This is a genomic window from Bradyrhizobium erythrophlei (assembly GCF_042430365.1).
Taxonomy (GTDB): Bacteria; Pseudomonadota; Alphaproteobacteria; order Rhizobiales; family Xanthobacteraceae; genus Bradyrhizobium; species Bradyrhizobium erythrophlei.
Genome location: NZ_JBHMET010000163.1, coordinates 7,844 through 103,952 on the forward strand (window position 1 = coordinate 7,844; position 96,109 = coordinate 103,952).

Annotated in this window: 78 protein-coding genes; 43 read left to right on the plus strand and 35 right to left on the minus strand. The window is 64.8% G+C overall.

Annotated features, from left to right (window positions below; all coding sequences use genetic code 11):
* Nucleotides 1-161: 161 nt before the first annotated feature.
* From ACFFWD_RS24950 to ACFFWD_RS24960, 3 genes are all read right to left on the minus strand, one after another.
* A complete protein-coding gene (locus tag ACFFWD_RS24950; protein ID WP_376969555.1) occupies nt 162-473 on the minus strand; it encodes a hypothetical protein in 312 nt (103 codons plus the stop codon).
* A gap of 364 nt (nt 474-837) precedes the next feature.
* Nucleotides 838-1,509 carry a molybdenum cofactor guanylyltransferase MobA gene (mobA, locus tag ACFFWD_RS24955; protein WP_376969557.1) on the minus strand — a complete coding sequence of 224 codons (672 nt, stop codon included), beginning with the start codon at nt 1,507-1,509 and terminating at the stop codon, nt 838-840.
* Nucleotides 1,454-2,344 carry a formate dehydrogenase accessory sulfurtransferase FdhD gene (locus tag ACFFWD_RS24960; protein ID WP_376969559.1) on the minus strand — a complete coding sequence of 297 codons (891 nt, stop codon included), beginning with the start codon at nt 2,342-2,344 and terminating at the stop codon, nt 1,454-1,456. The genes mobA and ACFFWD_RS24960 overlap by 56 nt, the downstream gene beginning before the upstream one ends.
* Nucleotides 2,345-2,542: 198 nt before the next feature.
* On the opposite strand from ACFFWD_RS24960, the gene mobB reads away from it, so the two are divergent.
* The 5 genes from mobB to ACFFWD_RS24985 all read left to right on the plus strand — a co-directional run bounded on the left by mobB (nt 2,543) and on the right by ACFFWD_RS24985 (nt 7,002).
* Nucleotides 2,543-3,070: a molybdopterin-guanine dinucleotide biosynthesis protein B gene (gene mobB / locus ACFFWD_RS24965; RefSeq protein ID WP_376969561.1), complete on the plus strand. Its 528-nt coding sequence runs from the start codon at nt 2,543-2,545 to the stop codon at nt 3,068-3,070.
* Nucleotides 3,071-3,079: 9 nt separating this feature from the next.
* Nucleotides 3,080-4,333 (plus strand): molybdopterin molybdotransferase MoeA, encoded by a 1,254-nt coding sequence (locus ACFFWD_RS24970; RefSeq protein WP_376969563.1) that lies wholly within the window; start codon nt 3,080-3,082, stop codon nt 4,331-4,333.
* A 56-nt stretch (nt 4,334-4,389) separates the two neighbouring features.
* Entirely contained in the window at nt 4,390-4,656 is a 267-nt protein-coding gene (locus ACFFWD_RS24975; protein WP_376969565.1) for a sulfurtransferase TusA family protein, read from the plus strand.
* Nucleotides 4,657-4,978: 322 nt separating this feature from the next.
* Nucleotides 4,979-6,631: an OFA family MFS transporter gene (locus ACFFWD_RS24980; RefSeq protein ID WP_376969567.1), complete on the plus strand. Its 1,653-nt coding sequence runs from the start codon at nt 4,979-4,981 to the stop codon at nt 6,629-6,631.
* A gap of 92 nt (nt 6,632-6,723) precedes the next feature.
* Nucleotides 6,724-7,002 (plus strand): hypothetical protein, encoded by a 279-nt coding sequence (locus ACFFWD_RS24985; protein WP_376969569.1) that lies wholly within the window; start codon nt 6,724-6,726, stop codon nt 7,000-7,002.
* A 76-nt stretch (nt 7,003-7,078) separates the two neighbouring features.
* Here ACFFWD_RS24985 and ACFFWD_RS24990 read toward each other — a convergent pair whose 3' ends face one another.
* Nucleotides 7,079-7,675: a hypothetical protein gene (locus ACFFWD_RS24990; protein WP_376969571.1), complete on the minus strand. Its 597-nt coding sequence runs from the start codon at nt 7,673-7,675 to the stop codon at nt 7,079-7,081.
* Nucleotides 7,676-8,021: 346 nt separating this feature from the next.
* Here ACFFWD_RS24990 and ACFFWD_RS24995 point away from each other — a divergent pair, with 346 nt between their 5' ends.
* From ACFFWD_RS24995 to ACFFWD_RS25020, 6 genes are all read left to right on the plus strand, one after another.
* Nucleotides 8,022-9,728, plus strand: a complete 1,707-nt coding sequence (locus ACFFWD_RS24995) for an NADH-ubiquinone oxidoreductase-F iron-sulfur binding region domain-containing protein (RefSeq protein WP_376969573.1) — start codon at nt 8,022-8,024, stop codon at nt 9,726-9,728.
* Nucleotides 9,725-12,490, plus strand: coding sequence for a formate dehydrogenase subunit alpha (gene fdhF, locus ACFFWD_RS25000; protein ID WP_376969575.1), 2,766 nt, complete (start codon nt 9,725-9,727; stop codon nt 12,488-12,490). The genes ACFFWD_RS24995 and fdhF overlap by 4 nt, the downstream gene beginning before the upstream one ends.
* A 255-nt stretch (nt 12,491-12,745) precedes the next feature.
* A complete protein-coding gene (locus tag ACFFWD_RS25005) occupies nt 12,746-12,940 on the plus strand; it encodes a hypothetical protein (RefSeq protein WP_376969577.1) in 195 nt (64 codons plus the stop codon).
* A gap of 61 nt (nt 12,941-13,001) precedes the next feature.
* Nucleotides 13,002-13,460 carry a PAS domain-containing protein gene (locus ACFFWD_RS25010; RefSeq protein ID WP_376969579.1) on the plus strand — a complete coding sequence of 153 codons (459 nt, stop codon included), beginning with the start codon at nt 13,002-13,004 and terminating at the stop codon, nt 13,458-13,460.
* 165 nt (nt 13,461-13,625) lie between these two features.
* The gene (locus ACFFWD_RS25015) at nt 13,626-13,901 is read left to right on the plus strand and encodes a hypothetical protein (RefSeq protein WP_376969581.1); all 276 of its coding nucleotides are present in this window, start codon (nt 13,626-13,628) and stop codon (nt 13,899-13,901) included.
* Between the two features lies 1 nt (nt 13,902).
* On the plus strand, nt 13,903-14,073 hold the full coding sequence (locus ACFFWD_RS25020) for a hypothetical protein (RefSeq protein ID WP_376969583.1): 171 nt from the start codon (nt 13,903-13,905) through the stop codon (nt 14,071-14,073).
* An 84-nt stretch (nt 14,074-14,157) separates the two neighbouring features.
* Here the strand turns inward: ACFFWD_RS25020 and dapA are convergent, their stop codons facing one another.
* The 5 genes from dapA to ACFFWD_RS25045 all read right to left on the minus strand — a co-directional run bounded on the left by dapA (nt 14,158) and on the right by ACFFWD_RS25045 (nt 16,681).
* Nucleotides 14,158-15,069: a 4-hydroxy-tetrahydrodipicolinate synthase gene (gene dapA / locus ACFFWD_RS25025; RefSeq protein WP_376969585.1), complete on the minus strand. Its 912-nt coding sequence runs from the start codon at nt 15,067-15,069 to the stop codon at nt 14,158-14,160.
* A gap of 15 nt (nt 15,070-15,084) precedes the next feature.
* Nucleotides 15,085-15,498: a hypothetical protein gene (locus ACFFWD_RS25030; RefSeq protein WP_376969587.1), complete on the minus strand. Its 414-nt coding sequence runs from the start codon at nt 15,496-15,498 to the stop codon at nt 15,085-15,087.
* A 42-nt stretch (nt 15,499-15,540) separates the two neighbouring features.
* Nucleotides 15,541-15,813, minus strand: a complete 273-nt coding sequence (locus ACFFWD_RS25035; RefSeq protein ID WP_376969589.1) for an HAD family hydrolase — start codon at nt 15,811-15,813, stop codon at nt 15,541-15,543.
* 115 nt (nt 15,814-15,928) lie between these two features.
* Complete coding sequence (locus tag ACFFWD_RS25040; protein ID WP_376969591.1) at nt 15,929-16,129, minus strand: hypothetical protein; 201 nt, start codon at nt 16,127-16,129, stop codon at nt 15,929-15,931.
* Between the two features lie 87 nt (nt 16,130-16,216).
* On the minus strand, nt 16,217-16,681 hold the full coding sequence (locus ACFFWD_RS25045) for a hypothetical protein (RefSeq protein WP_376969593.1): 465 nt from the start codon (nt 16,679-16,681) through the stop codon (nt 16,217-16,219).
* Between the two features lie 473 nt (nt 16,682-17,154).
* On the opposite strand from ACFFWD_RS25045, the gene ACFFWD_RS25050 reads away from it, so the two are divergent.
* The 9 genes from ACFFWD_RS25050 to ACFFWD_RS25090 all read left to right on the plus strand — a co-directional run bounded on the left by ACFFWD_RS25050 (nt 17,155) and on the right by ACFFWD_RS25090 (nt 28,803).
* The gene (locus ACFFWD_RS25050; protein WP_016846764.1) at nt 17,155-17,244 is read left to right on the plus strand and encodes a K(+)-transporting ATPase subunit F; all 90 of its coding nucleotides are present in this window, start codon (nt 17,155-17,157) and stop codon (nt 17,242-17,244) included.
* 117 nt (nt 17,245-17,361) lie between these two features.
* Complete coding sequence (kdpA, locus tag ACFFWD_RS25055; RefSeq protein WP_376969597.1) at nt 17,362-19,065, plus strand: potassium-transporting ATPase subunit KdpA; 1,704 nt, start codon at nt 17,362-17,364, stop codon at nt 19,063-19,065.
* A gap of 23 nt (nt 19,066-19,088) precedes the next feature.
* A complete protein-coding gene (kdpB, locus tag ACFFWD_RS25060) occupies nt 19,089-21,203 on the plus strand; it encodes a potassium-transporting ATPase subunit KdpB (protein WP_376969599.1) in 2,115 nt (704 codons plus the stop codon).
* A gap of 114 nt (nt 21,204-21,317) precedes the next feature.
* Nucleotides 21,318-21,923 (plus strand): K(+)-transporting ATPase subunit C, encoded by a 606-nt coding sequence (locus ACFFWD_RS25065; protein ID WP_376969601.1) that lies wholly within the window; start codon nt 21,318-21,320, stop codon nt 21,921-21,923.
* Nucleotides 21,924-21,962: 39 nt separating this feature from the next.
* On the plus strand, nt 21,963-24,677 hold the full coding sequence (locus tag ACFFWD_RS25070; protein ID WP_376969603.1) for a DUF4118 domain-containing protein: 2,715 nt from the start codon (nt 21,963-21,965) through the stop codon (nt 24,675-24,677).
* Nucleotides 24,674-25,363: a response regulator gene (locus ACFFWD_RS25075; protein ID WP_376969605.1), complete on the plus strand. Its 690-nt coding sequence runs from the start codon at nt 24,674-24,676 to the stop codon at nt 25,361-25,363. Before ACFFWD_RS25070 ends, ACFFWD_RS25075 begins: the two co-directional genes overlap by 4 nt.
* A 59-nt stretch (nt 25,364-25,422) precedes the next feature.
* Nucleotides 25,423-25,662: a DUF6496 domain-containing protein gene (locus ACFFWD_RS25080; protein WP_376969607.1), complete on the plus strand. Its 240-nt coding sequence runs from the start codon at nt 25,423-25,425 to the stop codon at nt 25,660-25,662.
* A 79-nt stretch (nt 25,663-25,741) separates the two neighbouring features.
* Nucleotides 25,742-28,357 carry a DNA ligase D gene (gene ligD, locus ACFFWD_RS25085; protein WP_376969609.1) on the plus strand — a complete coding sequence of 872 codons (2,616 nt, stop codon included), beginning with the start codon at nt 25,742-25,744 and terminating at the stop codon, nt 28,355-28,357.
* 137 nt (nt 28,358-28,494) lie between these two features.
* Nucleotides 28,495-28,803 carry a polyhydroxyalkanoic acid system family protein gene (locus tag ACFFWD_RS25090; protein ID WP_376969611.1) on the plus strand — a complete coding sequence of 103 codons (309 nt, stop codon included), beginning with the start codon at nt 28,495-28,497 and terminating at the stop codon, nt 28,801-28,803.
* A 13-nt stretch (nt 28,804-28,816) separates the two neighbouring features.
* Here ACFFWD_RS25090 and treY read toward each other — a convergent pair whose 3' ends face one another.
* Genes treY through ACFFWD_RS25120 form a run of 6 tightly spaced genes read right to left on the minus strand, consistent with a single transcriptional unit; the run spans nt 28,817 to nt 42,840 of the window.
* Nucleotides 28,817-31,600 (minus strand): malto-oligosyltrehalose synthase, encoded by a 2,784-nt coding sequence (gene treY, locus ACFFWD_RS25095; RefSeq protein WP_376969613.1) that lies wholly within the window; start codon nt 31,598-31,600, stop codon nt 28,817-28,819.
* A gap of 4 nt (nt 31,601-31,604) precedes the next feature.
* A complete protein-coding gene (gene treZ / locus ACFFWD_RS25100) occupies nt 31,605-33,359 on the minus strand; it encodes a malto-oligosyltrehalose trehalohydrolase (protein ID WP_376969615.1) in 1,755 nt (584 codons plus the stop codon).
* Nucleotides 33,356-35,428: a glycogen debranching protein GlgX gene (gene glgX, locus ACFFWD_RS25105; protein WP_376969617.1), complete on the minus strand. Its 2,073-nt coding sequence runs from the start codon at nt 35,426-35,428 to the stop codon at nt 33,356-33,358. The genes treZ and glgX overlap by 4 nt, the downstream gene beginning before the upstream one ends.
* 3 nt (nt 35,429-35,431) lie before the next feature.
* Nucleotides 35,432-37,579 (minus strand): 1,4-alpha-glucan branching protein GlgB, encoded by a 2,148-nt coding sequence (gene glgB / locus ACFFWD_RS25110; protein ID WP_376969619.1) that lies wholly within the window; start codon nt 37,577-37,579, stop codon nt 35,432-35,434.
* Nucleotides 37,576-40,881 (minus strand): maltose alpha-D-glucosyltransferase, encoded by a 3,306-nt coding sequence (gene treS, locus ACFFWD_RS25115; RefSeq protein ID WP_376969621.1) that lies wholly within the window; start codon nt 40,879-40,881, stop codon nt 37,576-37,578. Before treS ends, glgB begins: the two co-directional genes overlap by 4 nt.
* Before the next feature lie 9 nt (nt 40,882-40,890).
* Nucleotides 40,891-42,840 (minus strand): alpha-1,4-glucan--maltose-1-phosphate maltosyltransferase, encoded by a 1,950-nt coding sequence (locus tag ACFFWD_RS25120; RefSeq protein WP_376969623.1) that lies wholly within the window; start codon nt 42,838-42,840, stop codon nt 40,891-40,893.
* Between the two features lie 200 nt (nt 42,841-43,040).
* Here ACFFWD_RS25120 and malQ point away from each other — a divergent pair, with 200 nt between their 5' ends.
* Together malQ and ACFFWD_RS25130 are read left to right on the plus strand one after the other, a co-directional pair.
* Nucleotides 43,041-44,993: a 4-alpha-glucanotransferase gene (malQ, locus tag ACFFWD_RS25125; protein WP_376969625.1), complete on the plus strand. Its 1,953-nt coding sequence runs from the start codon at nt 43,041-43,043 to the stop codon at nt 44,991-44,993.
* A gap of 21 nt (nt 44,994-45,014) precedes the next feature.
* Entirely contained in the window at nt 45,015-46,820 is a 1,806-nt protein-coding gene (locus ACFFWD_RS25130; protein ID WP_376969627.1) for a glycoside hydrolase family 15 protein, read from the plus strand.
* A gap of 13 nt (nt 46,821-46,833) precedes the next feature.
* On the opposite strand, the gene ACFFWD_RS25135 is transcribed toward ACFFWD_RS25130, so the two are convergent.
* The 8 genes from ACFFWD_RS25135 to ACFFWD_RS25170 all read right to left on the minus strand — a co-directional run bounded on the left by ACFFWD_RS25135 (nt 46,834) and on the right by ACFFWD_RS25170 (nt 55,641).
* Nucleotides 46,834-47,640, minus strand: a complete 807-nt coding sequence (locus ACFFWD_RS25135) for an HAD family hydrolase (protein ID WP_376969629.1) — start codon at nt 47,638-47,640, stop codon at nt 46,834-46,836.
* A complete protein-coding gene (locus tag ACFFWD_RS25140; protein WP_376969707.1) occupies nt 47,637-48,125 on the minus strand; it encodes a gluconokinase in 489 nt (162 codons plus the stop codon). Before ACFFWD_RS25140 ends, ACFFWD_RS25135 begins: the two co-directional genes overlap by 4 nt.
* 28 nt (nt 48,126-48,153) lie before the next feature.
* Nucleotides 48,154-48,906, minus strand: a complete 753-nt coding sequence (gene pgl / locus ACFFWD_RS25145; protein ID WP_376969631.1) for a 6-phosphogluconolactonase — start codon at nt 48,904-48,906, stop codon at nt 48,154-48,156.
* Nucleotides 48,907-48,908: 2 nt separating this feature from the next.
* Entirely contained in the window at nt 48,909-50,417 is a 1,509-nt protein-coding gene (gene zwf / locus ACFFWD_RS25150) for a glucose-6-phosphate dehydrogenase (RefSeq protein WP_376969633.1), read from the minus strand.
* A 35-nt stretch (nt 50,418-50,452) separates the two neighbouring features.
* Entirely contained in the window at nt 50,453-51,436 is a 984-nt protein-coding gene (gene gnd, locus ACFFWD_RS25155; RefSeq protein ID WP_376969635.1) for a phosphogluconate dehydrogenase (NAD(+)-dependent, decarboxylating), read from the minus strand.
* A gap of 12 nt (nt 51,437-51,448) precedes the next feature.
* Nucleotides 51,449-54,295 carry a bifunctional transaldolase/phosoglucose isomerase gene (locus tag ACFFWD_RS25160; RefSeq protein WP_376969637.1) on the minus strand — a complete coding sequence of 949 codons (2,847 nt, stop codon included), beginning with the start codon at nt 54,293-54,295 and terminating at the stop codon, nt 51,449-51,451.
* A 238-nt stretch (nt 54,296-54,533) separates the two neighbouring features.
* The gene (locus tag ACFFWD_RS25165) at nt 54,534-54,983 is read right to left on the minus strand and encodes a DsrE family protein (protein ID WP_376969639.1); all 450 of its coding nucleotides are present in this window, start codon (nt 54,981-54,983) and stop codon (nt 54,534-54,536) included.
* A 40-nt stretch (nt 54,984-55,023) separates the two neighbouring features.
* Nucleotides 55,024-55,641, minus strand: coding sequence for a hypothetical protein (locus ACFFWD_RS25170; RefSeq protein WP_376969641.1), 618 nt, complete (start codon nt 55,639-55,641; stop codon nt 55,024-55,026).
* Nucleotides 55,642-56,161: 520 nt separating this feature from the next.
* Between ACFFWD_RS25170 and ACFFWD_RS25175 the strand changes: the two genes are divergently transcribed.
* The 3 genes from ACFFWD_RS25175 to ACFFWD_RS25185 all read left to right on the plus strand — a co-directional run bounded on the left by ACFFWD_RS25175 (nt 56,162) and on the right by ACFFWD_RS25185 (nt 61,059).
* On the plus strand, nt 56,162-58,108 hold the full coding sequence (locus ACFFWD_RS25175) for a PrkA family serine protein kinase (RefSeq protein WP_376969643.1): 1,947 nt from the start codon (nt 56,162-56,164) through the stop codon (nt 58,106-58,108).
* Nucleotides 58,109-58,246: 138 nt separating this feature from the next.
* Nucleotides 58,247-59,515: a YeaH/YhbH family protein gene (locus ACFFWD_RS25180; RefSeq protein WP_376969709.1), complete on the plus strand. Its 1,269-nt coding sequence runs from the start codon at nt 58,247-58,249 to the stop codon at nt 59,513-59,515.
* On the plus strand, nt 59,515-61,059 hold the full coding sequence (locus tag ACFFWD_RS25185) for a SpoVR family protein (RefSeq protein WP_376969645.1): 1,545 nt from the start codon (nt 59,515-59,517) through the stop codon (nt 61,057-61,059). Before ACFFWD_RS25180 ends, ACFFWD_RS25185 begins: the two co-directional genes overlap by 1 nt.
* A gap of 162 nt (nt 61,060-61,221) precedes the next feature.
* Here ACFFWD_RS25185 and ACFFWD_RS25190 read toward each other — a convergent pair whose 3' ends face one another.
* The 4 genes from ACFFWD_RS25190 to ACFFWD_RS25205 form a co-directional block, all read right to left on the minus strand.
* Nucleotides 61,222-62,277, minus strand: coding sequence for a 2-oxoacid:ferredoxin oxidoreductase subunit beta (locus ACFFWD_RS25190; RefSeq protein ID WP_376969647.1), 1,056 nt, complete (start codon nt 62,275-62,277; stop codon nt 61,222-61,224).
* Nucleotides 62,274-64,121 carry a 2-oxoacid:acceptor oxidoreductase subunit alpha gene (locus ACFFWD_RS25195; protein ID WP_376969649.1) on the minus strand — a complete coding sequence of 616 codons (1,848 nt, stop codon included), beginning with the start codon at nt 64,119-64,121 and terminating at the stop codon, nt 62,274-62,276. Before ACFFWD_RS25195 ends, ACFFWD_RS25190 begins: the two co-directional genes overlap by 4 nt.
* Nucleotides 64,091-65,890, minus strand: coding sequence for an FAD-dependent oxidoreductase (locus ACFFWD_RS25200; protein ID WP_376969651.1), 1,800 nt, complete (start codon nt 65,888-65,890; stop codon nt 64,091-64,093). The genes ACFFWD_RS25195 and ACFFWD_RS25200 overlap by 31 nt, the downstream gene beginning before the upstream one ends.
* 305 nt (nt 65,891-66,195) lie before the next feature.
* The gene (locus tag ACFFWD_RS25205) at nt 66,196-66,867 is read right to left on the minus strand and encodes a hypothetical protein (protein ID WP_376969653.1); all 672 of its coding nucleotides are present in this window, start codon (nt 66,865-66,867) and stop codon (nt 66,196-66,198) included.
* 205 nt (nt 66,868-67,072) lie between these two features.
* Between ACFFWD_RS25205 and ACFFWD_RS25210 the strand changes: the two genes are divergently transcribed.
* From ACFFWD_RS25210 to ACFFWD_RS25220, 3 genes are read left to right on the plus strand one after another with little or no spacing between them, the layout of a single operon-like run.
* Complete coding sequence (locus ACFFWD_RS25210; RefSeq protein ID WP_376969655.1) at nt 67,073-69,562, plus strand: caspase family protein; 2,490 nt, start codon at nt 67,073-67,075, stop codon at nt 69,560-69,562.
* A 35-nt stretch (nt 69,563-69,597) separates the two neighbouring features.
* On the plus strand, nt 69,598-71,142 hold the full coding sequence (locus ACFFWD_RS25215) for a DUF1800 domain-containing protein (protein ID WP_376969657.1): 1,545 nt from the start codon (nt 69,598-69,600) through the stop codon (nt 71,140-71,142).
* 16 nt (nt 71,143-71,158) lie between these two features.
* Nucleotides 71,159-72,352 carry a DUF1501 domain-containing protein gene (locus tag ACFFWD_RS25220; RefSeq protein ID WP_376969659.1) on the plus strand — a complete coding sequence of 398 codons (1,194 nt, stop codon included), beginning with the start codon at nt 71,159-71,161 and terminating at the stop codon, nt 72,350-72,352.
* A 153-nt stretch (nt 72,353-72,505) separates the two neighbouring features.
* Here ACFFWD_RS25220 and pip read toward each other — a convergent pair whose 3' ends face one another.
* The 6 genes from pip to pqqA all read right to left on the minus strand — a co-directional run bounded on the left by pip (nt 72,506) and on the right by pqqA (nt 76,925).
* Nucleotides 72,506-73,486 carry a prolyl aminopeptidase gene (pip, locus tag ACFFWD_RS25225; RefSeq protein WP_376969661.1) on the minus strand — a complete coding sequence of 327 codons (981 nt, stop codon included), beginning with the start codon at nt 73,484-73,486 and terminating at the stop codon, nt 72,506-72,508.
* Between the two features lie 5 nt (nt 73,487-73,491).
* Nucleotides 73,492-74,685 carry a pyrroloquinoline quinone biosynthesis protein PqqE gene (gene pqqE / locus ACFFWD_RS25230; protein WP_376969663.1) on the minus strand — a complete coding sequence of 398 codons (1,194 nt, stop codon included), beginning with the start codon at nt 74,683-74,685 and terminating at the stop codon, nt 73,492-73,494.
* Nucleotides 74,682-74,990 (minus strand): pyrroloquinoline quinone biosynthesis peptide chaperone PqqD, encoded by a 309-nt coding sequence (pqqD, locus tag ACFFWD_RS25235; RefSeq protein ID WP_376969665.1) that lies wholly within the window; start codon nt 74,988-74,990, stop codon nt 74,682-74,684. The genes pqqE and pqqD overlap by 4 nt, the downstream gene beginning before the upstream one ends.
* Before the next feature lie 9 nt (nt 74,991-74,999).
* Nucleotides 75,000-75,755 carry a pyrroloquinoline-quinone synthase PqqC gene (gene pqqC / locus ACFFWD_RS25240; RefSeq protein WP_376969667.1) on the minus strand — a complete coding sequence of 252 codons (756 nt, stop codon included), beginning with the start codon at nt 75,753-75,755 and terminating at the stop codon, nt 75,000-75,002.
* Nucleotides 75,756-75,775: 20 nt separating this feature from the next.
* The gene (gene pqqB / locus ACFFWD_RS25245) at nt 75,776-76,705 is read right to left on the minus strand and encodes a pyrroloquinoline quinone biosynthesis protein PqqB (RefSeq protein WP_376969669.1); all 930 of its coding nucleotides are present in this window, start codon (nt 76,703-76,705) and stop codon (nt 75,776-75,778) included.
* A 139-nt stretch (nt 76,706-76,844) separates the two neighbouring features.
* Complete coding sequence (gene pqqA / locus ACFFWD_RS25250) at nt 76,845-76,925, minus strand: pyrroloquinoline quinone precursor peptide PqqA (protein WP_035635412.1); 81 nt, start codon at nt 76,923-76,925, stop codon at nt 76,845-76,847.
* Nucleotides 76,926-77,250: 325 nt separating this feature from the next.
* Here pqqA and ACFFWD_RS25255 point away from each other — a divergent pair, with 325 nt between their 5' ends.
* The 9 genes from ACFFWD_RS25255 to ACFFWD_RS25295 all read left to right on the plus strand — a co-directional run bounded on the left by ACFFWD_RS25255 (nt 77,251) and on the right by ACFFWD_RS25295 (nt 85,874).
* Nucleotides 77,251-77,508 carry a DUF6894 family protein gene (locus tag ACFFWD_RS25255; protein WP_376969671.1) on the plus strand — a complete coding sequence of 86 codons (258 nt, stop codon included), beginning with the start codon at nt 77,251-77,253 and terminating at the stop codon, nt 77,506-77,508.
* A 190-nt stretch (nt 77,509-77,698) separates the two neighbouring features.
* Nucleotides 77,699-78,973, plus strand: a complete 1,275-nt coding sequence (locus ACFFWD_RS25260) for a PQQ-dependent sugar dehydrogenase (protein ID WP_376969673.1) — start codon at nt 77,699-77,701, stop codon at nt 78,971-78,973.
* 74 nt (nt 78,974-79,047) lie between these two features.
* Complete coding sequence (locus ACFFWD_RS25265) at nt 79,048-79,614, plus strand: c-type cytochrome (protein WP_376969675.1); 567 nt, start codon at nt 79,048-79,050, stop codon at nt 79,612-79,614.
* Nucleotides 79,615-79,685: 71 nt separating this feature from the next.
* Nucleotides 79,686-81,077 (plus strand): amidase family protein, encoded by a 1,392-nt coding sequence (locus ACFFWD_RS25270; protein WP_376969677.1) that lies wholly within the window; start codon nt 79,686-79,688, stop codon nt 81,075-81,077.
* A 76-nt stretch (nt 81,078-81,153) separates the two neighbouring features.
* Nucleotides 81,154-81,630, plus strand: a complete 477-nt coding sequence (locus ACFFWD_RS25275) for a glutathione peroxidase (RefSeq protein WP_376969679.1) — start codon at nt 81,154-81,156, stop codon at nt 81,628-81,630.
* On the plus strand, nt 81,627-81,896 hold the full coding sequence (locus ACFFWD_RS25280) for a DUF3297 family protein (RefSeq protein ID WP_376969681.1): 270 nt from the start codon (nt 81,627-81,629) through the stop codon (nt 81,894-81,896). The genes ACFFWD_RS25275 and ACFFWD_RS25280 overlap by 4 nt, the downstream gene beginning before the upstream one ends.
* 170 nt (nt 81,897-82,066) lie before the next feature.
* A complete protein-coding gene (locus ACFFWD_RS25285; RefSeq protein WP_376969683.1) occupies nt 82,067-83,236 on the plus strand; it encodes a mandelate racemase/muconate lactonizing enzyme family protein in 1,170 nt (389 codons plus the stop codon).
* A 118-nt stretch (nt 83,237-83,354) separates the two neighbouring features.
* A complete protein-coding gene (gene serA, locus ACFFWD_RS25290; RefSeq protein ID WP_376969685.1) occupies nt 83,355-84,620 on the plus strand; it encodes a phosphoglycerate dehydrogenase in 1,266 nt (421 codons plus the stop codon).
* Between the two features lie 201 nt (nt 84,621-84,821).
* Complete coding sequence (locus tag ACFFWD_RS25295; RefSeq protein WP_376969687.1) at nt 84,822-85,874, plus strand: hypothetical protein; 1,053 nt, start codon at nt 84,822-84,824, stop codon at nt 85,872-85,874.
* Nucleotides 85,875-85,917: 43 nt separating this feature from the next.
* Here the strand turns inward: ACFFWD_RS25295 and ACFFWD_RS25300 are convergent, their stop codons facing one another.
* Complete coding sequence (locus ACFFWD_RS25300; RefSeq protein WP_376969689.1) at nt 85,918-87,270, minus strand: malonyl-CoA decarboxylase; 1,353 nt, start codon at nt 87,268-87,270, stop codon at nt 85,918-85,920.
* A 113-nt stretch (nt 87,271-87,383) separates the two neighbouring features.
* Nucleotides 87,384-88,184, minus strand: coding sequence for an AraC family transcriptional regulator (locus ACFFWD_RS25305; RefSeq protein ID WP_376969691.1), 801 nt, complete (start codon nt 88,182-88,184; stop codon nt 87,384-87,386).
* A gap of 73 nt (nt 88,185-88,257) precedes the next feature.
* Between ACFFWD_RS25305 and ACFFWD_RS25310 the strand changes: the two genes are divergently transcribed.
* The 6 genes from ACFFWD_RS25310 (at nt 88,258) to ACFFWD_RS25335 (ending at nt 95,886) form a co-directional block, all read left to right on the plus strand.
* The gene (locus ACFFWD_RS25310; RefSeq protein WP_376969693.1) at nt 88,258-89,436 is read left to right on the plus strand and encodes an MFS transporter; all 1,179 of its coding nucleotides are present in this window, start codon (nt 88,258-88,260) and stop codon (nt 89,434-89,436) included.
* 190 nt (nt 89,437-89,626) lie between these two features.
* Nucleotides 89,627-91,180 carry an SUMF1/EgtB/PvdO family nonheme iron enzyme gene (locus tag ACFFWD_RS25315; RefSeq protein ID WP_376969695.1) on the plus strand — a complete coding sequence of 518 codons (1,554 nt, stop codon included), beginning with the start codon at nt 89,627-89,629 and terminating at the stop codon, nt 91,178-91,180.
* Nucleotides 91,181-91,331: 151 nt separating this feature from the next.
* Nucleotides 91,332-91,757, plus strand: coding sequence for a DUF4399 domain-containing protein (locus tag ACFFWD_RS25320; protein ID WP_376969697.1), 426 nt, complete (start codon nt 91,332-91,334; stop codon nt 91,755-91,757).
* Nucleotides 91,758-91,914: 157 nt separating this feature from the next.
* On the plus strand, nt 91,915-92,664 hold the full coding sequence (locus ACFFWD_RS25325; protein WP_376969699.1) for a transporter substrate-binding domain-containing protein: 750 nt from the start codon (nt 91,915-91,917) through the stop codon (nt 92,662-92,664).
* Between the two features lie 609 nt (nt 92,665-93,273).
* Nucleotides 93,274-94,092, plus strand: a complete 819-nt coding sequence (locus ACFFWD_RS25330; protein ID WP_376969701.1) for a formate/nitrite transporter family protein — start codon at nt 93,274-93,276, stop codon at nt 94,090-94,092.
* 57 nt (nt 94,093-94,149) lie between these two features.
* Nucleotides 94,150-95,886: a bifunctional protein-serine/threonine kinase/phosphatase gene (locus tag ACFFWD_RS25335; protein ID WP_376969703.1), complete on the plus strand. Its 1,737-nt coding sequence runs from the start codon at nt 94,150-94,152 to the stop codon at nt 95,884-95,886.
* The last annotated feature ends 223 nt before the right edge of the window (nt 95,887-96,109 follow it).

Sequence of the window (96,109 nt, forward strand, 5' to 3'; positions counted from 1 at the left end):
CAGCGCCCCTCAAGCGGGTGAGACGGGCGGATTCGTGCCACTGATTTGCCCGTCGAGGGAAGAGGAATATTTGCCCGTCGGGTTGATTTGTCGCACCCTGGCCCGGTTCGGATGGGACATCGATTGCGCTTCGGACAAGGTCGGCGGCCGTCGTGTTCCGGTCAGTGCCGGACGGTCCCCTCCACGAACTCCTGCACGGAGCGTGGCACTTCATCGTACTCGACCATGCGGCGCCGGAGCTCATCGGCAATGTCCTTGGTCACGTCGCGAGACCATCCTTCGGCAGTGTTGAAGGCCACGATGCGGACCGGGTGGCTGTACTGGTCGTCCAAAAGACGGCGGATCAGCGTCTTCCGGTCGGTGCCTTCCTCATCCGTTTCGCACCAGGCCCGGCCGAGTCTGCCAAAGTCGTTCAGCACCAAATAGGTGTCATGGTCCGCTTGTTGCGGCACGATCGACGGCGAACGCGGCATGCGCGAAACTCCGCTGCGGCGAATGCATGGAACATTACCGTGTTCCTGTCGTAGCGTGTAGAGAGCCCTGGTTGGAAAATTCGAGGTATATCAACCGGGTGATAGGGATCGACGGACAAGCGGATTTTGTGGCTGGAACCGAAACCTCACTAGCATTTGTGAATTGAAGAAGCGGGGCTTCGCAGCGATGCGAGGCGAGCCATGTACTCCATAGAGCCGATAGATGCGTTTCTAACTGTTGCCACGCTAGGCACCGCGGTTCTGATCGAGATCGGGGTCTTCATCCTCCTGGGGTTGATCTGAAGGGAGACGGCCTCTCCAGTTGGTGGCTCTTGCTGCAAGAATTTCCGAAGTCGTAGCGCTTCTATTTGTCGGCCCCGTCCAGCGCCGCGAGCCGCTCGGCCTCGGCGATGTCATCCATCGTATTGGCGTTGAAGAAGGGATCGAGCGGTGTCGTCGGCCAGGTCACGGTGGCGAGCCGGTAGCGTGCGGTCCAGCGGTCGATCTTCCTGACGTCCTCGACGACAAGGGCGTGGCGCAATTCGTCGCGCAAGCCGACGCTCCACAGCCCGATCACCGGATGCGACTGCCCGCCGGAGGCCGCGACCGCCAGCTCGGCCTTCTCTGCGATGAGCGACTGATGCAGCCGGGCGACCAGATCGCGCGGCAGGAACGGGCAGTCGGCGGCCGCGCTCAGCAGCAGCGACACGTCAGGCCGGTTCGTCGCGACCCAGTCGAGCGCGGCGAGAATGCCGGCGAGCGGGCCCGGGAAATCGGCGACGCCGTCGGCGACAACAGGCAGTCCGAACGCGGCAAAGCGCGCGGGATCGCCATTGGCGTTGAGGATCAGGCGATCGCATTGCGGCGTCAGCCGCGCAATCACGCGCTCCAGGATGGTGCGCCCGCCGATCGTGCGCATCGGCTTGTCGCCGCCGCCCATGCGGCGGGCGAGGCCGCCGGCCAGCAGGACGCCAGGAATATCAATCGTCACGCGCTTCGCCCTTGCGTTTGTGGCGCGCCGATTCCTCCTCGACATAGTCGAGGTTCTGGTCGAACACGATGCGCTCTTGCCCGGACAACGCGATGAAGCGTTTGCCGCGCGTGCGGCCGACCAGCGTCAACCCGACCTGGCGCGCCAGCTCGACGCCCCAGGCGGTGAAGCCCGAGCGCGATACCAGGATCGGAATCCCCATCCGCACTGTCTTGATCACCATTTCCGAGGTCAGCCGTCCGGTGGTGTAGAGGATCTTGTCCGCTGGATCGACGCCGTGGCGGTAGATCCAGCCGGCGATCTTGTCGACGGCATTATGGCGGCCGACGTCCTCGGTGTAGCAGACCGGCGTGCCTTCCTTGCACAGCACGCAGCCGTGGATCGCCCCGGCCTCGAGATAGAGCGAGGGCATGGTGTTGATCGCCTGCGTCATCTGGTAGAGCCAGGAGGTGCGTAGCTCGGCCTTCGGCAGCGCGACGCTTTCGACCGCTTCGAGCAGATCACCGAACGCGGTGCCCTGCGCGCAGCCCGAGGTCTGGGTGCGCTTCTTGAGCTTCTGCTCGAAATTGGTGTGGTGCTCGGTGCGGACGACCACGACCGCGAGGTCGTCGTGATATTCGACCTCGGTGACGACGTCGTCGTATTTCAGCATGTTCTGGTTCAGGAGATAGCCGAGCGCCAGGTATTCCGGATAGTCGCCGATCGTCATCATGGTGACGATCTCCTGCGCATTGAGGTAAAGCGTCAGCGCCCGCTCGACCGGCACCTTGATCTCGACCCGGGCCCCGGTCTGGTCGGTGCCCAGGACGCGCTCGGTCAGGCGCGGATCGTCCGGATTGGGGACGATCAGGGGGGCGGGGGCCTTCTCCATTTTCATCATGTCGGTCAGGCTAGCATGACAAGGGCTCAGAGCCGATATAAGCATGTTGGAACTGAATTGAAATCCGGGCCAAGACCGTCATTGCGAGCGCAGCGAAGCAATCCATCTATCCGCCCGTGAAGGCATGGATTGCTTCGTCGCTTCGCTCCTCGCAATGACGGGGAACGAGCAGGTTCCGGTAGAGGAATGAGATTGGCAATGAAAGTGATTGGCCTCGCGGGATGGAGCGGTGCGGGCAAGACCACCTTGCTGTCGCGGGTGATCCCGTATCTGCTTGGCCGGGGCCTGCGGGTCTCCGTGATCAAGCACGCCCATCACGAGTTCGATGTCGACATCCCGGGCAAGGATTCCTGGGTGCACCGGAAATCCGGCGCGACCGAGGTTCTGGTGTCCTCGACGCGGCGCTGGGCGCTGATGCACGAACTGCGCGGCGCAAGCGAGCCGCGCCTGCCGGAACTGCTGGCAAAGATGGCACCGGTCGATCTCGTCGTGGTCGAGGGCTTCAAGCGCGAGCACCTCAACAAGATCGAGGTGCATCGCGCAGCCAACGGCAAGCCGCTGCTGTTCCCCGAGGACGCCGATGTGGTGGGGATCGCGAGCGACGTTGCGATTGAAACCACGCTGCCGGTGGCCCATCTCGATGATGTCGAAGCGGTCGCCACGCTGATGCTGCGCGCTGCCATTCCCGTCGACGACATATTGGCAACGGCTTCCGCCGAAAGCTGAAGAGGCACGATGGCGCAATTGTCCGACGATTGCTTTGCCTTTGGCGGGCCGATGATGTCGGTCGACGAGGCCGTGCGCCTGATCGCCACGCGCGTCACGAAAGTGGCTGAGATCGAGACCGTCCCGCTTGCCGCGGCCGACGGCCGTGTTCTCGCCGCCGACATTGCGGCGCCGCTGCCATTGCCGCCGTTCACCAATTCGGCGGTCGACGGCTATGCGGTCGCAAGCCGCGATCTGCCTGACCGCGATGCGCAGGCGTTTCCGCTGTCCGGCCGTGTGCAGGCCGGTGCATCGGCGCAAACGGCGGTCAAGCAGGGTGAGGCGATGCGCATCTTCACCGGTGCGCCGATGCCCGACGGCGCCGACACCGTCTTCATGCAGGAGGACGTCGAGTTCGACGGCGACAAGGTCGTCCTGCCTGCGGGATTGAAGGCGGGCGCCAATGTGCGCCCCGCGGGCGAGGACATTCCGCTGGGGCATCCCGCGTTGAAAGCCGGCCAGCGCCTGCGGCCGCAGGATGTCGCGGTTGCGGCGGCGTTCGGCCTGACCGAGCTTGCCGTCGTCAGGCGGCTGCGCGTCGCGGTGTTCTCCTCCGGCGACGAGTTGGTGTCTCCGGGCGAGCGCCGCGCACCGCCGCAGCTGTTCGACTCCAACCGTTTCATGCTGATGGCGATGCTGCACAGGCTCGGTTGCGACGTCAGCGATCTCGGGATCTTGCGTGACGAACGCACTACGCTTGCCGCCGCGCTGCGGAAGGCAGCCGGCGCCCATGACCTGATCGTCACCTCGGGCGGCGTTTCGACCGGCGAGGAGGATCACGTCAAGGCGGGCGTCGAAGCGGTCGGCAAGCTCGTGCTGTGGCGGATGGCGATCAAGCCGGGGCGGCCGGTCGCGATGGGCGTGATCGAGGGCACGCCGTTCATCGGCCTGCCGGGCAATCCGGTGGCAAGCTTCGTGACCTTCGTTCACGTCGTGCGACCAACCGTGCTGGCGCTGATGGGTGCACGACAGGAGCCATTCATTCCGATGCCGGTGCGCGCGGCCTTCACCTACAAGAAGAAGATCGCGCGCCGCGAATATGTCCGCGTCACCTTGCGCAAGGCGGCGGGTGGCGCGCTCGAAGCGGTCAAATTCCCGCGCGAGGGCGCCGGCCTCCTGTCGTCGCTGGTCGACACCGACGGGCTGGTCGAACTGGGCGAGCAGGTGACGCTGGTTGAGCCCGGCCAGACAGTCGGCTTCCTGTCCTATGCGACGCTGGTCTAGAGAGGATCGGTAGCTCAGTCGTTGACGATGCCGTGCCGCTTCGCCATGTTCGAACCATGACCACGACAAAGCTCGACCTCACCGGATTGAAATGCCCGTTGCCCGCGTTGAAGACGCGCAAGGCGCTCAAGGGCGTGACGCCGGGAGATTTCCTGGAGGTGCACTGCACCGATCCACTGTCGATCATCGACATTCCTGCCCTCATTCAGGAGACCGGCGACAAGGTCGAGATCACCGAGCGAAGCGAGATTCGCATCGTGTTCCTGATCGAGAAAACAAATGGGACGATAGGCAAACCCAATGCTGCGTCGCCGCGTGCCTGACACCGCGGTTGATCCGACCTTTTACCTATCGACACCCATTCCACCTTCTGCGCCAATTGATAATCTCCGCCAAGCTGCGGAGATGCAGCCGTGCCCGGAAGAGGCGCGCAATCGTCGAGGGTGGGCCAGTTTCCAGACTAGGCCGCGTGATCGGGCATATCCGGTCGCGCCGAGGGATACACTTCCGGAATGCGCGTGGTGGTCCCAGCGCATGCAGGGAAGCTTGTGGCGCAACACCGTGACGGTTGCGTCGCAAGAGGCTTAGACGGGATCGATGACGCAGACCCGCTGCATATGAGGGCGGGCTGCAGGGAGGATTTCAATGACGACGATGAGCAGCGCCGGAAGCGTCTCTGCGGCAGGCGCAGGTTTCCTCGACAAGGAGCGGACAATCGCCGCCGCCGGCTTCAACCGCTGGCTGGTGCCGCCCGCAGCACTTTGCATCCACCTCTGCATCGGCATGGCCTACGGCTTCTCGGTGTTCTGGCTGCCGTTGTCGCGCGCGATCGGATTGAGCGCGCCGAAGGCATGCCCGGACATTTCGCTGGTCCAGGAATTGTTCACCACCAGCTGCGACTGGAAGGTCGCGAGCCTCGGGTGGATGTACACGCTGTTCTTCGTGTTGCTCGGCGTCTCCGCTGCGATCTGGGGCGGCTGGCTCGAGAAGGTCGGGCCGCGCAAGGCCGGTTTCGTCGCGGCGCTTTGCTGGGCCGGCGGCCTCGTGATCGGCGCGCTGGGCGTCTACACGCACCAGCTCTGGCTGATGTGGCTCGGCTCGGGCGTGATCGGCGGCGTCGGTCTTGGTCTCGGCTACATCTCGCCAGTGTCGACGCTGGTGAAATGGTTTCCTGACCGCCGCGGCATGGCGACCGGCATGGCGATCATGGGCTTTGGCGGCGGCGCCATGATCGGTGCGCCGCTCGCCAATCTGCTGATGAACTATTTCAAGACGTCGACCTCGGTCGGTGTCTGGGAAACCTTCCTGGCCATGGGCGTGATCTATTTCGTGTTCATGATGATCGGCGCGTTCCGCTACCGCATCCCGCCGAGCGGCTGGCAACCCGAGGGTTGGACGCCGCCGGCGAAGGCCAATGCGATGATCTCGACCAAGAACGTGCACCTGAAGGACGCGCACAAGACGCCGCAATTCTGGCTGATCTGGTGGGTGCTCTGCCTGAACGTGTCGGCCGGCATCGGCGTGATCGGCATGGCTTCGCCGATGCTGCAGGAGATCTTCGCAGGCAAGCTGATCGGGCTGCCCGACGTCGGCTTCAACCAGCTCTCGGCGGAGCAGAAGGCGACCATCGCGGCGATCGCGGCGGGCTTCGCCGGATTGTTGTCGCTGTTCAACATCGGAGGCCGCTTCTTCTGGGCCTCGCTGTCGGACAAGATCGGCCGCAAGAACACCTACTACACGTTCTTCATCCTCGGCATCGCGCTCTACGCGCTGGCGCCGACCTTTGCGGCGATGGGCTCGAAGCTCTTGTTCGTGCTCGGCTTCGGCATCATCCTCTCGATGTATGGCGGTGGCTTCTCTACGGTGCCGGCCTATCTCGCCGACATGTTCGGCACGCAGTTCGTCGGCGCCATCCACGGCCGGTTGCTGACGGCGTGGTCGACCGCCGGCATCATCGGTCCGGTGGTGGTGAACTACATCCGCGAATTCCAGCTGGCCGCCGGCGTGCCGCGCGACCAGCTCTACAACACCACGATGTACATCCTCTGCGCCATGCTGATCGCAGGCCTGATCTGCAACTACCTGATCAAGCCGGTCGATCCGAAGTGGCACATGAGCGATGCCGAGGTGGCCAAACTGCAGGCGGCAACGACGACTGCGGGTGCTGCGACGACGGGATCGTTCGGCATCGGCAAAGGCGGTCTCGACGGACGTGCCGCGCTATTCTGGCTCTTTGTCGGCATTCCGCTCGCCTGGGGCGTCTGGAAGACGCTGGAGAGCGCGGTCAAGATCCTCTGACCTCGCATTATGCGATCCGCGGGACGGTGAGCCTCGAGCCTCGTCCCGCTTCGCCTTTTCAATTCAACGAATGGATCAAGGAATTCTCCCACATGTTTCGTACCGGACCCTGCCTCGCCGCCGTGCTGCTTCTCGCCGGCACGCTCCATACGGCGTCGGCCCAGACCGCCGCGCCGGCCGCACCGGCGCCTGCTTCGACCGAGGCCAAGCCGTCGAAGATGAAGCTCACCGCCGAGAGGCTGAAGGACATGAAAGCCAAGTGGAGCGCCAACAAGACGAGGTTCAAGGCCTGTCGCGCCGAGGTGAAGTCCAAGGGCCTCGCCGGCGACGACCGCTGGTTCTACATCGAAGACTGCATGGGCAAGAGCTGAGACGCCCGATCCCGCTGCCGATCCGGGCGGGCGTCGACCAGGCGCCGCTCTGGAAGAGCGGCGCCGCGGCCGACGCTCACGGCTGCGACCAGCCTCCGTTCCGATAAAGCCGCGTGGCGCTGTTCACGAGGGTGAGGTCGATCTCGACGGCGTTCGGAATGCGCTGCTGCACGAACACGGCACCCTGGACGACGACTTGCTGGAACCAGACCAGCACCTTGTCCGCCGGTGTGAGCACAGTATCGCCCGGTACAACGACCTGCGGGGTTACGAAGATTGGCGTCACGATTTGAGCGCCATCGATGCCGGTCGAGATGCAGCGAAGGCCGGGATGGATGGCGCCGAACCGGTTGATCAAGGTGATGCCGTCGAGCGGGCCACCCGTAGCGGGCGGTCCGAAGATGCCACTCTCCGCCAGCACGGCTTGCTCGCCGGGGCGGATCCCCAGAGTCGTGCCGATGCGCACCACTTCGCCGGGGGTAACCGAGTTGCTGGCGAATAGCTCATACTTCGGAGAGTAGGTGAATCGATTGGAGGTGAGAAAGCCGCCGGAGGCCCGCCACACGACGTTGTAGATATCGTTGACCTTCCTCGCGAAGCACAGCTGGTTTGCATTGGCCTTGAGAAACGTGACGTCTTGCTGGGCAATCTCGATTTGTACGGTCTTCTGCACTGTCTCCGACATTGCAGGTCCCTTTCATTTTTCCAGATCGTCGCGCGGCAACTTTAGACATCACCATCATGCAGGAACAATCTAGGATCGCAAATGGCGGCGGTTCAATTTTGATGCGTGGAATCGATACGGATGCGCAATCGCAGCATGTGTTGGCTTTATTGATCTTGGGATGGTTTCCCGCTCTCATTCGCGGTGAAAAGACCGGGGATCGGCCGGGGCCGTCGTCCGTTAAATCATTGGCGACGTGCCAGTATAAGTTCTTTGGAACGCTTCGAATTTTGTTGGCATCTGGTATGCCAAAGCGTTACAGTGTTGATCTGACAGCGAGAACGAGACGCCTCTTATGACGACGCATGACGCGCATCAGGTCCGTAATTTCGAGCATCCCGGCGCGGGGCGGAAGCGGGCCAAGGCCACCCCCAAGGGCCGCCAGGTCGACCCTGCCGCCGCCCACGAGGTCGAGTTGTTGCTCGGCGACCGGCCGCGGCAGCGCGACATGCTGGTCGAATATCTGCACCTGATCCAGGACCGCTATCACCAGATCTCGGCGGCGCATCTCGCGGCGCTGGCCGACGAGATGCGGCTGTCATTCGCCGAGGTGTTCGAGACCGCGACCTTCTACGCGCATTTCGATGTGGTGAAGGAAGGCGAGCCTGACATCGCGCCGCTGACGATCCGCGTCTGCGATTCGCTGACCTGTGCGATGCTGGGCGCGGAGAAGCTGCTGGATGAGTTGCAGAGTGCGGCCGGCCCCGGCATCCGCGTGGTGCGTGCGCCCTGCGTCGGCCGCTGCGACACCGCGCCCGCCGCTGAGGTCGGCCACAACTTTGTCGATCACGCCACCGTCGACAACGTGCTGGCGACGGCGAAGGCGGGCGACACCCACGCGCATTTGCCCGACTACATCGGCTACGACGCCTACGTCGCGGATGGCGGCTACAGGCTGCTCAACCGCCTGCGTTCGGGCGAGCTTGCGCGCGAAGACCTGCTGAAGGCGCTCGACGATGCGAGCCTGCGCGGGCTCGGCGGCGCGGGCTTTCCGACCGGGCGCAAATGGCGCGCGGTGCTGGGGGAGCCCGGTCCGCGGCTGATGGCGATCAATGGCGACGAGGGCGAGCCCGGCACGTTCAAGGATCGCTACTATCTCGAGACTGACCCGCACCGCTTCATCGAGGGCATGCTGATCGGCGCGCATGTGGTGGAGGCGTCCGACGTCTACATCTACATCCGCGACGAATATCCGGCATCGCGCGAGATCCTCACGCGCGAGATCGCGAAGCTGCCCGCCGGCGGGCCGAAGCTGCATATGCGCCGCGGCGCCGGCGCCTATATCTGCGGCGAGGAATCCTCGCTGCTCGAGAGCCTCGAGGGCAAGCGCGGGTTGCCGCGGCACAAGCCGCCTTATCCGTTCCAGGTTGGCCTGTTCGGCCTGCCGACCCTGATCAACAATATCGAGACGTTGTGGTGGGTGCGCGACATCGTCGAGAAGGGCGCCGAGTGGTGGAAGGGCCACGGCCGCCACGAACGCTATGGCCTGCGCAGCTTCTCGGTCTCCGGGCGGGTGAAGAACCCCGGCATGAAGCTCGCGCCCGCAGGCATCACGGTGCGCGAATTGATCGACGAATATTGCGGCGGCATGGCCGACGGCCACACCTTCCATGCCTATCTGCCGGGCGGCGCGTCGGGCGGCATCCTGCCGGCCACGATGGGCGACATCCCGCTCGATTTCGGCACGCTGGAGAAATACGGCTGCTTCATCGGCTCGGCCGCGATCGTGATCCTGTCGCAAGCCGACAGCGTCAAGCTGGCGGCACTGAATCTGATGCGCTTCTTCGAGGACGAGAGCTGCGGCCAGTGCACGCCGTGCCGCGTCGGCACCCAGAAGGCGGCGCAGTTGATGGAACGGCCGGTCTGGAATCGCGCGCTGCTCGAAGAACTGAGCCAGGCGATGCGCGATGCCTCGATCTGCGGTCTCGGGCAGGCCGCCTCCAATCCGGTGACATCAGTGATCAAATACTTTCCCGACGAGTTCAAGGAAGCTGCCGAATGACGAAAATCACGTTCGAGCTCGACGGCAAGCAGGTCGAGGCCAATCCGGGCGAGACCATCTGGCAGGTTGCAAAGCGCCAGGGCCAGGAGATTCCGCATCTCTGCTACTCGCCGGCGCCGGACTACCGGCCCGACGGCAATTGCCGCGCCTGCATGGTCGAGATTGAGGGCGAGCGCGTGCTGGCGGCATCCTGCAAGCGCACACCGTCCGTCGGCATGAAGGTCAAGACCGAGAGCGCGCGGGCGCTCGCGGCGCAGAAGATGGTGATGGAGCTTCTGGTCGCCGACCAGCCGGCGCGCGAGACCTCGCACGATCCGGACTCGAAGTTCTGGCACTGGGCCGAGAAGACCGGCGTCACCGAAAGCCGCTTCCCGGCGGCCGAGCGCTGGGCCACCGACGCCAGCCATCCGGCGATGCGGGTCAATCTCGACGCCTGCATCCAGTGCGGCCTCTGCGTGCGCGCCTGCCGCGAGGTCCAGGTCAACGACGTCATCGGCATGGCGTATCGCAATCACCATGCCAAGATCGTGTTCGACTTCGACGATCCGATGGGCGAATCCACCTGCGTTGCCTGCGGCGAATGCGTGCAGGCCTGCCCGACCGGCGCGCTGATGCCGGCGGTGATGCTCGACGACAAGCAGACCCGCGTCACCTATCCCGACCGGAAGGTGGATTCGCTCTGTCCTTATTGCGGCGTCGGCTGCCAGGTCACCTATGAGGTCAAGGACGAGAAGGTGATCTACGCCGAGGGCCGCGACGGTCCGGCCAACCACAACCGGCTCTGCGTCAAGGGCCGCTTCGGCTTCGACTACATCCACCACCCCAACCGTCTGACCAAGCCGCTGGTGCGGCTGCCCAACGTCAGGAAGGACGCCAACGACCAGGTCGATCCGGCCAATCCCTACACCCACTTCCGCGAGGCAACGTGGGAGGAGGCGCTGGACATCTCGGCACGCGGGTTGAAGACAATCCGCGACGAGAAGGGCGTCAAGGCGCTCGCCGGCTTCGGCTCGGCCAAAGGCTCGAATGAAGAAGCCTATCTGTTCCAGAAGCTGGTGCGCACCGGCTTCGGCTCCAACAATGTCGATCACTGCACGCGGCTGTGCCACGCCTCGTCGGTGGCGGCGCTGTTCGAAGGTTTGAGTTCGGGTGCGGTGTCGGCACCGTTCGCGGCGGCCATGGATGCCGAAGTGATCTGGGTGATCGGCGCCAACCCGACGGTGAACCATCCGGTCGCCGCAACCTACATCAAGAACGCTGCAAAGAACGGCGCAAAACTCTTCGTCTTGGATCCGCGCCGGCAGGCGCTGTCGCGTCACGCGACGAAGCATTTGCAGTTCAAGCCGGGCTCCGACGTCGCCATGCTGAATGCGATGATCAACACGATCATCACCGAAGGCCTGACCGACGACCAGTACATTGCGGGTTACACCGAGGGCTTTGAGGACCTGAAGGAGAAGATCAAGGAGTTCACGCCGGAGAAGATGGCGCCGATCTGCGGCGTTCCGGCGGAAACCCTGCGCGAGGTGGCGCGGACCTATGCGACCGCGAAATCCTCGATCATCTTCTGGGGCATGGGCATCAGCCAGCATGTCCACGGCACCGACAATGCGCGCTGCCTGATCGCGCTCGCGCTGATCACCGGCCAGGTCGGCCGGCCCGGCACCGGACTGCATCCGCTGCGCGGCCAGAACAACGTGCAGGGCGCGTCCGACGCCGGCCTGATCCCGATGTTCCTGCCCGACTACCAGCCCGTCGGGCGCGACGACATGCGGGCGAATTTCGAGAAACTATGGGACCAGGACCTCGATCCCGTGCGCGGCCTGACCGTGGTCGAGATCATGGACGCGATCCACGCCGGCCAGATCAAGGGCATGTACATCGAGGGTGAGAACCCGGCGATGTCCGATCCCGATCTCCAGCATGCGCGCGAAGCGCTCGCCATGCTCGATCATCTCGTGGTGCAGGATCTCTTCGTCACCGAGACCGCGTTCCACGCCGACGTCATCCTGCCGGCCTCTGCGTTCGCGGAAAAGGACGGCTCGTTCACCAACACCGATCGCCGCGTGCAGCTCGCGCGCCAGGTGATCAAGCCGCCGGGCGACGCCCGGCAGGATCTCTGGATCATCCAGGAGATCGGCAAGCGCATGGGGCTGCCGTGGAATTATTCAGGTCCCGGCGATGTCTACACCGAGATGGCGCAGCTCATGCCGTCGCTCAAGAACATCAGTTGGGAACGGCTGGTGCGCGAAGGCGCCGTCACCTATCCGGCTGACGATCCGAACAAGCCCGGCAATGAGATCATCTTCACCACCGGCTTCCCGACCGCGAGCGGCCGCGGCAAGATCGTGCCGGCCAAGGTGGTCCCGCCGGACGAGCTGCCGGACGACGAATACCCGATGGTGCTCTCCACGGGGCGCGTGCTCGAGCACTGGCACACCGGCTCGATGACACGCCGCGCATCCGTGCTCGACCAGATCGAGCCGGAGGCGGTGGCCTTCATGTCGCCGAAGGACATGCGGAAGATGAAGCTGTGGCCGGGCGATTTCATCCGGCTCCAGACCCGCCGCGGCGCGGTCGAGGTCAAGGTGCGCTCCGACCGCGATGTGCCGGAGAACATGGTGTTCATGCCGTTCTGCTATGCCGAGGCCGCAGCGAACCTGCTGACCAATCCGGCGCTCGATCCGTTCGGCAAGATCCCGGAATTCAAGTTCTGCGCGGTGCGCGCCGAGAAGGCCGAACTCCGTTCTGCGGCGGAGTGATCGCCGCCGTCGTCGTGGTCGAGCGTCATGTTGCCTGGCCCGTTGACCTGCGGCGGCGCCGAACCGCGCGTGGCCTTTGGAAGGCCGATACGAAAATCAAGTAAGCAACTCTGTCGCATTGCTGCAAAAAACATTGAGGCGCCTGACATCGGGAAGGCGCTAAGGCTATCCTGTTCGCTTTGATGGAGACGGGGACGACCAACAGTCCAAGTCAAAGCGGTGAGTAGGCTCTGAGTCAGCGATGGAGGCGCAGCCATGTCGCGTCATCACAAGATGCCCCCGATTCCGCCCGCCAACCGAAGCCCCAAGGGAACGGGTGGAGGAGTGGAAGTCAAACAGGACACGTCATCGACGAAGAAAGTGAGCAACCTTGCCGAGCAAGGCGACACGGCCAACATCAAGCAAAACACGACGAATGCCGGGTATTTCAAAGGCCGTCGGGCTGGATAGATAGCCAAGCACGGGTCGCCCTGAGAAGCTGCCCAAGTCATTCCGCGGAGGGGAGGTCGCTTTGGCTGCCTCGGGCGGCGACATTCCGATACCATCACAATCGCGTCAGGGCACACCGGGTTTATTTGCGCGTTCGCTGCGGAACAGCTATCGCCACCCGGAAATGCGACAAGCCTTGCGGGTGTTCGGAATGGATCAGCACGCAATCATTATCGCCAATGCCGACGGCGTCATTCAGCTCTGGAGCGCGGGCGCGGTGTCCCTGTTCGGCCACGACGCAGCGAATGCCGTCGGCAGGAAACTCGATCTCGTCATACCCCAGGAATTTCGCGACCTGCATTGGAAGGGGTTTGGCCACGCAATGAAAATGGCCGCCGTGAACGGCGAAGGTGCGTTCTTCGACATACCGGGTCTCTGCAACGGCGAAGTCAGGACATTGCGCGGGCAGCTTCACGTGCTGCGCGACGAAGGCAAGGCGGCAATCGGGGCCATGGCGATCTTCACGCCGAAAGGCGCGTAAGGCGCCTGCGCGCCGGAGTCGGCCCGCCCTGACTCTCGAGCCGGTCGGCCTTTATGCCGCTTCTATACGGCACGGGCCCCGGCTATCTCGAATTCCTACCTCCTTCCCTGCATCTTTCTGGATGACGCGGCACGCGAGCGCGCGCCGCCAACAGGAAGACGGGACATGAGCTTGCTCTATTCACACGAAGTCCGGCTGCGCGGCACGGCCCGCGTCGGGCGTTTCACGCTGAGGCGGGCGATCAAGCGGATTGGCGCCGCGTTCCGGATGGTCCACCGCGCGATTGCCGAGGCGAAGATCCACCGCCTCCGCAACGAGCTGCTGCTGCATCGCGGCCACGAGGATTTTGCGCGGATGAATGTCCACAGCGGCCTCCTCGGTGAGGACGCATCGCGATATCCGCGCCAGCCGGTGGTGCTCGGCGAGAAATGGGACTGCTGAGATGCGGCTGCATTCATCGGCCGGCATCTCCGTCCTGCTGCGGTCAGCCACCGCTGCGCTGCTCAAATGGCTCGGCCGGCTCGGCAACGAGCCGGTCAGGGCTTATCGGCCCGAGGCGCACTATATGCGCGGTCCCGGGCCGGCGTGGCGAGCCAAGCATCAACAGCACTAAGTCCGGATGATGAGGCTTCACCTCTCCCGCAAGCAAGCGGGGGAGGTGGCCAAGCCCCAAGGCCGATACAATTCGGCCTCGCCCTCATTGTGCGGCGGCCAAATACTCATCGGCGAGGCCGCCAACGGCGTGCGCGACGTCGGCCTTCGCCGATGCGTCCAGTTGCACGATCGGCAGGCGCGTCGCCGGGTGCATGAAGCCCAGCAGCGACAAGGCAAATTTCAACGCGGCGGGATGATCCTGCTCGAGCAGGGTTGCGAGCGGCACCAGCCGCTGGTGCTGGTCACGCGCCGGCTGCAACCGCCCCTCAAGGAAGCTCGCATGAACCGCCGCGCACAGGTCAGGCGCGACGTTCGACACGGCGGAGACGCAGCCATGGCCGCCGGCGGCAAGGTAAGCGAGCGATGTCGTGTCGTCGCCCGACAGCAGGCGAAAGCCGGCCGGCAGGTGTGATCGCAAGCGGATCAGGCGGCCGATGTCGCCGCTGCCGTCGCGCAGGCCGACGAATTGCGCCGACGCCGCGAGCTCCACGAGCGTGTCGTCCGGCAGGCCGCGCACCGTGCGCGACGGGATGTCGTGCAGGATCACGGGCAGGGCGGTGGCGGCGGCGACGGCGCGGAAATGTGCCGCGATGCCCGCTGGCATCGGCTTGTTGTAGTAGGGCACGACCGACATCACGGCGTCCGCACCGGCCGCTTCCGCGGCCTGCGCGAGCGCGATCGCTTTCGCGGTCCCGTTCGATCCGGCGCCGGCGACGATCCGCACGCGCCCGGCGGCGACGTCGACGGCGATGCGGACCAGCCGCTCATGCTCGTCAGGTGAGAGCGTGGCGCTTTCGCCCGCTGTCTCGCCGACCAGGAGCGCCGTGGCGCCGGCCGTGATCTGGCGCTGGCACAGCCGGCCGAACGCTGTTTCGTCGATTCCGCCCCGCTCGGTGAAAGGTGTCGGAAGGTCCGGGATGTAGCCCGAGAGCCATTCGCTTTTGATGTCGTTCATGTCCCGAAGCCCACGTCAGAAATTGCCGGGCCTGACATCGCCGCGCGATGCAAGGCCTCGCCATAACCCATCGCGCGGCTTGCGTATCCCGGCGGTGGCTGCGGAATCGACGTCCAGTGCGCTGACAAGGGCGCGTTTCAGACGCGCATCGTCGATATCAGCCAGGAACTGGCGGAGCTTGCCATCGTTGGGGGCGCTTCGTCCGAGGATCGCAGCGCAGAGATCGGTGCTGGTCTTGCGGAAAAAGCTGAAGTGTCGCTGTTCGTCGTGCCTGCCGCCGCGGTCGATCTCGCTGGCAATCGCCATCACGTTCAGTCGATCGGCGTTGTCCCGGGTCACGGCGAAGCGCAGGAGGGCCAACTGCCAGGCGCGCAGCATCCTGTGGTGCCATTCGGCCGAATCCTGCACGTCCGGATCCTGGGCTCCCATGTGCGATGCCTTCTCGCGTTTGCCGTGTGGGGGGCCGGTCGCTCAGGCCAGGCGTCGTGTGCCAGGCGTCCGTGAGGGGGCGGCGGCACGAGTCGCGCGCCGCATGTCGAGCTCGATCTCGCGGGACAGCTCGACGATCATTTCGGGGTGTTGGCCGTTCTCGAAGAGCGCGTATTTGATGGCCTGGGCGCGGTTGACGAACAGGCCGCCATAGAGGCCGTTCTGCTCCTGGGCGACCCATTGGCCGCGCCGGTTGCGGCCGATGAAGATGATGGAAGAGGCCGCGCTGCACGAGGGAGGTTCGACGAGTTTCACGTTGGTCAGTCCTTCTTGTCAAAGTCACGCGTTCAATGTCGCGATCGCCGGATATGAAATCGAGCGCGTGCGACGGCCAACGTCATAGGAGAGGCATAGGAGTGCGGGGCGGATCTTAGAAGTGCTGGACGATGCCGGATGTGAGCGCGCACAGCGCGACATAGGCGGTCATCTCGTCCCAGTGATTCAGGACAGCGGCGAACGGCGGTTCACGCTTGACGGCGCCGATCACGCCGCAGAGCAGCGCGGACATCCACAACAGCGCGACCAGGCCCCTGCCGAAACCGACGCTGGCGAACGCGGCGAAGCCGACCATGATCGCGATCCGGAATCCAAATCGGATAAGGACCTGTGCCGACTGCAACTGTTGTGGAAGATCGCTTGCTTTCACGGCAGTGCCGCGTCAGCCGAAATTGTCAACGCAGACAGGCTCGCAGAGTGAGCCGGCAACGCGGCGGACCCCCGGGACGCTGGTCCGCGTCTCCGGTGCGCTGATCTGCTGGGCCTCGACGAAGGCACTGAGGATCGCCAGCGCGAGGTCTTTGTGGTGGGTCTCGATCGACTGGTCGAGCCAGTCGGGTAGCTCACGCTCGCGCGACAGCGCGCAGTGCCACTCGCCCTCGTCATAGACGAGGCGGCGGACCTGCCACTGCGGCAGCTCCAGATCGATCAGCGCCAGCGCGGCATCGGTCCAGGCGCCCGACTGGATCAGTCGCTCGATATGGGCGGTCTTGCCGCGCTGTCCCATCGACGGGAAGCGCCGGCAGCTCTGGCTGACAATGTCGGCCATGAATTCGGCCGTCACCGTATCGGCATCGCGTAGCCGGTCGCCGAGCGGGGCGGGGGGATTTTCTGACAGCAGTGACATGGCGTCATCTCGTATCGACCGCGGCCCAACACATTGGCCGCCCGCCCAAAATGGCCGGACCGCCATTTGAAAACGAGATGGGGCGAGGGGCGGAGATATAGGGATTCCATAAAGGTGGAACCGTGATCAGTAGATCAGTAGGGTGGGCAAAGCGATAGCGTGCCCACCATCTCTTGCACGGCGCTTGATGGTGGGCACGTCGCTAGCGCTCCTTTGCCCACCCTACGATCTCCCGGTCTGCGCAGGCCTTTATACGATTCCTATAACGTCCTTATTCGCTACATCTCGAAAACCTATGCCCCGAGTGGCACCTCACGGCGATCCGGCGCGGGGTCGCTTATGCGGTTGCCAGCGGCCGACGACGCATAGGAGTTTCTCATGATGGACATTGTCATGGCGGCGCTTGCGGCCGGGCTGTTCGCGGCGGGCATCGGCTACGCCTACGCCTGCGAACGGCTCTAGGGGAGGCGGCGATGATCTTCGATTACTCGCTTGCCGGCCTCGTCTCGCTCGGCCTGCTGTTCTATCTCACCTACGCATTGCTGCGGCCTGAACGCTTCTAGGCCTCGCGATGCTCGCGCTTTGCAAGATCCTCGTCGCGGACGCGGTGCTGAATGGCCTGCTGCTCGGCACGTTGGCGCTGCTCCTGCGTTCCGCACCCATTCGAAAGGTTTGACGCGATGACCGTCATCGGCTGGATTCAAATTCTTCTTTACTGCGCGGTCGTGGTTGCGCTGGTCAAACCGCTCGGCTGGTACATGACCCGTGTCTTCAACGGTGAACGCACCTTCCTGTCGCCCGTGCTGCGCCCGCTCGAGCGTGGCATCTACTGGATCGGCGGCGTCGACGAGCGGCGCGAGCAGCATTGGCTGACCTATACGGTCGCCATGCTGCTGTTCCACGTCGGCGGCTTCTTCATCATCTACGGCCTGATGCGGCTGCAGGCGCTGCTGCCGTTCAACCCGGCCGGCCAATCCGCGGTCGCCGAGGATCTCTCCTTCAACACCGCGATCTCCTTCATCACCAACACCAACTGGCAGAACTACGGCGGCGAAAGCACGCTGTCCTATCTGGTCCAGATGCTCGGCCTGACCCACCAGAACTTCCTCTCGGCGGCGACCGGCATCGCGCTCGCGGTGGCGCTGATCCGCGGCTTCTCTCGCGCATCGATGCGCACCATCGGCAATTTCTGGGTCGACGTGACGCGCTGCACGCTCTACGTGCTGCTGCCGATTTGCGTGGTCTATGCGCTGTTCCTCGTCTCGCAGGGCATGCCGCAGACGCTCGGCGACTATGTCGAGGCAACCACGCTCGAAGGGGCCAAGCAGACCATCGCGATCGGGCCGGTTGCTTCGCAGATCGCGATCAAGATGCTTGGCACCAACGGTGGCGGCTTCTTCAACGCCAACGCCGCGCATCCTTTCGAGAACCCGACCGCGCTGTCGAACTTCGTGCAGATGATCTCGATCTTCGTGCTCGGCGCCGCGCTCACCAACGTGTTCGGCCGCATGGTCGGCAATCAGCGTCAGGGCTGGGCGATCCTTGCCGTGATGGGCGTCCTATTCATCTCGGGCGTCGCCATTACGTACTGGGCTGAAGCCAGCGGCACCACTGCGTTGCAGGCGCTCGGCCTGAGCGGCGGCAACATGGAGGGCAAGGAGGTCCGCTTCGGCATCGTTGCATCCTCGCTGTTCGCCGTCGTCACCACCGCCGCCTCCTGCGGCGCGGTCAATGCCATGCACGACAGCTTCACCGCGCTCGGCGGCATGATCCCGCTGATCAACATGCAGCTCGGCGAGATCATCGTCGGCGGCGTCGGCGCCGGCCTTTACGGCATGCTGCTGTTCGTCATCCTCGCGATCTTCGTCGCCGGCCTGATGGTCGGCCGCACCCCGGAATATGTCGGCAAGAAGATCGAGGCGCGCGAGGTCAAGATGGCGATGCTCGCGATCCTGGTGCTGCCGCTGATGTATCTCGGCTGGACCGCGGTCGCCGTGGTGCTGCCCTCGGCAGTGGCGTCGATGGCCAATGCCGGCCCGCACGGCTTCACCGAGGTGCTGTATGCCTATACGTCCTCGACCGGAAACAATGGCTCGGCCTTTGCGGGCCTGACCGGCAACACCTTCTTCTACAACCTGACGCTCGCCGTCTCGATGTTCGTCGGCCGCTTCTTTATGATCGTGCCGGCGATGGCGATCGCAGGGTCGCTGGCGGAGAAGAAGACCCATCCCCCGTCTGCCGGTACGCTCCCGACGACGGGTGGGCTGTTTGTCGGCCTTGTCGTCGGCGTCATCCTGATCATCGGCGGGCTGACCTTCTTCCCCGCGCTCGCGCTCGGGCCGATCGTCGAGCACCTCGCTGGCAACGCCAATACCCTGTTCTGATCGAATTGACTGGAGTGACATCCATGGAAACTATGAAACTGCAGAAGCAGGCGACGGCGTCGACCATGTTCGACCCGAGGATCCTGGTGCCGGCGACCTGGTCGGCCTTCGTCAAGCTCGATCCCCGGCTGATGGTGAAAAACCCGGTCATGTTCGTGGTCGAGATCGTCGCCGCGTTGACCACCGTGATCTTTATGCGCGACCTCGTGACCGGGGGTGCAAGCCTTGCATTCACGTTCCAGATCATCCTCTGGCTCTGGTTCACTGTGCTGTTTGCCAATTTCGCTGAGGCCGTTGCCGAAGGCCGCGGCAAGGCACAGGCGGAATCGCTGCGCAAGACCCGCACCGAGAGCCAGGCCAAGCTGTTGACCGGCACGGACCGGAGCTATCGCCTGGTACCGGGCACCTCGCTGAAGGTCGGCGACATCGTGCTGGTGGAAGCGGGCGACAACATCCCGTCCGACGGCGAAGTGATCGAGGGCGTCGCTTCCGTCAACGAGGCGGCCATCACAGGTGAATCGGCGCCTGTGATCCGCGAATCCGGCGGCGACCGCTCGGCGGTCACCGGCGGTACGCAGGTGCTGTCGGACTGGATCCGCGTCCGCATCACCGCGGCGCAGGGCTCGACCTTCATCGACCGCATGATCCGGCTGGTGGAAGGCGCCGAGCGGCAGAAGACACCAAACGAGATCGCGCTGAACATCCTGCTCGCGGGACTGACCATTATCTTCGTGTTCGCGACCGTGACGATTCCGAGCTATGCGGCCTATGCCGGCGGCTCGATCTCGGTCGTGATCTTGGTTGCGCTGTTCGTGACGCTGATCCCGACCACGATTGGCGCGCTGCTGTCGGCGATCGGCATCGCCGGCATGGATCGCCTGGTGCGTTTCAACGTGCTGGCGATGTCCGGCCGCGCGGTGGAAGCCGCCGGCGACGTCGATACGCTGTTGCTCGACAAGACCGGCACCATCACGCTCGGTAACCGCCAGGCGACCGCGTTCCGCCCGATCCGCGGCGTCAGCGAGCAGGAGCTGGCGGACGCAGCGCAGCTTGCTTCGCTCGCCGACGAGACGCCGGAGGGCCGTTCGATCGTGGTGCTGGCCAAGGAGAAATACGGCATCCGCGGTCGCGACATGCACGAGCTCGCTGCGACCTTCGTTCCGTTCACGGCGCAGACGCGCATGAGCGGCATCGATGCCGGAACTTCGTCGGTCCGCAAGGGGGCGGTCGACGCGATCCTGAACTATATCAACGGCGGGACCGCTTCGACGGTGGTCACTGGCAGCGCGGTTCGCGCCATCCAGGCGAACGTCAACACGGATGCCGCGCGCGAGCTGCAGGCGATTGCCGACGAGATCGCCAAGGCCGGCGGCACGCCGCTGGCGGTTGCCAAGGATGGCCGGTTGCTTGGCGTGATCCATCTCAAGGATATCGTCAAGGGCGGCATCCGCGAGCGCTTTGCCGAGCTGCGCCGCATGGGCATCCGTACCGTGATGATCACCGGCGACAACCCGATGACCGCGGCGGCGATCGCGGCGGAGGCCGGTGTCGACGACTTCCTGGCGCAGGCCACCCCTGAGGACAAGCTCAAGCTGATCCGCGACGAGCAGTCCAAGGGCAAGCTGGTTGCGATGTGCGGCGACGGTACCAACGACGCGCCGGCGCTCGCCCAGGCCGACGTCGGTGTCGCCATGAACACCGGCACCCAGGCGGCCCGCGAGGCCGGCAACATGGTCGACCTCGATTCCAACCCGACCAAGCTGATCGAGGTGGTCGAGATCGGCAAGCAACTCTTGATGACCCGCGGCGCGCTGACCACGTTCTCGATCGCCAACGACGTCGCGAAATACTTCGCGATCATCCCGGCGATGTTCCTCGCGTTCTATCCGCAGCTTACGGTGCTGAACATCATGCACCTGGCAAGCCCGCAGAGCGCGATCCTGTCGGCGATCATCTTCAACGCGCTGATCATCATCGCGCTGATTCCCTTAGCGCTGAAGGGCGTCAAGTATCGCGCGGTCGGGGCCGGTGCGCTACTCCGCCGTAACCTGATGATCTATGGCCTCGGCGGCATCATCATCCCCTTCATCGGCATCAAGGCGATCGACCTCGTGGTCGCCGCCTTGGGTCTGGCTTAACAAGAACCGTCATTGCGAGGAGCGAGGCGACGAAGCAATCCATCGATCCATGCTGTCGAACTATGGATTGCTTCGCTGCGCTCGCAATGACGGGATAAACTTCGGAGACTTACAATGCTCAGAGAAATCCGTCCCGCCATCATCGTCCTGGTCGCGCTGACCGCGATCACGGGCTTGGCCTATCCGCTCGCCATCACCGGGATCGCCGGCGTCATCTTCCCGAAGCAGGCCCAAGGCAGCCTGATCGAGAAGGATGGCAAGGTGATCGGCTCCGCCCTGATCGGGCAGGAGTTCAAGGAGGACAAGTATTTCCACGGCCGGCCGTCGGCGACGGTCGCGCCCGACCCGATCGATTCGAGCAAGACGGTGCCGGCGCCGTACAACGCGGCCAATTCCGGTGGCTCCAACCTCGGTCCAACCAGCAAGGCGCTGAATGACCGGGTCAAGGAGGATGTCGAGAAATTGAAGGCCGAGAACCCGTCCGCTGCGGTGCCGGTCGATCTCGTCACCACCTCGGGCAGCGGGCTCGATCCCGACATCTCGCCGGAGGCGGCGCTGTTCCAGGTACCGCGGGTCGCCAAGGCGCGGAATATCCCGGAAGACCGCATTCGCCAGTTGGTGACGCAGAACACGCAGACCCGCATTGCCGGCGTGCTGGGCGAGCCTCGCGTTAACGTTCTTGCGCTCAATCTGGCGCTGGACGGGACGGCTGCGAAATAGGGGTGTAGGCTCCATCTGACGGGATGACTATATTGGCGTATGGCCAGTCAGTACCGCGATCTTGAAAAACGACCCTCGCCGGATGCGCTGCTCGAGGCGGCGCGTCGGGAGACCGATCGCTCCGGGCGGCTGAAGATCTTCATCGGCGCCGCTCCCGGCGTCGGCAAGACCTACGAGATGCTGCAAAGCGCCCACGCCCGCCTCAAGGCAGGCGTCGATGTCGTGGTCGGCGTCGTCGAGACTCACGGGCGGGCCGAGACCGAATCGCTGCTGAAGGGTCTCGAAGTGGTTCCGCGCAAGCGGCTGAACTATCGCGACCAGATGCTCGAGGAGATGGACCTCGATGCCTTGATTGTGCGGCGCCCGCAGCTCGCCCTCGTCGACGAGCTCGCCCACACCAACGCGCCGGGCAGCCGGCATCCCAAGCGCTATCTCGACGTCGAGGAATTGCTGTCGCGCGGCATCGACGTCTACACCGCGGTCAACATCCAGCACATCGAGAGCCTCAACGACGTCGTCGCGCAGATCACCCATGTGCGGGTGCGCGAGACCGTGCCGGATTCGGTGTTCGACCGCGCCGACGCCATCGAGCTGATCGACCTCACGCCCGACGACCTGATTCAGCGGCTGAAGGAGGGCAAGGTCTATGTGCCCAAGCAGGCCGAGCGGGCGCTGGAGCATTATTTCTCGCCGGGCAATCTGACCGCGCTGCGCGAGCTGGCGTTGCGCCGCACCGCCGAGCGGGTCGACGAGCAACTGCTCACCCACATGCAGGCCAATGCGATTGCCGGCCCCTGGGCCGCCGGCGAGCGCATCCTGGTTTGTCTCAGCGAAGACCCGCGCGCCGCCGGCCTCGTGCGCTACACCAAGCGCCTCGCCGACCGGCTGCATGCGCCGTGGACCGCCATCAGCATCGAGACCCGCCGCAGCCTGCAACTGACAGACGAGGAGCGCGACCGGCTCGCCGACATCATGCGGCTGGCTGAATCGCTCGGCGGCGAGGCGCTGACCATTCCGGGCGTCGGCGGCCGCATTGCCGACGACATCATCAGCTTCGCCCACGCCAACAACGTCACCCAGATCATCATCGGCAAGTCGACGCGTTCGCGCTGGTTCGAGATGACGCGCGGATCGGTCGTACACGATCTGGTGCGGCGCGCCGGCAATATCAGCGTCAACGTCATCGCCGGCGACGAGCAGTCTGTTGCCAAGACGCAGGTGCAGACCGCGGCACGGTCCGAGCCGTTCAATCTGTGGCCCTATCTGATGTCACTTCTGATCACGGCGATAGGGCTCGGCGCAGCGGCGTTGATTCAACCCAGGTTCGGTGTTGAGAACGTCGATCTCGTGTTCCTTACCGCCGTCGTTGTCGTGGCGGTACGCTACGGCCTGTGGCCGTCGCTGCTCGCCAGCGTCGCGGCCTCGCTGGCCTACAATTTCTTCTTCCTGCCGCCGGTCTACACCTTCACCATCACCGACCCGACCAACATCGCGGCGTTCTTCTTCTTCATGCTGATCGCGCTGCTTGTCTCCAATGTCGCGGCGCGGGTGCGTATTCAGGCCGATACCGCGATCGGCCGGGTGCGCACCACCGAATCGCTCTATGCCTTCAGCCGCAAGCTCGCGGGCACCGCGACCCTCGATGACGTGCTGTGGGCGACCGCCTACCAGATCGCACTGATGCTCAAGGTCAGGGTGGTGTTGTTGTTGCCGCAGAATGGCGTGTTGACGGTGATGGCCGGTTACCCGCCGGAGGACCAACTCGACCAGGCGGATCTCGCCGCGGCAAACTGGGCCTGGGCCAACGATCGCCCCGCCGGCCGCGGCGCCGATACGCTGCCGGGCGCCAAGCGGCTGTTCCTGCCGATGCGCACCGGCCGCGGATTGATCGGAGCCATCGGCATCGATAGCGACAAGACGGGGCCGCTGTTCACGCCCGACCAGCGCCGGCTGCTCGATGCACTGGTCGACCAGGGCGCGCTTGCGATCGAGCGCGTGCTGCTGGTCGAGGACATGGACCGCGTCAAGCGCACGGTCGAGTCCGATCGCCTGCGCGGCGCGCTGCTGACCTCGATCTCGCACGACCTCAAGACGCCGCTTGCCTCCGTGCTCGGCTCGGCCTCGACCTTACGCGACCTCGGATCGAACCTGACGGATGCGCAGAAGCATGACCTGCTGGCGACGGTGATCGACGAGTCCGAGCGGCTCAACCGCTTCATCGCCAATCTGCTCGACATGACCAAGCTTGAGTCCGGCGCCATCGTGCCGAACACCGCGCGGCATGATGTCGGCGAGATCGTCGGCAGCGCGCTGCGCCGCGCCGGCAAGATCCTGGTCCATCACAAGGTGTCGCTGGAGCTGGCGGCCGACCTGCCGATGCTGGAGCTTGATGCCGTGCTGTTCGAGCAGGTGCTGTTCAACCTGCTCGACAACGCCGCCAAATATGCGCCATCGGACACCACGATCTCGATCCGCGGCGCGCGCGATCGCGAGACCATCGCGCTGCAGATCATGGACGAGGGCAGCGGCATTCCGGTGGACGAGCTCGAAAGCGTGTTCGATAAGTTCTATCGGGTCGAGAAGCGCGACCATGTCCGTCCCGGCACCGGCCTCGGGCTTGCGATCTCCCGCGGCTTCGTCGAGGCGATGCATGGCACGATCGCGGCGGCGAACCGTACCGACCGCAGCGGCGCCGTCATCACCATCCGCCTGCCTGTTACGGCCGACACCAACGCGCTGGACACCGCTGCATGAATGCCAATTCGATCAAGGTCCTGGTCATCGACGACGAGCCACCGATCCGCAAATTGCTGCGGATGGGGCTGAGCACGCAGGGCTACGACATCCTCGAAGCCTCCAACGGAAAAAATGCACTGGAGATGCTGGCCGAGGAGCCGGCGCTGATCATCCTCGACCTCGGGCTGCCCGACATCCAGGGCCACGACCTCCTGCGGATGATCCGCGGCCGCAACGAGAATGTGCCTGTTGTGGTGCTGTCGAGCCGCGGCGACGAGGCCGGCAAGGTCGAGGCGCTCGATCTCGGCGCCGACGACTATCTGACGAAGCCGTTCGGCATGGACGAGCTGCTGGCGCGGATGCGCGCCGCGCTTCGTCATCAGTTGCAGGTGCAGGGCGAGCGGCCGGTGTTCCGCTCCGGCGACCTCTCGGTCGATCTGGTGCGCCGGATCGTCAAGGTCGGCGAGAAAGAGATAAAACTTTCGCCGAAGGAGTATGACCTGCTGCGCGTGCTGGTGCAGCATGCCGGTAAGGTGCTGACGCACCGCTTCCTGCTCAAGGAGTTGTGGGACGAACTCACCGACGCACAGTATTTGCGCGTCTATGTGCGGCAATTGCGCCAGAAGATCGAGGCCGATCCGGAGCGTCCGCAATTCGTCTTGACCGAGACCGGTATCGGTTATCGGCTGCGCGCAGCGGATTAGCTGAAAGGCGGAACTTTCGCTTCCGGAGAGGATTACGCTTCCTGACCGGGAGCAAAGCCATGGCAAGAATATATTCGAGGAAAGCATCGAGCGACGTTCGGCGTGCGATGAAGAAACGCAAGGCCGGGACGCTGCGCAGCGGCCGCTCCAAGAAGAAGGTGACCAGCCGGAAGCAGGCGATTGCGATCGGCCTTTCCGAAGCGCGGGCGAAGGGTCGGAAGGTGCCGAAGAAAGCGGCGAAGGCGCGGAAGACCACAAAGAAGCGGAAAACTGCCAAGAAACGCAAGGCGCGGGCGTGACACGTCCCGGCTTTCGGCTGTAGCCGGGTGAGGCGGGTTCACGGTAAGAATAGGCCGCGTCGCTTGGACAGGACCGATCGTGCCCCTCAAACGCCTCTCGCTCTACCGCGATAAACGCGATTTCGAGAAGACCAGTGAGCCGTCGGGCGACGCCACGGTCGCGCCGGCGAAGCAGCGGCGCTTCGTGGTGCAGAAGCATGACGCGACCCGGCTGCACTATGACTTCCGGCTCGAATTCGACGGCGTCTTCAAGTCCTGGGCGGTGACGCGCGGCCCTTCGCTTGATCCGCACGACAAGCGGCTGGCGGTGGAGGTGGAGGACCATCCGCTCGACTATGGCGACTTCGAGGGCACGATCCCCGCGAGTGAATATGGCGGCGGCACGGTACAGCTCTGGGATCGCGGCTACTGGGTATCAGACGATCCCGAGCGCGGATTCAGGAAGGGCGACCTGAAGTTCACCCTGTTTGGCGAGAAGCTGCATGGCAGCTGGGTCCTGGTGCGAATGAAGAACGACCGCTACGGCGGCAAGCGCACCAACTGGCTCTTGATCAAGCATCGCGACGAATACGCGGTGGACGGTAACGGCGGCGAGATTCTCGAGGACGGCCGCTCGGTTGCGTCGGGCCGATCGATGGCTGAGATCGCGGCCGGCAAGGGGCGGGCGCCGAAGCCTTTCATGTTGGCAAGGGGCAGCGGTAAGGCCAGAGCGGACGCCGTCTGGCACTCCAACCGCGGCGAGGCGGCCGGGGCCCGAGCGAAGACCAAGGCGCCGCCGCCGAAGACGCAGCCGATCGCGAAGCCGAAGAAGGTGTCGGCGATACCGGATTTCGTCGCGCCGCAGCTTTGCGCGTCGGTCGAAACTCCGCCCGGCGGCACCGGCTGGTGCCATGAGCTCAAGTTCGACGGCTATCGCGTGCAGCTGCGGGTCGAGGACGGCGAGGCCGTGCTCAAAACCCGCAAGGGGCTCGACTGGACCGAGAGGTTCGCAGGCCTCGCCAAGGAAGGTAGCAAGCTGCACGACGTCCTCATCGACGGCGAGATCGTCGCCTTGAATGATGGTGGCGTTCCAGACTTCTCGACGTTGCAGGCGGCGATCGCCGACGGCAAGACCAACAAGCTGATCTTCTTTGCCTTCGACCTGCTGTTCGCCGGCAAGGAGGATCTGCGCGTGCTGCCGCTACGGGAGCGCAAGGCGCGGTTGAAGCAATTGCTGGCGGCGCGCAACGGCAACGACAAGCTGATCCGCTATGTCGAGCATATCGATGAGCCCGGCGCGACCGTGCTCGAATCGGCCCGTCAGCTCAAGCTTGAGGGGATCGTCTCCAAGAAGCTTGATGGGCGCTACCGGTCCGGGCGCTCCGATGACTGGACCAAGGCCAAGATCCGCGCCGGCCAGGAGGTCGTGATCGGCGGGTGGAAGACCACCAACGGCAAATTCCGCTCGCTGATGGCCGGCGTCTATCGCGGCGACCAGCTGGCCTTTGTCGGCATTGTCGGCACCGGCTTCGGCCAGGACACGGTGCGCCGCATCATGCCGGCGCTGAAGGCGGCCGCCTCGGACAAGAGCCCGTTCGGCGGCGAGGATGTGCCGAAGAAGACCCGCGACGTGCATTGGCTGAAGCCCGAATTGGTTGCCGAGATCGAGTTCGCCGGCTGGACCGAGGGCGGCAATATCCGTCAGGCCGCCTTCAAGGGCTTGCGGCAGGACAAGCCCGCGCGCGAGGTGGAAGCGGAGACGCCGGGCGTGACCAGGGTGGTGAAGCCGATGGGCAAGGGTGCGGGAAAAGCTTCCGCCGCGGTGATGGGCGTCGTCATCTCCCATCCGGACAAGGAGCTGTGGCCCAATGCCGGCGACGGCAACGGCGTCACCAAGCTCGATCTGGCGAAGTATTTCGAGGCCGTCGGCGAATGGATGATCGGCTATCTCAAGGGCCGGCCGTGCTCGATCGTGCGTGCACCTGATGGCATCAAGGGCGAAACCTTCTTCCAGCGCCACGCCATGGCCGGTACGTCGAAGCTGCTCAAGCTCGCCAAGGTGTCGGGCGACCGCAAGCCTTACTTACAGATCGATCAGGTCGAAGGCCTGGCCGCGGTCGCGCAGCTTGGCGGGCTTGAGCTGCATCCATGGAATTGCGCGCCCGATGCCTACGACACGCCGGGCCGGTTGGTGTTCGATCTCGATCCGGCGCCCGATGTCGAATTCGCCGAGGTGATCGAAGCCGCCAAGGACATGCGCCAGCGCCTGACCGCAGTCGGCCTGGAAAGCTTTTGCAAGACCACCGGCGGCAAGGGTCTCCACGTGGTGGCACCTCTGCTCCACGGCGCAAGGGACAAGGTGACGTGGAAGGAGGCCAAGACGTTCGCGCAGGCCATTTGCCAATGGATGGCGCAGGACGATCCCGCGCGCTATCTCATCAACATGTCCAAGGCCAAGCGCAAGGGAAAGATCTTCCTCGACTACCTGCGCAACGACCGGCTGTCGACCGCGGTCGCGGTGTTGTCGCCGCGCGCGCGTGACGGCGCCACGGTTTCGATGCCGCTCACCTGGGCGCAGGTGCGCGGCGACCTCGACCCGACGAAGTACACGGTGAGCAGCGTGCCTGGCCTGCTGGCGAAGAGCAAGGCGTGGGATGGATACGAGGATGCGGCGGCGTCGATCAAGACGGCGATGAAGAAGCTGGCGGTGAAGTAGCAGTGCTGCAGTTTAGGGTAGGCAAAACGAACCGCAATTTGAAATGTTCCCGCCGCACGGCCGTGATAAAATCGCGTAGCCCTTCCGTTTCTTTGGAACAGAACTACATCAGCTTGAAACGGTGAAGGAGCTCTGCGATGTCCGCGCCGCTTGTCGTCTCGATTCCACACAGCCTTGGCCGTGACGAAGCCATGCGTCGGCTGAAAGGCGGGTTGTCGCGCGCGGCAGCGAGCGTGCCGGTGCTGAGCGTCGACGAAGAACGCTGGGACAACAACCGCATGAGCTTCCGGGTGCGCGCGCTGGGGCAGGTCGCCGCCGGGCATCTCGATGTCGAGGACGCGTATGTGCGTCTGGAGGTGACGCTGCCGTGGCTGTTGCAGCGTTTCGCCGAAGCTGCCCAGATCGCCATTCAGAAGCGCGGGCAATTGCTGCTCACCAAGCGTTGAACTGCGGCGCGGACTAGGTGTGCAGGCGCGCGCGTTTGTGATTTCGCCTGGCTGCGGACGTGACCCTGGCTTTCAGCACCACGACGGGCAAGTTCGCGAACAGCGTTGAGAGTTGAATCTTGGTCTCGCCGCCCGGGAGCGCATACCCCGCCACATCGATCGCGCCTTCAAAGGCTTCGGGGCGTGGCCATGCGCGCCCGCCCTGCGTGAAGGGGGCAAATGATTTCGCCGCCGCGACGATCGCTGCGTCGCGGCCGTGGCGCCTCGCAAATGCGATTGTGTGATCGTGATGTGGTCCGCTCACCTCGATCGGTTGATAGTCACCGTCGGTGAAAATGTCGGCCATCTCGTTTCGGAGCCGCAACAGATGCCGGGTCCATGCCAGCTTGAGGCGGCTGTCACGCCAGTTCCGTACCAACGCGCTCCAGTCGGGCGTCTCCACGGTGGGCAGGGCATCCGCGCGTTTGGCAAAGTCGACCGGCCGGCGGTTGTCGGGATCGACCAGCGAGAAGTCCCAAAACTCCGTGCCCTGATAGAAATCCGGAACACCCGGCATGGTCGCTTTCAGCGTGACCTGGCTCAGCGCGTTGAGCACGCCGAGCAGCGCCAGACGCTGCGCCAGTGTCTGCAGGGCGTGGAGGAATTCGGCTGAGACGTTGCGATCGAAGATCCGGGCGAGGAAGGTCTGGACGCCGGCCTCATAGGGCTCGAGCGGATTGAGCCAGCTCGTCTCCTGCTTGCCCTCGCGCGCGGCCTTCAGGGCATAGGCCTGTATCCGGGCGACGAAGTCCTTGTCATCCGGCTCCCATGCGCCGAGCAGCGCCTGATACAACATGTATTCGAAGGTCGCCGACGGCGCGCGCGTCTCACCGTCGAGCACGAGTTGCGGCGCGTTCAGCACCTTCCAGCGCGCGACAGCGCTGGTCCATTCGCCTGGGATCTCGGCGAGCGCCATGATCCGTGCGCGGGCGTCCTCGCCGCGCTTGGTGTCGTGGGTCGCGGTCGACGTCATGCCGTGCGGCCATTCGCGAACCCGCGCTGTCATCATCGCATGAAACCGATCGACCGAAAGCCCGCGCGCCGCGGGATCGCCGCCGACCTCGTTGAGCGCGAGCAAGCGGTGATAGCGGTAGAAGGTCGTGTCCTCCAGCGACTTTGCCATCATCGGGCCGGTGAACTGCTGCACCTTGAGCGCAAAGCGGCGGACCCGCGGCGCGCTGTGCGGCGGTCGGCCCGGTTTGAGCAGGTCCATGGTGAGAGCATCGCGCAGGAAATCGAAGATGCCTTCGTCGGCCGCGAACCAGTCGGCGCGGGCGCGCGCGATGGTTTCGTTGATCAGGGCACGGTCGTGCGTGGTCGGTCCGGACGACGCCAGATAGGTCCGATAGACCGGGAAGTGCAGCACATAAAGCTCGAGCGCCTGCCGCAGGCTGTCCGCCGAATAGTCGCGGGTTGAGTAGTGGCCCGAGGCGATCCGCGCCAGCAGTCGGGCGAGCACGGTGAACTCGCTGGTGAGCAGCGTCTCCAGCACGCGGCGCTTGGCCGCGCGCAACACCGGTTCGAGCTGTGGCGACTGGTTGCTGATCTGGCGCCATACCTCGTTGAGGGGATCGAGGCCGTTGCTATCGACCAGCACATGGCTGATCACGTTCATCGATTCATATCCGGTCGTGCCATGGACACCGGCGAATCGTGGCAGCTTCTCGTCCTCGCCGAGGATCTTCTCGACCACCATGTAGAACGGCTTTGCCTTCGTGCCTTGCGCGTCGCGGATCAGGCGGCGCAGGCGATGGAAATACTGCGCGGGATCGCGCAGGCCGTCGATATGGTCGAGCCGGAGACCTTGCAGCCTGTCCTCCGCGATCAGCCGTTTCACCAGACTGTGGCTCGCCTCGAACGTTGCGGCATCCTCGACCCGCAGGCCGGCCAACGTGTTGACGTCGAAGAAGCGGCGGTAGTTGATGTCGCTGGAGGCAAGCCGCCAGTGGCCGAGCTTGTAGTTCTGGCGTTCGAGCAGGTGATGCAGCGCAAGCGTCTGTGCCGGACGGTGTTCGCCGGCGCGATAGGCCTCAAGGCCGCGCGCGATGATGTCCGTGCCGCCGTCGATCGCTTTCAACGCGGCCTTGAGGCCCGGAGCCTCGTTGCGGTTCGGGTGACGCAATCCCCTGTAGCGCGCGGAAAGCGCAAGCAGCGCACGCCCGGCGGCGCGCTCGTCGGCGCCGGCGTCCCGGACGATCGTCCGCAGTACCTCGCCATAGCGTTCCGGCGCGATCGGCAGCCGGTGCTCATAGTACCAGGCGGAAAAACTGCCGTCGCCGGCGTCGTAGCGCAGCTCGATCTCGCCGCGCTCCAGCGCCTGCCCGTAGGACGAGCCGAGGATCGGCAGCAGCACGCCGCCGCGGGCGCGATAGGGCAGTTGGTCCCAGTCGATGTCGAAGGAGACCGCGTGCGGCGAGGCCTGTCCCCATTCCAGCACGTCGACCCACCATGGATTGTCGGAGAAATGCACGCCGACATGGTTTGGCACGAAATCGAGGATCAGGCCGAGATCGTGCTGCTTGAGTGCTTCGCTAAATCGCATGAAGCCGGCTTCGCCGCCGAGCTCCGGATTGAATTTGGTGTGGTCGACGACGTCGTAGCCGTGCGTCGAGCCCTTGCGCGCCTTCATGAAGGGCGAGGCATAAACGTGGCTGATGCCGAGCGCCTTCAGATATGGTGCCACGCGGGCGGCGGCATCGAAGTCGAAATCGGCGGTAAGTTGCAGGCGGTAGGTCGCGATCGGGATCGCGGGAGGCATTATGCTATCCGATGTACCAGCACACCGACCAGACGGGCATGTTGCCCGACAACGCGCGGCCCCAGATCAGGGTTCCGCCGGATTCTGAAATGTCGGCGATCTCACGGTCGGACAGATTGGCAGTGAGCGTGAGTCTTTTTCCGTCACCCATCTGCCAATGCGCGCTCAGGAGACCGGCCACGGTACCCGCACCGCCGAAACGCGCGCCGGCGAGCCGTGGCGTGATTTCGCGCCGACGAACGGCGAGCAACTCGCGCACGAGTGTCAGGCGCGTGCGGCCCGGTTCCTGCTCGCGTGCGCTCCAGTCGAGCACGGCCGACTGCACGGTCGCTTTGTCGAGCGGATCGGGAATCTCGTCGCCGTATTTTTCGAACGCAAAGGCATATTCCTCGCGCCGTCCCTTGCGGACCGCGTCGGCAAGATCGCCCTTGAAATCGCAGAAGAACGGAAACGGCGATGTTGCGCCCCATTCCTCGCCCATGAAAAGCATCGGCGTCGTGGGTGCGAGCAGGGTGACGGCAAGCGCGGCCTCGATGCCGGCCGGCTTGGCGATGGTTTCGAGGCGGTCGCCAAACGCGCGATTGCCGACCTGGTCGTGGTTTTGCAGGAAGTTGATGAAGCAGGTCGGCGACAGCGCGCCGCTTGGTTCGCCCCGGCGCTTGCCGCCCCAGAACGCCGAGACCTCGCCCTGATACACGTAACCCGACGCCAGCGCGCGCGAGAGATCGTCCGCCGGCGCGCGTTGATAGTCGCCGTAATAGCCCTGGGCTTCCCCGGTCAACAGCACGTGCCAGGCATGGTGATAATCGTCGTTCCACTGCCCACGATACTTGCCGCGCGGCGGATCATCCGCGGCATCCAGCAGGCTCGCGCGGTTGTCGCTATTCTCGAGCACAAGGTTGATATGCCGGCCGGTCGCGGCGGCAAGCTGTCCGGTGGCGGCGCTGAGCTCATGCAGGATCGGAAGCTCGCCGGGCTCGACGATAGTGTTGACGGCGTCGAGCCTGAGCCCGTCGAACCGATAGTCGCGCAGCCACGACAGCGCATTCTCGATCGCGAGGGCGCGCACCTCGGGCACGCGATAGTCGATCGCGCTGCCCCATGGCGTATGCGCATCGGTGAAGAAGGCCGGTGCATAGCGGCCGAGATAGTTTCCCTCGGGCCCGAAGTGATTATAGACAACGTCGAGCATCACCATCAGCCCGCGCAGATGGGCTTCGTCGATCAGGGTCTTGAGGTCGTCGGGCCGCCCATAGGCGCTGTCGGGCGCGTACCACAGCACGCCGTCATAGCCCCAGTTGCGCTTCCCTGCGAAATCCGCGAGTGGCATCAACTCCAGCGCCGTGATGCCGGTCGCCACCAGATGATCGAGCCTGTCGATCATGGCGCGATAGGTGCCTTCACGCGTGAAGGTGCCGACATGGGCTTCAAGGATGACCGCCTCATGCCAGGGACGTCCGCGCCAGCTCGCGGCGCGCCATTGGAACGCTGCGTGATCGATCACCTCGCTCGGGCCGAACACGTCGTCCGGCTGGAATGCCGAGGCCGGATCGGGAACGTCGATCTCGTCATCGATGCGGAATTTGTAGCGCGCACCAGCGCCAACGCCCGGGATCTCGGCGACGTACCAGCCGCCTGCGTCACGCGTCAGCGCGTGGGGCTTGTCGAGCAGGAGATCGACCTGCTTTGCCGCCGGCGCCCACAGCCGGAAGCGCGCGCCGTCCTGCGTCAGCTCCGGGCCGAAGTGACGCGCATTCATGCGGAGCCCGCAAAGGCCAGCACCGAGCGCGGCGGTGCCTTGGTGTCGGCGCCGGAGGCGAATTGCTCGGGCATCAGGACCGCCTCGGTCGTGTTCAGCACCTGTTGCCAAGTCTTGTACTCCAGCATTTTCGGCATCTTGAACACGATCTCCTCGGGCGCGGCATTTAGCACGATAAAGATCGGCGCCTGCCCTTGTTCCATCGGCCCGAGCACATAGGAGAGAAACCGCCCCTCGGGGAATTTCCAGTCGGATTCCTTCATCTCCTCCGCCGAGGGCGTCAGCCACAGCACGCCATAGCTGCCGTCGGTGCGGCGGCCGTCGAGCCAGTGCTGGCAGCGGATCTGCCCGAAACGACGGCGCAGGCCGGTCAGGTGGCCGATATAGTCGGTGAAATCGTCGTCATTGCCGAGGTTCTCCCAGCCGACCCAGCCCGTCTCGTTGTCCTGGCAATAGGCGTTGTTGTTGCCGTTCTGGGTGTTGGCGACCTCGTCGCCGGCGAGGATCAGCGGCGTGCCCTGCGCGAGCAGCAGGCAGGCAAGCTGGTTCTTGCGGAGCTGGCGCCGCAAAGCCACGATGTTGGGATCGTCGGTCGGGCCTTCATGACCGCAATTGTTGCTGTGATTGTCGTTGGAGCCGTCGCGATTGTCCTCGCCGTTGGCCTCGTTGTGCTTCTCGTTGTAGCTGAAGAGATCTGCGAGTGTGAAGCCGTCATGCACCGTGATGTGGTTGATGCTGGCGCGGGTGGCGCGGTTGTCGTGGTGAAACAGGTCGGAGGACGCCGTCATGCGGCTGGAAATGTCGCCGATCAGGCTGCCTTCACCGCTCCAGTAACGGCGCATCGAGGTCCGATAGCGGTCGTTCCATTCCGACCATTGCGAGGGAAACGCGCCGACCTGGTAGCCGCCGAGGCCGAGATCCCAGGGCTCGGCGACGACCTTGACGGTCGCAAGCACCGGGTCCTGACGCACGGCAGTGAGGAACGAATGGCTGCGATCGAACCCGTTCGGTCCGCGCGCCAGCGTGGTCGCAAGGTCGAAGCGGAAGCCGTCGACATGGCAGACTTCGACCCAGTAGCGCAGCGAATCCATCACCATCTGCAGCACGCGCGGATGGGTGAGGTTGACCGAGCTGCCGCAGCCGGTGAAGTCGTCATAGAAGCGCGGGTTCTCGCGGTTCAACCAGTAATAGGAGGCGTTGTCGATGCCGCGGAAGCACAGCGTCGGGCCGAGATGGTTGCCCTCGGCGGTGTGGTTGTAGACGACGTCGAGCAGCACCTCGATCCCGGCGTCGTGCAGCCGCGCCACCGTGGTGCGGAACGAATCCAGCGCATTGTCCTGGGCGTACCGCGCTTCGGGCGCGAAGAACGCGATGGTGTTGTAGCCCCAGTAGTTGACGAGCTTCTTCTCAACCAGCACGCGGTCGTCGATCAGCCCGTGCACCGGCAACAGCTCGACGGTGGTGACGCCGAGCCGCTTCAGGTGGTCGATCATCGAAGGCGAGGAAAGGCCGCCATAGGTGCCGCGCAAGCCGGGCGGCACGTCCTCGCGCTTCTGCGTCAGGCCCTTGACGTGCGCCTCGTAGATGACGGTGTCTTCCCAGGGGACGTGCGGGCGGATCTCGCGGCGGCCCCAGTTGAAGGTTTCGTCGACCACCACCGCCTTCGGCATGCCGCGGGCATTGTCGCGCCGGTCAAACGAGAGGTCCTCGCGCGCACTGCCGGTGCGATAGGCGAAATGCGCGTCGCTCCAGACCAGCCGCCCGGCGAGCCGCTTGGCATAGGGGTCGAGCAGCAGCTTGTTGGAGTTGAAGCGGTGACCGCGCTCGGGCGCGTAAGGACCATAAACGCGATAGCCGTAGAGCTGGCCCGGCGAGATGTCGTTGAGATAGCCGTGCCAGATGTCCTCAGTGCGCTCCGGCAGCTCGATTCGCTCGAGCTCGCGGCGGCCCTGGCCATCGAACAGGCACAGCTCCACCTTCTCCGCATTTGCCGAGAACAGCGCAAAGTTGGTGCCCCTGCCGTCCCAGCTTGCACCAAGGCGTGAGGACGTCCCCGCAGTCAGTCGCATGGATCAGCTTTCCGGTACGAGGAAGATCGCAGCCAGCGGCGGGATGGTCAAACTCAGCTCGGGGGTGGCTCCTTCCAGTGCGCGGACTTCGCCGATATTGCCGACATTGCTGCCGCCATAATGCGCCGAATCCGAGTTGAACACCTCGTGCCACTTGCCCGCAAAGGGCACGCGGACGCGGTAGTCGCGGTAGACGTTCGGCGAGAAGTTCATCACCACGAGGCAACGCGCGCGAGCCCCGTCACCTTTCCGGATCCAGGCGAACAAATTGTTGTTGGCGTCGTCGGTGATAACCCATTCGAACCCGGCTTGGTCGCAATCGAGCTCGTGCAGCGCGGGCAGCGCGCGATAGAGGCGGTTGAGGTCGCGGATCAGAGACTGGACGCCGGCATGTTTCGGCTGCTGCAACAGGTGCCAATCCAGCGAATGGTCGTGGTCCCATTCGCGCTCCTGGCCGAACTCGCAGCCCATGAACATCAGCTTCTTGCCGGGATGGCCGAACATGAAGCTGTAATAGACACGCAAATTTGCGAAGCGCTGCCAGTCGTCGCCCGGCATGCGCCCGAGGATCGAGCGCTTGCCGTGCACGACCTCGTCATGCGAGAGCGGCAGGATGAAGTTTTCCGAGAAGGCGTAGTGCAGGCCGAACAGGATGTCGCCGTGGTGGTATTTGCGGTGGATGGGATCCTTGCCTATATATTTCAGCGTGTCGTGCATCCAGCCCATGTTCCACTTGTAGCCGAAGCCGAGCCCGCCATATTCGACCGGGCGCGACACCTGCGGCCAGGCGGTGGATTCCTCCGCCGCCGCCGTCGCCTGCGGGAAATGCGCGAACAGTTCGGTGTTGAAGCGGCGCAGGAAGTTGATCGCGTCGAGATTTTCCCGTCCGCCATATTTGTTCGGAATCCAGCCGCCGGCGGGACGGCTGTAATCGAGATAGAGCATCGAGGCGACGGCGTCGACGCGAAGCCCGTCGACGCCGTAGCGGTCGAGCCAGAACAGCGCGTTCGACACCAAGAGATTGGCGACCTCGGTGCGCCCGTAGTTGTAGATCAGCGTTCCCCAGTCGAGGTGGCGGCCCTGTTGCGGGTTGGCGTGCTCGTAGAGCGCGGTGCCGTCGAAATGGCCGAGGCCGTGGGGATCGTCGGGAAAATGGCCGGGCACCCAGTCGAGCAACACGCCGATGCCTTCGCGGTGGCAGGCGTCGACCAGCGCCGCAAAATCCTCCGGGGATCCGAAGCGGCTGGTCGGCGCGAACAGGCCGGTCGGCTGATAGCCCCAGGAGCCGTCGAACGGATGCTCGTTGACGGGCAGGAATTCGACATGGGTAAAGCCCATGTCACTGACATAGGCGGGGAGCTGTTCGGCGAGGTCGCGATAGCTCAGCCATTCGTTGCGGCCCTTGCGCCGCCACGAGCCGAGATGGGCCTCGTAGATCGAGACGGGCGAGCTCAGCGCGTTGATGCGCTCGGGCGCCGGACGCGGATGCGGGATCCTGCGCTCGTCGATCACGATCGATGCGGTCTTGGGGCGGACCTCGGCGGCAAAGGCGAGCGGATCGGACTTCAGCGGCAAATGCTGACCGTTATGCCCGACGACGTCGAACTTGTAGCGGTCGCCGATCCGTGCGCGGGGGACGAACAGCTCCCAATAGCCGGCGCCGCGGACCCGCATCGGATGGCGCCGCGCATCCCAGAAATTGAAGTCGCCGACCACGCTGACGCGGCGGGCGTTCGGCGCCAGCACCACGAAGGCCACGCCATCGACGCCATCGAGGGTCATCGGATGGGCGCCGAGGGTGTCATAGACCCGCAGGTGGGTGCCTTCGCCGAGCAGATAGAGATCGAAATCGCTGAGCACCGGCGGGAAGCGGTAGGGGTCCTCCAGCTCGACGACATTGTCGCCGAAGCGCGCGCGAAGCTGATAGCGGGTTGCGCCGTTCGGCAGCGTGCCGGCGAACAGGCCGGCGTCATGGATCCGCGTCAGCGCCGCGGTCTCACCATGCTCGCCGATTGCCTCGACCGCGCTTGCCTCCGGCAGGAAGGCGCGCACGACGCTGCGATCCCCCTCGGTGTGGAGGCCAAGATAATGGAAGGGATCGGAGTGACGGCCCTCGATGATGGCATAGGCCTCGGCCGGCAGTTTGATCATGCACCCTCATGCGGCTGTTGCGCCAGGATCCTCAACAGGCCGGTCAGCGGGACCCCCAGCCAATCCGGCCGGTTGGCGAGCTCATATTCGATCTCGTAGAAGGCTTTCTCAAGTAGGAAAAAGTTCAGTAGGCGTTCGGCGGCCTTGGCGTCGGCCGGCCACAGCCGCTGGCCGGCCATGGTCTCGCGATAGCTTGCGAGGAAGGCCGCCGTCGCGCGGTCGCGCCATTCGGCCAGCGCCAGGCTCAACTTGCCGCCTTCGTCGGGAGCGACCTTGAGTGCGCGCTCCAGCGCGGCCGTCGTCGCATAGTCGATCGAGCGGATCAGGCCGGCGACGTCGCGCGCCGCCGGCGCCTTGCGCCGCCGTTCGGCGATGGTGCGGCCCGGCCCGCCGTCGAAATCGATGATGAAGACGTCGTCCTTGACCACCAGCAACTGGCCGAGATGGAGGTCGCCGTGATGGCGGATGTTGAACCCGTCGATATCGCGCGGCAGCAGGGCCTTGAGCCGCTCCGGCAGCGCGTCGTGCTGCGCCAGCAACTGGTCGGCCAGCAGCCGGTCGCCCTCCTTCAACCCGTCGCGCCGCTGCTTGAGCGCGTCGAACACGCGCTCGGCGCGCGCCATGATCTCGTCGTTCCAGCGCTGCACGTCCTCGGGCCGGGTCGGCTCCGGCGCGAAATCCGGAAGCTCCCTGTTGCTGGCGAGCGCGATGTGCAACTCGGCGATCCGTTTCCCGCTGTGCGACATGTAGCGCAGGATCGAGGCCTGATTGTCGCGTTCGGCGGGATCTTCGCTGGCGGCGAGCAGCCGCTGCTTCTCGACCAGGCGGTCGAGCTGCGCGGCGGCCACCGTCCAGAGTTCGCCCTGATTGACCACGAACGCATGCAGGACCCCGATCGCGCTGCGCTTGTCGCCTTCGATCAGCTCGGCGGTGCCGAGCAGGGCGGGGCTGTTGGCGAAGGCAGCCACCTCGGTGAGGAAGCGCCCCATCTCGATCTCCGGATTGATGCCCGCCTCGAGCTTCCGGTAGATCTTGGTGACGTATTCGTTGTCGACCAGCGCGGTCGAGTGCGGCTGATCGTTCTCGAAGACGCGGATGCGCTCCGGTTGCCGGATCGGCTTGTCGGAGAAGCGGCTGGTCGGCCTGAATTCGAGCTTCAGCCCCTGTTCGCCTTCGTCGATCGTCAAATGCTCCCGTAGATTGCGCAGGAACAGCGCCGTGAAGATCTGGTCGGTGGCGACATCGAGCAGCGTGCCCTCGCGCGCGCCCTGGCGCACGGCCGCGAAGGCGCGCGGGTTGTAGCGTTCGCGGTCGAAGCGCACCCACTCGATCTGCATCGGCAGCACGTAGCGGCTGGTGATGCCGCGCTGCGTGGTCTCGAAGAAGGCAAGCCACGGCCGGTTGTCGCCGATGTCGCAGTACGGGATCGCCGACACCACTGTGGGCCGGATCGCCTTCGCCGACCTCTCCGGGTACCAGCGCGTGCGCGCCAGGTGTCCGGGCAGCACGTCGCGCTCGAACACGCCGCGCTCGCGCGCCAGCGACATCCAGGTCGAGTTGACCGGCACCACGAGGGTTTCGAACTCCGGGACCGCGCGCGGCGCCACCGGCTCGGACTTGTCGCGCTCCTGCAGCTGGAACCAGTAGAACCCGTACGGCGCCAGCGTGATCATGTAGGGCAGCTCGCCGATCGCCGGGAAGCGCGTACGGCCGAGCATCTCCAGCGGAATGCGGTCCTTGAAGGCGGAGAGATCGAGCTCGGTCGCTTGCGCGGAGCGCGACAGATTGGCGACGCACAGGATCGCCTCGCCCTCGTACTGCCGCACATAGGCCAGCACCGAGCGGTTCTCCGGCCGGATGAACGTCATGGTGCCGCGTCCGAAAGCCAGCGTCGACTTGCGCACCGCGATCAGCCGCTTGGTGGCGGAGAGCAGCGACGACAGGCTGCGCGACTGCGCCTCGACGTTGACGGACTCGTAGCCGTAGACCGGATCCATGATGGTCGGCGCATAGAGCCGCGCCGGATCGGCGCGCGAGAAGCCACCGTTGCGGTCGGGCGACCACTGCATCGGCGTGCGCACGCCGTTGCGGTCGCCGAGATAGATGTTGTCGCCCATGCCGATCTCGTCGCCGTAATAGATGATCGGCGTGCCGGGGAACGACAGCAACAGCGAGTTCATCAGCTCGATCTTGCGTCGGTCATTGTCCATCAGCGGCGCCAAACGCCGGCGGATGCCGACATTGATGCGCGCGCGCGGGTCGTTGGCATAGGTCGACCACAGATAATCGCGCTCGACGTCGGTAACCATCTCCAGCGTCAGCTCGTCGTGATTGCGCAGGAACAGCGCCCATTGGGACACGGCCGGGATGTCGGGCGTCTGACGCAGGATGTCGGTGATCGGAAAGCGATCCTCTTGGGCGATCGCCATGTAGATGCGCGGCATCAGCGGGAAGTGATAGGCCATGTGGCATTCGTCGCCGCGGCCGAAATATTCCTGCACATCTTCCGGCCATTGGTTGGCCTCGGCCAGCAGGATCTTGCCCTTGGCGTAGGCGTCGAGCTCCTGGCGCAGCTTCTTGATGATCGCGTGGGTCTCCGGCAGGTTCTCGTTGTTGGTGCCGTCGCGCTCGCAGAGATAGGGGATAGCGTCGAGCCGGAAGCCGTCGACGCCGGTGTCGAGCCAGCGCTTCATCACCTGGACGATGGCGCTCACCACGCGGGGATTGTCGAAGTTCAGGTCGGGCTGGTGCGAGAAGAAGCGGTGCCAGTAGAACTGGCCGGCCTCCGGATCCCAGGTCCAGTTCGACTTTTCGGTATCGGTGAAGATGATGCGCGTGCCGAGGTATTTCTGGTCGGTATCGCTCCAGACGTACCAGCTCCGCGCGCTCGAGTTCGGCGCGCTGCGGCGTGCGCGCTTGAACCAGGCGTGCTGGTCGGAGGTGTGGTTGACGACGAGCTCGGTGATGACGCGCAAGCCGCGCTTCTTGGCTTCCTGGATGAAGCGCTTGAAGTCCTTCATCGTCCCGAAATCGGGATTGATATCGCCATAGTCGGCGATGTCGTAACCGTCGTCGCGGCCGGGCGAGGGGTAGAACGGCAACAGCCACAGCGTGGTGACGCCGAGCTCCTGCAGATAGGGAAGCTTCTCCGTCAGCCCCGCGAAGTCGCCGATGCCGTCATTGTTGCTGTCGGCAAAGGCCTTGACGTGAAGCTGGTAGATGATCGCGTCCTTGTACCACAGCTCGTCCACGGTCTCGGTGGCGACCCGTTCCTTGGCATCGACGGTGGAGAATACGTTCATGGCCGCTCCTCAAGCCACGCAGCGGAACAACAGCGCGGGGTCGCGTTCGGGATCGATACGCAAACGGATGCCTCCCCATTCGAGCTGGTGACGCTCGCCGGTGACGAGGTTCTCCACCGCGGTGACGGGGCGGCGCGCGTCGCCATTGCCGTCCTCGACGTCACCGAGCGGAAGCCAGAATTCGTGCGCATCGCGCGACAATGCGATCGCGGCGACGACCACGTTGGTGCGGTCGACCGATTCCTTGACGAAGCCGATCACGTTGCTGTCGTCGATGCCGACAAACCGCAGATTGCTCGTCTGCTGCAGGGCTGAATTGTCGCGCCTGATCCGGTTCAGCGTCGCGACATAGGGCTTTATGTTGTCCGGACTGTTCCAGTCGCGAACCTTGATCTCGTATTTCTCGGAAACGAGATATTCCTCACGGCCGGGGATCGGGGCATGCTCGACGAGTTCGAAGCCGCTGTAGAGGCCGTAGCTGCTCGACAGCGTCGCGGCCAGCGCGAGACGCGACTTGAACATCCAGGGTTCACCGCTTTGCAGGTGGAAGGGCAGGATGTCAGGCGTGTTGACGAAGAAATTCGGCCGAAAGAAGTCGCGCTCGGGATAGGAGATCAATTCACCGAGATACTGCTCGAGCTCCGAGCGTTGCGTACGCCAGGTGAAATAGCTGCAGGATTGCGTGAAGCCGAGCTTCGCGAGCGCCTTCATCAGCTTCGGACGCACAAAGGCTTCCGCCAGGAAAAGCACGTCCGCGTCGTGGCGCTGCACCTCGCCGATCAGCCATTCCCAGAACGGCAGGGGCTTGGTGTGCGGGTCGTCGATCCGGAAGATCCGGACGCCCTGATCGACCCAGAACAGGACGATGTCGCGCAGCGCGTGCCACAGCGCCGTGGCGTCGTCGCTCGCGAAATCGGGATTGACGATGTCGTCGCATCGCCGCGGCGGATGGCCGCCCTCGCGTATCGATCCATCCGGGCGCCGCCTGAACCATTGCGGATGCAGCGTCAGCCAGGGATGATCGGGCGAGCACTGCACCGCCAAGTCGAGCGCGACCTCCATGCCATGGGCGCGGCATGCCGCGACGAAGGCGCGAAAATCCTCGAGTGTTCCGAGTTGCGGGTGCACGGCATCATGGCCGCCGTCGGCGGAGCCGATCGCGTCGGGGCTGCCGGGATCGCTGTCTTGCTCCGTCATGGCGTTGTTGCGGCCCTTGCGGTGCAGCGCGCCGATCGGATGGATCGGCGCGAGATCGACGACGTCGAAGCCCATATCAGCGATATCGGGTAGCCGCGCGATGCAGTCGTTGAAAGTCGCATGCTCCCCCGGCACCTTGCCCTGGCTGCGCGGAACCATTTGATACCAGGCGCCGAAGCGCGCCCGCGGCCGGTCGGCCGTGAGCGGAAACAGCCGCGAGCGCGTCAGATCGCTGCGAAACTGGCTGTCGGCCATCGCCTCGCGCAATTCCGGCGCGAGCAGCGCGCTCGCCTCGCCGGTCTGCAAATAGAGTTCGCATTGCCTGATGATCACGGCCGCCGCGGCCGGGCCTGCGGCCTGCGCCTTGGTCAGCATTCCTGCACCTTCGATGGCATCCAGCGCGAGGTCGCTGCCGGTGTTCCGCCGCTGCCCGAAACGCTGCCGCCAACTGGCGAATTCATCAGTCCAGGCTTCGATCGCGTAGGAGTAGCGGCCCGGGCGATCGGGCGTGAACGAACCGCCCCAGCGATCGTCGCTGTGCAGCATCATCGGCGCGCGCCGCCATTCGTCGTCGCCCTCGTGCCGCCACACCAATGCGGCCGCGATCACGTCATCTCCGTCGCGATAGATGTCGGCCCAGACCTCGACCGGCTCGCCCGCGATGCGCTTGACCGGAAAGCGACCGCCGTCGACCGACGGATAGACGTCGGCGATATGAAAAGTGCCGCTGGCACCCTCGACAGACCGGGCAGTTTTGTTCACGGTGATGCCGCCATCGAAATGCAAATGACGTCCCGGCGGCGGGAAGGAGGCGCGCCAGACCCATATAGAAAGCCGCTCGCCGGGTATTGGTTCCCTGGGAACGCCGGCCGGGGCAGAGCGTTAAGCACCGTCTAACCCTTTCCCGTATCTGGACAATTTCGCAACGATCCAAATACCGTTGCGTGCAAGCAGCGTGCCGAATGGACCTTTACGCCAAAGCCAAGACCCTGGGAATTCAGACCGAATTTATCGACGGCCATGGTCAACGCCGTGTGACGACATCAGAGGCCCTGGCCGCGATCCTCGCGGCGCTGCCGCGGCAGACACCGCGGCGCTTCGTTGCGGATCCCGTCGTCATCCGCGCTGGTCGCCCCGCCCGAACGGAGCTGTCGGATGCGGCCCAGTTCCCGGTGCGCTGGACAATCACGAATGACGCAGCCTCGCTCGCGCAAGGCGAGGCGCGCGAGCGGAACCTGGCGTGGCCGCCAAATCTGCCGGAAGGCGTGCACCAATTGCATCTGACGGACGCGTCGGGGGTCAATGAAGAGCTGCCGCTGCTGGTTGCGCCGGAGACCGCCTTCGGCGGCGACTTCGACCGCTGCTGGCTGATCGCCATCCAGCTCTATGGCGTGCGCTCCGCCCACAATTGGGGTATCGGTGACTTCACCGATCTGCAGCGCCTGCTCGAATTCGTCCATCGGCTGGGTGCCGACGGCATCGGTCTCAATCCGCTGCACGTGCTGTTCGACGATCGGCCCGGCGACTGCAGCCCGTACTCGCCGAACAGCCGGCTGTTTCTCAACGCGCTCTATGTCGATGTCGAGAGGATTCCGGAATTCCGGGTCGATGCGGAGACGCAGGCCGCCTTGACGAAGCTTCGCAGCAGCGACGTCGTCGACTACGTGGCTGTCGCTGGGCTGAAATGGCGCGCGCTGCGCACGGCATTCGCGAGCTTCAAGGCCAACCCGGGCCTCGGCCGGTGGCACGAATTCGAGACCTATCGCGGCGAGCAGGGCACGCTGCTGTCGCACTTCGCCTGCTTCGAGGTGATGAGGCGCAAGTTCAACACGCCATGGTGGGAATGGCCGGATGAATGGCGGCAGCCCAACGAGGCAGCCTGCGCCAGGCTGCGCAGGGCGCGCGATACCGCCGCCGAGGTCGAGTTCGTCGAGTTCGTGCAATGGACGGCCGACCAGCAGCTTCGCGACTGCAAGGAGTTCGCCCACAAGCTCGGCATGCGTGTCGGGCTCTATCTCGACGTCGCCGTCGGCGTGCAGTCGGATGGCTTTGATGCCTGGAATGAGCAGACCGCGATCTCGCGCCATCTCGGCGTCGGCGCGCCGCCGGACCCGCTCAACACCGCCGGTCAGGACTGGGGGCTTGCCGGCTTCAATGCCGCCGGCCTCGAGCAGCGCGCCTTCGAACCGTTCAGGCAGATGCTCGACGTCGCGATGCGCCATGCCGGCGCGATCAGGCTCGATCACGCCTTCGGACTGAAGCGGCTTTACCTCGTGCCGCGCGGCTTTGGCCCCGCCAACGGTGCCTACGTGATGATGCCGTTCGAGGCGTTGTTGGCGGCGACCGCGCAGGAGAGCGTGGCGCACCGCTGCGTCGTGATCGGCGAGGATCTTGGCACCGTGCCGGAAGGCTTTCGCGAGCAGATGAACGGCTGGGGCATCTGGTCCTATCTTGTGATGATGTTCGAGCGTGACGATCAGGGCACATTCCGCAACGCCGATTATTACCTTGCAGATGCTCTCGTCACATTCAACACCCACGATCTCTCGACCTATGCCGGCTGGCGCTCGTTCAGCGACCTCAAGACCAAGCGCGCGCTCGGGATCGACCCCGGCGAAACCGACGAGGCCCGCTGGCATGCGCTCGGCAAGCTCGACGACGTGCTGCGCCAGCATGACATCAACAATCACGATCTCTATTCGGTCGTGAGTTTTCTGGCGCGAACCCCGTCGCGCATGATGGTGGTCTCGCTGGAGGATCTCTTGGGTATCATCGAGCAGCCCAACATTCCCGGCACGGTGAACGAACACCCGAACTGGCGGCGGCGGCTGCCGGTCTCGATCGAGCAATTGGCGTCCGCCATCGACGTCGATGCCCTCAAACGCGCGACACATGCGCGGTCGCACGGAGGGTGATCCAGCACGGAACCACAGAACTTGGCCTCTCGGATCGAAGAGTACGGACTGATCGGCGATTGCGAGACCGCAGCGCTGGTCGGCCGCGACGGATCGATCGATTGGCTGTGCTGGCCGGCGTTCGATTCCGAGGCATGTTTTGCCGCACTGCTTGGAACCTCGAACAATGGCCGCTGGCTGATCGCACCTGCGGGCGCGGTCACCAGGACCTCGCGCCACTACTGGGACGACACGCTGATCCTGGAAACCCGGTTGGAGACTGACGGCGGTGTGGTCGCGCTGATCGATTTCATGCCGCCGCGCGGCAAGGCCTCCGATGTGGTGCGGCTGGTGCGCGGCATCAGCGGGCGGGTGAGGCTGCGGATGGAGCTCATCATCCGCTTCGGGTTAGGCGCGGATATTCCCTGGGTCAAGAAGAACCCTGATGGCTCGGGCCTGCTCGCGATCTGCGGGCAGCACATGACCGTGCTGCGCACGCCGGTCGAGACCCGCGGCAAGGACCTGACCACGGTCGCCGAGTTCGAGGTCGGCGAGGGCGAGACGATCCCGTTCGTGCTGACCTACGGACCGTCGCATGTGCCGGTGCCCGAGCCGATCGATCCTGAAGCGGCGCTGCGGGACACCCAGGACTTCTGGCGCGAATGGTGCGGCCGCTGCAGCTATGACGGCGGTCATCGCGACCTCGTCATGCGCGCACTGATCACGCTTAAGGCGCTGACCTATGCGCCGACCGGCGGCATCGTCGCGGCGCCCACCACGTCGTTGCCGGAAAAGCTCGGCGGCAGCAGGAGCTGGGACTATCGCTTCTGCTGGCTGCGCGACGCCACCTTCACGCTGCTGGCGCTCATGAACTCCGGTTATACCGAAGAAGCGGCGGCCTGGCACAATTGGCTGTTGCGCGCGGTGGCGGGCGCCCCGATCAGCATGCAGATCATGTACGGCATCATGGGGCAGCGCCGCCTGCTGGAATGGGAGGCTGCGTGGTTGCCCGGCTACGAGGGCGCTACGCCGGTGCGCGTCGGCAACGCCGCGCACGCGCAGCTGCAGCTCGACGTCTATGGCGAGCTGATCGACGCCTTCCACCAGTCGCGGATGGCAGAGCTCAAACTCGGCGAAGAGAACTGGGCGCTGGAGTGCGCTGTGCTTCAGCATCTCGCCGAGGTGTGGGACAAGCCCGATCACGGCATCTGGGAGCGCCGCGGCGAGGGCAGGCACTATGTTTCGTCCAAGGTGATGACCTGGGTCGCCTTCGACCGCGGCATCAAGAGCGCGGAACGGTTCGGCTTCAAGGCGCCGTTGGTCAAATGGCGCGTGCTGCGTGACGCCATTCATCGCGACGTCTGCGAGAAAGGCTTTGACCGCGAGCTCAACAGTTTCGTCGAAAGCTACGGCTCAAGCCTGCTCGATGCCAGCATCCTGCTGCTGCCGTCGGTCGGCTTCCTGCCGCCGAGCGATCCCCGCGTACTCGGCACGCTGGATGCGATCGAGCGGTACATGATGCGCGACGGCTTTGTGCTGCGGCACGATCCGCGCGAGGCGTCTGACGAGACGCAGCCAATCGAAGGTGCGTTCCTCGCCTGCAGCCTGTGGCTTGCCGACGCCTATGTGCTGGCGGGCGAGATCGACAAGGCGCAGGCTCTGTTCGACCGCGTGGTCGCGGTCGCCAGCGATCTTGGCCTGTTCGCCGAGGAGTTCGACACGGCCGCCGGCCGGCAGACCGGCAACTTTCCGCAGGCCCTGACCCATATCGCGCTGATCAACACCGCGCATAACCTCAGCGACGCCAAGGCCACGGCCGAGAAACCCGCGGTGCAGCGGTCCAAGTAGTCCGCGTGCAGTTCTAGCGGTTGGTCGTTAGCACGACGTCCATCGCGCGTGCAAAACCGTCGCGTTCGTTGGTGTCGGTCACTTCGGTCGCACGGGCCCGCACGTCGTCGCTCGCATTGCCCATGGCAAAGGAAAGGCCGCTTCTCGCGAACATCGGAAGGTCGTTCTGCATGTCGCCGATCGTTGCGACATTGTTGAGGGAGATGCCGAGACGGCCGGCGATGGCTTCGACGAATGTGCCCTTGTCGTGGCCCGGCGGGGTCACGTCGAGATAGTAGGTCTGCGATCGGATCGCCGTTGCCTCGTTGCCGACCGCGTCCTGTATCGCCGCCTCGCAGCGCTGCAGCAGGGGCGCGTCCGAGCTGGCACCGACGATCTTGCAGGCGCTGCCGAGATACGGCGTGAAGTCTGTGACGATCGTCGGGTCGTGCTTGATCGTGCGTTTCTCGTGCGGGACATATTCGCCGTCGGGGTTTTGGGTCAGCCAGTGGTCGTCGGTGAACAGCCAGATGTCGACCCCGTGGTCGCGGAGAAGGTCGATGCTGCGCTGCGCCGCGGCCGGCGGGATCAGATGCTGCTCCAGCGGTTTCAACTGCGGATCGACGATCGCGCTGCCGTTGAACGCGCCGATCGGCAGGGTGATCCCCAGCGGCTCGATCAGGAATCCCATCCCGATCGTCGGTCGGCTGGAGACGATGGTGAAGCCGATACCCGCCTGGCGCAGCTTGCGGACGGCCGCCTTCGCACCATCGGTCAGGATCTTGTCCTTGGTCAGGAGCGTGCCGTCGACGTCGGACACGACAAGGGCGATGTGCGTCATAGGCGGTTCAGATCCAGTTGGCTGACGATAGTCTCAACGATGGATTCGACCGTGTGGTCGATCGCAATCGTGATCGGGCGTTCGTCGGCGGTCGGCGGCTCCAGCGTGCGGAACTGGCTGGCCAGGAGGCCCGGCGGCATGAAGTGCCCTTTTCGTGCAGCGAGGCGAGCGGCGATCAGCTCCTGCGTGCCGTCGAGGAAGATGATGCGGACATCCTCGCGGCCGTGCACGAGGATGTCGCGATAGCTGCGCTTCAGCGCGGAGCAGGCGATCACGGCGCGCTCGTTCACCGTGCAAGTGCGGTCGATCTCGGCGGCAATCGCCCGCAACCACGGCCAGCGGTCCTCGTCGGTGAGCGGCTGGCCTGCGCTCATCTTGGCGACGTTGCGTGCGGGATGAAAGGTGTCGGCATCCTCGTAGCGCCAGCCCAGCCGGATCGCGAGGCGGTCGGCGATTGTGGTCTTGCCCGAGCCGGAGACGCCCATCACAACCAGGGCGCAGGGGCCAGCCTTGTCAGCCACGAAAGTCCTCCGGCAGCGCGGCCTGATCGACCAACCAGACGGTTTCGCCGGTCGACCGCGCACGATTCGCCGGCAGGTTCTCGCCGGCGAGCAGGCGCGTCAAGATCGCGCGCTTCGAGTGGCCTGCGATCTCGAACAGCATCTCGCGGCAGAAGGCGAGCGCCGGCAAGGTCAGCGTGACGCGCGGCACGAAGGGTTCGACATTGGCCTTCGGCACCCCGACCACCCAGCGCCCGGTCTCCTCGACCGCGGGATAGCCCGGAAACAGCGAGGCGGTGTGACCGTCCGGGCCGACGCCCATCAGCACGAGATCGAACAGCGGGCGCGCGGGATCGAGCTGTTCGGCGCCGTAGAAGGCCATCAACTCGTTCTCGTAGAGCGCCGCACTGGTGTCGGGGTCCTTGAGGTCGGCCGTATCGGTGGCGATGGGATGGACGTTTGCGGCCGGAGCGCAGCGATCCAGGAAGGCCTGGCGCGCCATGGTCATGTTGTGCAGCGGATCCTTGCGCGGCACCAGGCGTTCGTCGCCGATGAACCAGTCGACGCGATCCCATGGGATCATGGGGCGGTACTCCGCCGTCGCCAGCAACTGATAGAGCGCCTTAGGGCTGGAGCCGCCGGTGAGGCAGACCGCGACGCGGTCGTCGTTGGCAGCGATCCGCGCGATCAGCCGCTCGGCGGCCGCTTTCGCCAGCGCTGCCGGATCGGCAACCGTGATGATCTTGCGCTGGGCGCTGTCAGCCATGGTCAGCCGAGCTTCCGCCAGCTGCGGCCGTCGCGCGTCAAAAGCGCGTTGGCGGCTTCCGGGCCTTCGCAGCCGGCCTTGTAGGGCTGTAGCCCGCGCCCGCCGGCGTTCTTCCAGGCATCGAGGAAGGGCTGCACCGCCTGCCAGCCGGCCTCGACGCTGTCGGCGCGTTGGAACAGGATGTTGTCGCCGATCATGCAGTCGTAGATCAGCGTCTCATAGCCGGTCGACGGCTCGGCCTTGAAATAGTCCTTGTAGCGGAACTTCATCTCGACGCCGTCGATGTTGATGACGGGGCCCGGCACCTTGGTGTTGAACTGCAGCTCGATGCCTTCGGTCGGCTCGGTCGAGATGACCATATAGTTCTGCGACAGGCGGTCGACCGGCGTGTTGCGGAACATCGCGAACGGCGCCTGCTTGAACTTGATCGCGATCTCGGTCCGCTTGATGCCGAGCGCCTTGCCGGTGCGCAGATAGAAGGGAACGCCGGCCCAGCGCCAATTGTCGATGGTCAGCTTCAGCGCGGCATAGGTCTCGGTGGTGCTGTCGGGCCTGACGTCAGGCGTCTTGAGATAGTCCGCGATCTCGGCGTCGCCGACCTTGCCGCCGCGATACTGGCCGCGCACCGAATTGTGCAGCGCCTCTTCCTCGCTCTGGAGCTGGATCGCGCTGAGAACCTCGGCCTTCTCCGAGCGCACGGCATGCGCATCGAACCGCGCAGGCGGCTCCATCGTGACCAGCGACAGCAGCTGGAAAAGATGGTTCGGCACCATGTCGCGCAGCGCGCCGGTCGCGTCATAGAAGCTGCCGCGATGGCCGACGCCGATTTTCTCGTCCACCGTGATCTGGACGTGGTCGATATGGTTGCGGTTCCAGATCGGCTCGAACATCCCGTTGGCGAAGCGCAGCACCAGGATGTTCTGGACGGTTTCCTTGCCGAGGTAATGATCGATCCGGTAGATCTGGTGCTCGTCGACCAGCTTCAACAGCGCCGCGTTCAGCGCCCTGGCCGATGCGAGGTTGGTGCCGAACGGCTTTTCCACCACCAGCCGCCGCCACGCGCCGTTCTCGGCCAGCATCCCGGTGCGGCCGAGCTGCTCGCTGATCGGCAGGAATGCGCTCGGCGGGGTCGCGAGATAGAACAGCCGATTGCCGCCGGTGTCGCGCGCGGCCTCGAGCCGGTCGAGCCGATCGCGCATCGCATCGAAGGAGGCGGGATCCTTCGGGTCGGCCTCGACCGCGGTGACGCATTCGAACAGGCGTTTCGCGATCGCCTCGTCGACCGGCCGCGTCGCGAACTTACGCAGGCCCTGCATCAGGCTGTCGGTCATCTGCGCGCTCGACACGCCCTTGCGGGCGACGCCGACCACGCAGAATTTCTCGGGCAGCAGATCGGAGGCGGCGAGGTTGTAGAGCGCCGGGATCACCAGGCGGTGCGCCAGGTCGCCGGTGGCGCCGAAGATGATGAAGGAACAGGGATCCGGTTTCTTCCGAACTTGATCGTCAGTCATTCATCTAAGCCTTCCTGCACCTAAGCCTCTCGCATCTAGGCCTTCTTGGGCGGCTCCTTGTGGCCGCCAAAGCCTGCGCGCATCGCGGACAGGATCTTCTCCGCAAACGTATGATACTTGCGCGAGCGGAAGCGCGCGAACAGTGCCGCCGTCAGTACCTCCGCTGGCACCGCCTCGTCGATCGCGGCATTGACGGTCCAGCGGCCTTCACCGGAATCCTCGACGAAGCCCGAATAATTGTCGAGCGTGCGGTTCTCGGCGAGCGCCGATGCGGTGAGGTCGAGCAGCCAGGACGGGATCACGCTGCCGCGCCGCCACACTTCGGCAATGTCAGCGATATCGAGATCGAAGCGGTGCTCGGGCGGCAACGACTCGATGTTGGCGTTCTTGAGAATGTCAAAACCCTCGGCATAGGCCTGCATCAGGCCGTACTCGATGCCGTTGTGGATCATCTTGACGAAGTGGCCGGCGCCAACCGGGCCCGCGTGAATGTAGCCCTGCTCGACCCTGCGATCGCCGCCCTCGCGCCCCTGCGTGCGCGGGATATCGCCGATCCCGGGCGCGAGCGCCTTGAAGATCGGGTCGAGGCGGTCCACCACGGCCTTCTCGCCGCCGATCATCATGCAGTAGCCGCGCTCGATACCCCAGATGCCGCCGCTGGTGCCGACGTCGACATAGTGCAGGCCGCGCTCCTTCAGCGCCTTGCCGCGGCGGACGTCGTCCTGCCAGAACGTGTTGCCGCCGTCGATGATGGTGTCGCCGGGCTGCATCAATCTGGACAGTGCGTCGATCGTCGCTTCCGTGATCTTGCCGGCCGGCAGCATCACCCAGGCGGTGCGCGGCGCCTCCAGCTTGAGGACGAAATCCTCCAGCGACGAGGAACCCAGGGCATTGTCGGCGGCGAGCGCCGCGACGGCCTTGGTGTCCTTGTCGTAGACCACGGCGGTGTGGCCGTGCTTCATCAGCCGGCGGACAATGTTGCCGCCCATCCGGCCGAGACCGATCATGCCGAGTTGCATCGGGCGGCTCCTTCAGTTCAGCGCGGCCAAGATCGCGGCATCGAGCGCCGCAAGCCCGGAGGCGAGATCGCCCTTCAGATGTACGCGAAGGGCGCGCCGGCCGCGCTCGGTGAGCACGTCGAAATCGCCGCGCGCCTGCGCCGCCTTGATCACGCCAAAGCTCGCCTTCTGTCCGGGCACCGGCAGATCCTTGGCGTCGTCGGCGGTGACCTGCAGGAATACGCCGCTGTCGGGCCCGCCCTTATAGGCCTGACCGGTCGAATGCAGGAAGCGCGGGCCGAACTCAGCGCAGGTCGCAAGGTGGCGCGCGTCGCGGACCTTGAGCCGCATTGCCTGCAAGGCGTCAATCGTGTCGCCGTCGCGCTCGATATAGGCAAGCAAGGCGACATAATCGCCGCTGCCGGAGCGGGAAAGATGCGCCCTGATCCACGAGCCGAGGTCGCCATTGGCGCCGGCCCTGCGCAGATCGTCGGCGTTCTGCGCGTCGGTGTAGAGATCGGCCTCGGCCGACGAGACCACCGGCCGCTCCGCAGGCAGTGCGCCGGTCTTCTCGAACGCAGCCGTCAGCTCCCGCGTCTTGATCTTGGCGGCCTCGACGTCGGGCTGGTTGAACGGGTTGATGCCGAGGATCGAGCCCGCCACCGCGGTCGCGATCTCGAAGCGGAAGAACTCCTGGCCGATATGGTCGATCGATTTCATGACGATGCGAACCACCGGATGGCCGGCCGCCTCGAGCGCGGCGAGCTTGGCGTCATGCGCGGCGTCGTCCTCGCCCTCGGTGCGCAGGTCGATGAAGAAGCGGTCGTTGCCGTAGACGGCGGGAGCGCCGATCGTCTCGCCGTCGATCGGGATCAGGCCCTTGCCGTCCTTGCCGGTCGATTCCGCGATCAGTTGTTCGGCCCAGGCGCCGAAATCGGCCACTCTCTCCGAGGCGAAGATCGTCACCTTGTCGCGGCCTTCGAGGCCTGCGATGCCCATGGCGAGGCCAAGCTGCACGCCCGGGTTCTCATGCGGCGGCACATCGGCGCCGCAGGAGCGGACCATCGACAGCGTGTGATGGATCAGGCTGCGGACATCGATGCCGGCCGCGGCGGCCGGCACCAGGCCGAACGGCGACAGCACGGAGTAGCGGCCGCCGATCGCGGGATCGCCGTAGAAGATACGGGCAAAGCCCTGGCTGATCGCGGTCTTCTGCAGCGAGGAGCCGGGATCGGTCACCGCGATGAAGCGATGGCCGGCCTTGTCCCTGCCGATCGCCTGGGCGACGCGGTCGTAGAAGTAGTCCTTCATCACGTTCGGCTCGGTGGTGCCGCCGGACTTGGAGGAGACGATGAACAGCGTCTTGTTGATGTCGACATACTCTTCCATCGCGCGCACCTGCGCCGGATCGGTGGAGTCGAGCACGTGCAGCCGCGGGAAGCCTGACTTGCGCGGGAAGGTTTCGGCCAGCACCTCCGGTCCGAGGCTCGATCCGCCCATGCCGAGCACGACCGCGTCGGTGAAATGCTGCCCCTGCACCCGCCGGGCGAAATCCTCATAGTCGGCGACATCCGCGCTCGCTGCGCTGGTGAGCCAGCCCAGCCATTTGTTCTCGTCGTCGCCGGTCCAGACCGACTTGTCCTTCTGCCAGAGCCTGCGGATCTTGGCCGCGGCGCGCCATTCCTCGGTGCTCTTCTCGACCGCCTTCGCGCTGGTCGCACCGAGCGCGAGCTTCTGGCGATCGATCCCGCCGCCGAGCGAGGTCGCGCGCTTGGAGGCGACTGCGCCATAGAGCTTGTCGGCCGCATCGGCGAACAGCTTGACGCCGTCCTTGACCAGTTCCGCGGTGATCGCGTCGAGCGAGATGCCGGACTTCTCCAGCTCCTCCAGCACGCGGCGGGCGTCGCCGACATTCTGCTCGAGGCTGTCGCGCAGCTTGCCGTGGTCGCGGAATGCATCCAACGTTGCCGGCGGCACGGTGTTGACGGTATCCGGGCCGATCAGCTCCTCGACGTAAAGGACGTCGCTATAGTCCTTGTTCTTGGTGCCGGTTGAGGCCCAGAGCAGGCGTTGCGGCTTGGCGCCCCTGGCCTTGAGCTTGTCCCAGCGGGCGCCCGCGAACAGGCGCTTGTAGTCCTGATAGGCGAGCTTGGCGTTGGCAATTGCGACCTTGCCCTTCAGCGCGGCTAGCCGCTCCTTCTCCGTGGGGTCGTTGGCCTTGGCGATCTTCTCGTCGAGCTGCTTGTCGACGGACGTGTCGATGCGGCTGACGAAGAAGCTCGCGACGCTTGCGATATGGGAGGGGTCGCCGCCCTTGGCGACGTACTTCTCCAGGCCCTTCAGATAGGCCTCTGCGACCTGGCGGTAGACCTTCTGCGAAAACAGCAGGGTGATGTTGATGCTGATGCCTTCGCCGATCAGATACTCGATCGCCGGCAGGCCTTCCGGCGTCGCCGGCACCTTGACCATCAGGTTCTTGCGGTGGACGTCCTTCCAGAGCCGCTCGGCCTCGGCGATCGTGCCCTTGGTGTCCATGGCAAGGTAAGGCGACACTTCGAGGCTGACGAAGCCGTCGCCGCCATGGGTCCGGTCATAGACCGGCCGCAGCACGTCGGCGGCGTTCTGGATGTCCTCGACCGCGATATGCTCGAACAGGTCGGCCACCGACCGGTCGCCCTTCTTCAGCGCCTGGCCGATCGCGCCGTCATATTCGTCCGAACTGCCGATCGCCTTCTCGAAGATCGAGGGGTTCGACGTCACGCCTTTGACGCCGTCGGTCTCGATCAGCGCCTTCAGGTCGCCCTCGGCGACGAAGCCGCGGGCCAGGAAATCCAGCCAGACTGCCTGGCCGTGGTTTTCGAGTGCTTTGACGGGATTCATGGATGCCTGTTCTTGTTCGATCGGGGTCGATTTTCGGGTTCCCGGGCAGCTTTCTGGGGTGGGGCCGGATTGTCAACACGGGGGCGGGCGCCCGGGTGGAATATCAGCATTTCCAAGGGATAACGCCCGTCGCATCAGTTCGATCCCGGGAGGCTGATCTGAACGAAGCTCGATCTCGGCACATTTTTATGACGGGTCGCGAATTTCGCGAATTTAATGAACAGTCGAGGACCAGCCTTCACGGCCGCAGGTAAAGGTAGCCTTGCGACTGTAACTCGGCGAGCCGGACCACGCCGCCCTTGTCGGCGCTAACGAAGCCGGGCAGCAGATCCTTCAGCGTGATGTTCTGCGCCCTCATGGTATTGGCGCAGGCGGCAAGCTCGAGACCGTCCTTCGCGGACTGGCCGACTTGCCGGGACAGGTCGGGGTTGGCGGCGGCCGACTGAAATGCCTTCAGTGCCTGGCCGTGCACCACAAGCGCGATCGTCACATGGTCGGGACCGCCGACGCCGTCGAGGTGGTTCTGGATGTTGCCGATCACGAAGTTGACCTTGTCGAGCTCGTTGAGGTGATAGACCACCTTCAATCGGTTCGGCGGCGGCGCCTCGGTCGCGGCGCTGGCTCGCGATGCGGTGAAGATGGCGCCGATGGTTGAAATCGCGCCCCACAAAACGCTGCGTCGATGCATGGCATCCTGCCAAATTTGCTGTTGCTTGGCGTTGAGCCTATCATTTGTGGCGGAGCGCCGCGAGTTCCTTGCGATCGGTCACAAGTTCGGCGCATTCGCTTGCGTCAGCGCGATCGACGCGAAAGATCCTGTCGTCGGCGCCGGCGAACAGCGCATCGCTCGCCTCGTCGTCCGGCTTATTGCGATTCCAGACCACGATCTTCTGCAGCCGCACGATGGCGGACTTGTCGTCCCTGGACAGCGCCACGTTGACGCCCCCGCCCTCACAATCGACGCCACATTCGAAGCGCGCTTCGTTACCGGCATCGGTCGCGATGGTGTGATTGCAATAGCCGCTGGAGTCGAAATCGCCGGAACGATGGCGGTACTTGATGCCGAGGCGGAACGAGTAATTGGTGGTCTTGTCTTCCGGCGCATCTTCCGCCGCGACCAGGAGCTTCATCGCGCCGACCTTCTGCTTCGGATGCTGTGCGAGGTGATTTGCGTCGTAACGTCGCACAAAGCAGGCATAGGTTTTCTCAAGCCGAGGGAGCGCGAACATCCTGGCGTCGAACGCCATGGCCTTGGCCTTGTCGACGCCATCCTGGGCGTGAGCAACCGATATCGCGCCCGTGCAAGCTGCGCTGACGATGACAACAGTGAGTAGCGTCCGCTTCATGGCTGGCCTCGGGAAAACGCAATGGGAATAAACGATGCTTGCCGCGCATCACAATTAAGCGCGGCAATGGCGCCGCGCCGGAATTGTGGAAGCTCGCTGCCTTAGTCGCGGCAACAGGAGGGCACGTTCAAGCGCACATGAAGGAATGTTTATGCGGCGCGCGACGTGCACATCTTGACGTTACGGCCGCCTCAGCACACATTTTCAGGGAGCCCAACGTTGATCGCCGGGCAGGGAAGTTGCCCCGCTTGGATGTCCGCCCAGGAGGCCAGGACCCCGGTAAACCACGGATGTGGCGGGAGGGCTACAGCCGGCAAAAACAGGCCCCCGACAGCGGATATTGATGAACTATTAAGCTTACTGCTTGTTGATAAGGCAGAGGCTGCACGCGCCGTGCATTGCCGAAGTGAGTCGGTCGAGTGTCCAATGGACGTAGCGTGCCGACGCTGATTCGATCCTGGACGCTCTGGTTGCGACTCGTGTCAGTCGTGCGGCGATACATATCGTGGAGAGAGGGATCATGTACAACGATTCTCTGTTCAACGCCTTCGCTAGGTCGTTCGAAGCGCGAAGCCAGACCGACATGTCGATGGCCGAATATCTGGAGTCGTGTCGAAGCGATCCGATGCGATATGCCAACGCGGCCGAACGGTTATTAGCGGCGATCGGTGAGCCTCAGATGATCGACACGGCCAAGGACCCACGCCTTGGCCGTATCTTTTTGAACCGTACGATCCGTTCGTATCCCGGCTTTGCTGCCGGCTTCTACGGCATGGAGGACACGATCGAGCGCCTCGTCGGCTTCTTCCGCCACGCGGCGCAAGGTCTCGAAGAGCGCAAGCAGATCCTTTACCTGCTCGGACCGGTCGGCGGCGGCAAGTCGTCGCTCGCCGAGCGCATCAAGTCATTGATGGAGGTTCACCCCATCTACGTGCTGAAGGCCGGCGACGAGTTGAGCCCGGTGTTCGAGAGCCCGCTCGGCCTGTTCGATCCGGATTCGCTTGGACCGATCCTCGAGGAGAAGTACGGCATTCCGCGCCGGCGCCTGAGCGGACCGATGAGCCCGTGGTGCTACAAGCGGCTTGAGGCCTTTGGCGGCGACATCTCGCAATTCCGCGTCGCGCGCATCCAGCCGTCGCGGCTGCGCCAGATTGCGGTCGCCAAGACCGAGCCCGGTGACGAGAACAACCAGGACATCTCCTCGCTGGTCGGCAAGGTCGATATCCGCAAGCTCGAGACCTACGCCCAGAACGATCCCGACGCCTACAGCTATTCCGGCGGCCTCAATCGCGCCAACCAGGGCGTGCTGGAGTTTGTCGAAATGTTCAAGGCGCCGATCAAGATGCTGCACCCGCTGCTGACGGCGACGCAGGAGGGCAATTATATCGGCACCGAGAACATCGGCGCGATTCCCTTTGCCGGCGTCATCCTGGCGCACTCCAACGAAGCCGAGTGGCAGAGCTTCAGGGCCAACAAGAACAACGAGGCCTTCATCGACCGCATCTGCGTCATCAAGGTCCCCTACGTCCTGCGGGTGGCCGAGGAGCAGAAGATCTACGAAAAGCTGATCCAGGGCTCGGAGCTCGCCGCCGCACCCTGCGCGCCGGCAACGCTGGAAACGATGGCGCGCTTCTCGGTGATGTCGCGGCTGCGCAAGCACGAGAACTCGACGCTGTTTGCCAAGATGCGGGTCTATGACGGCGAGAGCCTGAAAGAGTCGGATCCGAAGGCGCGCAGTGTCCAGGAATACAAGGACGCTGCCGGCGTCGATGAAGGCATGGACGGCGTCTCGACCCGCTTCGCGTTCAAGGTGCTGGCCTCGACCTTCAACCACGACACCACCGAGGTCGGCGCCGACGCGGTGCACCTGATGTATGTGCTGGAGCAGGCGATCCGCCGTGAGCAGCTGCCCGATGAGGTCGAGAAGCGCTATCTCGAATTCATCAAGGCCGATCTCGCGCCGCGCTATGCCGAGTTCATCGGCAACGAGATCCAGAAGGCCTATCTGGAATCCTATGCCGACTACGGCCAGAACCTGTTCGATCGCTACGTCGACTACGCCGACGCCTGGATCGAGGACCAGGACTTCAAGGACCCCGACACCGGCCAGTTGATGAACCGCGAGCTCCTGAACCAGGAGCTGACCAAGATCGAGAAGCCGGCGGGCATCGCCAACCCGAAGGACTTCCGCAACGAGGTCGTCAAGTTCTCGCTCCGGTCGCGGGCCCACAACAGCGGCAAGAACCCGAGCTGGACCTCCTACGAAAAAGTCCGCGACGTGATCGAAAAGCGGATATTCTCGCAGGTCGAGGATCTGCTCCCGGTCATCTCCTTCGGTTCCAAGAAGGACGGCGAGACCGAGAAGAAGCACGGCGAGTTCGTCGCGCGGATGGTGGAGCGCGGTTATACCGAGCGCCAGGTCCGCCGGCTCGTCGAGTGGTACATGCGGGTGAAACAGGCCGGTTAGCGCATGATCCGGGAAATGGAACCGGTTTCTCCACGCAAGCGCCTGCCGTTTGCGTGGAAGTCATGCATAATCAAACAGACGGGATCGTAGTGCGGTCCCCGTGATCGCAGCTTGGTCCGAGGCGGATGCAACGTGGTCATTCATATCGTCGATCGTCGCCTGAATCCGGGTAGCAAGAGCCTGGAGAACCGCCAGCGGTTCCTGCGCCGCGCCAAGGCGCTGGTTCAGGGAGCCGTGAAGAAGTCGTCGCAGGACCGGGACATCAAGGATGTCCTGGAAGGCGGCGAAGTCTCCATCTCGCTGGACGGGATGGATGAGCCGCGGTTCCGCCGCGAGGGCGGGACGCGCGACATGGTGTTGCCCGGCAACAAGAAATTCGTCGAAGGCGACTGGCTGCCGCGGCCGAACCAGAGCGGCGGCAAGGGGTCCGGGGCCGGAGAGGGCGACAGCGAGGACGCCTTCCGCTTCGTGCTGAGCCGCGACGAATTCGTCGACCTGTTCCTGGACGACCTGGAACTGCCCGACCTTGCCAAGCGCAAGCTGGCGGATACTGAAAACGAGGGCATCCAGCGCGCCGGCTATGCTACCTCGGGCTCGCCCGCGAACATTTCGATCAGCCGCACCGTGAGCCGTGCCCTGGCCCGGCGTGTTGCGCTGCGGCGGCCGCGACAGGAGGACATCGAGGCGCTCGAGGAGGAACTCACCCGTTGCGATGGCGAGCGCCGCGCCGAGCTACTGGCCCTGCTCGAGGCCCTGAAGGCCAAGGTCAAGCGGATCCCGTTCATCGATCCGATCGATATCCGTTACCGCCGCTTCGAGATGGTTCCCAAGCCGGTCGCGCAGGCGGTGATGTTCTGCCTGATGGACGTCTCAGGCTCGATGTCCGAGCACATGAAGGACCTGGCCAAGCGGTTCTACATGCTGCTCTACGTGTTCCTGAAGCGCCGCTACAAGCACGTCGAGATCGTGTTCATCCGGCACACCGACCGCGCCGAGGAGGTGGACGAGGAGACCTTCTTCCACGGGCCGGCCTCCGGCGGCACCTTGGTGTCGAGCGCCCTTGTTGCGATGCACGAGATCGTGCGTGCCCGCTTCCGCCCGGCCGACTGGAACATCTATGCTGCGCAGGCCTCCGACGGCGACAACATGACCTCCGACAGCGGGCTGACCGGTCAGCTCTTGACCGACAAAATCCTGCCGGTCTGCCAGTTCTTCGCCTATCTGGAGGTCGGCGAGGCCGCCAATTACACCTTCGACATGCCGGACTCCTCGCTGTGGACGCTCTATGAGCGGCTGCGCAATGACGGCGCGCCAATGTCGATGCGCAAGGTCAGCGAGCGCGGCGAGATCTTCCCGGTGTTCCAGGATTTGTTCAAACGCCGCGGCAAGCAGGAAAGGGTGGCGTAATGGGCTCGTCGGGGGAGCGGCTGTTTGAAGGTGCCGACTGGGATTTCCATATCCTGCAGCGCGTCCATGACGCCTGCGAGAAGATCGCTCGCAAGGAGCTCGGGCTCGACGTCTATCCGAACCAGATCGAGGTCATCACCGCCGAGCAGATGCTGGATGCCTATTCGTCGGTCGGCATGCCGCTGTTCTACAAGCACTGGTCGTTCGGCAAGCAGTTCGCGTTCCAGGAGGCGTCCTACCGCAAGGGCCTGATGGGCCTCGCCTATGAGATCGTGATCAACTCGTCGCCCTGCATCTCCTACCTGATGGAGGAGAACACTGCGACCATGCAGACGCTGGTGATCGCGCATGCGGCGTTCGGGCACAATCACTTCTTCAAGAACAACTACTTGTTCAAGCAGTGGACCGATGCCGACGGCATCCTCGACTATCTCGACTTCGCCAAGAGCTATCTGGCGATCTGCGAGGAGCGCCATGGCAGCCAGGCGGTCGAGCGGACGCTCGATGCCGCGCATGCGTTGATGTCGCACGGCATCGACCGCTATCCCGGAAAGAAGACGCTCGATCTTCGCGCCGAGGAGAAGCGAGCCGGCCAGCGCCGCAAGCACGAAGAGGAGATGTTCAACGACCTGTGGCGGACGGTGCCGACCACCAAGACCAAGACCAAGGCAACCCTGAGCGCCGAGCGCCGCCGCGCGCTGCTCGGCCTGCCGCAGGAGAACATCCTCTATTTCCTGGAGAAGACTGCGCCGCGGCTGCATCCATGGCAGCGCGAGATCATCCGCATCGTGCGCCACATCGCGCAGTATTTCTATCCGCAGAGCCAGACCAAGGTGATGAACGAGGGCACCGCGACCTACGTCCATTACCGCATCCTGAACCGCCTGCATCAGCAGGGACGGATTTCCGACGGCAACTTCCTCGAATTCCTGCAGTCGCACACCAATGTGGTGTTCCAGCCCGAATTCGACGATCGCCGTTACTCCGGCTTCAATCCCTACGCGCTCGGTTTCGCCATGATGCAGGACATCGAGCGCATCGTGACCAGCCCGGAGGACGAGGATCGCCAGTGGTTCCCCGATATCGCCGGCAAGGGCGACGTCGAGGGCGTGCTGCGCGAGATATGGAGCAATTATCGCGACGAGAGCTTCATCGGCCAGTTCCTGAGTCCGGCGCTGATCCGTCGCTTCCGCATGTTCCACCTGCACGACGACCCGGCGGAAAGCGCCGGCATCAAGGTCGATGCCATCCATGACGAGCGCGGCTATCGGCGGGTCCGCCGCGAGCTCGCGCGGCAATACGATGTCGGCTTCATCGACGCCAATATCGAGGTCGTCGACGTCGACCTCGACGGCGATCGCCGGCTGATGCTGCGTCATACCACGGTGAAGGGCGCGCAGCTCAACGAGACCGACGCACGGCGCGTGCTGCAGCACCTCGCCGACCTCTGGACCTACGACGTCGCCCTCGTCGAGGTCGATGGCACCGACAAGGTGCTGAAGGAGTACGTCGTCAGCCCGCGTGCGGCCGCGGTGGCGGCGTAGGGCTTTGGCCTCAGGGCTGTTTCAACTTCTCTGATTGGCTTCTTCTCGCTGTCATCGCCCGCGAAGGCGGGCGATCCAGTACTCGGCGGCCCCTCAGTCAATCCCCGCCGCCAGTGATTACTGGATGCCCCGCCTTCACGGGGCATGACGGCGGATCGGTAATCACCGCAGGCTGGCGTTGATCTTGTCCAGCACGGCCGAGCCGGGGCACAACGCCTTTTCGTCGAGCCTGTTGAGCGGTGTCTCGACGGTGTCGAGATGGGCGTGCAGGTCGTCCGCGTCCGGATCGACATAGAGCAGTCCGGTGGCGATCTGGCCCTTGGCCGCGTGCTTCTGCAGGAAGGTCATCGCGCCGAGCCGGTCGTGCGGATCGTAGTCGGCGTCGAGCTTGCGCAGCGCCAGCCGCGAACCGTCATGCTGCTCGACCACCTGCACGGTGCCCGGCGCATAGTCGACGCTGATCGGATCGCGGCCGACCAGCACGTCGAGGCGGTTTACCGCGTCATTGTGCTCGCGGACATAGTCGAAACTCTTTGTCGAGCCGGCGTGATTGTTGAAGGCGATGCAGGGGCTGACGACGTCGATGAAGGACGCGCCCTTGTGCCGGATCGCCGCCGCGATAAGCGGCACCAGCTGGGTCTTGTCGCCGGAGAAGCTGCGCGCCACGAAGGTCGCCCCTAACTGCAGCGCGATCGCGACGAGGTCGATCGCGTTGTCGGTGTTGACGACGCCCTTCTTCGACTTGGAGCCGCGGTCGGCGGTCGCCGAGAACTGGCCCTTGGTCAGGCCGTACACGCCGTTGTTCTCGACGATGTAGGTCATGTTGACGCAGCGCCGGATCGAATGCGCGAACTGGCCGAAGCCGATCGACGCGGAATCGCCGTCGCCGGAGACGCCGAGATAGATCAGGTCGCGGTTGGCGAGGTTGGCACCGGTCAGGACCGACGGCATGCGGCCATGCACCGAGTTGAAGCCGTGCGAGTTGCCGAGGAAGTAGTCCGGCGTCTTCGACGAGCAGCCGATGCCCGAGATCTTCGCCACCCGATGCGGCTCGATCGAGAGCTCGAAGCAGGCCTCGATGATCGAGGCCGTGATCGAGTCGTGGCCGCAGCCGGCGCACAGCGTCGAGATCTTGCCCTCGTAGTCGCGGTGGGTGAAGCCGAGATCGTTCTTCTTCAGGCCCGGATGATGAAACTTCGGCTTTGCGATGTAGGTCATGACACGGCCTTACGGAGAGGGGTCACCTTGAGGTGGTCCTGGTGGTCGCCGATGGCGTTGGCGATGAAGCGCGCGGTGATCGGCGTGCCGTCATAGTGCAGGATCGGCACCAGCCGGACCGGATCGATGCCGTTCTCGTTGACGATCAGCTGGCGCAGCTGGGCATCGCGGTTCTGCTCGACCACGTAGACGAAATCGTGGTCGGCGATGAAGCTCGCGACGCTGGAGTGGAACGGGAAGGCGCGGATGCGCATGCGGTCGAGCTGATGACCCTTTGCCTCCAGGATGCCGATCGCCTCGTCCATCGCCGGCGACGTCGAGCCGAAATAGATCACGCCGTATTTGGTGGGCTTGGCCGCGTTGGCCTGCAGCGGCCGCGGCACCATGTCCTGCGCGGTCTCGAACTTGCGCACCAGCCGCTGCATGTTGTCGGCGTAGACAGCGCCTTCCTCCGAATAGCGGGCGTAGCGATCGCGCGAGGTGCCGCGGGTGAAGTAGGAGCCCTTGGTCGGATGCGTGCCGGGATAGGTGCGGTAGGGGATGCCGTCGCCGTCGACGTCGAGGTAGCGGCCGAAATCGCGGCCTTCCTCGAGCATCTCCGCGGTCATCACCTTGCCGCGATCATACTGCCGCGCATCGTCCCATTTCAGCGGGCGGCACAGCCTGTGGTTCATGCCGATGTCGAGGTCGAGCATCAGGAAGATAGTCGTCTGCAGCCGCTCGGCGAGGTCGAAGGCGGAAGCCGCAAACTCGAACGCCTCCGCCGGATCCTCGGGGAACAGCAGCACATGCTTGGTGTCGCCATGGGACGCGTAGGCGCAGGCGATGATGTCGCATTGCTGGGTGCGGGTCGGCATGCCGGTCGAGGGGCCGGCGCGCTGGATGTTCATGATCACGGCCGGAATCTCGGCGAAGTAGGACAGGCCGATGAACTCCGTCATCAGCGAGATGCCGGGGCCGGAGGTCGCGGTGAAGGCCCGTGCGCCGTTCCAGGAGGCGCCGATCACGATGCCGATCGAGGCGAGCTCGTCCTCACCCTGCACGATCGCGTATTTCGCCTTTCCGGTCTCGGGGTCGTGGCGGTACTTCTTGCAGTGGCTGGTGAAGGCCTCCGCCACCGACGACGACGGCGTGATCGGGTACCAGGCGCACACGGTGGCGCCGCCATACACGGCGCCGAGCGCGGCCGCGCTGTTGCCCTCGAGGAAGATGCGGTCGCCGACCTTGTCGGACTTCCGCACCCTGAGGCCGATCGGGCACTTCAGGTTCTGCAGCGCCCAGTCGCGGCCGAGATGCAGCGCATGGACGTTGGAGGACAGGAGCTTCTCCTTGCCCTTGTACTGCTCGCCGATCAGCTGCTCGACCACCTTCGGGTCCATGTCGAGCAGCGCGCAGAGCGCGCCGAGATAGATGATGTTCTTGAACAGCTGGCGCTGCCTCGGATCGCTGTAGGTCGAGTTGGTGATCGCGGTCAGCGGCACGCCGATGACGGTGATGTCCTCGCGGAATTTCGACGACGGCATCGGCTTGGTCGAATCGTAGAACAGGTAGCCGCCGGGCTCGATTCCGGCGACGTCCTTGTCCCAGGTCTGCGGGTTCATCGCGACCATCATGTCGACGCCGCCGCGGGCGCCGAGATGGCCGTCCTCGGTGACGCGCACCTCGTACCAGGTCGGCAGGCCCTGGATGTTGGAGGGGAAGATGTTGCGCGGTGACACCGGCACGCCGTGGCGCAGGATCGAGCGCGCGAACAGCTCGTTGGCGGAGGCCGAGCCCGAGCCGTTGACGTTGGCGAAGCGGACGACGAAGTCGTTTACGCTGCTGATCGGGCTTTGGACTGACATGTTGATCCTGCGTGAACCATATCGATGAGGTATTTCTGCATGTCCCAGGCGCCGGTCGGGCAGCGCTCGGCACAGAGCCCGCAATGCAGGCAGACGTCTTCGTCCTTGGCCATGATGCGCCCGGTCTTCAGCCCGTCGGCGATGTAGAGCGCCTGGTCGTGATGCGGCGAGGGCGCCTGCAAACGCTGCCGCAGGTCATCCTCTTCGCCGTTCTCGGTGAAGGTGATGCAGTCCATCGGGCAGATGTCGGCGCAGGCGTCGCACTCGATGCAGAGCGGCGCCGAGAACACGGTCTGAACGTCGCAGTTCAGGCAGCGCTGCGCCTCGCCGAGCGCGAGCTTGAGGTCGAAGCCGAGCTCGACCTCGGCGCGGATGTCCTTCAGCGCGATCACCTTGTCGCGATGCGGTACCTTGAAGCGCTTGTCGGCGGAGATGTCGTTGTCGTAGCTCCACTCGTGGATGCCCATCTTCTGCGAGGAGACATGCACCTCCGGCAGCGGGCGCTCGTTGATGTCCTCGCCGGACAGCATCTTGTGGATCGACAGCGCGGCATCATGGCCGTGTGCCACCGCCCAGATGATGTTCTTCGGTCCGAACGCGGCGTCGCCGCCGAAGAACACCTTCGGGTTGGTGGATACGAACGTCGTCGGGTCGACCTTCGGCATGTGCCACTTGTCGAATTCGATGCCGCAATCGGCTTCGATCCAGGGAAACGCGTTCTCCTGGCCGACCGCAACCAGCACATCGTCGCAGGGCACGGTCTGGTCCGGCTCGCCTGATGGCACCAGGTTGCGGCGGCCCTTGGCGTCGTACTCGGCCTTCACCTTCTGGAAGGTGACGCCGGTGGGCTTGCCGTTGTCGTGGACGAAGGCGACCGGCACCATGAAATTGAGGATCGGGATGTCCTCGTGCAGCGCGTCTTCCTTCTCCCACGGCGAGGCCTTCATTTCCTCGAAGCCGGAGCGGACGATCACCTTGACGCTTTCGCCGCCGAGGCGGCGCGCGGTGCGGCAGCAGTCCATCGCGGTGTTGCCGCCGCCGAGCACGATGACGCGGCGGCCGATCTTGTCGACATGGCCGAACGAGACCGAGGCCAGCCACTCGATGCCGATATGGATGTTGCCGGCGGCTTCCTTGCGGCCGGGGATATCGAGCTCGCGGCCGCGCGGCGCCCCGCTTCCGACGAAGATCGCGTCGTAATTTTCGGCGAGCAGCTGTTTCATGCTCTCGATGCGGTGGCCGCCCTTGAACTCGACGCCGAGGTTGAGGATGTAGTCGGTCTCCTCGTCGATCACGGTATCGGGCAGACGGAACTTCGGAATCTGGCTCCGCATCATGCCGCCGGCCTTGGGATCCGCGTCGAAGACGGTGCAGTGATAGCCGAGCGGCGCGAGATCGCGCGCCACCGAAAGCGACGCCGGACCGCCGCCGACCAGCGCGATGCGCTTGCCGTTCTTCGGTCCAGGCTTCGGCAGCCGGTGCTTGATATCGTCCTTGAAGTCGGCGGCGACGCGCTTCAGGCGGCAGATCGCGACCGGATTCTCCTCGACGCGTCCGCGGCGGCAGGCCGGCTCGCAGGGGCGGTCGCAGGTGCGTCCCAGAATCCCGGGAAACACGTTCGACTGCCAATTGATCATGTAGGCGTCGCTGTAACGCCCCTCAGCAATCAACCGGATGTACTCGGGAACAGGTGTGTGTGCGGGACAGGCCCATTGGCAATCGACTACTTTGTGAAAGTAATCCGGCGCCGCGATATCAGTCGGTTTCATTCCTACCTTTGTCCCGCGCGAAAATGCCAGATCCAGCGCGGCCTTATCGTTGACAGCGAACGCTCATGCGACGTTCTTCCGGTTTTCAAATTGGATCATAGACTTATCTTATTAGAGCCGTTCCAGAGAAGGCAAAGGCAATTTTCCGCGATCTTCAGCTTTCGCGCGGCTGCTGTGCGTCCAGCGTTCGGCTCGATCAAATTATGTGGCGGTGCAGCATGGTGCGCCGCCACATCGCGTGCATTTGCTTCAACTCTCCGCGAGTCGCCGCATCTCTCCCGGTTGTTAAGTCGCGCGCAATCCGGTTAGCGCTGCGGAAGGTCGCTCTTCGCGAGGTCCCACAGCAGACGGTAGACGCCACTCGTGACGATCAGCGGCTTGAGCGCCGCGTTGTCGATGATGCGCGCGGCGGCAGCCGGGACAGCGCTCACATCCGTTGCATCGATCAGCGCGAACCAGTCGGCGGCGCCGGGATCGGCCTTCGCGGCATCCGCCGTCAATGGCTTCGACAACGCCGGATCGTTCTCGAGCAGGTGCATCGAGATGATGCCGTCGAGCGGAACGGGGTCGAGCAGCTCTCGCAATGCAGCGCGCAGCCTGTCGGCGCCATCGGCCGGCGGACGCAGGCGGATGATGCCGAGCGCTGCGCCGCGCCCGGTGCCGCGGCTGATGGTGATGCGTGCGACGCCGCGGATCATGTTCTTGAAGCGCGCGATGTTGGTGTTCGACCATGCGGTCTGGCTGGCGAGCGCCTTGCGGTAGGCCGGACTGTCGAGCACCTCGAAGGTCGCGGTCGAATAAAGGCTCAGATATTTCGGCTTGCCGTCATGGGCGACGTAGCGGCGCGCTTCGAGGAAGCCGTCGATGGCGACTCGCTCCTCGATATGTTCGCGGTCGTACCAGCGGTTGAATTCAGCCTCGTGTAAGCTGTCGACGTCCATCGATGTCAGCAGCATGCCCTGTCCGGCAATCGGCATTGTTTGCTCCTTGCAGCCTGTTTTATCTGCTAAATATCGCCGAAGCGGATGACCGACGGAAGCTCGTTCCGTGCACGGAAGGTGGCAAAAGGCCAAGGAATGCCACATTTGGTGCAATTCTGTTCAGCGTGGGTTCAGAAGGGCTGGACTTCCATTGGCCCGCCAAATGCTAAAGCGGCTGAAAGCGGCCGAAGAGGGGACTACCATGGCGCGAATTTTATGGGCGTTGATCGTCGGTCTGGTGTCGCTGGCGTCATTGCCCGCGCAGGCGCAGGAGCAGGAAAAGCGGCTAGCGCTGGTGGTCGGTAACGGCGCCTATGAGGCCGGTGCACTGCAAACCGCCGCCAACGACGCCGGCCTGATCGCGCAGACCTTGCAAGCCGCGGGCTTCGACGTGATCGGTGCGCGTGACCTCGACGGCGAGACGCTGCGCAAATCCTTCCGCGACTTCATCCAGAAGGTGCAGGCGGCCGGACCCAATAGCGTCGCCGTCGTCTATCTCGCCGGCTACGGCGTGCAACTGACCGGCGAGAATTACTTCGTGCCGGTTGACGCCAAGATCGCGCGCGACACCGACGTGCCGGTCGAGGCGATTCGCATCTCTGATTACACGCGGCAGCTCTCGGCCTCGCAGGTCAAGGCCAGCGTGATCGTGCTCGATGCGGCGCGCACCAATCCGTTCGCCAGGGCGGGCCAGCCGCTCGCCGGCGGCCTGGCGCTGGTCGACCCCGACCCGAAGATGCTGATCGCCTTCAACTCCGCGCCAGGCACCGTCGCCCCCGACGGCGCGCCGCCCTACGGCCCCTACGCGCAGGCACTTGCGGAGATGATCCGCACCGGCGGCCTGACGCTGCCGGAGGTGTTCGACCGGGTTCGCCTGCGCGTCAATGAGATGACCAAGGGCGCGCAGATTCCGTGGGACGCGCAGAAGATCGACGCGCCGTTCCTGTTCTTCGAGCGCAAGCCGGATGCGCCGCCGGTCCAGGTCGATGCCGGAGCGCGCAGCAAGCCGATCCGCGACTACTCCGCGCAGGACGCCTACGCGGCGGCGCTGGAGCGCGACACGCTGCAGGGCTACGAGGAGTATCTGCAGGTCTATCCGAACGACCCGCTCGCCAGGCGCGTGCGCGCGATCGTGGCGGCGCGGCGCGAGGCCATCACCTGGCGGCGCACCTATAACGCCGATACGCCGGCCGCCTACTGGTCCTATCTCGACCGCTATCCGCGCGGCCCGCACGCGGCCGACGCGCGGCGCCGGCTCGCCTATCTCTCGGCAGCGCTGGAGCCGCCGCCGCAGTTTGCGCCGATCGTCTATGACGTGCCGCCGCCGCCGCCGGATGAGATCGTCTATGTCGATCGTCCCGTGCTTTACTACAGCGATCCGGTGTTCGATTTCGTGCCGCCGCCGCCGCCGCCGGTGTACTTCCTGCCGCCGCCGCCGCCGGATTTCGTCGTGCTGGCGCCGCCGCCGCCGCCGATCGGGCTGTTCGTGCTGCCGACGCCGCTGTTCGTCGCGATGCCGGCCTATGTCAGCGCGCCGGTCTATGTCGCGCCGCCGCCGAACAACATCGTCTACAACAACATCCACAACACGACGATCATCAACACCGTCATCAACAATCCGAACCCGACGCCCGCGCAGTTGAGCGCAGCCGGAGTGAGGCCGGCTGTGCCCGGCGGCACCGTGTCGACGGCGCCGTCGCTGCCGCCCGCCGCGCTGCAGAGGGCCAATCTGGTGCCGCCGTCGGGCACAGCCGCGCCTGGCCGGCCGGGCGCCCTGCCACAGGGCACCGCTCAACCCGGCGCCGCTCAACCGGGCGTCACCCAACCGGGCGTCACTCAGCCGGGTGCTGGCCAACCAGGCTTGGGCGCAAGGACGGCAACTGCGCCCGCGACCCAGCCGGGCACCGCGCCGAACGCGAACACCGCCACTACGCCTGCGGGCCCCGGCGCGCTAGGTGCCCACACCTTGCCGGGCGCCAAGAACGGACCGCCATTGCCGCAGACAACGACGCCGCAGACGGCGACGGCGCCACCCACCGGCACGCAGCCGGCGCAGGGTACCAGGCCGCAGGGCACCAATACCGCAGTGGCGCCCGCCAACGCGCCGCAGGGGACGTCAGGCAGACCCACCGCCAACGCTCCGGTGACCGGCGGCAAGCCGCAGGTCGGTGCAGTCCAACCCGGTGCGCAACAGTCGCCGGCGATCAGGCCTGACAGCCTCAGGTCCGGCGGAACGGCGCCGGCCGCGCATGGGGTGACCGCGCCAATCACTACGGCGCCGGCGAACGCGGCGAGGCCATCGATCGCAAACGCCCCCAATCCGGCGATCCGTGCGGCGCCTCCGCCGCCACCGCCTTCGCATGTGGCACCGTCACACGCCGCGGTGAACCCCGCGCCCGTGGTCGTGCGTCCGCCACCACCTCCTGCAGCTCGCGTTGCGCCTCCGCCGCCACCGCCGCCGCATGTCTCGGCACCGCCGCCGCCTCCGATGGCCGCTCGCGCGCCCCCGCCGCCGCCACGCGTTGTAGCTCCACCGCCGCCGCCTCCACACGTGGCGGCACCGCCGCCGCCTCCACGTATGGCGGCTCCGCCGGCACCGCCTCCGCATATAGCGGCACCGCCGCCGCCGCGGCCTGCGGCCGCAGCGAGGCCCGGGTCGCCGCCCTGTCCGCCCGGACAGTGCCAACGCTGATCGCGTGAAGGGAACGGCCGAGCAGGTCAACATCCATGAGCATCGTTGCAGCCTTCGGTATCCGGTCGATCTCGAAGCTCATGCTCGGCGCAATCGCGGTGCTGGTGGTGAGCCACCAGCCCGTGCGTGCGGCCGAGCTCACGCCGCAGGACATCGCGCTACTGGATCGCCTGACCTGGGGCGTCAACGCCTCGAGCGCGGCGCATCTGCGTGAGGTTGGCGTCGAGCGCTGGCTGCAGGAGCAATTGCATCCGGCGAGTTCAACCTTGCCGGATGCCGCCCGCAAGCAGATCGAGGCGATGCCGGATGTCCATCGCTTCGCCTTCGATATCGCCGTCTCCTTCGACCAGCAGGCGAAGTCCGCCAACCAGGTCGCCGATCCCGAGCAGCGCAAGGCCGCGCAGCAGGTCTACCAGCAGGCGATGAGCGAGCGTGCAAGGCAGGCCGCGGCCCGCACCGTCCTGCGCGCGCTCTATGCGCCGGATCAGCTCCGTGAGCGCCTGACCTGGTTCTGGTTCAATCACTTCAACGTCCACCAGTACAAGTCGAACATCCGCGTGCTGGTCGGCGACTATGAGGATCGCGCGATCCGCGCCAACGCGCTCGGCCGTTTCCGCACGCTGCTTGCGGCGACGCTGCATCATCCGGCGATGCTGCGCTATCTCGACAACTCCGACAACGCGGCCGGCCACCTCAACGAGAACTACGCCCGCGAGATCATGGAGCTGCACACCATGGGTGTCGGCTCCGGCTACACCCAGGCCGATGTCGAGGCCTTGGCGCGGATCCTCACCGGCGTCGGGATTGACTTCAAGTCGGAGGATCCGAAGCTCAAGCCCGAGCTGCAATCCCAGCTGGTCCGTGAAGGCGCGTTTGAATTCAATCCGGCGCGGCATGACTATGGCGACAAGACCTTCCTCGGCCACCAGATCAAGGGCCGCGGGCTCGTCGAGGTCGACGAGGCCCTCGACATCCTCTGCCGTCATCCGGCGACCGCGACGCATCTGTCGAAGCAGCTTGCGACCTATTTCGTATCAGACAATCCGCCCGACGGTTTGGTGCAGCGCATGGCGCAGACGTTCCAGAAGACCGACGGAGACATCGCGGCTGTCATGGCGACGCTGGTGCATGCGCCGGAATTCGCCGCGACCTTGAAGGGCGGCACCAAGTTCAAGGACCCGATGCACTATGTGACGTCGGCGGTGCGGCTCGCCTACGACAACAAGGTCATCCTCAACACGCTGCCGATCCAGAACTGGCTCAACCGCCTCTCTGAGGGCCTGTTCAACCACGAGACCCCGGATGGCTACTCGATGCTGTCGGCCGCCTGGAACGGCCCCGGCCAGATGATGCTGCGCTTCGAGATCGCGCGCGCGATCGGCTCGGGCTCGGCGGGGCTGTTCAAACCGAACGAGCCCAATGCGGCCGACCAGCCGGCGTTTCCGCTTGTGATGAACGGGCTCTATTTCAGCAATCTCAGGCAGACGCTCAGTCCGACGACGCTCGCCGCGCTCGACCAGGCGGTGTCGCCGCAGGACTGGAACACGCTCTTCCTGTCGTCACCGGAATTCATGCACTGACAAGGGAGGTTCGCCAATGAACCGCCGTGAACTGATCAAGGCCTTTGCCGCCTCCGCCTCGCTCACCGTTGCCGGGCGGGTCTGGGCGGCGCCTGCGACCGACGCCCGCATGCTCGTCGTGTTCCTGCGCGGCGCCTATGACGCGGCCAACGTCATCGTGCCGGTCGGCAGCGAATTCTACTACGCCTCGCGCCCGACGCTTGCGATCGCGCGGCCCGACACCGGCAATCCGAACGCGGCGCTGGCGCTCGACGCCGGATGGGGCCTGCATCCGGCGCTCCGCGATTCGATCTATCCGTTGTGGGCGAAGCGCGAGGTCGCCTTCGTGCCGTTCGCCGGCACCAGCGACGATCTTTCGCGCAGCCATTTCGAGACCCAGGACACGATCGAGCTCGGCCAGGCGGTCGGCGGCAGCCGCGACTATCGTTCCGGCTTCATGAGCCGGCTCGCCGTAGAGCTGACGCGGGTGAAGCCGATCTCCTTCACCGATCAGCTGCCGCTGATCTTCCGTGGCCAGAGCCAGATTCCGAACATCGGCATCTCAAGCGTCAGCAAGCCCGGCGTCGACGACCGCCAGGCGCGGCTGATCAAGCAGATGTACGCGCAGGGCCACCTCGCTAATTCGGTCTCCGAAGGTTTTCGCGTGCGCGATGATGTCTATAAATCCGTCTCGGAGGAGATGACGGCGGCGAACCGCGGCGCGGTCTCGCCGCGCGGCTTCGAGCTGTCGGCGCGGCGGATCGGCCGGTTGATGCGCGAGCAGTTCAACCTCGGTTTCGTCGATGTCGGCGGCTGGGACACCCACGTCAACCAGGGGGCGGCGACCGGCTATCTTGCCGACCGCCTCGGCGAGCTCGGCCGCGGTCTCGCCGGTTTCGCCGAAGAGATTGGACCGGCGATGTGGCGCGACACGGTGGTGGTCGTGATCTCCGAGTTCGGCCGCACCTTCCGTGAGAACGGCGACCGCGGCACCGATCACGGTCATGGCAGCGTGTACTGGGTGTTGGGTGGCGGCATCAATGGCGGGCGCCTTGCCGGCGAGCAGGTCCAGGTCTCGCAGGCAACGCTGTTCCAGAACCGCGACTATCCGGTCCTGACCGACTACAAGGCGTTCTTCGCGGGCCTCGTGCAGCACGTCTACGGATTGCAGCCCGCAAGCCTCGAGCGGATCTTCGCCGGCATCAAGCCGAAGGATCTCAGCCTGGTTTAGGCCACCATCGCTCGACCTATCTTCGTCATGGCCGGGCATAGCCGTCCGAAAGACGGCGTCGCTTCCGCTCGCCTATGTCCCGGCCATCCACGTCTGTCTTGCCTGATCGCGGCAAAGACGTGGATGCCCGGCACAAGGCCGGGCATGACGGAGCTAGATTGCAGACGCCATATCCGCGATCGCCCGCATGACCGCATCGCGGATGCCGGGATCGTACAGGATGTGACCGGCGCCATCGAACACGCGGACCTCGCTGCCCGGCCAGCGCGCGGCGAGCGCGTGCGATGTCGCCGGCGGGCACAGCAAGTCATAGCGGCCCTGCACCATGATCCCGGGAATGCCGGCGAGCAGGCCGGCATTGTCCATGAGCTGGTTCGGCCGCATGAAGCAGTCATTGGCGAAGTAATGCGCTTCCATGAACGGCGTCGAGGGCAGGGCACCCGACGCGTGCAATGAAGGCGGATCGAGGCGCGTGCGCTTTGGCGCGTGCTCCGACAACGCGCGTTCGGTGTCGTGCCAGGCGCGTGCGGCGGCGGCATGCACGGCGGCGTCGGGATCGAGGATGCGGCGATAATAGGCGGCGAGCGGCTCGGCGCGCTCGTCCGCCGGCAGCACGCCGAGGAAGTCCTCGTAAAGTCCGGGATAGAAGCGCGGCAAGGTGTGCAGGAAGGCGCCGTCGAGCTCCGCGCTAGTGCCGAGGAAGGTCGCGCGCAGCACGAGGCCGCTGACGCGCTCGGGATGGGCTTGCGTGTAGGCCAGCGCCAGGGTCGCGCCCCAGGAGCCGCCGACCACCATCCAGCGCGCAAAGCCGAACCGCTCGCGGATCTTCTCCATGTCGGCGATCAGGTGCGCCGTCGTGTTGTTGTCACGGCTGCCTTTGGGGCGGCTACGGCCGCAGCCGCGCTGGTCGAACAGCACGGCATGGAATCGTTCGGGGTCGAACAGCCGGCGATGGTCCGGCTGGCAGCCGCTGCCCGGCCCGCCATGCAGGAAGACCGCGGGAATGCCGCCCTCGCGCCCGACGCTCTCGACATAGAGGTCGTGGCCGTCGCCGACCTGCATCTGTTCCGATGTCACGGGCGCGAACGGATCGGAACGTCTGGAAGCGCGGCCCGCGCCGGCATCGGGCGCCATCGCCGCTAGCCCTCTTCCGGCGTGCCGCCGGCGAAGTTGCGGTAGATGAAGCGGTCCTGATGCGCGGCCGCCTCGCGCACCGCCTGCTTGAAGATCTCCTCATGCCGCGGCGACAGCGAGCAGGCCGGATCGGTATTGCCGGCATCGCCGGTCAGCGCGAAGGCCTGGCAGCGGCAGCCGCCGAAATCGACCTCGCGGAACTCGCAACTCTTGCAGGGTTCGGGCATCCAGCCCGTGCCGCGATAGCGGTTGAAGGCCTCCGAATTCTGCCAGATCCAGGCGATCGAATGGTTCGAGCGCACCGATTCGAATTTGAGCCCGGTGATGCTTTCGGCGGCGTGGCACGGCAGCACCTTGCCGGCCGGCGAGATGTTGAAGAACTGCCGGCCCCAGCCGCCCATGCATTTCTTCGGCCGCAACGCGTAGTAATCCGGCACTACATAGTCGATCGCGAGCGTGCCCTTCAGGCGCACCTGCGCCTCCTCGACGAGGCGGCTGGCCTCCTCGATCTGTTCCACCGTCGGCATCAGCGCGGCGCGGTTCTTCAGTGCCCAGCCGTAGTACTGGACGTTGGCGACCTCGAGCCGGTCGGCGTCGAGATCGACCGCCATCTGGATGATGTCGGGGAGCTGATGCAGGTTCTGCCGGTGCATCACCGCGTTGACGGTGAGCGGCAGATCCACCTCGCGCGTCCAGCGCGCGACCTCGAGCTTCTTCTTGTGCGACTCCTTCAGGCCCGCAACCCGATCGGCGACGAGGGGCTCGTTGCCCTGGAAGCTGATCTGGACGTGGTTGAGTCCGGCATCGGCCAGCGCCGCGAGCCTGTCCTTGGTCAGCAGCACCGCCGAGGTGATCAAATTGGAGTAGAGCCCGACACCGGTCGCGTGCTGCACCAGCTCGACCAGGTCCTTGCGCGCGGTCGGCTCGCCGCCGGAGAAATGAATCTGCAGCACGCCGAGCTCGGCGAGCTCGGTCAGCACCTTCTTCCATTCGTCGGTCGTGAGCTCGGTGCTGCCGCGGTCGAGCTCGACGGGGTTGGAGCAATAGGGGCATTGCAGCGGACAGCGATGCGTCAGCTCGGCGAGCACCGCGAGCGGGATACCGTAGGTCTCCGCCGCCGAACGGCGGCTCTCCAGCACCGCAAGTCCGTCGTTCGGGCCGGCCGCGGTGGTTTTGTTGTCGGCGAGCGTGTCACTCATGGTGTCCTCTCGCGCGCTTCGGTGAGGAAGCCCTTGTCGGCGAGGTCCTGCAGCATCGCGATCACGTCGGTTGCGATCGCCTCGCGCGGCGCGGCATATTTCGCAGCGAGCTGGTCCGCCATCTCGGCGACGCTGCGCACGCCGTCGCAGAGCTGCAGCACTTCCACCGCGATCTCGTCCGGCGCCAGCACGCGTTCCGGGGCCAGGATCACCCAGACCTGCCGCGTCTCATCGAATTTCAGCTTGGCATGGCGCGGCAGTTTCGGCCGGCTGGACTCGCTGACGCTGATGTTGCGGCTCGCCATGATGGTTCTCTAGCTCGTTTTCGGCACGAAGGCGCCGGGCGGAATGTGGCCGTCGACATAGGCGTGATACAGCGCGTCGAGCTGCACCCACAGCACGTTGGTCTTGAAGATCAGCGCGTTGCACACCGCTTCGCGCTCGGCCGGCGTCTTCGCATGGTGCTTGACGTATTCCAGCGCAAAGCCGGCATCACGCGGCGCCTGGGTCAGGCGGCGGCTGAAATAGCTCATGATATCAGGATTGACGAAGTCGTAATGCTTCAGCATCCCCGAGATGCGCTCCTCGTGCAGATTCGGCGCGAACAATTCGGTCAGCGAGGAGGCGATCGCCTCCAGCGGCGTGCGGTCGCGGCAGAAATGCACATAGGCCTCTACCGCAAAGCGCGTCGCGGGCAGGATGCCTTCGGTCGATTCCACATAGGCCGTGTCGAGGCCGAGGCCTTCGGTCAACTTCAGCCAGCGCTCGATGCCGCCCTCATTGCCGAGGTCTCCGTCGTGATCCTCGATGCGGTGGCGCCATTCGATCCTGGTGCTGCGGTCGCGGAAGCGCGAGATCACCATCGCGTCCTTCAGCGGGATCGTGCTCTGGTAATAGTAGCGATTCAGCGCCCAGGCCTGCACCTGACCCTTGTTGAGCTTGCCGCCGTGCAGCAGGCGATGGAACGGATGCAGGCTGTGGTAGCGCGTCGCGCCGATATGGCGGAGCGTCGCCTCCATCTCCTCGGCGCTGTTGAGCGCAATGCCCTTGCCGACCGAGAGCGCGGTCATTCCACTTGCAGGCACGACATTCACAGCACGATCTCCGTTCCGTCGGAGGGAATCTGCCACCCGGCCGCTTCGGCCGCCTTGCGCTCGGCTGAGGCCTGCAGCAAGGCCGGGTTGGAGTTGTTGATATGCAAAAACACTTTTCGCCCGATGTCGAGGCCGGCGAGGCTTGCAATCGCGCCGTGATCGCCGGACATCGAAATATGTCCCATGCCCTGGCCGGTCTTGGTGCCGAGCCCCGCCGCGATCAGCTCATCGTCGCGCCACACCGTGCCGTCGAAGAACACCAGCGGCGCGCCTTTCAGCCGCGACTTGAGATCGTCGGTCACCCGCGCGCAGGCGGCCAGGAAGTAGAAATATTTGCCGCTTGTCTTGTCCGCAATACGTAAGCCCAGCGTATCGCCGACCCCGTCGGCGCCGGCCGGGTGCGCCTTGCCTTCGAGATACCACGCGCCCTTGCCGGGAACCTCGAATGGCAGCACTTCCAGTCCCGAAGGCGAACCGTCGGGCAATGCCGGCTCGAAGGCCTGATCGACCGCAATTCCCTCGCGCTTGACGTTTGTCTCGCTCAGGACGTTGAAGATGCTGTTGGCGCGCAGGATCGCCAGCACGCGTTCATGCGCGTAGATCGTGAACGGCGCCCCCTCGCGCATCGACAACAGGCCGGCGACGGCATCGATCTCGCCATTGGTCAGGATCACGCCCGCGATCGGGCTGTGGCGCAGTGCGCCATCCTTCGGATGCAATTGCGGCGTTGCGATCACTTGCTGGCGGAGATCGGGCGAGGCGTTGACCAGGAACCAGTGGGCGCCGTCGCCGCTGACCGCGATCGAGGCTTGGCTGCTCTGCAATTCCGGATGATCGGTTCGCGCGGCCCGGCACGCCGGACATCCGCAGTTCCACTGCGGAACGCCGCCACCTGCGGCGGCCCCCAGGACGACGACGCGAAGCATAACCCGTCTCCTGGCGTAAGCTGATAAGCGCCCAAAAATACTACGAGGCAGACCCCGGGGCTCGATGCGCGCTCCCGCATGCGAGAACGCGTCACGCCCGGATGTCCACCTGCGCTAGACGTATATAGATCGCGGCCGCTTACTTGCGGGTCGCGCACATATACATGTTGATTTCCATGCCGACCGAGACTTCCACGATCTTCGGTGCCTTCCAGGCCATTTGGCTCTCCATTTTTTTGCCACCGGACGAACTTCCGCCCTGCAAGTTAAACTACTGCGGTCAAGAAAGTTCGCCAGTTAAATTTTCTGCGAGGTATGTGGGTCACGCTCATGCTGCGATGCAGCGCGTGTTCACGGAATCTTGCGACCTGTCTCCTCAAATCCCCGTGGGATCAGGTGTTTTTCCTGTTGTTCGCTGTCGGATGAATGGTGATGTTGGGAGCGGGAGTGGCGCTTGAGCCTACTCCCAAGGTCCTGGTGAAGATGTCGGCCCCAAGCGCTTGGTCCCAAGCGACGGGACCGCCCAATTGATCCGAGTTCAGCCGATGCCACGCTACTACTTCAACACCCGTATCGGCGACGAGCTGATCTCCGACCCCGACGGCGAAATCCTGCGGGACCCCGACCGCGCCTGGGAGATGGCGCGGGCCATGATCCGCGAGCTCCTGAAGACCGAGGGCGCCGACGGCGCGCTGTTGAACGCGGTCATCGAGGTGACCGACGACGAAGGCGAGATCGTGCTGGAATTTCCGTTCACCGAAGCGATTCTAGACTCCCCGGATCGCTCGGTCACGCGGCACTGACGCTCGCCGCCCCTGGCAGCGCCACGAGGCCGCGTAGCACCGTAACACCCCCGCACCGGCAATTGTTTCGGCCATGTTTCCGATTGCATTTGTCCGGACAAATTCGGAGACTATGAATCGGGAAGGCCGCCGGTGCCGGTCTAACGTCACCAGTGTCAACAAAGACGGCTTCCGCCCAGGGGAGAACACCATGATGAGTTATTCGCTTGCGCCGCGCAGCCTGTTGCTGGCCGGCGTTTTCTTCGGTGCATTCACGCTTCATGCCGCCGCGCAGCAGCCGGCCAATCCGCCTGCGGCAACCGCTGCGCCCGCCGCCCAACCGCTGCCGCCGGGCTCGCCCCTCATCGGGCGTCCGGACAATGAGGCGGCGGCCAAGCTCGCCCCCGTCGCGCCGCCACCGCTGCCGGCCGCGCCCGACAAGCTGCCGCTTGCGAAGCTCAAGGTTCCGGCCGGTTTCAACGTCGAGGTCTACGCCGCCGGCATGGCCAATGCGCGCTCGCTGGCGCAGAGCGACAAGGGCAGCGTGTTCGTCGGTAGCCGCCTCGTCGACAAGGTCTATGCGATCGTCAACAAGGACGGCAAACGCTCGGTCAAGGTGCTCGCCTCCGGCCTCTATCGCCCGAACGGCGTCGCCTTCAAGGACGGCACGCTCTACATCGCCGAGCTCTCGAAGGTCTCCAAGATCGACAAGGTCGAGGACGTGCTGGACAATCCGCCGAAGCCGACTGTGATCTACGACAATCTGCCGAAGGACGAGGCCCATGGCTGGAAGTTCATCGCCATCGGTCCGGACAACAAGCTTTACGTGCCGGTCGGCCAGCCCGGCAACGTCGTGCTGCATGATGACGCCCACGGCCAGATCCGCCGCATGAACCTCGACGGCTCGGGTGCCGAGGTCTATGTGCGCGGTGTCCGCAACACGGTCGGCTTCGACTGGAATCCGGAAAACAAGCAGATGTACTTCACCGACAACGGCCGTGACTGGCTGTCGGAATCGGTGCCGGAGGACGAGCTCAACCGCGTCACCAAACAGGGCGAGCACTTCGGCGCGCCCTATTGCTTGCAGGGCAACATCATCGACCAGGAGCTCGGCTGGGGTAAGGACTGCAAGGACTACACCGCGCCCGTCGGCCTTTTGGGCCCGCACGTCGCGGCGCTCGGCATGCGCTTCTACACCGGCAACATGTTCCCGAAGTCGTACAAGAACGCGATCTTCATCGCGCGCCACGGCTCCTGGAACAAGTCGCAGAAGCAGGGCGGTGACGTCGTCGTCGTCAAGCTGAACAAGGACGGCACCGTGAAGTCGATGGAGCCGTTCATGACCGGCTTCCTCGAGGACAACAAGTATGTCGGCCGCCCGGTCGACGTGATGCTGCTCAAGGACGGCTCGCTCCTGGTCTCCGACGACTGGAACGGCGCGGTCTACCGCATCACCTACGGCAAGCCGAAGCTCGCGGCGCAGTAGGCTGAAGCTATCGATCGGGGGCAGCGCCCGCTGCCCCCGATTTTCTTTTGGACGTTGCATGTGAGGATGGATCGATGCGCAAGTTCGCAATCGCCGTGGCGCTGACCTCCCTGAGTTTCTCGGCGGGCGCCGAAACCATCCAGGAGCGCGCCGCGCCGTGCCTCGCCTGTCACGGCGAGCGCGGCACCGCGGAGACCGAGAACACGCCCTCGCTCGGCGGCCAGCAGGCGCCTTACGCGCTGATCCAGCTCTTCATGTTCCGCGAGAAGCTGCGCGTCTTCGATCCCATGAACGAAATGGCGAAGGCTTTGACCGACGATGATCTCAGGGCCTTCTCGGACTTCATCGCGACCTTGCCGAAGCCGGCGCCGTCGGCCGATGCCGGCGACCCCGCAAGAATCGCGCGTGGTCAGGCGCTGGCGCAGCAGAACCGCTGCAACACCTGCCACAACACCGATTTTTCCGGCAAGGAGAACGTCCCGCGCATCGCCAACCAGCGCGAGGACTACCTCGCCAAGACGCTCGCCGAATACAAGGACAACAGCCGCCACGGCTACGACGCCACCATGGCCGACGTGATGCAGCCGATAGCTAGGGACCAGATCGCCGATCTTGCCTATTACCTTGCCCGTGTCAGGTGAAATGTCAGGCGGATGGCCGCTGGCCTTGCCTTCCGTGCGGCGCTAAAAGCGGGCGTCACACGGAGTAGCACATGCAGGATCTCTGGCGTCTGCCGGCCACGGAGCTGGCCAGCCTCATCAAATCGAAAAAAGTCTCGGCGAAAGAGGCGGCTGAGGCGGGGCTTGCCCGGCTCGATGCGGTCAATCCGAAGATCAACGCGGTGGTCGACCATCGGCCGGCCGACGTGCTGGCGCAGGCCGCCGCCGTCGATGCGGCGATTGCGCGTAGCGAGGCGGTGGGGGCGCTCGCAGGCGTGCCGATCACGATCAAGGTCAATGTCGACCAGGAGGGCTTTGCCACCACCAACGGGTTGAAGCTGCAGCGCGACGTGATCGCCAAGGTCGACAATCCCGTGGTCGCGAATCTGCGCAAGGCAGGTGCCGTGATCCTCGGCCGCACCAACTGTCCGGCGTTCTCCTATCGGTGGTTCACCACCAACCTCATTCACGGCGACACCAAGAACCCGCGCGATCCGTCCATCACCCCGGGCGGCTCGTCGGGCGGCGCGGGGGCTGCGGTTGCGGCCGGCATCGGCCACATCGCGCACGGCACCGATATTGCGGGCTCGATCCGCTATCCGGCCTATGCCTGCGGCGTCCACGGCTTGAGGCCCAGCATGGGCCGCATCCCGGCCTTCAACCCGGCGCTGCCGGAACGGCCGATCGGTCCGCAGATCAGCGCCGTCTCCGGCCCGCTGGCGCGCACCATCAACGATCTGCGCGTCTCGCTTGCGGCGATGTCGGCGCAGGACCCCCGCGATCCCTGGTACGCGCCGGTGCCGCTGGAGGGCGCACCCGTGCCGAAGCGCGCCGCGATGTGCGTCAATCCCGACGGCCTCAACCCGGTGCCCGAGGTGGTCGCGGCCGTCCGCGACGCCGGCAAGCGGCTGGAGCGCGCGGGCTGGATCGTCGAGGAGATCGCCACCACGCCGCCGCTGCGCGAGCCGGCTGATCTGCAGACCAAGCTTTGGCTCGGCGACGGCTATGAGGCGCAACTCGAGGCCGCTGAGCGCGAGGGTGATCCGGGCGCGCTGGCCTGTCTGCGCGGCAACCGCGCCAAGGTGCATCCATTCGACCTCTCGAAGGCACTGACCCGCCGCGCCACCCTGACGCGCGAATGGTTCGCCTTCCTTGAGACGTATCCGGTGCTGCTGATGCCGGTCTCCGGCGAGCTGCCATTCCCCGACCATCTCGATCGCAAGGACGATGCCTCCTTTGCACGGGTGTGGCATGCGCAGCTTGCGCAGATCGCCATTCCCTTTATGGGGCTTCCCGGGCTAACGGTCTCCACCGGATTGGTCGGGCGGATTCCCGTCGGCGTGCAACTGGTCGCCGGCCGCTACCGCGAGGATCTCTGTCTCGCCGCGGGCGAGGCGGTCGAGGCGGGCGGCACGCCGTCGGCGGCAATCGATTCGGCCACATAGAGCATGATCCGGAAAAGTGTGTAGCGGTTTTCCGAAAAGATCATGCTCAAACGAATAGGTCACGACGAGGAATAGGATGTCGAGCGTCTATGATTTCACGGCAACCTCGCTGGCCGGCGACGAAGTGCCGTTGCAGCGGTTCGACGGTCAGGTGCTCCTGATCGTCAACACCGCGAGCGCCTGCGGCTTCACGCCGCAATACAAGGGCCTGCAGGAGCTGCACGCCGATCTGTCGCCGCGCGGCTTTGCCGTGCTCGGCTTTCCCTGCAACCAGTTCGGCGCGCAGGAACCCGGCACCGCGGCGCAGATCGCGGAGTTCTGCGAGACCAACTACGCCGTGACGTTCCCAATGTTTGCCAAGATCGACGTCAACGGCAGCCATGCGCATCCGTTGTATGAGTACCTGAAACGCGAGAAGTCGGGCCTGCTCGGCCCGTCGATCAAATGGAATTTCACCAAATTCCTGGTCGATCGGTCCGGCAAGGTGGTGGCACGGCACGCGCCGACCGCCCGGCCTGAAGGATTGAGGAAAGATATCGAGGCACTGCTATGAGTGAGAACGACCAGATCACCAACGACCAATTGCCGGACCGCCTGTCGGTCGATCCGAACAGCCCGTATTACAACGCGGAGGTCCTGTCGCGCGACGTCGGCATCCGCTTCAAGGGCGTCGAGAAGACCAATGTCGAGGAGTATTGCGTCAGCGAAGGCTGGGTTCGCGTCACCGCCGGCAACGCCAAGGACCGCCACGGCAATCCGCTGACCATCAAGGTGCACGGCCCCGTCGAGCCGTATTTCCGGGATAAGAAGGCGTCCTGACCAAGCGCGCGGCTCGCGCATCACACTCCGTCATGCCCGGGCTGAAGCGCGAAGCGCGTCTTCGCGCTAGATGTCCCGGGCATCCACGTCTTGACGGTGCAGTTGAGAGAAAGACGTGGATGGCCGGGACAAGCCCGGCCATGACGAGCAACTGAGAGAGCGACAGCACAATGTCCGTCCGCATCGTCGACGTCCGCGAGGTCACCAAGCCGATCTCCTCGCCGATCCGCAACGCCTATATCGACTTCACCAAGATGACCTCGAGCCTGGTTGCCGTGGTCACCGACGTGGTGCGCGACGGCAAGCGGGTGGTCGGCTACGGCTTCAATTCGAACGGCCGTTACGGGCAGGGCGGCTTGATCCGCGAGCGCTTCGCGCCGCGGCTCCTGGAGGCCGATCCGAAGTCGCTGCTTGATGCGGGCGGTAACAATCTCGATCCCGACAAGGTCTGGGCGACCTTGATGTCCAACGAGAAGCCGGGCGGCCATGGCGAGCGCTCGGTCGCGGTCGGCACCATCGACATGGCGGTGTGGGACGCGGTGGCGAAGATCGCGGGCAAGCCACTGTTCCGCCTGCTCGCGGAACGTCATGGCGTGAGCGCCAATCCGCGCGTCTTCGTCTATGCCGCCGGCGGCTACTATTATCCGGGCAAGGACCTTGGCGCCCTGCGGAAGGAGATGCGCGGCTATCTCGATCGCGGTTACAACGTCGTCAAGATGAAGATCGGCGGTGCGCCGATCGCCGAAGACCGCGCGCGGATCGAGGCGGTGCTAAAGGAGATCGGCCGCGACGCGCAGCTCGCGGTCGACGCCAACGGCCGCTTCGACCTGGAGACCGCGATCGCCTACGCCAAGATGCTGCGCGAATATCCGCTGTTCTGGTACGAGGAGGCCGGCGATCCGCTCGACTATGCGCTGCAGGCCGCGCTCGCCGAATTCTATCCGGGCCCGATGGCGACCGGCGAGAACCTGTTCAGCCACCAGGATGCGCGGAACCTGATCCGCTACGGCGGCATGCGCCCCGATCGTGACTGGCTGCAGTTCGACTGCGCGCTGTCCTACGGGCTCTGCGAATATCAGCGCACGCTCGAGGTGCTGAAGACCCATGGCTGGTCGGCGAGCCGCTGCATCCCGCATGGCGGCCACCAGATGTCGCTCAACATCGCGGCTGGCTTAGGCCTCGGCGGCAACGAGAGCTATCCCGACCTGTTCCAGCCCTATGGCGGCTTCCCGGACGGTGTGCGGGTCGAGAACGGCCACATCACAATGCCCGACCTGCCGGGCATCGGCTTCGAGGGCAAGTCCGACCTCTACAAGGAGATGAAGGCGCTGGCCGCGTGAGGAAGATTGGCAGCCCAAAAATCTTGTGAAATGAGTAGCCAGGACAGGAAATTCGGCTTGGCACCAAGTGTGGATTTCCAGGCCCAGCAATCACCCACCTCTGAAGGACGCCGCGACCTTGCCCAGCAATCTTTCCCTTCCCCAACTCTCGCTCTCGAAGGACAAGATCCGGGTCTTGCTCCTCGAAGGGGTCAATGACAGCGCCGCGCAGATGATAGAGGCTGCGGGCTATTCCAACATGACTCGCTTGTCCAAGGCTCTTGAGGGCGATGCGCTCAAGGAAGCCGTCAAAGGCGTGCATCTGCTGGGCATCCGTTCACGCACGCAGATCACGACGGATGTTCTTGATGCCGCGGACCGGCTCATCGCGATCGGATGCTTCAGCGTCGGCACCAATCAGGTGGATCTAGACGCCGCGCGCCGGAGCGGGATTCCCGTGTTCAATGCGCCGTTTTCCAACACGCGAAGCGTGGCGGAACTGGTGATAGGCGAAATCGTCTTCCTGCTGCGCCGGATCGTCGCCCGTTCCAACGCGGCCCACCAGGGGCGCTGGGACAAGTCGGCAAACGACAGCTATGAGGTGCGGGGCAAGACGCTCGGCATCATCGGCTACGGCAATATCGGCTCGCAGCTCTCGAACCTCGCGGAAGCGTTGGGCATGAGGGTCATCTTCTACGATCACACGGACAAGCTTCGTCATGGCAACACCGAGCCGACCGCGAGCTTGCGTGAGCTGCTGGAACAAAGCGACGTCGTGACGCTGCATGTGCCGGAAACTCCCGCCACGCATGGGATGATCGGGCGCGAGGAGATTCGGGCGATCAAGCGTGGAGCCTATTTCATCAACAACAGCCGCGGTACGGTCGTTGACCTCGATGCTCTCGCGGACGCGCTGCGCGAAGGCAGGCTTCGTGGCGCCGCGGTCGACGTTTTTCCGGTCGAGCCGCGCTCGAATGCGGATCGCTTCGTGTCGCCGCTTCAGGGCCTGGAGAATGTCATTCTGACGCCACACATCGGCGGTTCGACCGAAGAGGCGCAGGAACGTATCGGTGCCGAAGTCGCGCGCAAGCTCGTCGATTACAGCGATTCCGGTTCAACGATGGGCGCTGTCAATTTTCCCCAGGTCCAGCTGCCGGCGCGGCCATCGGGGACGCGGTTCATTCAGGTGCAGCGCAATCTGCCGGGCATGCTGGGGCGCCTGAACGAAGTCCTCGCGCGCCACGCCGTCAACATTGCCGCTCAATACTACGAGACCGACCACGAGGTCGGCTACGTGGTTCTCGACGCTGATGCCTCCGCAGCCGACGGCCAGCGTGTGCTTGCGGACATCCGGGCTCTGGAGGGCACTATTCGCGCCCGACTGCTCTACGAATACAAGGTCTGAGCCTGGCAAAATCAAATCTGCGGAAGCCGCCAGGCAGCCCTCACGGAATTGTGTGAGCGACGCTCAAATATTTCTTGAACGTTGTTCAAGTTCGTCTATACTTACCAGCATATCCACCGAACTGGGAGCCTGGACTGGCGCCCGCGCCGCCCCGTTGGGGCCGGCGCGCTCGCGGTCGCATGGAAGCGGAGAATTGCAGCGATGCGGTATTCAGATAGCGAGCTTCGGAGCGCGGCCGACGCTGGGGTGATCAGCGCGGCCGATTTGCAGCGGCTGCTGGCTTTCCTGTCGGCGCGGTCGCCGGTCGACGACGCTGCGCCGGCTGCGAAATTCGATGCCGCGCATCTGCTCTGGTACGCTGGCGCCCTGATCGTGATCGGCGCGATGGGCCTGTTCTCGACGGTCGCGTTTTCGCAGATGGGGGGTGGTGCGCTCACCGCCTGCGCCGTTGCCTATGCCGGCGCGTTCACCCTGGCCGGTCATCATCTCTGGTACCGGAAGAATTTGCACGTTCCCGGCGGCCTGCTGATCGCCATCGCGGTCTCAATGGCGCCGCTTGCGGTCTACGGCATCCAGGAACAACTCGGCTGGTGGGGCAGGTTCGGCAAGCCCGGCACGGTTCAGGGCTTCTACGTCTGGATCAAGGGCAGCTGGATCTTCATGGAGGCCGCCGCCATCCTGGCCGGCGCCGTTGCGCTGCGCTTCTTCCGTTTCCCCTTCATTGTTTCCATCATCGCGGTCGCGCTGTGGTTCATGTCGATGGACCTGACGCCGTGGATCTTCAACGTCGATCACTTCGACTTCGAGATGCGGCGCAAGGTGTCGATCTGGTTCGGACTTGCGATCCTCGCTGTTGCCTGGGTGGTCGACTATCGCAGCCGCAACGGCGACTTTGCGTTTTGGCTGCATCTGTTCGGCCTGATGGCCTTCTGGGGCGGTATCAGCGCGACCGAAGGCGCAACCGAGCTGGGCCGTGCGGTCTACTGCCTGTTCAATGTCGGCCTGCTCGGCGTCGCGGTGATCCTGATGCGACGCGCCTATGCGGTGTTCGGCACGATCGGCATCACCCTCTATCTCGGCCATCTTGCGGACGTCGTGTTCAGGGACTCGCTACTGTTTCCCTTCGCACTGTCGCTGATCGGCATTGCGGTCATCGCCGCCGGGTTGCTCTATCACCGTAGGCAGGATGCCATCGCCGCGTGGCTTTCGGCGCACCTGCCCAAAGCCGTGCTGCGGTTGCGGCCTTCGCATTGACGGGGAGCAAATTGACGCGAACAAGCCGCCCGGAAAGGGCGGCTTACGATAGCCGCATGTCCAGCAACCGCCGCCCTTCACCCTTGAGCAGCTTCTTCACCGCGCTGGAAGCGATCACCTCGCCCTGGTTGGCGTAGGCCTCGTGGTTCTTCTCGATGTCGTCGAGGCGATAGAGGTAGTTGACCATGACGCCGGCGGATTCGCGCAGTCCCTTGGACGAGGTGTCGCCGAGCCAGTTGATCCGCTCCAGCCGCGCGCCGTTGCCGAGATGGAAGCGCGCGACCGAGTCGATCATGCGTCCCTTCGGCGTGCGGGCTTTCAGGAAGTAATAGGCCGCGAGCGGCTCGAGCACGGCGCGCAGCTGTGAGGTCAGTTCCGCGTCCTCGAACCAGTCGGGCTTGTCGAGCGCTTCCAGCAGTGTCCGCTCCTCATCGGAGACGGGGACGTCCTTGGCCTCATTCAGCCATTGCATGAAGCCCGGCACCGGTGACAGCGTCACGAAGGTGTCGAGCTTCGGCAGCTCGCGGCGCAACTCCTCGACCACCTGCTTGATCAGGAAGCTGCCGAAGGAGATGCCGCCGAGCCCGCGCTGGGTGTTGGAGATCGAATAGAACACGGCGGTGCGGGCGCGCTCGACCGGCACCGGCTGCCGCTCCTCGGCGAGCAGGGGCGCGATGGCGCCCGGAATGGTCTCGGTCAACGCGACCTCGACGAAGATCAGGGGCTCGTCGGCCAGCGCCGGATGGAAGAACGCGTAGCAGCGGCGGTCGATTGGATCGATGCGGCGGCGCAGATCGTTCCAGTCGCGAATCTCGTGCACGGCTTCATAGCGGATGATCTTTTCCAGAATATTGGCCGGCGACGACCAGTCTATCCTGCGCAGCACGAGGAATCCCCTGTTGAACCAGGATGAGAGCAGATGGACAACGTCGCGGTCGAGCGCGGCAAGGTCCTTGTTGCCCTTCATCAATGAAAGCAGATCCGAGCGCATCGACACCAGGTCGCTGGTGCCGCCGGGCGCGCGGTTAAGCCGGCGGATCAATTCCTGCCGGCGCGGTTCGGAGGCGAAATGCAGGTCGCTGGCGTCGTTGTCCTTGGCCTGCGCGCGCCAACTCTCGATCGCCTGCGCGAGCTTCGCATGGTCGGGCCCGAAGTCGCGCGCCAGCGTCTGGAAGAACGACAGACGGCCGGCGCCGTCGAGATGGTGGTAGCGGTCGAGCACTTCGCGCGCCATCGCGGTGCCGGACGCCTCGCCGCGGCCGGAGAGCAGCGCCTCGCACAGCTCCAGCAGCTCGGAGGCGTCCTGCCCGTCGTCAGTGGGGGTGGCGCGGCCGAGCAGGATGCGGCCGCGTTCGGAAATCGTCGAGAGCAGGTCGGAGAAGAAGGCGTTGGCCATGGGCAGGTCGTATCCAGGTAATGCCGGACCTTATACGGGATTTAGGGCCGGGAGCATCAGAATCAAGCGCATGGATCGTGCAGAAATATGTCATGCGCCGACGAAGGTATTATTCACGCCTTTTCCGCAAATTCGCGCGGCGTCTTGCCGGTCACCTGGCGGAACGCATGGGAGAACGCCGGCACGCTGGCGTAGCCGAGATCGGCGGCGACCTGCTTGACCGAGACGTTACCGTCGGTCGACAGCCGCTCGATCGCGGCGGCGATTCGCGCGCGCCGGCACCAGCTCTTGAAGGAAAGCTGGGTTTCCGTCGAGAACAGCCGCGACAGCGTCCGCGCCGAAGTGCCGACCGCGCGCGCCAGCGTCTCGATCTCGTGATCCGCGGTCGGATCCGCCAGCACCATGTCGGCGGCGCGGCGGCAGCGCGGCTCCTGCGGCAACGGAATGAAGGTCGCGGAGTCCTCGGCCCGGTGCAATTCCAGCATCACGAGCTTGATCAGGAGCTCGGTGCGCTGGCGGCTGTTCGAGGTGTCGAACAGCGCGAGGATCGCCTGGTGCAGTAGCGGCGACACCCGCACGACAAATTCGCTGTCGAGTGAGTCGCTGCGGTCCTCGCGCGCGAGCCAGGCCTGGTCGAAATACAGCGTCCGCATCTCGATGTCGGCGAGCACGTCGATGGCATGGGCGAATAGGGCAGGGACCCAGACCGCGCGGTCCGGCGGCACCAGCCAGCGGCCCTTCGGCGTGGTCACCTGCATGGTGCCGGTCGCGGCATAGACGAGCTGCGCCTCGCGGTGCATGTGGGGGTCGAGCCGTACGCCCTTCCGGTAGCTGCGCGCGACAAGGTGCACGCCATCGCCGGTGGCGCGCTGGCCCCTCAGTAGGGCTTTAATTGGCGTTTCGGCGATAGTCATTGGCGACATCCCATCAGGACAAGCCCCTATAACCTATTTCCCGACAATTGAGGATTCGAGTCAGGAACTGCCCATGAACAGCCCCAGCCGGGTGATCGGCTTCGTCAACGCTGCCCATTTCATCGACCATTATTCGATGCTGATCTTCGCCGCCGCCGTCATCGTGATGGGGCCGGCGCTTGGCATGGCCTATTCGGAGCTTTTGCCCTATGCGACGCCGGGCTTCATCGCCTTCGGCGCCGGCTCGCTGCTCACCGGCTGGCTCGGCGACCGCTGGAGTCGCCGCCACATGATGGTGATCTTCTTCGTCGGGATCGGGCTTTCGATGATCTCGGTCGGCTTCGTCTCGAGCCCGCTGCAGCTCGGCGCGGCGCTGCTTGCGATCGGCGTCTTCGCCTCGATCTACCACCCGGTCGGCACCGCGATGATCGTGTCCTATGCCGACAAGCTCGGCCGCGAGATGGGGCTCAACGGCGTCTGGGGCAACCTCGGCGTCGCCTCGTCGGCGCTGGTCACCGGCGTGATCGGCCAGTATCTCGGCTGGCGCTTTGCCTTTATCGCGCCCGGCATCGTCACCGTGCTGCTCGGCGCAGCCTTTGCGATGACCGTGGTCCATGAGGACCGCAAGGGATCGAAGCAGGCCGCAGCGCAAGCGCGCGTCGCCAAAGAGGACATGTGGCGGGTGATCCTGGCGCTCCTGATCGTGGTGATCGCGATCTCGACCACCTTCAACGCGGTGACGGTCGCGCTGCCAAAGCTGTTCGCCGAGCGACTTGCCGACCTCACCAAAAGTCCGGCCCTGCTCGGCGTGATCGCGGCCGGCGTCTACGTGTTCGGCGCGATGACGCAGTACACGATCGGTCGGCTGCTCGACCGCTACTCGCTGAAGACGGTGGCGCTGCCATTGTCGTTCATGCTGGCGCCGTTCCTCTACCTCGCCGCCAGCCTGTCGAACCTGCCGCTGATCGTGGTCTCGATCGGCATCGTGATGGGCGCCTTCGGCCAGGTGACGGTCAATGATGCGATGGTCGGCAAATACACCACCGAGGAATGGCGCTCGCGCGCCTATGCGGTGCGCTATTTCGTCGGCTTCACCGCGGCGGGCGCCTCGGTCGGTCTCGTAGCCTGGCTCTACGAGCAGGGCGGCTTCGTCACCATGCTGCACGCCTTCGCCGCGCTCTGCCTGCTGGCGATCGCGGCGGCGATCATCCTGCCGCGCGAGATCAGGACCCCGGCCGCTCAGGCGAATTGACTGCGGCGACCTTTTGCCGCGCCAATCGGGCCGGCCGCGGGCCCTGTCTGACAAGACTCCGTGAGGGGGTTCCGACACTCCGTGAACTTGTCCCGACCCTGCGGTGTGGTAGGCTGCGCGCGGGTTTCGGGGGCTAAGGCGCCGGTTGCGCCGAACACTGCCATTTGTGGTTTGTGGAGCAGCCGGAGCCATGGGCGAAATCCGCGACTTCAAATCAGGCAAACCCGGTAACCCGCCGTCCAACGGCGCGGTGCCGCGACGCCTTGCGGCGATCGTGGCCGGCGACATCGCCGGCTACAGCCGGCTGATGCAGCTCGACGAAGAGGGCACGCACAGCCGGGTCAAGCGGATCGAGCGCGAGCTCGTCGAACCCACGATCTCCGAGCACCACGGCAGGCTCGTCAAGACGACGGGCGACGGTTTCATCGCGATGTTCGACAGTCCGGTCGAGGCCGTCCGGTGCAGTATCGTGATCCAGCAGAACCTGGTCGGCCGCAACGCCGCGGTGCCGAGGGATTACTGGATCGAGTACCGGATCGGGGTCAATCTCGGCGACGTCATCATCGAGCCCGACGACATCTATGGCGACGGCGTCAATGTGGCCTCGCGCCTGGAGGGGATTGCCGAGCCCGGCGAGGTCTTCATCTCAGGCGGCATCTACGAGCAGATCAAGCACAAGCTGGTCTGCGGCTACGAGTCGCTCGGCGACCGCAAGGTCAAGAACATCACCGATCCCGTCAGGGTGTATCGCGTGCTGCCCGATGCCGCCGCGTATGGCCGGACGCGCAAGCGTCGCGAGAACATCCTGATCGGCCTGCTCGCCCTCGCGATGGCGATCATCGCCGGCGGCGCGCTCTGGTACATGCTGACGCAACAGCTCGGCAAGCAGCACGACGTGGCGCTGGCACCATCAGCATCGCCTGCGCTGCCCGCGCCAAGTCCTCTGCCAAGTCCTTTGCCAAGTCCCGCACTGAGCCCATCGCCCAGTCCCGCGCCGACGCTCGCCGGCCAGCAGCCGTCACCGCAGCCAGCGCCCTCTGCGAGCCCAGCGGTATCAGCGCAAGCCGCTGCCGTGCCGGAGCCCGAGATGGTCCCGCTGGCGGGCGGCAGCTTCTCGATGGGCAGCAACGACGACGCCTCGGAGCGGCCGATCCACCGGGTGACCGTAAAACCCTTCGCGATGGGCAAGTACCCCGTCACCGTGCGCGAATGGAATGCGTGCGCGGCGGCAAAGGCCTGCGGTTTCGTGGCAGCCGGCAAGGACGATACGCCGGTCACCAATGTGAGCTGGAGCGATGCCAGGCAATATGTCGCGTGGCTCGCCGACAGCGCGAGGAAGGCCTACCGGCTTCCGAGCGAGGCCGAATGGGAGTTCGCGGCGCGCGGCGGCACGCAAACCAAATATTGGTGGGGCGACCAGATGCAAGCGGGCGCGGCCAGCTGCAAGGATTGCGGCGGCGCCGGCGGCGCGGAACAGCCGGTCAAGGTCGGCAGCTTCAAGGCCAATCCGTTCGGCCTCCACGACATGGGCGGCGGGGTCGATCAATGGGTCGAGGATTGCTGGCACAAGAGTTACCAGGGCGCGCCGACCGACGGTTCGGCCTGGCTCGGCGGCGACTGCGCGTCCCACGTCATCCGCTCCGGCTCGTGGAAGAATGACGCACGCTATGTGCGGCCGGCCAGCCGCGACAATTACGATACCAATGTTCGATATCCGACCCACGGCTTCCGGGTCGCGCTGTGATCAAACCTCATGGTGAGGAGGCGCAAAGCGCGTCTCTGGACGATGCTTCGCATCGCCAGGCGAACCATGAGGCCCCGTCTGTGGCCCACATCCTTCGAGACGCCCGCGTTGCGGGCTCCTCAGGATGAGGGCTAGCTTAGGAGGGCAGTCGATGAGGGTTGCGCGTTCCATCCTGATTGCGACGGCGCTGGCGCTGTTTGCGAGCCCCGTTTACGCGCAGGGCAAGCCGGCGCCGAAAGAGGCGAAGCTGTACTTCATCTGGCCGCATGACGGCGCAACCCTCAAGGGCGGGTTCTGGTGCCGCTTCGGCCTGCGCAACATGGGCGTGACCCATGCCGGCGACGACTATCAGAACAGCGGCCATCATCACCTCTTTGTCGACGTCGATGAGCCGCTCAATGCGAACGAGCCGATTCCGTCGGACAAGTCGCATCTGCATTTCGGCGCCGGCCAGACCGAGACCCGCATGGAGCTCTCGCCGGGCAAGCATACGCTGCAGCTCGTGCTTGGTGACGCCAAGCACTATCCATTCAACCCGCCTGTTGTCTCCGAGAAGATCACGATCAGGGTCAGATAGGGCAGCAGTGATAGCCGCCCTGCGAAACTGGCGGTTGCGTGGGGCCGCCGCATGCGGTTTGTTGCCGCCTTGCCGGGCATCAGATCCGGCGTGGAGGGAAAGTCCGATGTCTCGTCGCTTGATGAGTCTGGCTGGCCTCGTTCTGGGAGTGATTGTCATGGCCATGCCCGCGCGCGCCGATGCCTTGAAGGATGAGATCGCGCCGACCGGCAGGCTGCGCGTCGCGATCGCGATCAGCCCGGCGGGCGGCGCGTTCTGGTCGACGAAAACCGAGAGCGGCGGCTATGCCGGCGTGCCGGTCGATCTCGGCAAGGCGATGGCGGCAGAGCTCGGCGTGCCGGTCGAATACGTCGTGCACCAGAATTCCGGCCAGATCACCGACGCCGCCGCGAAGAGCACCTGGGACGTCACCTTCCTGCCCAAGGATCCCGAGCGCGAGACGAAGATGACCTTCGGTCCGATCTACGAGGTGGCGGACGCGACCTACATCGTCAAACCGGGCTCGATGGTGACGAATTTTGCCGATCTTGATCGGGACGGCGTCAAGGTCGCCGCGGTCAACAACACCACGACCATGCGCGGGGCGATCGCGCATCTCAAGCACGCCAAGGTCGCGGGCTATCAGACCTACGACGAGATCTTCAATCTTCTTAAGAGCGGCGAGGTCGATGCATTCGCGCTGTCGCGCGACCAGCTCCACGCCATGGCGAAGAAGATCCCCGGCACGCGTGTGCTCGACGAGACCTTCAAGCAGACCGTGACCGCGGTCGCGGTGCCGCTCAACCATCCGCTCGCTGCGGCCTTCGCCGCCAAATTCATGACGGAGGCGACCGCCAACGGCACGCTGCGCAAGGCCTATGACAATAACGGGCTGAAGGACACCCCGATCCGGACCCAGACGAAGTAGCAGCCCTGTCCACGTCATTGCGAGCGAAGCGAAGCAATCCATCGTCACCGAGTGCGCGGAAAGATGGATTGCTTCGTCACTATCGCTCCTCGCAATGACGGGGATCATTGGATCCTCGATCTTTCGGGGGAAGCCTGCGCTGGGATCGGGCCGTCTCCGGTTAGGCGCGGGCGTGGGTGACATCTGTGCAAACTGCATAAAATCGCGGCATCAGCCGGCCAAGCGGGCCGAAGCGGGCCCCAAACCCCCTGTATTTCATCGGTTTTTCGGGACCGCGGCGGAGCGCAGGGTTGGCATATCGATTGCTTTTAGATGCTTTAGTCAATGACGACTGCCGTCCTCCGGATTGCCGAAGCCAGCGCCGGCCGAGGTGAAGGGATCAAGCCGCCCGACGCGGGGGCTTCGAGCAGTCATCGAGACCAGATCTCCACGGACGCTTGCGCATCCCTGCCTTGATCGAGCGTATCAGGGGGCTTCCGCCGATCGAGGCGGCAGCTTCCGCGTTTTGATCCCGGTGAGCGTCCCCGGACGGACGAGCATTTCAACCAGCCCGCGTCGCTTCCCGCATGACGGACGGCGCGACCAGATTGCTCAAGGGGACTTTACGAAATGGCCTATCTCGCACCTTCCGAATTCGTCACCAAGATGGTCGACGCCGGCGAATCCAAGATCTTCATGTCGACGCGCGACACCGTGATCCGCGCCTATATGGCCGGCGCGATCCTCGCGCTCGCGGCGGCCTTTTCGGTCTCCATCAACGTGCAGACCGGGGTGCCGATCGTCGGCGCGGCGCTGTTTCCGGTCGGCTTCTGCATGCTCTATCTGTTCGGCTTCGACCTGTTGACCGGCGTGTTCGTGCTGGCGCCGCTCGCGCTGATCGACAAGCGACCCGGCGTCACGCTCGGCGGCGTGCTGCGCAACTGGGGTCTGGTCTTCATCGGCAATTTCGCCGGCGCCTTCACGGTGGCGGTGATGATGTCGATCGTCTTCACCTTCGGCTTCTCCTCGCCGCCCGACAAGGTCGGCCAGGTGATCGGCACCATCGGCGAGAACCGCACCGTCGGCTATGCGGCGCACGGCGCAGCCGGCATGCTGACGCTGTTCATCCGCGGCATGCTCTGCAACTGGATGGTCTCGGCCGGCGTGGTCGGCGCGATGATCTCGACCACGGTCAGCGGCAAGGTGATCGCGATGTGGATGCCCATCATGCTGTTCTTCTACATGACCTTCGAGCATTCGATCGTGAACATGTTCCTGTTCCCGTCCGGCCTCCTGCTCGGTGGTCACTTCACGATCATGGACTATCTGATCTGGAACGAGATCCCGACCGTGGTCGGCAACCTCGTCGGCGGTCTCGCCTTCACCGGCCTCACGCTCTACACCACCCATGTGAAGACGGCGCCGAAGCGGGCACGCCTCGCGGCTTGATCGATGCAGGCTTGTGGGCTCTCCTGTCGGAGGGCCCCATTCGCATCGGGACTGAAGATGCCGCGTGCGCTGAAAATATCGGTCGGACAATTTTCCGATAAGGGCCGCAAGGAGGCCAATCAGGATTTCCACGGCGTGCTGATCCCCGACGAGCCGCTGCTCGGCCTGAAGGGCATCGCGGTCGTGCTCGCCGACGGCATTTCCTCGAGCAGCGTCAGCCGCGTCGCCGCCGAGTCCGCGGTCAAGAGTTTCCTGACCGATTACTACTGCACCTCGGAATCCTGGTCGGTGAAGACCTCGGCGCAGCGGGTGCTGGAGGCGACCAACTCCTGGCTGCATGCGCAAACCCGTCGCAGCCAGAACCCCTACGACAAGGACAAGGGTTACGTCTGCACGCTGAGCGCCGTCGTCATCAAGTCGACGTCGGCGCACCTGTTCCATGTCGGCGACTGCCGGATCTATCGGCTTGCCGGCAACGGCCTCGAGCAGCTCACCAACGACCACCGCGTCGTGATCTCGTCGGAGCAGAGCTATCTCGGCCGTGCGCTCGGCGTGAACCCGCAGCTCGAGATCGACTACCAGAACCTCCCGCTCGAGCGCGGCGATACCTTCCTGCTGGTCACCGACGGCATCTACGAACACGTCCCGCCGCGCCAGCTTGCGAAGGCGATCAGGGACGGCGCCGCCGATCTCGATCAAGCCGCGAAATCGATCGTCGAGCAGGCCTATGAGCGCGGCAGCCCGGACAATCTCACCGCGCAGATCGTGCGCATCGACGAGCTGCCCGACGGCGACGCGCACGAGGTGTTCGGCCAGCCGACCGAGCTGCCGCTGCCGCCGCTCCTGGACGCAAGGATGCTGTTCGACGGCTATCGCATCGTCCGCGAGCTGCATGCCAGTAGCCGCAGCCACATCTACCTTGCGACCGACGAGGAGAGCGGCACCACGGTGACGATCAAGATCCCGTCGATCGACCTGCGTGACGATGGCGCCTATCTGAAGCGCTTCATGATGGAGGAGTGGGTCGCCCGGCGCATCGACAGCCCGCATGTGCTGAAACCGTGGCTACCGCAGCGCCGGCGCAATTTCCTCTATGTCGCGACCGAGCATATCGATGGCCAGACGCTGACGCAGTGGATGATCGACAATCCCAACCCCGCGCTCGAGACCGTGCGCGACATTACCGAGCAGATCGCCAAGGGCCTGCGCGCGTTCCATCGCAAGGAGATGCTGCACCAGGACATCAGGCCCGACAACATCATGATCGACGCCACCGGCACGGTGAAGATCATCGATTTCGGGTCGACCCGGATATCGGGCGTGGTCGAGGCGGCGGCGCCGGGGGCCGAGGACATCCTGGGTACCCAGCAATACACCGCGCCGGAATATTTCCTGGGCGAGGGCGGCACGCCGCGCTCGGACCTGTTCTCGCTCGGAATCGTCACCTATCAGATGCTGACGGGACGGTTGCCTTACGGCGCGCAGATCGCACGCGCCCGCACCCGCGCCGATTTCAACCGGCTTGTCTACAGCCCGGCCGAGCACTCCGGCCGCGACATCCCGCTCTGGGTCGACCGCACGCTGGAGCGCGCCGTGCACCCCAATCCGCTCAAGCGCTACGACAGTTTTTCGGAGTTCCTGTTCGACCTGCGCAATCCGAACAGCAAGTATCTGACAACGTCATCGACCCCGCTGATCGAGCGCAACCCGGTGCTGTTCTGGAAGTCGACGACGCTGGTGCTGGCGCTCGTCGTGATCCTGCTGCTGGCGTATGGGGCGCATCATTGGCGTTAGGCGCGACGACGTTAGCTCGAATGGGCCGCGGCGGGACTGCACTCCCTCTCCCGCTTGCGGGGGAGGGCTGGGGTGGGGGTGTCTCCGCGAGTCAGAACCTTCGTGTCGATAGAGCCCCCACCCGCATCGCATCTCGCGATGCGATGCGACCTCCCCCGCAAGCGCAGGGCTATCGCATGTGGCCGAGGAGTTCGAAGAGGAAGGCATCGTTCCACCCGGCGCG

Coding starts and splice junctions, on each gene's coding strand:
- ACFFWD_RS24950 (WP_376969555.1), bottom strand. CDS start 473: ATGCCGCGTTCGCCGTCGATCGTGCCGCAACAAGCGGACCATGACACC.
- mobA (WP_376969557.1), bottom strand. CDS start 1,509: ATGTCGAGGAGGAATCGGCGCGCCACAAACGCAAGGGCGAAGCGCGTG.
- ACFFWD_RS24960 (WP_376969559.1), bottom strand. CDS start 2,344: ATGATGAAAATGGAGAAGGCCCCCGCCCCCCTGATCGTCCCCAATCCG.
- mobB (WP_376969561.1), top strand. CDS start 2,543: ATGAAAGTGATTGGCCTCGCGGGATGGAGCGGTGCGGGCAAGACCACC.
- ACFFWD_RS24970 (WP_376969563.1), top strand. CDS start 3,080: ATGGCGCAATTGTCCGACGATTGCTTTGCCTTTGGCGGGCCGATGATG.
- ACFFWD_RS24975 (WP_376969565.1), top strand. CDS start 4,390: ATGACCACGACAAAGCTCGACCTCACCGGATTGAAATGCCCGTTGCCC.
- ACFFWD_RS24980 (WP_376969567.1), top strand. CDS start 4,979: ATGACGACGATGAGCAGCGCCGGAAGCGTCTCTGCGGCAGGCGCAGGT.
- ACFFWD_RS24985 (WP_376969569.1), top strand. CDS start 6,724: ATGTTTCGTACCGGACCCTGCCTCGCCGCCGTGCTGCTTCTCGCCGGC.
- ACFFWD_RS24995 (WP_376969573.1), top strand. CDS start 8,022: ATGACGACGCATGACGCGCATCAGGTCCGTAATTTCGAGCATCCCGGC.
- fdhF (WP_376969575.1), top strand. CDS start 9,725: ATGACGAAAATCACGTTCGAGCTCGACGGCAAGCAGGTCGAGGCCAAT.
- ACFFWD_RS25005 (WP_376969577.1), top strand. CDS start 12,746: ATGTCGCGTCATCACAAGATGCCCCCGATTCCGCCCGCCAACCGAAGC.
- ACFFWD_RS25015 (WP_376969581.1), top strand. CDS start 13,626: ATGAGCTTGCTCTATTCACACGAAGTCCGGCTGCGCGGCACGGCCCGC.
- ACFFWD_RS25020 (WP_376969583.1), top strand. CDS start 13,903: ATGCGGCTGCATTCATCGGCCGGCATCTCCGTCCTGCTGCGGTCAGCC.
- dapA (WP_376969585.1), bottom strand. CDS start 15,069: ATGAACGACATCAAAAGCGAATGGCTCTCGGGCTACATCCCGGACCTT.
- ACFFWD_RS25030 (WP_376969587.1), bottom strand. CDS start 15,498: ATGGGAGCCCAGGATCCGGACGTGCAGGATTCGGCCGAATGGCACCAC.
- ACFFWD_RS25040 (WP_376969591.1), bottom strand. CDS start 16,129: ATGGTCGGCTTCGCCGCGTTCGCCAGCGTCGGTTTCGGCAGGGGCCTG.
- ACFFWD_RS25045 (WP_376969593.1), bottom strand. CDS start 16,681: ATGTCACTGCTGTCAGAAAATCCCCCCGCCCCGCTCGGCGACCGGCTA.
- ACFFWD_RS25050 (WP_016846764.1), top strand. CDS start 17,155: ATGATCTTCGATTACTCGCTTGCCGGCCTCGTCTCGCTCGGCCTGCTG.
- kdpA (WP_376969597.1), top strand. CDS start 17,362: ATGACCGTCATCGGCTGGATTCAAATTCTTCTTTACTGCGCGGTCGTG.
- kdpB (WP_376969599.1), top strand. CDS start 19,089: ATGGAAACTATGAAACTGCAGAAGCAGGCGACGGCGTCGACCATGTTC.
- ACFFWD_RS25065 (WP_376969601.1), top strand. CDS start 21,318: ATGCTCAGAGAAATCCGTCCCGCCATCATCGTCCTGGTCGCGCTGACC.
- ACFFWD_RS25070 (WP_376969603.1), top strand. CDS start 21,963: ATGGCCAGTCAGTACCGCGATCTTGAAAAACGACCCTCGCCGGATGCG.
- ACFFWD_RS25075 (WP_376969605.1), top strand. CDS start 24,674: ATGAATGCCAATTCGATCAAGGTCCTGGTCATCGACGACGAGCCACCG.
- ACFFWD_RS25080 (WP_376969607.1), top strand. CDS start 25,423: ATGGCAAGAATATATTCGAGGAAAGCATCGAGCGACGTTCGGCGTGCG.
- ACFFWD_RS25090 (WP_376969611.1), top strand. CDS start 28,495: ATGTCCGCGCCGCTTGTCGTCTCGATTCCACACAGCCTTGGCCGTGAC.
- treY (WP_376969613.1), bottom strand. CDS start 31,600: ATGCCTCCCGCGATCCCGATCGCGACCTACCGCCTGCAACTTACCGCC.
- treZ (WP_376969615.1), bottom strand. CDS start 33,359: ATGAATGCGCGTCACTTCGGCCCGGAGCTGACGCAGGACGGCGCGCGC.
- glgX (WP_376969617.1), bottom strand. CDS start 35,428: ATGCGACTGACTGCGGGGACGTCCTCACGCCTTGGTGCAAGCTGGGAC.
- glgB (WP_376969619.1), bottom strand. CDS start 37,579: ATGATCAAACTGCCGGCCGAGGCCTATGCCATCATCGAGGGCCGTCAC.
- treS (WP_376969621.1), bottom strand. CDS start 40,881: ATGAACGTATTCTCCACCGTCGATGCCAAGGAACGGGTCGCCACCGAG.
- malQ (WP_376969625.1), top strand. CDS start 43,041: ATGGACCTTTACGCCAAAGCCAAGACCCTGGGAATTCAGACCGAATTT.
- ACFFWD_RS25135 (WP_376969629.1), bottom strand. CDS start 47,640: ATGACGCACATCGCCCTTGTCGTGTCCGACGTCGACGGCACGCTCCTG.
- ACFFWD_RS25140 (WP_376969707.1), bottom strand. CDS start 48,125: ATGGGCGTCTCCGGCTCGGGCAAGACCACAATCGCCGACCGCCTCGCG.
- pgl (WP_376969631.1), bottom strand. CDS start 48,906: ATGGCTGACAGCGCCCAGCGCAAGATCATCACGGTTGCCGATCCGGCA.
- zwf (WP_376969633.1), bottom strand. CDS start 50,417: ATGACTGACGATCAAGTTCGGAAGAAACCGGATCCCTGTTCCTTCATC.
- gnd (WP_376969635.1), bottom strand. CDS start 51,436: ATGCAACTCGGCATGATCGGTCTCGGCCGGATGGGCGGCAACATTGTC.
- ACFFWD_RS25160 (WP_376969637.1), bottom strand. CDS start 54,295: ATGAATCCCGTCAAAGCACTCGAAAACCACGGCCAGGCAGTCTGGCTG.
- ACFFWD_RS25165 (WP_376969639.1), bottom strand. CDS start 54,983: ATGCATCGACGCAGCGTTTTGTGGGGCGCGATTTCAACCATCGGCGCC.
- ACFFWD_RS25170 (WP_376969641.1), bottom strand. CDS start 55,641: ATGAAGCGGACGCTACTCACTGTTGTCATCGTCAGCGCAGCTTGCACG.
- ACFFWD_RS25175 (WP_376969643.1), top strand. CDS start 56,162: ATGTACAACGATTCTCTGTTCAACGCCTTCGCTAGGTCGTTCGAAGCG.
- ACFFWD_RS25185 (WP_376969645.1), top strand. CDS start 59,515: ATGGGCTCGTCGGGGGAGCGGCTGTTTGAAGGTGCCGACTGGGATTTC.
- ACFFWD_RS25190 (WP_376969647.1), bottom strand. CDS start 62,277: ATGACCTACATCGCAAAGCCGAAGTTTCATCATCCGGGCCTGAAGAAG.
- ACFFWD_RS25195 (WP_376969649.1), bottom strand. CDS start 64,121: ATGTCAGTCCAAAGCCCGATCAGCAGCGTAAACGACTTCGTCGTCCGC.
- ACFFWD_RS25200 (WP_376969651.1), bottom strand. CDS start 65,890: ATGAAACCGACTGATATCGCGGCGCCGGATTACTTTCACAAAGTAGTC.
- ACFFWD_RS25205 (WP_376969653.1), bottom strand. CDS start 66,867: ATGCCGATTGCCGGACAGGGCATGCTGCTGACATCGATGGACGTCGAC.
- ACFFWD_RS25210 (WP_376969655.1), top strand. CDS start 67,073: ATGGCGCGAATTTTATGGGCGTTGATCGTCGGTCTGGTGTCGCTGGCG.
- ACFFWD_RS25215 (WP_376969657.1), top strand. CDS start 69,598: ATGAGCATCGTTGCAGCCTTCGGTATCCGGTCGATCTCGAAGCTCATG.
- ACFFWD_RS25220 (WP_376969659.1), top strand. CDS start 71,159: ATGAACCGCCGTGAACTGATCAAGGCCTTTGCCGCCTCCGCCTCGCTC.
- pip (WP_376969661.1), bottom strand. CDS start 73,486: ATGGCGCCCGATGCCGGCGCGGGCCGCGCTTCCAGACGTTCCGATCCG.
- pqqE (WP_376969663.1), bottom strand. CDS start 74,685: ATGAGTGACACGCTCGCCGACAACAAAACCACCGCGGCCGGCCCGAAC.
- pqqD (WP_376969665.1), bottom strand. CDS start 74,990: ATGGCGAGCCGCAACATCAGCGTCAGCGAGTCCAGCCGGCCGAAACTG.
- pqqC (WP_376969667.1), bottom strand. CDS start 75,755: ATGACCGCGCTCTCGGTCGGCAAGGGCATTGCGCTCAACAGCGCCGAG.
- pqqB (WP_376969669.1), bottom strand. CDS start 76,705: ATGCTTCGCGTCGTCGTCCTGGGGGCCGCCGCAGGTGGCGGCGTTCCG.
- pqqA (WP_035635412.1), bottom strand. CDS start 76,925: ATGGCCTGGAAGGCACCGAAGATCGTGGAAGTCTCGGTCGGCATGGAA.
- ACFFWD_RS25255 (WP_376969671.1), top strand. CDS start 77,251: ATGCCACGCTACTACTTCAACACCCGTATCGGCGACGAGCTGATCTCC.
- ACFFWD_RS25260 (WP_376969673.1), top strand. CDS start 77,699: ATGATGAGTTATTCGCTTGCGCCGCGCAGCCTGTTGCTGGCCGGCGTT.
- ACFFWD_RS25265 (WP_376969675.1), top strand. CDS start 79,048: ATGCGCAAGTTCGCAATCGCCGTGGCGCTGACCTCCCTGAGTTTCTCG.
- ACFFWD_RS25270 (WP_376969677.1), top strand. CDS start 79,686: ATGCAGGATCTCTGGCGTCTGCCGGCCACGGAGCTGGCCAGCCTCATC.
- ACFFWD_RS25275 (WP_376969679.1), top strand. CDS start 81,154: ATGTCGAGCGTCTATGATTTCACGGCAACCTCGCTGGCCGGCGACGAA.
- ACFFWD_RS25280 (WP_376969681.1), top strand. CDS start 81,627: ATGAGTGAGAACGACCAGATCACCAACGACCAATTGCCGGACCGCCTG.
- ACFFWD_RS25285 (WP_376969683.1), top strand. CDS start 82,067: ATGTCCGTCCGCATCGTCGACGTCCGCGAGGTCACCAAGCCGATCTCC.
- ACFFWD_RS25295 (WP_376969687.1), top strand. CDS start 84,822: ATGCGGTATTCAGATAGCGAGCTTCGGAGCGCGGCCGACGCTGGGGTG.
- ACFFWD_RS25300 (WP_376969689.1), bottom strand. CDS start 87,270: ATGGCCAACGCCTTCTTCTCCGACCTGCTCTCGACGATTTCCGAACGC.
- ACFFWD_RS25305 (WP_376969691.1), bottom strand. CDS start 88,184: ATGACTATCGCCGAAACGCCAATTAAAGCCCTACTGAGGGGCCAGCGC.
- ACFFWD_RS25310 (WP_376969693.1), top strand. CDS start 88,258: ATGAACAGCCCCAGCCGGGTGATCGGCTTCGTCAACGCTGCCCATTTC.
- ACFFWD_RS25315 (WP_376969695.1), top strand. CDS start 89,627: ATGGGCGAAATCCGCGACTTCAAATCAGGCAAACCCGGTAACCCGCCG.
- ACFFWD_RS25320 (WP_376969697.1), top strand. CDS start 91,332: ATGAGGGTTGCGCGTTCCATCCTGATTGCGACGGCGCTGGCGCTGTTT.
- ACFFWD_RS25325 (WP_376969699.1), top strand. CDS start 91,915: ATGGCCATGCCCGCGCGCGCCGATGCCTTGAAGGATGAGATCGCGCCG.
- ACFFWD_RS25330 (WP_376969701.1), top strand. CDS start 93,274: ATGGCCTATCTCGCACCTTCCGAATTCGTCACCAAGATGGTCGACGCC.
- ACFFWD_RS25335 (WP_376969703.1), top strand. CDS start 94,150: ATGCCGCGTGCGCTGAAAATATCGGTCGGACAATTTTCCGATAAGGGC.